The 114,813-nt window shown below is 59.5% G+C and carries 103 protein-coding genes, 2 tRNA genes, 1 rRNA gene, 1 other RNA gene and 1 riboswitch (1 of these 108 only partly in view); of the genes, 53 read left to right on the top strand and 54 right to left on the bottom strand.

Annotated features, from left to right (window positions below):
* The 9 genes from phnC to ACQZ5K_RS00495 form a co-directional block, all read left to right on the top strand.
* A protein-coding gene (phnC, locus tag ACQZ5K_RS00535; protein WP_448739371.1) for a phosphonate ABC transporter ATP-binding protein crosses the window boundary here: on the top strand, window positions 1–67 show its 3' portion. Its footprint begins 794 nt before the window's first position; 67 of the gene's 861 nt are visible here — the last part of the coding sequence; its start codon lies beyond the left edge, outside the window; it ends in the stop codon at window positions 65–67.
* Between the two features lie 85 nt (window positions 68–152).
* Window positions 153–1,058: a phosphonate ABC transporter substrate-binding protein gene (gene phnD / locus ACQZ5K_RS00530; RefSeq protein WP_448737123.1), complete on the top strand. Its 906-nt coding sequence runs from the start codon at window positions 153–155 to the stop codon at window positions 1,056–1,058.
* A 71-nt stretch (window positions 1,059–1,129) separates the two neighbouring features.
* Window positions 1,130–2,116 carry a phosphonate ABC transporter, permease protein PhnE gene (gene phnE, locus ACQZ5K_RS00525; RefSeq protein ID WP_003524411.1) on the top strand — a complete coding sequence of 329 codons (987 nt, stop codon included), beginning with the start codon at window positions 1,130–1,132 and terminating at the stop codon, window positions 2,114–2,116.
* Window positions 2,116–3,465 carry a phosphonate ABC transporter, permease protein PhnE gene (gene phnE, locus ACQZ5K_RS00520; protein ID WP_448739370.1) on the top strand — a complete coding sequence of 450 codons (1,350 nt, stop codon included), beginning with the start codon at window positions 2,116–2,118 and terminating at the stop codon, window positions 3,463–3,465. The genes phnE (ACQZ5K_RS00525) and phnE (ACQZ5K_RS00520) overlap by 1 nt, the downstream gene beginning before the upstream one ends.
* Before the next feature lie 271 nt (window positions 3,466–3,736).
* Window positions 3,737–4,435, top strand: a complete 699-nt coding sequence (locus ACQZ5K_RS00515; protein ID WP_448739369.1) for a DUF1045 domain-containing protein — start codon at window positions 3,737–3,739, stop codon at window positions 4,433–4,435.
* Window positions 4,432–5,568, top strand: a complete 1,137-nt coding sequence (locus tag ACQZ5K_RS00510; RefSeq protein ID WP_080791792.1) for an alpha-D-ribose 1-methylphosphonate 5-triphosphate diphosphatase — start codon at window positions 4,432–4,434, stop codon at window positions 5,566–5,568. The genes ACQZ5K_RS00515 and ACQZ5K_RS00510 overlap by 4 nt, the downstream gene beginning before the upstream one ends.
* Entirely contained in the window at window positions 5,565–6,164 is a 600-nt protein-coding gene (gene phnN / locus ACQZ5K_RS00505; RefSeq protein WP_448739368.1) for a phosphonate metabolism protein/1,5-bisphosphokinase (PRPP-forming) PhnN, read from the top strand. Before ACQZ5K_RS00510 ends, phnN begins: the two co-directional genes overlap by 4 nt.
* Window positions 6,165–6,251: 87 nt before the next feature.
* Window positions 6,252–7,292: an AraC family transcriptional regulator ligand-binding domain-containing protein gene (locus ACQZ5K_RS00500; RefSeq protein ID WP_448739367.1), complete on the top strand. Its 1,041-nt coding sequence runs from the start codon at window positions 6,252–6,254 to the stop codon at window positions 7,290–7,292.
* A gap of 464 nt (window positions 7,293–7,756) precedes the next feature.
* Complete coding sequence (locus ACQZ5K_RS00495) at window positions 7,757–8,002, top strand: helix-turn-helix domain-containing protein (protein WP_020809172.1); 246 nt, start codon at window positions 7,757–7,759, stop codon at window positions 8,000–8,002.
* Window positions 8,003–8,221: 219 nt separating this feature from the next.
* Here ACQZ5K_RS00495 and ACQZ5K_RS00490 read toward each other — a convergent pair whose 3' ends face one another.
* From ACQZ5K_RS00490 to ACQZ5K_RS00455, 8 genes are all read right to left on the bottom strand, one after another.
* On the bottom strand, window positions 8,222–9,211 hold the full coding sequence (locus tag ACQZ5K_RS00490; RefSeq protein WP_448739366.1) for an Ldh family oxidoreductase: 990 nt from the start codon (window positions 9,209–9,211) through the stop codon (window positions 8,222–8,224).
* A gap of 127 nt (window positions 9,212–9,338) precedes the next feature.
* A complete protein-coding gene (locus ACQZ5K_RS00485; RefSeq protein ID WP_448739365.1) occupies window positions 9,339–10,265 on the bottom strand; it encodes an energy transducer TonB family protein in 927 nt (308 codons plus the stop codon).
* A complete protein-coding gene (gene exbD, locus ACQZ5K_RS00480; protein WP_080818355.1) occupies window positions 10,262–10,738 on the bottom strand; it encodes a TonB system transport protein ExbD in 477 nt (158 codons plus the stop codon). Before exbD ends, ACQZ5K_RS00485 begins: the two co-directional genes overlap by 4 nt.
* Window positions 10,739–10,744: 6 nt before the next feature.
* Window positions 10,745–11,953 (bottom strand): tonB-system energizer ExbB, encoded by a 1,209-nt coding sequence (gene exbB / locus ACQZ5K_RS00475; protein WP_448739364.1) that lies wholly within the window; start codon window positions 11,951–11,953, stop codon window positions 10,745–10,747.
* A gap of 193 nt (window positions 11,954–12,146) precedes the next feature.
* The gene (gene hutC / locus ACQZ5K_RS00470) at window positions 12,147–12,884 is read right to left on the bottom strand and encodes a histidine utilization repressor (protein ID WP_448739363.1); all 738 of its coding nucleotides are present in this window, start codon (window positions 12,882–12,884) and stop codon (window positions 12,147–12,149) included.
* 34 nt (window positions 12,885–12,918) lie between these two features.
* Window positions 12,919–13,704 (bottom strand): ABC transporter ATP-binding protein, encoded by a 786-nt coding sequence (locus ACQZ5K_RS00465; protein WP_003524386.1) that lies wholly within the window; start codon window positions 13,702–13,704, stop codon window positions 12,919–12,921.
* Window positions 13,704–14,477, bottom strand: a complete 774-nt coding sequence (locus ACQZ5K_RS00460) for an ABC transporter permease (protein ID WP_448739362.1) — start codon at window positions 14,475–14,477, stop codon at window positions 13,704–13,706. The genes ACQZ5K_RS00465 and ACQZ5K_RS00460 overlap by 1 nt, the downstream gene beginning before the upstream one ends.
* Before the next feature lie 138 nt (window positions 14,478–14,615).
* A complete protein-coding gene (locus ACQZ5K_RS00455) occupies window positions 14,616–15,557 on the bottom strand; it encodes an ABC transporter substrate-binding protein (protein ID WP_137004195.1) in 942 nt (313 codons plus the stop codon).
* Window positions 15,558–15,764: 207 nt separating this feature from the next.
* On the opposite strand from ACQZ5K_RS00455, the gene ACQZ5K_RS00450 reads away from it, so the two are divergent.
* Entirely contained in the window at window positions 15,765–16,475 is a 711-nt protein-coding gene (locus ACQZ5K_RS00450) for a YoaK family protein (RefSeq protein ID WP_448739361.1), read from the top strand.
* A 12-nt stretch (window positions 16,476–16,487) separates the two neighbouring features.
* Here the strand turns inward: ACQZ5K_RS00450 and ACQZ5K_RS00445 are convergent, their stop codons facing one another.
* Entirely contained in the window at window positions 16,488–17,006 is a 519-nt protein-coding gene (locus ACQZ5K_RS00445) for a hypothetical protein (protein WP_448739360.1), read from the bottom strand.
* Between the two features lie 78 nt (window positions 17,007–17,084).
* Between ACQZ5K_RS00445 and ACQZ5K_RS00440 the strand changes: the two genes are divergently transcribed.
* Window positions 17,085–17,723: a trimeric intracellular cation channel family protein gene (locus ACQZ5K_RS00440; RefSeq protein ID WP_080818366.1), complete on the top strand. Its 639-nt coding sequence runs from the start codon at window positions 17,085–17,087 to the stop codon at window positions 17,721–17,723.
* Between the two features lie 73 nt (window positions 17,724–17,796).
* Here the strand turns inward: ACQZ5K_RS00440 and irrA are convergent, their stop codons facing one another.
* Window positions 17,797–18,216 carry an iron response transcriptional regulator IrrA gene (gene irrA / locus ACQZ5K_RS00435; protein WP_003507276.1) on the bottom strand — a complete coding sequence of 140 codons (420 nt, stop codon included), beginning with the start codon at window positions 18,214–18,216 and terminating at the stop codon, window positions 17,797–17,799.
* Window positions 18,217–18,533: 317 nt separating this feature from the next.
* Here irrA and fabA point away from each other — a divergent pair, with 317 nt between their 5' ends.
* The 5 genes from fabA (at window position 18,534) to ACQZ5K_RS00410 (ending at window position 22,539) form a co-directional block, all read left to right on the top strand.
* Window positions 18,534–19,049: a 3-hydroxyacyl-[acyl-carrier-protein] dehydratase FabA gene (gene fabA, locus ACQZ5K_RS00430; protein ID WP_003507274.1), complete on the top strand. Its 516-nt coding sequence runs from the start codon at window positions 18,534–18,536 to the stop codon at window positions 19,047–19,049.
* A gap of 75 nt (window positions 19,050–19,124) precedes the next feature.
* Window positions 19,125–20,348, top strand: a complete 1,224-nt coding sequence (gene fabB / locus ACQZ5K_RS00425; RefSeq protein WP_003524377.1) for a beta-ketoacyl-ACP synthase I — start codon at window positions 19,125–19,127, stop codon at window positions 20,346–20,348.
* 6 nt (window positions 20,349–20,354) lie between these two features.
* Window positions 20,355–21,161, top strand: coding sequence for an enoyl-ACP reductase FabI (gene fabI, locus ACQZ5K_RS00420; protein WP_003524375.1), 807 nt, complete (start codon window positions 20,355–20,357; stop codon window positions 21,159–21,161).
* Window positions 21,162–21,352: 191 nt separating this feature from the next.
* A complete protein-coding gene (locus ACQZ5K_RS00415; protein ID WP_003524373.1) occupies window positions 21,353–21,949 on the top strand; it encodes a TadE/TadG family type IV pilus assembly protein in 597 nt (198 codons plus the stop codon).
* Window positions 21,946–22,539, top strand: a complete 594-nt coding sequence (locus ACQZ5K_RS00410) for a TadE/TadG family type IV pilus assembly protein (RefSeq protein WP_020812531.1) — start codon at window positions 21,946–21,948, stop codon at window positions 22,537–22,539. Before ACQZ5K_RS00415 ends, ACQZ5K_RS00410 begins: the two co-directional genes overlap by 4 nt.
* A 39-nt stretch (window positions 22,540–22,578) precedes the next feature.
* Here the strand turns inward: ACQZ5K_RS00410 and ACQZ5K_RS00405 are convergent, their stop codons facing one another.
* The 3 genes from ACQZ5K_RS00405 to ACQZ5K_RS00395 form a co-directional block, all read right to left on the bottom strand.
* Window positions 22,579–24,348, bottom strand: a complete 1,770-nt coding sequence (locus ACQZ5K_RS00405; RefSeq protein WP_448739359.1) for a sulfite reductase subunit alpha — start codon at window positions 24,346–24,348, stop codon at window positions 22,579–22,581.
* Window positions 24,345–29,846 (bottom strand): glutamate synthase-related protein, encoded by a 5,502-nt coding sequence (locus ACQZ5K_RS00400; RefSeq protein WP_448739358.1) that lies wholly within the window; start codon window positions 29,844–29,846, stop codon window positions 24,345–24,347. The genes ACQZ5K_RS00405 and ACQZ5K_RS00400 overlap by 4 nt, the downstream gene beginning before the upstream one ends.
* Window positions 29,847–30,252: 406 nt before the next feature.
* Window positions 30,253–31,581, bottom strand: coding sequence for an MFS transporter (locus ACQZ5K_RS00395; RefSeq protein ID WP_020812534.1), 1,329 nt, complete (start codon window positions 31,579–31,581; stop codon window positions 30,253–30,255).
* 306 nt (window positions 31,582–31,887) lie between these two features.
* Between ACQZ5K_RS00395 and cyoA the strand changes: the two genes are divergently transcribed.
* The 9 genes from cyoA to ACQZ5K_RS00350 all read left to right on the top strand — a co-directional run bounded on the left by cyoA (window position 31,888) and on the right by ACQZ5K_RS00350 (window position 40,797).
* Window positions 31,888–32,961, top strand: a complete 1,074-nt coding sequence (gene cyoA, locus ACQZ5K_RS00390; RefSeq protein ID WP_003524366.1) for a ubiquinol oxidase subunit II — start codon at window positions 31,888–31,890, stop codon at window positions 32,959–32,961.
* Between the two features lie 76 nt (window positions 32,962–33,037).
* Entirely contained in the window at window positions 33,038–35,041 is a 2,004-nt protein-coding gene (cyoB, locus tag ACQZ5K_RS00385) for a cytochrome o ubiquinol oxidase subunit I (RefSeq protein WP_003524365.1), read from the top strand.
* 5 nt (window positions 35,042–35,046) lie between these two features.
* Entirely contained in the window at window positions 35,047–35,673 is a 627-nt protein-coding gene (cyoC, locus tag ACQZ5K_RS00380) for a cytochrome o ubiquinol oxidase subunit III (RefSeq protein ID WP_448739357.1), read from the top strand.
* Window positions 35,673–36,068: a cytochrome o ubiquinol oxidase subunit IV gene (cyoD, locus tag ACQZ5K_RS00375; RefSeq protein ID WP_003514416.1), complete on the top strand. Its 396-nt coding sequence runs from the start codon at window positions 35,673–35,675 to the stop codon at window positions 36,066–36,068. Before cyoC ends, cyoD begins: the two co-directional genes overlap by 1 nt.
* Before the next feature lie 278 nt (window positions 36,069–36,346).
* Window positions 36,347–37,108 (top strand): SURF1 family protein, encoded by a 762-nt coding sequence (locus tag ACQZ5K_RS00370; RefSeq protein WP_448739356.1) that lies wholly within the window; start codon window positions 36,347–36,349, stop codon window positions 37,106–37,108.
* A gap of 113 nt (window positions 37,109–37,221) precedes the next feature.
* Window positions 37,222–38,442: a phosphopentomutase gene (locus ACQZ5K_RS00365; RefSeq protein WP_448739355.1), complete on the top strand. Its 1,221-nt coding sequence runs from the start codon at window positions 37,222–37,224 to the stop codon at window positions 38,440–38,442.
* Window positions 38,439–39,416 (top strand): adenosine deaminase, encoded by a 978-nt coding sequence (locus ACQZ5K_RS00360; protein WP_448739354.1) that lies wholly within the window; start codon window positions 38,439–38,441, stop codon window positions 39,414–39,416. Before ACQZ5K_RS00365 ends, ACQZ5K_RS00360 begins: the two co-directional genes overlap by 4 nt.
* Before the next feature lie 95 nt (window positions 39,417–39,511).
* A complete protein-coding gene (gene upp, locus ACQZ5K_RS00355) occupies window positions 39,512–40,141 on the top strand; it encodes a uracil phosphoribosyltransferase (protein ID WP_003524359.1) in 630 nt (209 codons plus the stop codon).
* A gap of 134 nt (window positions 40,142–40,275) precedes the next feature.
* Window positions 40,276–40,797, top strand: coding sequence for a TIGR02281 family clan AA aspartic protease (locus ACQZ5K_RS00350; RefSeq protein WP_448733161.1), 522 nt, complete (start codon window positions 40,276–40,278; stop codon window positions 40,795–40,797).
* On the opposite strand, the gene deoA is transcribed toward ACQZ5K_RS00350, so the two are convergent.
* The 10 genes from deoA to ACQZ5K_RS00300 form a co-directional block, all read right to left on the bottom strand.
* Window positions 40,790–42,106 (bottom strand): thymidine phosphorylase, encoded by a 1,317-nt coding sequence (deoA, locus tag ACQZ5K_RS00345; RefSeq protein ID WP_448739353.1) that lies wholly within the window; start codon window positions 42,104–42,106, stop codon window positions 40,790–40,792. The genes ACQZ5K_RS00350 and deoA overlap by 8 nt on opposite strands.
* Window positions 42,103–42,876 (bottom strand): deoxyribose-phosphate aldolase, encoded by a 774-nt coding sequence (gene deoC / locus ACQZ5K_RS00340; protein WP_448739352.1) that lies wholly within the window; start codon window positions 42,874–42,876, stop codon window positions 42,103–42,105. Before deoC ends, deoA begins: the two co-directional genes overlap by 4 nt.
* Before the next feature lie 2 nt (window positions 42,877–42,878).
* Entirely contained in the window at window positions 42,879–43,679 is an 801-nt protein-coding gene (locus tag ACQZ5K_RS00335; RefSeq protein WP_003524354.1) for a purine-nucleoside phosphorylase, read from the bottom strand.
* On the bottom strand, window positions 43,679–44,068 hold the full coding sequence (locus ACQZ5K_RS00330; protein ID WP_448739607.1) for a cytidine deaminase: 390 nt from the start codon (window positions 44,066–44,068) through the stop codon (window positions 43,679–43,681). Before ACQZ5K_RS00330 ends, ACQZ5K_RS00335 begins: the two co-directional genes overlap by 1 nt.
* Window positions 44,069–44,087: 19 nt before the next feature.
* The gene (locus ACQZ5K_RS00325) at window positions 44,088–45,059 is read right to left on the bottom strand and encodes an ABC transporter permease (protein ID WP_003493080.1); all 972 of its coding nucleotides are present in this window, start codon (window positions 45,057–45,059) and stop codon (window positions 44,088–44,090) included.
* A gap of 6 nt (window positions 45,060–45,065) precedes the next feature.
* Complete coding sequence (locus ACQZ5K_RS00320) at window positions 45,066–46,169, bottom strand: ABC transporter permease (RefSeq protein WP_065654766.1); 1,104 nt, start codon at window positions 46,167–46,169, stop codon at window positions 45,066–45,068.
* Between the two features lie 7 nt (window positions 46,170–46,176).
* Window positions 46,177–47,682 (bottom strand): ABC transporter ATP-binding protein, encoded by a 1,506-nt coding sequence (locus ACQZ5K_RS00315; protein WP_448739606.1) that lies wholly within the window; start codon window positions 47,680–47,682, stop codon window positions 46,177–46,179.
* Window positions 47,683–47,764: 82 nt separating this feature from the next.
* Window positions 47,765–48,757, bottom strand: a complete 993-nt coding sequence (locus ACQZ5K_RS00310) for a BMP family lipoprotein (protein ID WP_003524348.1) — start codon at window positions 48,755–48,757, stop codon at window positions 47,765–47,767.
* Window positions 48,758–48,971: 214 nt separating this feature from the next.
* Window positions 48,972–49,622: a peptide-methionine (S)-S-oxide reductase MsrA gene (msrA, locus tag ACQZ5K_RS00305; protein WP_020812546.1), complete on the bottom strand. Its 651-nt coding sequence runs from the start codon at window positions 49,620–49,622 to the stop codon at window positions 48,972–48,974.
* A gap of 75 nt (window positions 49,623–49,697) precedes the next feature.
* Window positions 49,698–50,015 (bottom strand): hypothetical protein, encoded by a 318-nt coding sequence (locus ACQZ5K_RS00300; RefSeq protein ID WP_059758969.1) that lies wholly within the window; start codon window positions 50,013–50,015, stop codon window positions 49,698–49,700.
* A gap of 220 nt (window positions 50,016–50,235) precedes the next feature.
* Here ACQZ5K_RS00300 and ACQZ5K_RS00295 point away from each other — a divergent pair.
* From ACQZ5K_RS00295 to dnaJ, 3 genes are all read left to right on the top strand, one after another.
* Window positions 50,236–50,325: transfer RNA gene (locus ACQZ5K_RS00295), tRNA-Ser, on the top strand.
* A 309-nt stretch (window positions 50,326–50,634) separates the two neighbouring features.
* A complete protein-coding gene (dnaK, locus tag ACQZ5K_RS00290; protein ID WP_448739351.1) occupies window positions 50,635–52,536 on the top strand; it encodes a molecular chaperone DnaK in 1,902 nt (633 codons plus the stop codon).
* Between the two features lie 90 nt (window positions 52,537–52,626).
* Entirely contained in the window at window positions 52,627–53,763 is a 1,137-nt protein-coding gene (dnaJ, locus tag ACQZ5K_RS00285) for a molecular chaperone DnaJ (protein ID WP_448739350.1), read from the top strand.
* Window positions 53,764–53,830: 67 nt separating this feature from the next.
* Here the strand turns inward: dnaJ and ACQZ5K_RS00280 are convergent, their stop codons facing one another.
* From ACQZ5K_RS00280 to polA, 9 genes are all read right to left on the bottom strand, one after another.
* Window positions 53,831–54,382 (bottom strand): DUF924 family protein, encoded by a 552-nt coding sequence (locus ACQZ5K_RS00280; protein WP_448739349.1) that lies wholly within the window; start codon window positions 54,380–54,382, stop codon window positions 53,831–53,833.
* Between the two features lie 13 nt (window positions 54,383–54,395).
* Window positions 54,396–54,608, bottom strand: coding sequence for a SlyX family protein (locus ACQZ5K_RS00275; RefSeq protein WP_059759493.1), 213 nt, complete (start codon window positions 54,606–54,608; stop codon window positions 54,396–54,398).
* A 148-nt stretch (window positions 54,609–54,756) separates the two neighbouring features.
* A complete protein-coding gene (locus ACQZ5K_RS00270) occupies window positions 54,757–56,262 on the bottom strand; it encodes a tripartite tricarboxylate transporter permease (protein ID WP_059758961.1) in 1,506 nt (501 codons plus the stop codon).
* Between the two features lie 9 nt (window positions 56,263–56,271).
* The gene (locus tag ACQZ5K_RS00265; RefSeq protein ID WP_035240376.1) at window positions 56,272–56,733 is read right to left on the bottom strand and encodes a tripartite tricarboxylate transporter TctB family protein; all 462 of its coding nucleotides are present in this window, start codon (window positions 56,731–56,733) and stop codon (window positions 56,272–56,274) included.
* Window positions 56,734–56,832: 99 nt separating this feature from the next.
* Window positions 56,833–57,816 (bottom strand): tripartite tricarboxylate transporter substrate-binding protein, encoded by a 984-nt coding sequence (locus ACQZ5K_RS00260; protein WP_003524332.1) that lies wholly within the window; start codon window positions 57,814–57,816, stop codon window positions 56,833–56,835.
* A 198-nt stretch (window positions 57,817–58,014) separates the two neighbouring features.
* Window positions 58,015–59,361, bottom strand: a complete 1,347-nt coding sequence (locus tag ACQZ5K_RS00255; protein ID WP_448739348.1) for a sigma-54-dependent transcriptional regulator — start codon at window positions 59,359–59,361, stop codon at window positions 58,015–58,017.
* On the bottom strand, window positions 59,358–61,160 hold the full coding sequence (locus tag ACQZ5K_RS00250) for a sensor histidine kinase (protein ID WP_448739347.1): 1,803 nt from the start codon (window positions 61,158–61,160) through the stop codon (window positions 59,358–59,360). The genes ACQZ5K_RS00255 and ACQZ5K_RS00250 overlap by 4 nt, the downstream gene beginning before the upstream one ends.
* Before the next feature lie 187 nt (window positions 61,161–61,347).
* Window positions 61,348–61,533: a 50S ribosomal protein L32 gene (rpmF, locus tag ACQZ5K_RS00245; protein WP_003507205.1), complete on the bottom strand. Its 186-nt coding sequence runs from the start codon at window positions 61,531–61,533 to the stop codon at window positions 61,348–61,350.
* Between the two features lie 266 nt (window positions 61,534–61,799).
* Window positions 61,800–64,799: a DNA polymerase I gene (gene polA / locus ACQZ5K_RS00240; protein WP_448739346.1), complete on the bottom strand. Its 3,000-nt coding sequence runs from the start codon at window positions 64,797–64,799 to the stop codon at window positions 61,800–61,802.
* A 415-nt stretch (window positions 64,800–65,214) separates the two neighbouring features.
* Here polA and ACQZ5K_RS00235 point away from each other — a divergent pair, with 415 nt between their 5' ends.
* Both ACQZ5K_RS00235 and ACQZ5K_RS00230 read left to right on the top strand, forming a co-directional pair.
* Window positions 65,215–65,649 carry a MarR family winged helix-turn-helix transcriptional regulator gene (locus tag ACQZ5K_RS00235; protein ID WP_035259662.1) on the top strand — a complete coding sequence of 145 codons (435 nt, stop codon included), beginning with the start codon at window positions 65,215–65,217 and terminating at the stop codon, window positions 65,647–65,649.
* A gap of 166 nt (window positions 65,650–65,815) precedes the next feature.
* Complete coding sequence (locus tag ACQZ5K_RS00230; RefSeq protein WP_448739345.1) at window positions 65,816–67,207, top strand: dipeptidase; 1,392 nt, start codon at window positions 65,816–65,818, stop codon at window positions 67,205–67,207.
* 402 nt (window positions 67,208–67,609) lie between these two features.
* Here ACQZ5K_RS00230 and ACQZ5K_RS00225 read toward each other — a convergent pair whose 3' ends face one another.
* A complete protein-coding gene (locus ACQZ5K_RS00225; protein ID WP_003492998.1) occupies window positions 67,610–67,819 on the bottom strand; it encodes a cold-shock protein in 210 nt (69 codons plus the stop codon).
* Window positions 67,820–68,289: 470 nt separating this feature from the next.
* Here ACQZ5K_RS00225 and ACQZ5K_RS00220 point away from each other — a divergent pair, with 470 nt between their 5' ends.
* From ACQZ5K_RS00220 to ACQZ5K_RS00210, 3 genes are all read left to right on the top strand, one after another.
* Window positions 68,290–68,748, top strand: a complete 459-nt coding sequence (locus tag ACQZ5K_RS00220) for a YbaK/EbsC family protein (protein ID WP_448739344.1) — start codon at window positions 68,290–68,292, stop codon at window positions 68,746–68,748.
* Between the two features lie 146 nt (window positions 68,749–68,894).
* Window positions 68,895–71,189, top strand: coding sequence for a transglycosylase domain-containing protein (locus tag ACQZ5K_RS00215; RefSeq protein ID WP_448739343.1), 2,295 nt, complete (start codon window positions 68,895–68,897; stop codon window positions 71,187–71,189).
* A gap of 289 nt (window positions 71,190–71,478) precedes the next feature.
* Window positions 71,479–72,207, top strand: a complete 729-nt coding sequence (locus ACQZ5K_RS00210) for a sugar transferase (RefSeq protein WP_137452537.1) — start codon at window positions 71,479–71,481, stop codon at window positions 72,205–72,207.
* 95 nt (window positions 72,208–72,302) lie between these two features.
* Here the strand turns inward: ACQZ5K_RS00210 and ACQZ5K_RS00205 are convergent, their stop codons facing one another.
* Entirely contained in the window at window positions 72,303–72,878 is a 576-nt protein-coding gene (locus ACQZ5K_RS00205; RefSeq protein WP_059758943.1) for a c-type cytochrome, read from the bottom strand.
* Between the two features lie 149 nt (window positions 72,879–73,027).
* Here ACQZ5K_RS00205 and ACQZ5K_RS00200 point away from each other — a divergent pair, with 149 nt between their 5' ends.
* Together ACQZ5K_RS00200 and ACQZ5K_RS00195 are read left to right on the top strand one after the other, a co-directional pair.
* On the top strand, window positions 73,028–73,783 hold the full coding sequence (locus ACQZ5K_RS00200; RefSeq protein ID WP_059758939.1) for a 3-deoxy-manno-octulosonate cytidylyltransferase: 756 nt from the start codon (window positions 73,028–73,030) through the stop codon (window positions 73,781–73,783).
* An 11-nt stretch (window positions 73,784–73,794) separates the two neighbouring features.
* The gene (locus ACQZ5K_RS00195) at window positions 73,795–74,658 is read left to right on the top strand and encodes a prephenate dehydratase (protein ID WP_003524315.1); all 864 of its coding nucleotides are present in this window, start codon (window positions 73,795–73,797) and stop codon (window positions 74,656–74,658) included.
* Window positions 74,659–74,673: 15 nt separating this feature from the next.
* Here ACQZ5K_RS00195 and nudC read toward each other — a convergent pair whose 3' ends face one another.
* Together nudC and ACQZ5K_RS00185 are read right to left on the bottom strand one after the other, a co-directional pair.
* A complete protein-coding gene (gene nudC / locus ACQZ5K_RS00190) occupies window positions 74,674–75,636 on the bottom strand; it encodes an NAD(+) diphosphatase (RefSeq protein ID WP_080852882.1) in 963 nt (320 codons plus the stop codon).
* Window positions 75,636–76,064: an HIT domain-containing protein gene (locus ACQZ5K_RS00185; RefSeq protein ID WP_065654787.1), complete on the bottom strand. Its 429-nt coding sequence runs from the start codon at window positions 76,062–76,064 to the stop codon at window positions 75,636–75,638. Before ACQZ5K_RS00185 ends, nudC begins: the two co-directional genes overlap by 1 nt.
* A 65-nt stretch (window positions 76,065–76,129) precedes the next feature.
* Between ACQZ5K_RS00185 and ffs the strand changes: the two genes are divergently transcribed.
* From ffs to ACQZ5K_RS00170, 3 genes are all read left to right on the top strand, one after another.
* Window positions 76,130–76,226, top strand: an RNA gene (gene ffs, locus ACQZ5K_RS00180) — signal recognition particle sRNA small type.
* A gap of 78 nt (window positions 76,227–76,304) precedes the next feature.
* Complete coding sequence (locus ACQZ5K_RS00175; RefSeq protein ID WP_448739342.1) at window positions 76,305–78,179, top strand: DNA polymerase III subunit gamma/tau; 1,875 nt, start codon at window positions 76,305–76,307, stop codon at window positions 78,177–78,179.
* A 24-nt stretch (window positions 78,180–78,203) separates the two neighbouring features.
* Complete coding sequence (locus ACQZ5K_RS00170; protein ID WP_003507179.1) at window positions 78,204–78,527, top strand: YbaB/EbfC family nucleoid-associated protein; 324 nt, start codon at window positions 78,204–78,206, stop codon at window positions 78,525–78,527.
* 57 nt (window positions 78,528–78,584) lie between these two features.
* On the opposite strand, the gene ACQZ5K_RS00165 is transcribed toward ACQZ5K_RS00170, so the two are convergent.
* The gene (locus ACQZ5K_RS00165) at window positions 78,585–79,220 is read right to left on the bottom strand and encodes an MOSC domain-containing protein (protein ID WP_448739341.1); all 636 of its coding nucleotides are present in this window, start codon (window positions 79,218–79,220) and stop codon (window positions 78,585–78,587) included.
* A gap of 37 nt (window positions 79,221–79,257) precedes the next feature.
* Here ACQZ5K_RS00165 and recR point away from each other — a divergent pair, with 37 nt between their 5' ends.
* Together recR and ACQZ5K_RS00155 are read left to right on the top strand one after the other, a co-directional pair.
* Window positions 79,258–79,863 carry a recombination mediator RecR gene (gene recR, locus ACQZ5K_RS00160; protein WP_003524309.1) on the top strand — a complete coding sequence of 202 codons (606 nt, stop codon included), beginning with the start codon at window positions 79,258–79,260 and terminating at the stop codon, window positions 79,861–79,863.
* A gap of 38 nt (window positions 79,864–79,901) precedes the next feature.
* Entirely contained in the window at window positions 79,902–81,167 is a 1,266-nt protein-coding gene (locus ACQZ5K_RS00155) for a lytic murein transglycosylase (protein WP_448739340.1), read from the top strand.
* A gap of 164 nt (window positions 81,168–81,331) precedes the next feature.
* On the opposite strand, the gene ACQZ5K_RS00150 is transcribed toward ACQZ5K_RS00155, so the two are convergent.
* Window positions 81,332–82,960, bottom strand: a complete 1,629-nt coding sequence (locus tag ACQZ5K_RS00150; protein ID WP_448739339.1) for an MFS transporter — start codon at window positions 82,958–82,960, stop codon at window positions 81,332–81,334.
* Between the two features lie 287 nt (window positions 82,961–83,247).
* Here ACQZ5K_RS00150 and rimP point away from each other — a divergent pair, with 287 nt between their 5' ends.
* The 9 genes from rimP (at window position 83,248) to ACQZ5K_RS00105 (ending at window position 94,515) form a co-directional block, all read left to right on the top strand.
* Window positions 83,248–83,844, top strand: a complete 597-nt coding sequence (gene rimP, locus ACQZ5K_RS00145) for a ribosome maturation factor RimP (RefSeq protein ID WP_448739338.1) — start codon at window positions 83,248–83,250, stop codon at window positions 83,842–83,844.
* 64 nt (window positions 83,845–83,908) lie between these two features.
* Complete coding sequence (gene nusA, locus ACQZ5K_RS00140; protein ID WP_003524306.1) at window positions 83,909–85,525, top strand: transcription termination factor NusA; 1,617 nt, start codon at window positions 83,909–83,911, stop codon at window positions 85,523–85,525.
* A complete protein-coding gene (locus ACQZ5K_RS00135) occupies window positions 85,522–86,223 on the top strand; it encodes an RNA-binding protein (RefSeq protein ID WP_448739337.1) in 702 nt (233 codons plus the stop codon). Before nusA ends, ACQZ5K_RS00135 begins: the two co-directional genes overlap by 4 nt.
* 102 nt (window positions 86,224–86,325) lie before the next feature.
* The gene (gene infB / locus ACQZ5K_RS00130; RefSeq protein WP_448739336.1) at window positions 86,326–89,061 is read left to right on the top strand and encodes a translation initiation factor IF-2; all 2,736 of its coding nucleotides are present in this window, start codon (window positions 86,326–86,328) and stop codon (window positions 89,059–89,061) included.
* Window positions 89,062–89,136: 75 nt separating this feature from the next.
* Window positions 89,137–89,553: a 30S ribosome-binding factor RbfA gene (gene rbfA / locus ACQZ5K_RS00125; RefSeq protein WP_065656377.1), complete on the top strand. Its 417-nt coding sequence runs from the start codon at window positions 89,137–89,139 to the stop codon at window positions 89,551–89,553.
* 3 nt (window positions 89,554–89,556) lie between these two features.
* A complete protein-coding gene (gene truB / locus ACQZ5K_RS00120; protein WP_448739335.1) occupies window positions 89,557–90,504 on the top strand; it encodes a tRNA pseudouridine(55) synthase TruB in 948 nt (315 codons plus the stop codon).
* 225 nt (window positions 90,505–90,729) lie between these two features.
* On the top strand, window positions 90,730–90,999 hold the full coding sequence (gene rpsO, locus ACQZ5K_RS00115) for a 30S ribosomal protein S15 (protein WP_004439050.1): 270 nt from the start codon (window positions 90,730–90,732) through the stop codon (window positions 90,997–90,999).
* A gap of 276 nt (window positions 91,000–91,275) precedes the next feature.
* Window positions 91,276–93,423 (top strand): polyribonucleotide nucleotidyltransferase, encoded by a 2,148-nt coding sequence (gene pnp, locus ACQZ5K_RS00110; RefSeq protein WP_448739334.1) that lies wholly within the window; start codon window positions 91,276–91,278, stop codon window positions 93,421–93,423.
* Window positions 93,424–93,498: 75 nt separating this feature from the next.
* On the top strand, window positions 93,499–94,515 hold the full coding sequence (locus ACQZ5K_RS00105; RefSeq protein ID WP_448739333.1) for a class I SAM-dependent methyltransferase: 1,017 nt from the start codon (window positions 93,499–93,501) through the stop codon (window positions 94,513–94,515).
* Between the two features lie 17 nt (window positions 94,516–94,532).
* On the opposite strand, the gene ACQZ5K_RS00100 is transcribed toward ACQZ5K_RS00105, so the two are convergent.
* Window positions 94,533–95,477, bottom strand: coding sequence for an AEC family transporter (locus ACQZ5K_RS00100; protein ID WP_003524298.1), 945 nt, complete (start codon window positions 95,475–95,477; stop codon window positions 94,533–94,535).
* Between the two features lie 477 nt (window positions 95,478–95,954).
* On the opposite strand from ACQZ5K_RS00100, the gene ACQZ5K_RS00095 reads away from it, so the two are divergent.
* Complete coding sequence (locus tag ACQZ5K_RS00095; protein ID WP_080818462.1) at window positions 95,955–96,947, top strand: adenosine kinase; 993 nt, start codon at window positions 95,955–95,957, stop codon at window positions 96,945–96,947.
* Here the strand turns inward: ACQZ5K_RS00095 and ACQZ5K_RS00090 are convergent.
* Complete coding sequence (locus tag ACQZ5K_RS00090; protein ID WP_026363850.1) at window positions 96,940–97,473, bottom strand: SH3 domain-containing protein; 534 nt, start codon at window positions 97,471–97,473, stop codon at window positions 96,940–96,942. The genes ACQZ5K_RS00095 and ACQZ5K_RS00090 overlap by 8 nt on opposite strands.
* 180 nt (window positions 97,474–97,653) lie before the next feature.
* On the opposite strand from ACQZ5K_RS00090, the gene ACQZ5K_RS00085 reads away from it, so the two are divergent.
* A complete protein-coding gene (locus ACQZ5K_RS00085; protein WP_448739332.1) occupies window positions 97,654–98,658 on the top strand; it encodes a 2-hydroxyacid dehydrogenase in 1,005 nt (334 codons plus the stop codon).
* A 6-nt stretch (window positions 98,659–98,664) separates the two neighbouring features.
* Here ACQZ5K_RS00085 and ACQZ5K_RS00080 read toward each other — a convergent pair whose 3' ends face one another.
* The 3 genes from ACQZ5K_RS00080 to recF are packed head-to-tail and all read right to left on the bottom strand — an operon-like array spanning window position 98,665 to window position 101,055.
* A complete protein-coding gene (locus ACQZ5K_RS00080; protein ID WP_448739331.1) occupies window positions 98,665–99,141 on the bottom strand; it encodes a GNAT family N-acetyltransferase in 477 nt (158 codons plus the stop codon).
* Entirely contained in the window at window positions 99,138–99,905 is a 768-nt protein-coding gene (locus tag ACQZ5K_RS00075) for a molybdopterin-synthase adenylyltransferase MoeB (RefSeq protein ID WP_448739330.1), read from the bottom strand. The genes ACQZ5K_RS00080 and ACQZ5K_RS00075 overlap by 4 nt, the downstream gene beginning before the upstream one ends.
* A gap of 22 nt (window positions 99,906–99,927) precedes the next feature.
* Window positions 99,928–101,055, bottom strand: a complete 1,128-nt coding sequence (recF, locus tag ACQZ5K_RS00070) for a DNA replication/repair protein RecF (RefSeq protein WP_448739329.1) — start codon at window positions 101,053–101,055, stop codon at window positions 99,928–99,930.
* Window positions 101,056–101,208: 153 nt separating this feature from the next.
* Between recF and ACQZ5K_RS00065 the strand changes: the two genes are divergently transcribed.
* Entirely contained in the window at window positions 101,209–102,312 is a 1,104-nt protein-coding gene (locus tag ACQZ5K_RS00065) for an alpha/beta hydrolase (RefSeq protein ID WP_448739328.1), read from the top strand.
* A 29-nt stretch (window positions 102,313–102,341) separates the two neighbouring features.
* On the opposite strand, the gene nrdF is transcribed toward ACQZ5K_RS00065, so the two are convergent.
* The 8 genes from nrdF to ACQZ5K_RS00025 all read right to left on the bottom strand — a co-directional run bounded on the left by nrdF (window position 102,342) and on the right by ACQZ5K_RS00025 (window position 110,494).
* On the bottom strand, window positions 102,342–103,316 hold the full coding sequence (nrdF, locus tag ACQZ5K_RS00060; protein ID WP_142779954.1) for a class 1b ribonucleoside-diphosphate reductase subunit beta: 975 nt from the start codon (window positions 103,314–103,316) through the stop codon (window positions 102,342–102,344).
* Between the two features lie 16 nt (window positions 103,317–103,332).
* Window positions 103,333–105,522, bottom strand: coding sequence for a class 1b ribonucleoside-diphosphate reductase subunit alpha (nrdE, locus tag ACQZ5K_RS00055; RefSeq protein WP_448739327.1), 2,190 nt, complete (start codon window positions 105,520–105,522; stop codon window positions 103,333–103,335).
* Window positions 105,510–105,908, bottom strand: coding sequence for a class Ib ribonucleoside-diphosphate reductase assembly flavoprotein NrdI (gene nrdI, locus ACQZ5K_RS00050; RefSeq protein WP_020812691.1), 399 nt, complete (start codon window positions 105,906–105,908; stop codon window positions 105,510–105,512). Before nrdI ends, nrdE begins: the two co-directional genes overlap by 13 nt.
* Window positions 105,909–105,920: 12 nt before the next feature.
* Entirely contained in the window at window positions 105,921–106,142 is a 222-nt protein-coding gene (gene nrdH / locus ACQZ5K_RS00045) for a glutaredoxin-like protein NrdH (RefSeq protein ID WP_010970634.1), read from the bottom strand.
* A gap of 256 nt (window positions 106,143–106,398) precedes the next feature.
* Window positions 106,399–106,622, bottom strand: a riboswitch (cobalamin riboswitch).
* Between the two features lie 133 nt (window positions 106,623–106,755).
* Entirely contained in the window at window positions 106,756–107,385 is a 630-nt protein-coding gene (locus ACQZ5K_RS00040) for a nucleoside triphosphate hydrolase (protein WP_448739326.1), read from the bottom strand.
* Window positions 107,382–108,164, bottom strand: coding sequence for an ATP-binding cassette domain-containing protein (locus ACQZ5K_RS00035; protein ID WP_003524281.1), 783 nt, complete (start codon window positions 108,162–108,164; stop codon window positions 107,382–107,384). Before ACQZ5K_RS00035 ends, ACQZ5K_RS00040 begins: the two co-directional genes overlap by 4 nt.
* The gene (locus ACQZ5K_RS00030) at window positions 108,164–109,246 is read right to left on the bottom strand and encodes an ABC transporter permease (RefSeq protein ID WP_003524280.1); all 1,083 of its coding nucleotides are present in this window, start codon (window positions 109,244–109,246) and stop codon (window positions 108,164–108,166) included. The genes ACQZ5K_RS00035 and ACQZ5K_RS00030 overlap by 1 nt, the downstream gene beginning before the upstream one ends.
* Window positions 109,247–109,471: 225 nt before the next feature.
* Window positions 109,472–110,494, bottom strand: coding sequence for a sugar ABC transporter substrate-binding protein (locus tag ACQZ5K_RS00025; protein WP_003524279.1), 1,023 nt, complete (start codon window positions 110,492–110,494; stop codon window positions 109,472–109,474).
* A 264-nt stretch (window positions 110,495–110,758) separates the two neighbouring features.
* Between ACQZ5K_RS00025 and ACQZ5K_RS00020 the strand changes: the two genes are divergently transcribed.
* Window positions 110,759–111,991 (top strand): ROK family transcriptional regulator, encoded by a 1,233-nt coding sequence (locus ACQZ5K_RS00020; protein WP_425648112.1) that lies wholly within the window; start codon window positions 110,759–110,761, stop codon window positions 111,989–111,991.
* 56 nt (window positions 111,992–112,047) lie between these two features.
* On the opposite strand, the gene recQ is transcribed toward ACQZ5K_RS00020, so the two are convergent.
* From recQ to rrf, 3 genes are all read right to left on the bottom strand, one after another.
* Window positions 112,048–113,856 (bottom strand): DNA helicase RecQ, encoded by a 1,809-nt coding sequence (recQ, locus tag ACQZ5K_RS00015; RefSeq protein ID WP_448739325.1) that lies wholly within the window; start codon window positions 113,854–113,856, stop codon window positions 112,048–112,050.
* A gap of 208 nt (window positions 113,857–114,064) precedes the next feature.
* Window positions 114,065–114,141 (bottom strand) — tRNA-Met (locus ACQZ5K_RS00010).
* A 101-nt stretch (window positions 114,142–114,242) separates the two neighbouring features.
* Window positions 114,243–114,357: ribosomal RNA gene (gene rrf / locus ACQZ5K_RS00005) — 5S ribosomal RNA — on the bottom strand.
* Window positions 114,358–114,813 lie beyond the last annotated feature (456 nt).

The raw sequence follows: 114,813 nt of genomic DNA, 5'->3' as shown, positions 1-114,813 counted from the left end.
GCAGCTTCCCGCGCGTCCGGTGCAGCAATCTGCCGGCCCCGAACCGCTCGCTCTCGCCGGGCTCTGAGGAACCGCTCAGCATCGTTTGCGCCCGCGTCAAGGGCCGATATTTCACAACAAACTCCGGCTCGCCGGGAAACAGGAGAAAGTCCATGTTGAAGAAAGTCCTTCTTTCGGCAGTCGCCCTTGGCGTTCTGGCCGGTTCCGCCATGGCTCAGGACGTCAAGGTCCTGCGTATCGGTCTCGACGGTTCCGAGAACGAAGCCGACATGATCCGCAGCACGAAATGCGTTGCCGATGGCCTGAAGGCCGCGACCGGCGTTTCGGAAGTTCAGGTTTTCCCGTCGCCGGACTATAACGGCGTCATCCAGGGCCTGCTCGGCGGCACCATCGACATCGCGTCCATGGGCGCTTCCTCCTACGCCAAGATCGCGCTCGCAGACCCCAAGGCCGTCGATCCGATCCTGACCTATACGGGTTCTGACGGTTCCAGCGGTTATTACACCATCATGGTTGCCCGCAAGGACAGCGGCATCAAGAAGCTGGCAGACGCCAAGGGCAAGAAGATCGGTTTCGCCGATCCTGACTCCACCTCCGGCTTCCTCGTTCCGAACGTCGCTATCCCAAAGGAAACCGGCACGCCGATCAAGGAATTTTTCGCTGAAACCGGCTTCGGCGGCGGCCATGAGAACCTCGTTCTCGCCGTTCTCGACAAGAAGTTCGACGTTGGCACCACCTTCGGTTCGGGCGTTGGCAAGTGGGAAGAGGGCTATTCCGGCGGCAACCTTCACCAGATGGTGAAGAAGGGCAACCTCGACATGGACGATATCGTCGAAGTCTGGAAGTCGCCGCTGATCCCGAACGGCCCGCTGATGGTCGCCAACAAGCTCGGCGACAACATGAAGAAGAAGGTCGAAGACTTCTTCATGGAACTGCCGAAGAAGGACCTCGCCTGCTTCCAGGGTTACACGCAGGGCAAGAACACCGCCTACATCAAGGTCGATCCGTCCTTCTACCAGACGATTATCGACGCCCGTAAGTCCGTTATCGGCGGCTGATCCTGACGGAATGTTCTGAAAGCGGCGGTGCCCTATGGCATCGCCGCTTTTGCCAATAAAGGAAAAGCGGCATGGCGACCACACTGCAACAGGGTACCCTCACGCCCGAGGGATTGAGCGCATCGTCCCGAACGGTCATGCGTCATTATCAACAGCAGCTTGCGACGCGGCGGGTCTATACCGTCATTTCGCTCGTGGTCTTTCTAATCATTCTCGCGGCATCGCTGAATTTCGCCAACGAGGCAAATTCAGGCAAGTTCTTCGAGCGCCTGCCATATTTCTTCGATTTTCTAAAAACGTTTGTGCCGGATAGCCCGCTTGAAATCTTCCGTGCAATGTTCGATCTGCCGTCGCCCTATGACAATGGCTCGATGAAATACAATTACGTCGCGGATCGCGTCTATGTCACCGACAGCTTTTACATCCCGCATTTCATTTACCAGCTGATCATCACCCTCAACATCGCATTGGTGTCGACGATCATCGGCACAAGCTTCGCCTTCGTGCTCTGCTTCTTCGCCTCCACCAATCTCGTCGGCGCCGGTCTCGTGCGCTTTGTGGTGCGCCGGGTCATGGAAGTGCTGCGCGCCTTCCCGGAAATCGTCGTCGCCGGGCTGTTGACCGCCATTCTATCCATCGGTCCAATCGCCGCGATTATCGCGATTTCTGTCCACACGATCGGCGCTTTGGGCAAGCTGTTCTTCGAAGTGGTGGAAAATGCCGACATGAAGCCCGATGAAGGCCTGCGCGCCGCTGGCGCCAACTGGCTGGAGCGGGTGCGCTTCGCCATCGTGCCGCAGGTTCTGCCCAATTTCGTGTCCTATGCGCTGCTGCGCGCCGAAATCAACGTGCGTGCCTCCACCATCATCGGTGCCGTGGGCGGCGGCGGTATCGGCGAGGTCTTCCGGCTTTCGATCGGTAACGATCATGCCTCCAAGACCTATGCCATCATCATCCTTCTGCTGATCACCATCATCGCCGTCGACCAGTTTTCCGGCTGGCTGCGCCGCAGGCTGATCGGCCATCAATCCTTCGAATTCGGACGGGGAGCGGCCTGATGTCGTCCAGCTTCATTCTCAACACCGCCGACCGCGAGAGATTGGCGGCCGCGCATCCGCACGTGTTCAATCGCGGTTTTATGCAGCGATATGGTCTGCTCGTCGGCCTTCTCACTGTCACCTTTTATCTCATCGGCTGCTTTTTCTTCTTCAATGTCGGTCCGGCCTTCATGCAGGGTCGGTGGGATCGTGCCTCGAGTTATGTTCAGGACTGGTATTCCTGGCGCGCCCAGCCGCGCCTGCGTTTCGAAGACGGCAAGGTGGAGCCGCAATGGTCCAGCCGCGGGCAATATCCGGTTGATGCAAAGATCGACTGGCTGCAGCCCCTGCCGGGTGGTGGCTACAGCGTCGTTTATGCGGGCATGGAAAATCGCCTCGACGTGACCCCGACCCGGGTGGATGTCTATGTCGACGGCAAGAATTATCCCGTCATCATCAATGGAGAACAGGCCCGGGCATCCGACGACGTGCCGCAGGAAATCCAGCAGGACGGCAACAAGGTTCTCGTGCATTTTGGTTTTGCCGGACAGGCGGAAATCCGCACCAGTCAGGTCTATGTCCAGCGTCGGTTCCTCGGATGGGCGAATTTCCTGTTCGACACCAAATCGGAATTCTGGGGCAAGGGCTATGGTGAACTCGCCGCTCTCGCGCTGTGGGGAGAAAGGCTCGATCCCGAGCGCTCCAATATCGGCCACATGGTGGATGATTTCCTCGACAACAGCGTCTGGCAGCATGCCGATATTCTTTCCAAGCTAATGCAGACGCTGGTTATGGCCTTTGTGGGCACGCTGTTCGGCACGCTCATCGCCCTGCCGCTCGCCTTCATCGCCGCGCGCAACATCACCGCCAACAGGGCCGCAAATTGGGGCATGAAGCGGCTGTTCGACTTTCTGCGTTCCATCGACATGCTGATCTGGGCGCTGTTCTTCACCCGCAGCTTCGGGCCCGGACCGATCCCCGGCATTGCCGCGATCTTCTTCACCGATACCGGTGCGCTCGGCAAGGTCTATGCCGAGGCGCTGGAAAATGTCGACGACAAGCAGCGCGAGGGTGTCAAATCGGTCGGCGCTTCCCCGATTGCGGTCAACCGTTTCGGCGTGCTGCCGCAGGTCCTGCCGGTCTTCATTTCGCAGTCACTCTATTTCTGGGAAAGCAACACCCGCTCCGCCACGATCATCGGCGCGGTGGGCGCGGGCGGCATCGGTCTGAAACTACTGGAGGCGATGGGCACCAATGCCGACTGGGACAAGGTCGCCTATATGGTCCTGCTTATCCTCTTCGTCGTTTTCCTGTTCGACCACATCTCCAATTCGCTGCGTTCACGCCTGATCGGCAAAACACAGCACTAGCTCTGAAGGGATGGAATGGCGAACGTCGTAATGATGTTCGTCATCTCCGCCGGACACTCGCGCAGTCCCGATTTATGCCGGCCGTATCCCGTCATCATCTCCGCCTGTGTCTTCAGCACATTCGGAAGCTTGCCGCATTTCCAATGCGCTTTTTTCCTTCGGCATCATCATTCTGTCACGGAAACCAATTACCTCGCACTCCTGACCTTGCGGGAAGCCGGCGAGTCACGCCAAATAGCTTCTCATCCCTGGTCTCCCATGACACTGAAGAGTGCTTGCCGTGCGCTATGCCATCTATTTTTCTCCGGCTAAAGATCACCCGTTGACTGAGGCAGCGTCACGCTGGCTGGGCCGCAATGCATTTTCCGGCACGCTGCATGACGACCACGACGACTATGCCGACATGACGGAGGAGCCACGCCGTTACGGTTTCCACGCGACCCTGAAGGCTCCTTTCGAGCTTGCCGAAAAATACAGCGAAGCGGAGCTGCTCACGGCCTTCGAAGATTTCGCGGCCAGCCAGTCCACCTTCGAAATTCCGCGTGTCGTCGTCGGTGCACTCGGGCCGTTTTTTGCACTGGTCCCGGACCGCACCTATCAGCCGCTGCAGGATTTTGCCGCCGAGATCGTCGATCATTTCGACCGGTTTCGCGCGCCCCTGTCGGAGACCGATATTGCCCGTCGGCGGCCACAGATGCTGACGGAGAGCCAGCGGCAAAATCTGTCTCTCTGGGGTTATCCGCATGTCATGGATGATTTCCGTTTTCACATGACGCTGACCGGCCGCATCGACGAGAGCGAGCAGCCCGCCATGCACGAGGTGCTTTCGGCGCGGTTTTCCGAATTCACCGATCGACCTCTCAGCATTTCCGGCCTCGCTTTGTTCATTGAAGAAACGCGCGGCGCGCCCTTTACCGTTCATAGCTGGCACCCCCTTGGCCAGCCACCAAAGAAAGATGCGAACCCATGACCGAGCACGCCCTTTCCAATGCCCGTATCGTTCTGGAAGACGATATTATTCTGGGCTCCGTCCTGATCCGTGACGGCAAGATCGCCGATATCAGCGAAGGTGCTTCCAAAACCGGCGAGGACCTCGAAGGTGATTATTTGATCCCGGGTCTGGTAGAACTGCATACCGACCATCTTGAGCAGCATTATTCGCCGCGCCCCGGCGTGATCTGGGACAAGATCGCCGCCATTCAGGCTCATGACGCGCAGGTGGCTGCCTCCGGCATCACCACCGTATTCGACTGCCTGCGGCTCGGTTCGGATGAAGACGGCGGCTTCAAGAAGGGTGAAATGCGCGAAATGGCTGACGCCATCGAGGCCGCGGCGGATCAGAACCGCCTTCGTTCGGATCACCTGCTGCATCTGCGCTGTGAAGTCGCCTCCTCAGATGTGCTGGAACATTTCGAAGACTTCGAAACCGATCCGCGCGTGCGGCTGATTTCGCTGATGGACCACTCCCCGGGGCAGCGCCAGTTCCAGTCGATGGATCAATATATCTTCTATTACCAGAAGAAGCGTGGGCTGAGCGACGAGGCTTTCGCCGAGTTCGTGCGGCGTCGGCAGGCGGCGTCGGCGGAATATTCCGCCAAGCACCGCGATTATCTGGCCGCCCGCTGCGCCGAGCGCGGCATCACCGTTGCAAGCCATGACGACGCCACCGAAGCGCATGTCGGCGAGGCTATCGGCCACGGCGTGAAACTGGCGGAATTCCCCACCAGCGTCGAGGCCGCAAAAGCCTCGCACAGCGCCGGCATGAGCGTGCTGATGGGTGCGCCGAACATCGTTCGCGGCAAGTCCCACTCCGGCAATATCGCCGCCCGCGATCTTGCCGAGATCGGCGTGCTGGATGTTCTTTCTTCCGACTATGTGCCCTTCAGCCTGCTCTTCGCGCCATTCCTGCTCGCCGATCAGGTAGAAGCCATCAGCCTGCCGGAAGCGCTGCGCATGGTCACCGCCACGCCGGCGCGCACCGTCGGCCTTCTTGATCGCGGTCGTATCGCGGCGGGATTGCGGGCCGATCTGGTCCGGGTTCACCGCGAGGATGGTGTGCCGGTCGCCCGTTCCGTCTGGCGTCAGGGCAAGCGCGTGGCATGACCGACGATGGGCAGGATAGCCGGCGCGCGGCATCGCCCGGCACGATGATCGTGATTGTCGGCCCGAGCGGGGCCGGCAAGGACACGTTGATGGACTATGCCGCAGCGCGACTGTGTGGGCGGCCGGGCTTTCACTTCACCCGCCGCGTCATTACCCGCAGCGGCGATGCGGGAGGTGAAAACCACGATGCCGTTTCGATGCACGAGTTCAACCGGCTGGAAGATGCGGGCGCCTTCGCGGTGTCTTGGCAGGCGCATGGGCTGAAATATGGCATCCCGGCCGCTGTCTATCGTCACCTCAATGCGGGAGACGTGGTCATCGCCAACGGTTCGCGTTCCGCCCTGCCGCATTTCGGCACCGCCTTTTCCCGTCTTAAGGTCGTGAACATCGTTGCGCGGCCGGATGTGCTGGCAAGGCGGCTGGAGCAGCGCGGGCGGGAGAGCCGGGACGATATTCTCCGGCGGCTGGAACGCAGCTCGTTGACGGTCGCTGGAGATTTCGACGTTACGACCGTCGATAATAGCGGCGCTATCGAAGATGCCGGCCAAGCCATCATGCAGGTGCTGGAGCAAAGCGCAGACACCGACCGCACTTAAAATCCCGGAGCCGGGCTGCTCGACAAACGCTCTCTCAAGGCTTACCATCACGCGACAATTTCCAAACATGGTACGCCAAGGCGAGGGATGCCCGAGAAGAGGGTCAGTGGCGAGATAAGTGTGGTGGCCGGTCTGGCTGCCGGCGTCAGCAATTATGCCCGGTCACGGGGCATAGATATCGCGCCAATCTGCAAGGCTCTGGACATTGATCCAGCCATATTCAGCAGCCTGACGGAACGCATCAGCCTCGATAGATTTTCCCGCCTGCTCGAAACCTGCGCACTGATTTCCGGCGACGACGCCTTCGGTTTGCAATGCGCCTCCACCTTTCCAGCGGGTGCATCCGGCGCGTTCGGATATGGGCTGATCAGCGCACCGACGGTACGGGCGTTCCTGCGTTTTCTTCAGGACCATGTCTATTACGCGACCAACAACAGCAATTTCACAATGGTAACGGATGCCACGCAGGTAACCCTGTCATGGTCCTTCGCGCCGGTTATCGCCAAACGCGATCAATATGTGGATTTGTCGCTCGCCGTCCTGGTACAGCGTCTCCGTGATATTCTCGGAGATCGTATCAACCAGATCGAGATCGGTCTGGAGCGGCCGAAACCGAATAATATTCAGCTATTTAAAGAAAGAATGACCAGACGCGTCAGTTTTTCCCAGCCGATCCATACCATGCGTCTGCCGGTATCGCTTCTCGATGTGGTCAATCCGAATGCGGATGAGCGGCTGTTCGAGCTGATGAACCTGCAATGCCGCATGTTGCGACCGGAAACATCGGCGGACGCGACCCATTTCATTGATCAGGTGAAGCGGTATATGCAGATGCGGCTCTCGGATGCCGAGCTTTCGCTCGGCGAGATCGCTCCCTATTTCAACCTGTCGGAACGGAGTTTTCAACGGCGGCTCGCAGAGCTCGGCACCAATCTCAACGAGATAAAGGACACCATTCGCAAAAATGCCGGTTTCAAACTCCTCGTGGAAAGCGATCTTCCGGTATCCGACATCAGTTACAGGCTTGGCTATTCGACACCCGGTGCGTTTTCGCGTTCCGTTTCCCGCTGGTTCGGCGCGACACCGACCGACATTCGCAAGAAACACGCGCATCATTCCGCCGGATGATACATGTTGACGGCATCAATATTTCGAAATGACCCATTAAATTTGAGAAATATGTCGGTGCTCATCGCAATATGTGCCGAAACATAACAATAAAACGAAAAACTTGGCGCGAGATGTTATTCTATCGGTGAGGCACATCGCCTATTAGAGCGCCGCATATCCTTCGGGTGTGACGAAAACATTCCAGAGCTTTGAAGCTGCATTTCACGCCAGACCAATTGTGGTCCTTGGCGATATCGATGTTGCAGTTCCTTTCAATGCACAGAATAGAGCGTCCGCGCCGGGATCGGCTGGCTGCGAAATCGGCCCTTTATTGCATAATTACCGATGCCCGATGAAACCTATTGGCGAAACTAGCGTTTCTGTTCGCGTATAGACAGAGCGGTAAACGAGCTGGTTTCGGGGAATGAATCATTGACTGATCGTGCCCCGGGAAGGCCAATCTCTTTTAAGGCTGAAAGAAAATGTCTTCAAATACGCCGCATGAACATCGCCAGACGCGTGAAATCATCCTTTCGGAGCGTGAGCGGCATTATCTGGGGCTGGTCGCGCGGGGCAAGCATCCGTCCCACATCGCCTTGATAACCGGCGCGGACGAAGCGGACGTGAAGGACACTCTTGAAAGGGTGCGCCACAGGCTGGGCGCCACCAATCTGCTGAATGCCGTCAGCATCGCCCTACTGCGCGGCCTGATCGAGCAGGACGCATAATCGCCACCTGATCGTCCAAGCTTACGCGAAACGTCCCCTCCCGTAAGCTGAAAACCGAATGAGCGGCTTTCTGCGTCAAAATCCTTCCATATCAATGGCGGGATGGCGGACCAAAAGCGGGCTGGACATGATGTCCGGCCCTATCGACGCAAATGCAAAGCAGCCATTTACGGTTTGCCCGGCGGGTCATAGTCGACCCGCCGGGTTTTTATTGTCACGTCAGAGCGCTTGAATTTCGGCCAGAATATCGCTTTCGATCACGATGCCGCTTTCCAGCGCCTGCTTGCGAATCCCCTGGCTTCGGCGGCCGGGCAGGCGCACATTTTCCTGCTTTTCTATCTCGCCGGCGATGAGCGCCAGCCGCTCGGTAAAGGCCGCACCGCCTGACGATACCGGGTCTATGGCGATGATCGTATGGCCGAGAGAGGGCGGCGTTCCCTTGTCGTCGAGAAGGGAAGAAGCCTCGAATGCGAAGTTTCCGCCTGTCACCGCAGCGGCCATGATCTCCACCATCAATGCCAGCGCAGCGCCCTTGGCCTCGCCTGCGGGCACCATGGTTCCCTCTATGGCCTCTTCGGGATCGGTCGTCGGCCGGCCGTTTCGGTCGAGCGCCCAGTCGCCGGGGATGGTTTCACCCTTCTGGCGGGCCGCCATGATCTTTCCGCGCGCGACCTTGGAGAGCGCGAGATCGATGACCAGCGGATCGGCGCCGCTGACGGGGGTGGCGAAGGCGATCGGATTGGTTCCATAGAGCGGTTTGCTGCCGCCCCACGGCGCCATGGATGCCGGTGCGTTGGCGAACATGAGTGCGACAAATCCCATTTCGGCGAGGCGCTCGACGGTCAGCGCCATGACACCCGCATGATGGGAGCGGTGGATCGCGGCAAGCGCAATGCCCTGCTGCCGGACCATGTCCGGCAATTCCTCAAGGGCGCAATCGATCGCCGGATAGGCATAGCCGTGATTGGCGTCGACCGAGAGCACGCCCGGCTTCACGCGGGTCGCCACCGGACGCGCCTTGCCGTCGACCTTTCCAACCCGCGCCTGCCGGACATAAACGGGGATGCGGCGAAAACCGTGACCACCTTGGCCGGCCGCCTCGGAGGCGACGAGCGCCTTTGCCACCGAACGGGCGTTTTGCGGCAGAACGCCGTTGCGCTCAAAGATAGAGGATACGAGATCCTCCGCCTCTGCGATTGAGAATTTCATTCCGGAATGCCTCTGCTTGTGAAGTCGACAAGACCTACACCATCGAAAACATTCGCGAAATGTTATTTATACGGCCGAAGAGTTTCCGCCCATCTAAACGCAGGATCAATCAACGCTCACAATTTTTCTATCGGATACTAATTGGGAGAGTAATGGTTTTCCCCGCCTCAGGAGGGGGTGGGGGCACTGGAGACGCACTCTGCACCCAAGCTGCGATTTGCTGATCAATCGAAGAATCCCCCGTCGACTGCACGACGCTCACACCGCTGATCACCCCTGCATCATTGACCCGGAATCGAACAGTCGCCGTCATATCACCTCCACGGAGAGAACGCGGTTTACGACGTTTGATATGCGCGTGAACCTTAGAACCCCATTTTGCCGGTGAAGCGGATGACGAAGAAAAGAAGCCGGCATTGCTGCGTGATGCCGCGGTCCTGTCGGACTGCTGGACTTCCGCCTTCGCCGTTTCGCGCAGTTCCGATGCCTGCTGCGGTTTGGGACGCTGCCGCTCGACCTTCTTTTTCTCTTCCGGCTCTTTCTTTTCCACCTTCTTTTCGACGGGCGGCGGCGGAGGACGCATGACGGGCAGAGGAACCTCGACATTTTCGAGTTCCGCCATCATCTGCTCCTGAACCGGATCGACCGGCTCCACGGGTTCGGGAATTTCCTGCGGTTCGACGATCTCCTCGATCGGCGGTTCAGGCGGCTGCACCGGCTCTGGCGGCGGCGTTTCCGCAACCGGCTCCGGTGGCGGCGGCTCTTCCGGGGCAGCTTCCTCCACCGGTTCGCTGCTGTCGCTCTTCACCTCTTCGGCGTCCTCGACATCCTGCGCCTGCGTCGTTTCTTCGGTCTTGACGGCCTCCGGTATCGCCGCCATTTCGATCATGATCGCAGCAGGCGGCGGCCCGCCTGCATCCAGCTCCTCGGGCTCCTGCATCAGATAATAGGCAAAACCAGCGTGAACGCCCAGCATGAGCAGCGCCGCGACGGACCACAGCGTTACTTCCCCGAGACGGGAATGCCGGGCCTGCGGGTAGCCGTTTTCAGTCATGGCGCGGTTCCCGGCGCTGCAGGTTGACCAGCCGCGGCAGGCTGCGATGCGGCAGCCGCGTTTTCCAATCCTACAAGGGCGATCTTCAGATAACCGGCATCTCTCAGCAGGTTCATGATTTCCATGAAGTGGCCGTAATCGACCGCCTTGTCGGCCCGCAGGAAGATGCGCGTATCCTTCTTGCCGCCCGTCTGCCGGTCGATGGCGGCCGCCAATGCTTCGCGGGCAACCGCATCATTACCGAGATTGAGCGAGAGGTCGTCCTTGACCGTCAGATAAAGCGGCTCCTCCGGGCGTTCCGCCGGCTTTGCGGTGGATGCGGGCAGATCGACATTCACGTCGACGGTGGCGAGCGGTGCCGCCACCATGAAGATGATGAGCAGAACCAGCATCACGTCGATGAAGGGCGTGACATTGATCTCGTGGTTTTCGGAGAGATCGTCTCCGCTATTTTCGCGAATACCGCCAGCCATGGCCGATCACCGTCCAACCAGCGATACTGCGGGCTTACTGGTGCTGCCCGGCGGAATACGGCGGAAATCGAGATCGCGGCTGACGAGGCGTTCCACACCGGCTGCGGCATCCGCCAGCAGATGGCGGTAACCGGTGATGGAGCGGGCGAAGACGTTGTAGATCACCACGGCCGGAATGGCGGCGACAAGGCCGATGGCGGTGGCGAGCAGCGCTTCGGCAATGCCCGGCGCGACGACGGCAAGGTTGGTCGTCTGCGATTCCGAAATGCTGATGAAGGAGTTCATGATGCCCCAGACGGTGCCGAACAGACCGACGAAGGGAGCGGTGGAACCGATGGTCGCAAGAACACCCGTTCCGCGCGACATGCGGCGACCGGCATGGGTTTCGATACGCGACAACGCCGAAGAGACACGCTCCTTGATACCGCCGCCATCCGTGTGTTCGACCACCGCATCCGAAAGCTGCATCTCGTGGGTCGCCATGCGCAGCATCAGTGCTGCCGGCCCACCCTTCTTTTCGACGGCCTCGGTGGCCTCGGTCAGGGTTTTTGCCCTGCGAATGACCTTGAGCGTCGCGCCGGCGCGCACCCGCGCACCCGCAAGCTCAATAGACTTCGCAACCCAGACCGTCCACGTGACCAGAGATGCGAAGGCAAGGCCGATCATGACACCCTTCACGACCCAGTCGGCCGCCATGAACATGCCCCAGGGAGAAAGGTTGTGCGGGATATCCGCACGATGTTCAGCACTCGCGGGCTCGGTGCTGACAGGCTCTATCGGGGTCGCGGCTTCATTCGGCGCGGTCGTCTGGCCCGTCTGTGCGGGTTGCTCGGTCTGCGTCGGCTGCGGCGCCAGGCCTTCGACGCCCGGTGCGGTATTCGTCGCGGGCTGAGCGGGTGCAGGCTGGACCGGTGCGGGCTGAGTAGACTGAGGCTGCGAGGGTGCGGTGGCGGCCGGCTGTTCCGGTGCAGTCGCGGAAGGCTGGACGGGCGCGGCCGCCGGAGCGCTCGGCGTCGCAGGAGCGGCCGGCTGAACCGCTTCCGTTTGCGGTGCGGGCTGTATCTGGGTTTCCGATGCCGTCTGAGCGAAAACCGCGCCGGCACTCAGGCCAGCACTCAGGCCGGCCAGCAAGGTGACAGTCATGGCAAGGGAGAGATGCCTTGTCGTGTTTGCCTTGTTGAAGGATGCGGAAGAAGTTGAGGTCTCAGCTGACATAATTTTTATCCCGGATTTCCGTCAATGAACTCATCCGCAGATTGACCGGTTCCTGAAAACCGGGGTCATGAACGGATACCGTCGTGAAAGCTTGACGTTCCGATAATAAACCTGAGTTCTTTTGACAACTATTATATTGTCAAAAGACGACCCGTAAACTCTTCTTTACAAAAAATTGACCGATCGACGGCCTTCAGCTGCTCTGCGAGGGCGAAAACTGCGCAATGAGAGCATGACGGTCACCGGGATAGGTGACACGGACGCGGGTGATGTAATCCGCCCCATGCCAGGTCCGCCGATCAATGACCAGACAGGCAGCACCGGAAGCAATACCCAGCGCCGCTGCATTTTTACGGTCGGCGGAAACGGCGCTGATACGATGTTCGGCCGCACTCCAGGGCACCATTTTCAGCAGCCATTTGCCCGGCCCGATCTGTGAAAAATCCGCGGCTTCCGCCTCCGGAACGGCGGTGACATTGACGATGCGCTCTTCAAGGCAAAAGGGAACGCCGCCGGCGAAGTGCGTGCAGGTGAGTTCCAGGACCGGGGCCTCGGCGGCAAGCGCCATGGCCGCGCCGTCTTCTTCCCCCGCAGGGCGCAGCCGTCGTTTGTCGAGACGGTAACCGTAGACCAGACCCAGCGCCTGCACCTCCCGCTCGATATCGTGGATTTCCAGAACGGCGGATTGCGCATGGGGCTGGCGAACGAAGGTGCCGAGACGGCGGCGTCTTTCGATGAGTCCGCGCTGCACCAATTCGCTGAGAGCCTTGTTCACCGTCATGCGCGAACAGGCATATTGCCGGGTCATCTCGTGTTCGAAGGGAATACGATAACCCGGCGGCCATTCGCCCGACATGATGTGGCGCTCGACATCATTGCGAATGCGCTCGTGCAGCGATTTTTCCTGAAGATCGGCGCCTGTGCTCCTCATCCCGATGCTTTTATCCTCCCCTTTGCCGGATCAACTATCCATGGGCAGCGGCGGCAATCGCCTCGCTGCGGATTTCCTCCGTAAGCTTGGCGCGCAGCTCGGAAAATTCCGGGCTGGCCTTGACGGTGTAGTGACGCGGATGCGGCAGGTCGACCGGCGTGATCGACTTGATGCGACCCGGCCTTGCGGACATGGTCACCACACGCGACGCCATGAAGACCGCCTCTTCGATATCGTGGGTGACGAAAATGACCGTCTTCTGCTCCCGCTCCCAGATACCGAGCAGCAATTCCTGCATCAGCCCGCGCGTCTGGTTGTCGAGAGCGCCGAAAGGCTCGTCGAGCAGCAGGATTTTCGGGCCGTTCGCGAGGGCGCGGGCAATGGCCGTTCTCTGCTGCATGCCGCCGGAGAGCTGTTTCGGCCAATGGTTCTCGAAGCCGCGCAGGCCGACCTTGTCGATATAGCTATCGACAATCTCCCATTTTTCCTTCTCGGCAACGCCGCGTTCGCGCAGGCCGAAGGCGACATTTTCGCGGATCGTCAGCCAGGGAAACAGGGTATATGACTGGAACACCATGCCGCGATCCGCCCCCGGCCCCGTCACCGCTTTGCCGGACAGCAGCACTTCGCCCGTCGTCGGGCGGTCGAGACCGGCGATGATGCGCAGCAAGGTCGATTTTCCGCATCCCGACGGGCCGAGGATGGTGACGAAATCATTGCGGGGAATTTCCAGATCGGTGGGCTGGAGGGCCAGCGTCGGTTGCCCGCCCTGCACACCCGGAAAAGTGCGGCTGACGCCCTTGATGACGAGTTCGCTCATCAGGCAAGCCTCCAGGCGAAAAGCTTTCGGTTCAGCGATTTGAACGCGAAGTCCGAAATAAGACCGATAATGCCGATGACGATGATGCCGAAGATGATCTGCCCGGTCGCCATCAGCGCCTGGCTGTTGATAATCATATAGCCGATGCCCGAGGAGGCGCCGATCAATTCCGCGACAATGACATAGGTCCAGGCCCAGCCGAGAACGAGACGGAGGATTTCCGCAATATCCGGCGCATTGGCGGGAATGAGAACACGGCGCACAACGCCCCGGTCCTTCGCACCAAGCGTGTAGGCCGCCTCCACGAGATCACGCCGCGTGCCGGCGACAGCCACGGCCACCATCAGGATGATCTGGAACACCGCGCCGATGAAGATCACCAGCAGCTTCTGCATCTCGCCGATCCCGGCCCAGAGAATGAGGAGCGGCACGAAGGCGGAAGCAGGCAGATAGCGCGCGAAGGAGACGAAAGGCTCAAGCAGCGCCTCGACGGGCTTATAGGCCCCCATGGCGATGCCGACCGGCACGGCAACGAGCGATGCCAGCACGAAACCGCCCACCACGCGCCAGATCGTCATGCCGATATCGCTGGCAAAACCCTGATCGGTCAGCAGATAGATGCCGTCCTTCAGCATGGTGATGGGGTCGGCCAGAAAGGTCGGCGACACGAAACCGCCCAGCGTGGCAATGCCCCAGGCAGAAAAAAACAGCACGAAGAACAGGATGCCGAGAGCAATTCTCGTGCTGTTCCTTATGGGTTGAAGAGGTTGCATCTGTCGCCTGTCCGGAAAACCGGCGCGGCACCTTCGCCGCGCCATCAGAACGCCGTGCGCGTCTCGTGACGCACAATCGACGCACTCACTTGTCTTTGGCTGCAATATTCCCTGGAGGGAATGCCGCCGCCTCTTCTGTTACTTGATGAAGGACGTATCCGCGAGGGTCGAAAGATCGGGTTTCGACTTTATCACGCCGATTTCCAGCAGCAGGTCCGCCGATTTTTCCGAGAATGTCTTGAATTCACCCTCGAAAAACTTCTGGTTGGCGGCCTTGTCCTGCCATTCGAGGAACTTTGCCGAAGCGGCAAAGGCCTCGCCGGTCTGCTTCACATCCGCGCCCATCGTCGCATAGGACTTTTCGGGATCGGCCTTGATGAGCTCGAGGGCCTGGAAATAGCTGTCCGCCAGGGCTTTCGCCGCCTGCGGATTGGCCTTCAGGAAATCCGGGGTGCAACCGAACGTATCCATGACGGCGGGATAATCCAGCGTCGTGGCGAGGATTTTGCCCTTGTCGGGGGCGGCGCGGACAGTGGACAGATAGGGCTCATAGGTCATGGCCGCATCATTTTGACCGGCAACGAATGCCTGCGCGGCCGGTCCCGGCTCGAGGTTGACGACCTTGACGTCCTTCAGGGTGAGGCCGTTTTCCTTGAGAATCCAGGCAAGGAAGAAATAAGGAGAGGTGCCCGGCGCGGAAGCGGCAACCGTCTTGCCTTTCAGGTCCGCGACCTTTGCAACATCGCTGCGCACCGCAATGCCATCAGCGCCGTGCGACTTGTCCATCTGGAAAATCTGGGTGGATTTCACGCCATTGGCATTCCACGCGATCCATGTTTCCACCGTGGTGGCGGCGCACTGGATGTCACCGGAAGCAAGGGCCAGATGGCGGCTCGCCTGCGGTATTTTCTTGATATCGACTTTCAGGCCGTTCTTTTCGAAAATGCCGGCCTGTTTGGCGAGCGTCAGCGGTGCAAAACCGGTCCAGCCGGACATGCCAATCGTCACCGACGTCTCGGCATAGGCGGAAGCGGATGACAACAGCGCGGCGACTGTGGCGAGAACCCATGTTTTCTTCATGATCTGAACCCCTTTTGATTTATTTTTGTGCGATGTTGTTTATCGCTTTATTTGAGGCATGGTAGGCAGGGAATTTATATTTGTCTAGACAAAATAGAAGCTTCCAAAGGCCTCCAGAAAGATTGCAAATACACCATCCGGCATTCTAGACATAGGATAACACGGCCCCGCGCACAGGCCCGCCGTTTTTCCATATCGAGCTTTTCCATGACCAGACAAAGACGCCGCAGTATCATCAGGGCAAGGCGAACCGGAACCGGAATTGCGCTGGTTGCCGCCATTTCCTTCATCGCGGGCATGACGGATGCGGTGGGCCTGCATATTTCAGGCGACTTCGTGTCCTTCATGACCGGCAACACCACGCGCGCCGCAGTCTCGATGGAGGCTGGCCTCTATTCCCATGCCGCGAAACTGCTTTTCGCAATCGTTGCCTTCGTGGCGGGCAATGCAGGCGGCATCGTGGTGGCGCATAAGTTCGACCGGCGCATCTTCGCCGTTCTGATGGCGGTGGGATTGCTGGTAACAATTGCCGCGCTGCTCGGCGGCGAGACTTCCGCTCTTGCGCAATTTTATCTCGTCGTTTTCGCCATGGGCATGGTCAACGCCGCCGTTGAGCACATTGAGGGACTGCCAATCGGGCTTACCTATGTGACCGGCGCGCTTTCCCGCTTCGGCCGCGGCATCGGCCGTTTTCTTCTCGGCGAACGAAGCCTCGACTGGGGCATTCAGATCGTGCCATGGCTTGGCATGATATGCGGCGCGATCTGCGGTGCCATTCTCGCCGCCACGCTGCAATCGAATGCCCTTTGGGTGGTTGCGGCCACGGTTTTCGCCGTCGCCATCGCCACCTTCATCATCCCGCGCTCGCTTCGCCAGCGCTACAATCAAAGGGTCAAAATCCGGAGGATTACGCCCTGAAAATCGTCGCCGTCACTTTCGCGAGATGGTGACGAATTTCGTGCCGCGCACCCGCACCGTCATCAGGCAGGGTTCCTTGTCGGTACGCTCGCAATAACGCGGATGCATCTTCAGCACGAAAACCATGTTGCCGAAGCGCTTGATGAAATCATAGTCGTAAATCCGGGCCGTCGCGATCATCAGATAACCGCCCTCTTTCACCTGGACATAGAAATTATAGGGGCATCCCTCGTCGTCGCAGCTGCGGCCCTTTTCGCCATCACAATCGAGAACGCCGTGATTGACGACGGCGTCCATCAGCCCGTCATTGTTGATATCCAGCCGCGTGACGAAATCGTCGCCGAAGGCCGCCACCTTGCACTCGTTGCGAAAATGATCCTTCTCGTAGATCTCGGGGTCGTTCACCAGCTGCTGCTGCGCCGAGAGCGCCACCGGAAACATCAAGAGAACCAGCACCTGAAGAGCGGCAACGAGAGCGATTCGCACGGCATTTTCCTTTGCATCCGTTTCGGTTATGGATGTTGCGATCATCCGGGCGGCCAGCCTAGAGTTTAGTGCTTGCGCGACACTGACGTGTTCGCAGCCCGTGTTTCCGGGGGGGACCTTTTCATGACGCTTCTGGGTTTTCTCGACTATGCCGGCGTCGCCATCTTTGCCGCAACCGGCGCGCTCGCCGCCTCGCGCAAGCAGCTCGACCTGATCGGCTTTCTGTTTTTCGCCGCCGCAACCGGCATCGGCGGCGGCACGGTGCGCGATCTGGTGCTTGGCAGGACGCCGGTATTCTGGGTGGTGAACCCGACCTATATCCTCGTCTGCGTCTCGGTCGCGGTGCTGCTGTTCTTCACCGCGCATCTGTTCGAATCCCGTTACCGCGTACTGATCTGGCTCGATGCGCTGGGCCTTTCCGCTTATTGCGTCATGGGCGCAGCCAAGGGGCTTGCCGCCAGCGGCTCCGCAACCGTCGCCATCGTCACCGGCGTTCTGACGGCGACGTTCGGTGGCGTGCTGCGCGATATTCTCGCCGGCGAACCGTCCGTGCTGCTGCGGCCGGAAATCTACATCACCTGCGCGCTTTTGGGCTCCTCCACCTTCATTGTCGTCTATTTTCTCGGCGCACCGCTTTATGCCGCATCAGCCGCAGGCGTCCTTACGGCCTTCGCCGTCCGATCCGGCGCTCTGGTCTTCGGCTGGACTTTTCCGCCCTACAAGGCAAAGCCCGGCAGACGGCCGGAAGATGTCATGAAGTGACATATAGAAATCCGCCGAAAACAGAAATGGCGCCCGTGGGCGCCATTTTCATGCCTGTTGTCGGACTGAAGCTTCATCCGCGCTTGCGACGAAGGCGGATGACCACGTCCACATGGGCGATTTCCATGCCCTCGGGCGCTTCCGGCAAATTGTCGATCTGGAGGTTATTGACGGGAATATCGAGAACCTCGTTCTCGCCCTCCACGAAGAAGTGGTGGTGATCCGAGACGTTGGTGTCGAAATAAGTACGGGCGCCTTCCACGGCGAGAACACGGATGAGGCCGGCTTCAGTGAACTGGTGCAGCGTATTGTAGACCGTGGCGAGAGAAACGGGCACGCCGGCGGTGACCGCCTCATCGTGCAGTTCCTCGACCGTCAGATGGCGATCGCCCTTTGCGAAAAGCAGATCGCCCAAAGCCACACGCTGTCGCGTGGGGCGCAGCCCCGAGCGCCGCAACCTCGTTCCGATATCCAATGTGGCGTCAAATGCCATGCAATCCCATTCCAAACAGAGGTATGAAACTTACCAATTGCATTAGCATATATCTTTTGCGGCGAGTGCTTTCAATAGTTTCGGCGTGGCTTAGGCGCGGCAAATGGCGGCAAACCGGCCATTCCTGCAAATTTCCTCTGGTTCCAGCCGTACGGTTCCTGTATGCGGACGGCATATTGAGGTAATGACTTCTGCGAAGAAGGTTCGAAGACAAAGAATGTGGGCGGAGCGGCCTCTGCCCTTGCAGCGCTTCATTTTGAACCTAACTTGCTCTAGTGAAGTCGATCAACACCAGTAACTGGGGAAGTGAAAACGGTATGGCAACGAGGCAATCAAGTTACAATTACGAGGAGATCCTGTCCTGCGGTCGCGGCGAATTGTTCGGCCCGGGAAATGCACAGCTTCCATTGCCCCCCATGCTCATGGTCCATCGCATTACCGAAATTTCCGAAACCGGCGGCGCCTTCGACAAGGGTTTCATCCGCGCCGAATACGATGTCAGCCCCGACGACTGGTATTTCCCCTGCCACTTCCAGGGCAACCCGATCATGCCGGGGTGCCTCGGCCTTGACGGCATGTGGCAGCTGACAGGTTTCTTCCTCGGCTGGCTGGGCGAAGAAGGCCGCGGCATGGCGCTTTCCACCGGCGAAGTGAAGTTCAAGGGCATGGTTCGCCCTCACACGAAGCTCCTTCAATATGGTATTGATTTCAAGCGCGTGATGCGCGGCCGTCTGGTGCTAGGAACCGCAGACGGCTGGCTCAAGGCGGATGGCGAAACCATCTATCAGGCGACGGACCTGCGCGTAGGCCTGTCGAAGGAAAAGGCTGCCTGAGGCAGACGGAATAGTCCTGACAAACGCCGGGCGGCTTCTGCCGTCCAGCCGAAATCTTAAGAAAAGGTCCCTTTCATGAGACGAGTTGTTGTCACCGGCCTCGGTATTGTTTCTTCCATCGGCGGTGATGCCGCTGAAGTCACCGCATCGCTGCGCAATGCCAAATCCGGCATTTCATTTTCGCCGGATTTTGCCGAACACGGTTTCAAATGCCAGGTCTGGGGCAAGCCGTCTCTCGACCCGACCGATCTGGTCGACCGCCGCGCCATGCGCTTCCTGTCGCAGGGCGGCGCGTGGAACCATGTCGCCATGAAACAGGCAATCGCCGATTCCGGTCTCGAAGAGAGCGATATCAGCGGCAATGAGCGCACCGGCATCATCATGGGTTCGGGCGGTCCGTCCACCCGTACCATCGTCGAGGCAGCCGACATTACGCTGAAGAACAACAGCCCGAAGCGCATCGGTCCCTTCGCCGTGCCGAAGGCCATGTCCTCCACCGCCTCCGCGACGCTTGCCACCTGGTTCAAGATCCATGGCGTCAACTATTCCATCTCGTCGGCCTGCTCCACCTCGGCGCATTGCATCGGCAACGCCGCCGAAATGATCCAGTGGGGCAAGCAGGACGTGATGTTTGCGGGCGGCCATGAGGATCTCGACTGGTCGATGTCCAACCTCTTCGACGCCATGGGTGCCATGTCGTCCAAATATAACGAGACGCCGAGCGTCGCCTCGCGCGCCTATGACGTCAACCGCGACGGTTTCGTGATTGCCGGCGGTGCGGGCGTGCTGGTTCTCGAAGAGCTGGAACATGCAAAGGCGCGCGGCGCCAAGATTTACGCCGAAATCGTCGGTTACGGCGCGACCTCGGACGGTTACGACATGGTGGCTCCTTCAGGCGAAGGCGCAATCCGCTGCATGCGGCAGGCGCTTTCCACCGTGAAGGGCGACATCGACTACATCAATACCCACGGCACTTCGACGCCGGTTGGCGACAGCAAGGAAATCGGCGCGATCCGGGAAGTCTTCGGCGACAAGATCCCGCATATCCAGTCGACCAAGTCGCTCACCGGCCATTCGCTGGGTGCGGCCGGCGTGCAGGAATCGATCTACGGCCTGCTGATGATGCAGGAACGCTTCATCGGCGAAAGCGCGCATATTTCCGAGCTCGATCCCGAATTTGCGGGCGTTCCGATCGTTCGCAGCCGTATCGACAACGCCAAGATCGACACCATCCTTTCCAATTCCTTCGGCTTCGGCGGCACCAACGCCACGCTCGTCTTCCAGCGTCATAACGGATAATTGCCCATGAACGGCATCATGCAGGGTAAACGCGGCCTCATCATGGGCGTCGCAAACAATCATTCCATCGCCTGGGGTATCTCCAAGGCGCTTGCGGCACAGGGCGCGGAACTGGCCTTCACCTATCAGGGTGAAGCGCTCGGCAAGCGTGTGAAACCGCTTGCCGCCGAGCTCGGATCCGATTTCATCGTACCATGCGATGTCGAGGATATCGCCTCGGTCGACGCCTTGTTCGCGACGATCCGCGAAAAATGGGGCTCGCTGGATTTTATCGTCCACGCCATCGGCTTTTCCGACAAGAACGAGCTGAAGGGCCTCTACGCGGATACGACGCGCGAGAATTTCAGCCGCACCATGGTCATTTCCTGTTTCTCCTTCACGGAAATCGCCAAGCGCGCCGCCGAACTGATGACCAATGGCGGCTCCATGTTGACGCTGACCTATAATGGTTCTCAGCGCGTCATTCCGAACTACAACGTCATGGGCGTCGCCAAGGCGGCTCTTGAAGCGTCCGTGCGTTATCTCGCTGCCGATTACGGCCCGCGCGATATTCGCGTCAACGCCATCTCGGCCGGTCCGGTCCGCACGCTGGCGGGCGCCGGCATCTCGGATGCGCGGGCGATCTACGCATGGAACCAGAAAAACGCACCGCTTCGGCGGACCGCGGACATCGACGATATCGGCGGATCCGCGCTTTACCTGCTGTCCAATCTGTCGCGCGGCGTGACCGGCGAATGCCATTATGTGGACTGCGGTTATAACATCACCTCCACGCCCACGCTGGAGGTCCTCGCCAGGGCCGATGCTGATTAAGCCTCCGCCTCATCCGCTTTCAAGAAAGCCCGGCCCTGAGCCGGGCTTTTTTATTTTGGCACGTACCAAATTCGGAAATCACTAAAGTATAAATTATCGAAGTAATAGAATCTAAACATCGGGGTGGTTATGGTCCGCAACAAATTCAACGGTTGCGCTTGCCGCATATTCTTAGAGATCGATATCGCCTCATGCGACTGGCCAGACTGAAGCCATTGCTGGAAAAATTCGGAGTCTCGCGCGACGGGACAGCGGCTATAGAATTCGCGATACTCGCGATCCCCTATTTCCTCGTCGTCTTTGCGATCATCGAGACCTTCATCGCCCTGATGGCGGAACAGGTCGTCGCCAATGCCACCGAGAACATGGCGCGGCGTCTGCGCACCGGGCAGATCAGCAGCTCGATTTCGAAAGAGGATTTCCGCAAGAGCTTCTGCAACGAAGTTTCGGTGATGATCACCTGCTCCGCGGATGAAATCCAAAAAGAACAGAAGCTCTATATCGACCTTCGCTCCTTTACCGCCTTCAAGGATATTCCGACCACGATACCGCTGAAGGCCTATGGCGAATATTACGATCTCGATACCGCTCAATTCGGCTTCAAACCGGGCGGGCCGGAAACCATCAACATGTTGCGTGTCTATTATCGCTGGCGTGTGGTTGCCGATATCATCCGGCCATACCTGACCAAAATACGTCCGGCCGATGGATCGATGCCCTCACATTTCCTCATCGTCGCGACAAATGCGTTCATGAACGAGAAATACATCACAGGCGGGGGCTCATGATGGCAGGGCTGGTGTCCGTTGCGGCAAACGGCAAACGACGCCTGATGGCGCTCGTTTCACGCTTTGCCAAAGATCGCCGAGGCGTGGGCGCGGTGGAGTTCGCGATCCTCTTTCCGATATTGCTTGCGCTTTATCTGACCTCTTTCGAATTGACGATCGGATACAACACCTACAAGCGGGCAAGCAGCGCCGCAGCCTCCATCAACGATCTGATATCGAAAACAGGGTCCGTCGATAAAACCTATCTCGCGGGCATGCAGGACGTCGCAGCCGCCGTGTTTGCGCCCTACAGCACCAAGGGTCTGCAACTGAAGATCAGCGGCATCAAGATCGACGCGCAAAAACAGGCGAAAATCACCTGGTCCTGGGATGAGAAAAATCTGAGACCCTATGCGGTGGGGTCACCGGTCGCCGTTCCGACGCGCCTGCTCGTGGAAAACAGCTTTCTCATCCACGTCGAACTTTCCATCCCGCATGAATTGCTGATGTTCATGCCCGATCTTGCCTCGTCCGGGGTGAAGTCGATCACGATCGGCCGGGAGTATTTCTTCAAACAGCGCGACGCCGAGACCGTCTGCACCAATTGCTGAACCAATCGGTGCGTCAGAACGGTCTCGTCATGGCAATAGTTAGTAGACGTCGCGCAGATAACGTTTTTCGCGCTTCAGCCGGTTCACATACTCGCTTGCCGCCTCGACGGAGATGCCGGCCTCATCGCTGATGATGTTGTGCAGAGCATCATCGACATCCTTCGCCATACGGGTCGCGTCGCCGCAGACGTAGAAATAACCGCCCTCTTCAAGCCATTGATAGAGCGCCTTGCCGTTCTGCCGCATGCGGGTCTGGACATAGATCTTCTCCGCCTGATCCCGCGAGAAAGCGAGGTCGAGGCGGGTGAGCACACCATCGCGGCTCATGTCGCCAAGCTCGTTTTCATAGATGAAATCCGACTGCCGGTGCTGATCGCCGAAAAACAGCCAGTTTTTGCCCTTTGCACCTCTGGCTTGCCGTTCCTGCAAAAAAGCCCGGAAAGGCGCGATGCCCGTGCCCGGTCCCACCATGATAACAGGGGCATCATTGTCCTGCGGCACACGAAACGCCTTGTTCGGCGAGACGAAAATCCCGGCACTCTGCCCGGCCTCCACGCGGTCGGCGAGATAGGTGGAGCACACGCCGCCACGCTCACGGCCCTCGGCGCGATAACGCACGCTGGCGATGGTCAGATGCACGCTGTCTTTTGCAACCAGAGGGCTGGAGGAAATGGAATAGGCGCGATGTTGCAGAGGCTTCAGGAATGTCACGAATTCAGCAACATCGAATAGTGGCTTTCCGCCGAGATTGATGAGGTCGAGAATATCCTTGCTCCAAAGAAAGGCGGCCAGCTGCTCCCTGTCTCCGTTTGCGAGAATGTGGCTGAGTTCGTCATGCCCCGCACGCTTGCCGATTTCGGCGACGAGTTCACGCGACGGCGTCGATATCTCGAACATGTTGAGAAGCGCATCGCCGACCGGCCGGTCCAGCCCGGCGATTTGGCTATCCGCAGCCGCTCCGAAGTGTTCCAGCAGCGCGCCGACCAGTTTCGGATCGTTCAGAGGCACGACGCCAAGAGCGTCACCCGCCTCATAGTCCAGGCCACTTTCGCCGAGATCGAATTCGTAGTGACGAATTTCCTTGGACGAGCCGGGACCGGACAGACGACGATTGACGCTTACCTCAGCCGAATAGGGATTTTTGCGGCTCCAGCCCTGCTTTGCCCGCATGGGCGGCTCGGCGATATCGGGCATGGTGACAGATGCCGCATTGCCGCCATCGACAGCAAGCGCGAGCGGCAGGGTCTCGCCGATCCATGCGGCGGCGGCATCCTCAAAGTCAATATCGCAATCGATACGCGTCTTCATACGCTTGCCGCCGAGTTGTTCGAACCGCGTATCGATAAGCTTGCCCGCCTGGCAGAAGCCGTCATAACCGGTATCGCCGAGCGCGAGGACGGCAAAATTCACCTCGTCCAGACGCGGCGCGCTGTCGGCAGCGAGCGCTTCCCAGAAAAGCTGGGCATTATCAGGCATTTCACCTTCGCCATAGGTCGAGGTGACGACGATGACTCGTTTCATCGCCCCGAGACTGTCCATCGAGACATCATCGAGTGCCGTCACCACCGGCTGCATGCCCTGCGCACGGGCGGCGGCGGCAATATCCATCGCCAGCGCCTCCGCATTGCCGGTCTGGGTGCCGAAGAGAATATTCAGCACACTAGCCGCCGCCCTGGGAGCAGCGGCGGCAACCGATGTCTCCAGGCCGATGGCGGCGCGGGAATGGAGGCCCGCCAGAAAACCGGAAAGCCATGCGCGCTGATCACCGTTGAAGGGCGCGTCTTCGGGAATATAAGGTATCTTCATCATGCTGCCCTGTGGCTGGATGCGGTGGCGAGATCGGGAATGGCGCGGGCTGCGAAAAGCTCCTCGAAGCCCGGCAGACGGCCGATCTTCTCGATGTTTTTCCGGTTCTGCTGAATGATCCAGCCATAGGTGCCGGGGCTGTCCACCGACCAGATGTTCCTGCGCGCCAGCGCCTGCTTGTAGTCGTCGAGACGCTTGGCGGCGATCATCACCGCAAGCTGTTCATCGCTATGGTCTGAAAGCGCCTCGCGCGCATATTTCAGCAGCCGCTGCATCAGCGCATAGTCTTCCGTGAGGATGAGATTGCGCACGGCTTTTTCAATGGCCGGGTCGGAAGGACCTGAGGCCATCGGCACCCGCTGCATGGCGATGGCCTGCGCCATGCTCAACACGGTATAATTGTTGAGCAGCGCATACATTTCCTCGGTATCCGTCTCGCCATAACCCGGCACCGTTCCGTTCAGGACGGCCTTGCGGTCGCGATAGGCGAGCTTGAACTTGCGCAGTTGATGAGCGGCAAGGGCGGATGCCAGTTCCTCCAGCAGTTCCTTGCGGGGCTTCGCCTTCAGAATCTCATCGCTATCCTGATAAAGCAGCAGGGCGCGTGGCATGCCGTAAACGAAGTTATGCTGTTCGCTTTCCCAGTTTTCCAGAAGCCATGCCGCCTTGGCCGAGCCGGTCTCTGCGACATACCAGGTCAGAAGCTGGTGGATGGCCTGATTATGAATGGCGGCCTGTTCATCCTCACCGGTGACTGAACCGAGCAGGATGGAATCGTGGCTGACTTTCTTCGGCAGATCGCCATAGGGATCATACTGGTAAACGAAACCGCCGCTCATGCCGTTGCCGAAACCCTTGCCGAAGCTGCCGATATTCAGCACCGCGCCGTTGGTCATGTATTCGCAGGCGAAATCACCCACGCCTTCGACGACGGCAGTGGCGCCGGAGTTACGCACCGCGAAACGGTCGCCCGCCTGCCCTTCCACGAAGGTGCGGCCGCCGGTGGCGCCGAACAGCGCGAAATTGCCGACCAGCACATTGCCGCCCGCCTCTTCCGAGCCGCCGCCGGGGGAGCGCACGACGATGGTGCCGCCACAGGCGCTTTTGCCGACGCCGTCATTGCAGGTGCCGGTATGGACCATGATCATGCCGTCATTGCAGAAAGCGCCGAAGGACTGCCCGGCGGAACCGGAGGTATCGATGCGCACCGAACCCGCCTCAAGGAACCGGCGACCACGGCTGTCCCGCTTCACGGCCGGCAGAGCATCCGCCTCTTCGTCGGAAAGCTCATGGTTCAGCATACGCTCGATATCGACGGCGAGCTGACCGCCGACACTCTTGTTGCAATTGTTGAGGAAACGATTGCCGCCAAGCTCGATGTTCTCGCGCCTGCTGTCGACCAGGGCCGAGCGCACGAGTTCGATGAAGGCGTCGTCCAGTGCAAAGTCCTTTTCCATATAGACGGGGCTGTCGATCTTCACCTCTTCGACCACGGCAAGCATTGCCCGGAGGTCAAGCTGGCCGACGCTCGCCGGATGATCGAGGAGGTGAAGAAGATCGGAACGGCCGCGTGCTTCCCGCAGCGAGCGAAGCCCGAGTGCGGCCAGAATCTCGCGCGCCTCATGGGCGATGTTCATGAGATATTGCGCCAGCGCGCGGGGATCGCCGTTGAAGGCTTCCTGATTGGTGGTGAGACCGGCCGGGCACTTGATGTTGCAGTTCTTCGCCATGACGCATTTCAGCATCATCAGCGCCGTCGTGCCGAATTCGAAGCTGTCGCCGCCGAGAAGTGCGGATTTCACCACATCGCTCGCCGTCTGGTGCGCGCCGGAGCAGCGCAGCAGCACCTTGGCGCGCAGGCCGGTGGCGCAAAGCGCCTGATGCACTTCTGCGATACCGATTTCCGCCGCGCGGCCAGTATATTTGAGGCTGGTGACGGCCGCCGCCCCCGTGCCGCCGGTATTCCCGGCGACATTGATGACATCCGCCCCCGCCTTGGCGACGCCGACCGCGATCGTGCCGATACCTTCCGACGAGACCAGCTTGACGATGACGCGCACACGCGCCGCCTTGGCGTCATGGATGAGCTGGGCCAGATCCTCGATCGAATAGGTATCGTGATGCGGCGGCGGCGAGACGAGTTCGACACCCGGCGTGCCGCCACGCGCGGCGGCGATTTCCACCGTCACCTTCGGAGACGGCAACTGCCCGCCCTCGCCCGGCTTTGCGCCCTGACCGATCTTGATCTCGATCTCTTCCAACATCGGATCAGCAAGATAACCGGCCCAGACGCCGAAGCGGCCGGAAGCGAACTGCTTGATGCGCGAGGCACGGATGGTCCCATAACGGGAAATATGCTCGCCGCCTTCACCCGAATTCGACATACCGCCGACCATGTTGGTGCCATGGGCAACCGCCTCATGGGCGGCGGCAACCAGCGCGCCGTGGCTCATGGCACCCGACGCGAGAGTCTTGGTGATCTCGCTCGCCTTCTGAACGGCATCGAGCGGAATGCTTTCCGGTGCGGTGCGGATAAGCGACAGATAGGCGAAAGCCTCGCCCCTGGCCTGAACCATAAGCGTGCCGCCTTCCAGCCAGTGGCCGGAAATATCCGCACCGAAACGGTCGAGCAACGACTGGCCGAGTGCGGCAAGCCGGGCAAGCTCATGACCGTGCGGGCCGGTCAATTGCAGCCGGAAAGCGCCGTCTCCCGCCTCTTCGCAACGCAATCCGCGCACCATGAAGCTATTATTGCCCTGACGGGAAAAACGGCCCATTTCCCGGCGGAATTCTTCTGCGGATCCGGCGAAGGTCACATCGGCGGGCAATTCCAGAACGTCGCGCAGAGCGGCGGGGCGGCGCGCCCTTTCTTCCGTCATCATGCGGGCGAAAGCGCGATAACCGGGCGTAACCTCGAATGCGTCGATGGCCTCCGGGGTCAGCCGGTCGAAGCTGTTGTGATAATAGGCCGCATCGTTGAGACCGAAGGCATCTTCCAGCCGGTTGAGCGGCAGCAGGCGCAACGCCTCCTCGTTTTCGGTTCCCTTGTCGAAACCGATCTTCTCCTCCGTCATGTCCACGAAACCGCGTACCGCCGTCGTGCCATAGGAATGGCCGGCGCCTTCCGCACGCTCCTTGAAGAGACCGAGCAGCGGAATGTCGTTTTCACCCTTCACGGACAGCGCCTTGCGGTGCCAGTCCGCCACCGCCTGCGCGATGACGGCGAAGTTGACGCCGCCAACCGGGGTCTTCACATTCGGGAAATAGCGCTTCAACACCGCATCGTCGGTATCGAGGAAGTTCGGCTCGAAGAACTCGCCGCCGATATAGCTTTCCGCCGTACACAGGCCCACCTTGCCCATGGTCTTCATCAGCGACTTTTCCGCCGCCTTGGCGAAACGCTTGAAGGCCTTGTCGGCATCAGCACCGAATTTCTCCTCGGCACGGAACTGCACGCCAAGCGGATAGACGGCAGAAGCGCCGAAGCCGAGGCCGGCTGCTATGTGATGCGAGGAAGAAAACTGGCCACTTTCCACGATCAGGGAAATGCGCAGCCGCAGACCTTCCTCGATCAGCCGCTGATTGATGGCGGAAACGACCATGATCATCGGCAGAGCCGCGCGGCCTGCCGAGACATGCCGGTCGGTGATGACGGCGATGCCGCCTTCCTCGGCCGCAAAAGCCGCAACCTCATCGCAGAGACCATCGATGGCCTGCCGCAGGGCCGCTTCATTGGCCTCCGCAACATCGAAGACCGGCGAATAGAGCATTTCGAAACGGCGAAGGGGCGTCTCCGACTGTTCGCGGATGCGCAGCATATCGAGATGGGTGAGGATGGGGGAGCGCACGACGATCTGGTGGGCCTTTTTCGCACCGCTGTTCGGCTTCGCACCGAGGGCGACACGCAACGTCATGCCATCGGCCTCACGAATACTGTCAAGCGGTGGATTGGTGACCTGCGCGAAGCGCTGCGAGAAATACTTCGCAACGCCGCCTTCCTGATCGGACAGCGCATTGATGGCATTGCCGTAACCCATCGCCGAAATCTTTTCAGCGCCGGAGGCCAGCATCGGGTCCATCAGGAACTTGAAGCTTTCCTGATTATGCGAATAGGCGACATAACGCTGGTGCCGTTCCAGATCGCCATTGTAACGCAGCGGCGAGCCCTGCTTTTCCGCCGGCACTTCCGGCAGATCCTCCAGCATGACACGGGCTTCGCGCAGCAGGGATGAATAATCGCGGCGTGAGGCGAGAAGCTCCAGCGACTCGACGGTGGAAAACGCGCGGCGTTCTGCATGGTCGTAATAAAGCATGCCGCCCGCCTCGATGCGGCCGCGGCGGATGACGCTTTCCGCCGGAAAGGCGATCTGCCCGGCCTCCGACATGACGCAGAGATAATCTTCCGTCTCGACGGTGCGCAGCGGGCGCAGGCCGAGGCGATCGAGCCGCGCGCCGATGATGGTGCCATCGCCGAAAATCAGCGCGGCCGGGCCGTCATTCTTCTCCTCATAAAGCGAGAAATATTCCAGCATCGCCTTCACGGCCGGTGACAGGGTATCGTCATTTTCCCAGGCTGGCGGCATCATCGAGACCACCGCGGTGACGAGGTCGAGACCGTCTTCCATCACCCGTGCCTGCAGGGTCTGGTCCAGGCGGCAGCTGTCCGACTGGCCCTTCGGCCGAATGATGCTGGCATTCTTCGCCAGCGCCACGGCCGCTTCCGACAGCCGGTTCTTCTTGTCGGTGTTGAGCTCACCATTATGCGCCATCAGGCGGAAGGGCTGCGCCATGGAGGGGTGCGGATCGGTATTGGTGGAAAACCGCGTGTGGAAATACATCGTATGCACTTCATGACGCGGATCGGTGAGATCGCAGAAATAGGGCATGACCTCATGGGAGTTCAGGCGGCCTTTCAGAACCTGCGTGCGGGCGCTGAGCGACAGCGGATAAAAGCCGGCGAGTTCCGGCACAGTATAGGCAAGCGCCTCGATGGCGAGCAGCGCCTTGTGGATGCGCCAGTCGAATTCGGCGAGGGTTGCGCATTCGGCCGGAGCCGAAAAGACCCATTGGCGGATCGGCAACTGGTAAGGGACGGCAGCGGGACGGATGGCCGCATCATTCACCGGCACATCGCGAACGAGCAGGATTGCAAAGCCCTGCTCTTTGAGGGCGTTTGCGATGATACCGACAGCCTCGGCGTGGAAAGCCGGATTTTGCGGCAGGAAAAAATTGCCGACGCCGAAACGGCCGGCCTGCAAGCCGTCCTCACCGGTCAATTCCCGAAAGAAGGAAAGCGACAAATCCAGCGACACGCCAGCACCATCGCCGACACCTTCCGCCGACATGCCGCCGCGATGCGGCACGGCACAGAGAGCCTCGTGGCCGCGCTTCAGCACATCATGCGTCTGCACGCCGTCCTTGCGGGTGATGAAACCGACGCCACAGCTGCTTTTTTCAAAAGCCGCATCGTAAAGGCCGAATTTTTGCTCCGTCACGCTCAAGGCACTCTCCTCTCGTTGCGCATTTCGCGCGGCATCGCCCTCTTTCCCGAAACCCGGCGCGTCAGCCGGCACTCTGCGGGCGGAGCCGCAGGCGACCTGGCTGCTCCTCATTCTTCTATTTATCGGCGTTTAATGGCGCGAACGGTCGTTTTGCGGCCGTCAAACGGCTTGGCGGCGATGGCCGCTTTTTCGCAAATAATGATCGTCGTCGTTCGCATAGCGCTCCCTGATGGCCGGCTTTCCGGCGGTGAGATACACTGAATTACGTCAGTATTACTTACATAATATTTCATGATCGACCGAGTCAAGATTAAAATCGGCCCGGCGCAATAAAAAAACAAAAACGCCGCGAAATCCGACAGGATTCCGCGGCGCGATGGCTGCAGGGATTTTTAAATTGCCCGGATCACTCCGAAGGCATGTCCAGCGTGCGGCTGAACCAGAGGGCTATCAGCGTGCAGAGCGCACCCGACATCAGGTAAATGCCAACCGCGAAAAGGCCGAATTTGGACGAAAATCCGAGCGCGACGAGCGGCGCGAAACCGGCGCCGATTAGCCAGGAAATATCCGAGGTGAGCGATGCGCCGGTATAGCGGTACTCACGGCTGAAGCGGGAAGCAAGCGCGCCGCCCGCCTGCCCGAAGGACAGGCCAAGCAGAGAAAAGCCGATCAGCACAAAGAGGTAACGGCCAATATCACCGGAACCAAGAAGAACCGGCGCAACCAGACTGAAAAGGCCGATCAGCACCGCCGCGATGGCGAGAAGCTTCCGCCGGCCGATCCGGTCGGCCAGAATACCGGAGACCACGATCATTCCGCCCGCAATGATGGCGCTGACGAATTGCACGAACAGGAAGTCCGAGACGCGCTGGCTGGTGTTGAGCGAAACCCAGCTCAGCGGGAAGACCGTGACGAGATGGAAAAGCGCAAAGCTCGCCAGCGGCACGAACGCTCCAGTGACGACCACCGGAAACTGCGAACGCAGCATCTTGAACATGGGGCGCGGTTCCAGCTCGTGCTGTTCCAGCATGGCCTGGAATTCCGGCGTCACGATCATACGCAGGCGGGCGAAAAGCGCGAGAACATTCAGCGCCAGCGCCACGAAGAACGGGAAACGCCAGCCCCAGGCGAGGAATTCCGCATTGGAAAGCTGCGTCACGAAGACAATGAAAAAGGCGCTGGCGAGACCGAAGCCCATGGCCGCACCGATCTGCGGCATCATGGCGTACCAGCCGCGCTGTTTCTGCGGTGCATTCATGGCGAGCAGCGAAACCAGACCGTCCCATGCGCCGCCAAGCCCAAGGCCCTGGCCGATGCGGAATACCGCAAGAAGACAGGGGGCAAGCATGCCCGCTTCCGCATAGGACGGAAGAAAGCTGATCGCCATGGTGGAACCACAGAGCGTGAAGAGGGCCGCCATCAGCTTCACGGCTCGCCCGAATTTGCGGTCGATCTGGAGGAAGATCAGCGAGCCGATCGGCCTTGCGATAAAGGCCAATGAGAAAACCGCGAAGGAATAGAGCGTCGCCGTCAGCGGGTCGACGAAAGAAAAGAAGACGTGGGGGAAAACGAGCGCGGAAGCGATGGCATAGATGAAAAAGTCAAAGAATTCCGTCATTCTCGCAAGAATGACCGCAATCGTGATGCGATCCGGATCGACCTTAACGGGACCGGCCCCATTTCCGTTCGCCTCCGGCGCCTGCCCAAAGGATGGAGCAGCATTCGTATAACTCATAATATCCCTCCTGCGTCATGGACGAACCATTTCCTGTAACGCGCCGACTCCTCTTCCGTTGCGTTACGATGCGACGGATTGTCACACGCACCCTACGTAACGTCAATTGAAGTTTGGCAATAAAGGGTTGCCCAGTCAGCTGACCATGCGATAATGCACGTGCTCCGTCCTTAAACGCAGCTCTGCCCGAGACATGGTGCATCGCGAAGGTTTCGCTGCACCGCGACAATATACCTCATTTGAAAAATGATGTTCGGCAATTATTCGCGGCATAATCCAAACTGTACGAGTTCAAAGAACGTGCGCATGATCAAAAAACTCCCGTCCGCCCTTCTGGCAATCCCGGCTCTGCTGCTGCTCAGCGGCTGTAACCTCGTGGTGATGAACCCTTCGGGCGACGTCGCCATCCAGCAGCGCGATCTTATCATCACGTCCACGGTCTTGATGCTGCTGATCATCGTCCCCGTCATCGTCCTGACGCTTTTCTTCGCATGGAAGTATCGGGAATCGGCAAAGGCCGAGGATTACGATCCCGAGTGGCACCACTCCACGCGCCTTGAAATGGTGATCTGGTCGGCTCCGGTCGCCATCATCCTGATGCTCGGCACGGTCACCTGGATTTCCACTCACCGTCTCGACCCCTATCGCCCGCTGGAGCGTATCGACGAGAACCGCCAGGTGACCGCCGATGTCAAACCGATCACGGTGGAAGTGGTGGCCATGGACTGGAAGTGGCTGTTCTTCTATCCCGAACTCGGCATTGGCAGCGTCAATGAGTTCGCCGCTCCGGTCGATGTTCCGATCAATTTCAAGATCACCGGCACGACGGCGATGAACTCCTTCTTCGTGCCCGCGCTCGCCGGCCAGATCTACGCCATGGGCGGCATGCAGACCAAGCTGCACGCGGTCATCAACAAGGAAGGCGTTTATGACGGCTTCTCGGCCAACTTCTCCGGCCCCGGCTTCTCCCACATGCGCTTCAAGTTCCATGGCCTGAGCCAGCAGGGCTTCGACCAGTGGGTTGCCAAGGCGAAAGAGGGCGGCAAGGGCTTCGGCCGTCAGGAATATCTGGAATTCGCCAAGCCTTCCGAGCGCGAGCCGGTACAATATTTCGCTTCGGTCGATCCCGAACTCTACAGCGCCATCCTCAACCGCTGCGTCGAGCCCAACAAGCTCTGCATGCGTGACATGATGCATATCGACGCCAATGGCGGCGGCGGCAAGGAAGGCATCGATATCGCCAAGGCGCTGAACTCCGTCGTCTGCACGCCGCTTGCGCCCTTTGGCGTCGCCAGCGGTCCCCAATCCACTCCGGCTGCGCTCGAAGGACAGACTTTCGAGCCTGCGGCGCTGCCGGAAACGAAACAAGTCGCTGGCTGACGGATACGTCCCGGCATTATGCGGCGCGGCCAATGGCTGCGCCGATCTTATGTCTTAGAATCGCAAGAGGCTAAAAATGATCGTCAATTCCGATCAAACGTCGTTCCTGTTCGGGAAGCTGACATGGGAGTCCATCCCGCTTCACGAGCCCATTCTCGTCGCGACCTTCGCGGCCGTGGCTCTGGGCGGTATCGCCGTCGTCGGCGCCCTCACCTATTTCCGCCTCTGGGGCTATCTCTGGAATGAATGGTTCACGAGCATCGATCACAAGAAGATCGGTATCATGTACATCATTCTGGCTCTGGTCATGCTGCTGCGCGGCTTCGCCGATGCCATCATGATGCGTGTCCAGCAGGCGATCGCGTCTGGCGGATCGGAAGGTTACCTTCCGCCGCACCATTACGACCAGATCTTCACGGCCCACGGCGTCATCATGATCTTCTTCATGGCCATGCCGATGATCACGGGTCTGATGAACTTCGTCGTGCCGCTGCAGATCGGCGCACGCGACGTTTCGTTCCCCTTCCTCAACAACTTCTCCTTCTGGATGACCACGGCCGGCGCCGTCATCACCATGATCTCGCTGTTCATCGGTGAATATGCGCAGACCGGCTGGTTGGCCTATCCGCCGCTCTCCGGCATCGATGGAAGCCCGGGCGTCGGGGTCGATTATTATATCTGGGGTCTGCAGATCGCCGGTGTGGGAACGACGCTATCGGGCATCAACCTGATCGTGACGATCATCAAGATGCGCGCGCCTGGCATGACCATGATGCGCCTGCCGATCTTCGTCTGGACATCGCTGTGTTCGAACATCCTGATCGTGGCCTCCTTCCCGATCCTGACCGGCACGCTCGCGCTTCTCACCCTCGACCGTTACGTTGGCACCAACTTCTTCACCAACGATCTCGGCGGCAACCCGATGATGTACGTCAACCTCATCTGGATCTGGGGCCATCCCGAAGTCTACATCCTGGTGCTGCCGGCCTTCGGCGTCTTCTCGGAAATCGTCTCGACCTTCTCCAACAAGCGCCTTTTCGGTTATGCCTCGATGGTCTACGCCACGGGCGTCATCACCATCCTTGCCTATATCGTGTGGCTGCACCACTTCTTCACCATGGGTTCCGGCGCAAGCGTGAATGCCTTCTTCGGCATCACCACGATGATCATCTCGATCCCGACGGGTGCCAAGATCTTCAACTGGCTCTTCACCATGTATAAGGGCCGCATCAAGTTCGACGTTCCGATGCTCTGGACCATCGGCTTCATGATCACCTTCGTCATCGGCGGCATGACCGGCGTTCTCCTCGCCGTTCCGCCGGCGGACTTCGTGCTGCACAACTCGCTGTTCCTCATCGCCCACTTCCACAACACCATCATCGGTGGCGTCGTGTTCGGTGTGCTTGCGGGTATCGTCTACTGGTTCCCGAAGGCCTTCGGATACCGGCTCGATCCGTTCTGGGGCAAGCTGTCCTTCTGGTTCTGGTTCATCGGCTTCTATTTCGCCTTCATGCCGCTCTATATCCTCGGCCTGATGGGCATCACCCGCCGTATCAGCCAGTTCGAGGATAATTCCCTCCAGATCTGGTTCGTGATCGCCGCTTTCGGCGCCTTCCTGATCGCGCTCGGCATCGCCTCCTTCGTCATCCAGCTCATCGTCAGCTTCCTGAAGCGCGACAAGCTGCGTGACGTGACCGGCGACCCCTATAACGGCCGTACGCTGGAGTGGTCGACGTCTTCGCCGCCGCCCGCCTACAACTTCGCCTTCACGCCCGTCATCCACGATGTCGACGCCTGGGCGGATATGAAGAAGCGCGGTTACAACCGTCCCAAGGAAGGCTTCATCCCGATCCATATGCCGAAGAACACCGGCGCGGGCGTGATCATCAGCGCCATCAGCGTGGTTCTCGGCTTCGCCCTGGTATGGCACATCTGGTGGCTTGCGGCTCTGTCGATGCTCGCCATCATCGCGGTCTCCATCGCCCATACCTTCAACTACAATCGCGATTATTACATTCCGGCTTCCGACGTTTCGACGGTCGAGGCGGAACGTACGAAGCTGCTCGCGGAACAGGCGTGACGAATATGGCTCATACACCTGCACAAAGCGTCGACGGCGCTGAACCACCGGTCTTCTACCTGAAGGAAGACCATCACCCGGAGAACGGCACCTCGCTGGGCTTCTGGCTCTACCTGATGAGCGACTGCCTCATCTTCGCGACGCTGTTTGCCACCTATGCCGTTGTCGGCCGCAACTATGCGGCCGGCCCTTCCGGCGCCGACCTGTTCGACCTGAAGCTGGTGGCGATCAATACCGGCTTCCTGCTTTTTTCCTCCATTACCTATGGCTTCGCCATGCTGGAAATGGAAAAGCAGAAGGTAAAGGCCACGCTGGTCTGGCTGGGTGTGACCGGCCTTTTCGGCCTCGCCTTCCTCGCCGTCGAACTCTACGAGTTCCATCACCTGATCGCGGAAGGTGCCGGTCCGCAGCGTTCGGCGTTCCTGTCGGCCTTCTTCGCGCTGGTCGGCACGCACGGTCTGCACGTCACCTTCGGCATCATCTGGCTCGTCACGCTGATGTTCCAGGTCGCCAAGCACGGCCTGATCGCGGCAAACAAGCGCCGCCTGATGTGCCTGTCGATGTTCTGGCACTTCCTTGACGTCATCTGGATCGGCGTCTTCTCCTTCGTTTACCTCATGGGAGTTCTTTGATGAGTTCCGAAGCACACGCACATCACGACGCGCATGGCGACGACCATCATCACCATGATGGCGCGAGCCATGGCACCTTCAAGAGCTACATGATCGGCTTCGTCCTGTCGGTCATCCTGACGGCGATCCCCTTCTGGCTGGTCATGGGCGACGTTCTTGAAAACAAGACCCTGCTGGTCATCGCCATCATGGGTCTCGGCGTCATCCAGATCTTCGTGCACATGATCTACTTCCTGCACATGGACACCAAGTCCGAAGGCGGCTGGACCTTCATGGCGCTGATCTTCACCGTCGTGGTACTCCTGATCACGCTCTCCGGCTCGCTCTGGGTCATGTACAACATGAACAAGAACATGATGCCGCTGCACATCGAGGATGTGAAAAACTTGCCCTGAGCAGCAGAGACCTACGGCCTGCCGGGTTTCCGGCGGGCCGCCTTCGCGCCAACACATAACCCCATGAATCCTGGTGCGATTTATGGGGTTATTTGCTGGAAGAAGCGCATCCGGGTGCCAGAGTTTTTTCGCTTTTCTTCGAATCGCGAAAACACTCTAACTCTTTGTTTTGGCGCATTTCCGGACGGAAAACCGGGTTCCACTTTTCCTGGAAATGCTCTAGGAAACCCGCCAAAGCAGACCGGTTTCTGCCGGGCGCGCTTCGCAAGGACCGTGACATGAGCGAGACCACACCCCATAACCGGCGCATCCGCCCTGCGGCCATCGTCGTCCTGTTCCTGACCGTTGTTCTGACGGGCCTGCTGCTCGCGCTCGGCACATGGCAGGTCAAGCGCCTTTCCTGGAAGCTCGATCTTATCGAACGGGTCGAAGCCCGCGCCCATGCCGATCCCGTCGACGCCCCTGCCGCCAAAGAATGGCCGGCGCTCGGCAATCCGGCGGAATACGAATATCGCCGTGTGAAACTGTCCGGCACCTTCCTCAATGACAAGGAGGTTCAGGTCTATACGGTCACGGACCTCGGCCCCGGTTACTGGGTGATGACGCCGCTCAAGCGGGACGATGGCTCCAGCATTATCGTCAATCGCGGCTTCGTGCCGTCCGACAGGCGCGACCCGTCCTCCCGCCAGGAAGGCGAACCGGCCGGAAACGTCGAGATCGTCGGGCTGATGCGCGCGCCCGAAACCGGCGGGCTTTTCCTGCGCACCAACGATCCGGCAAATGGCCGCTGGTATTCCCGCAACATCCCGCAAATCTCGCAGGCATCGGGCCTTTCCGATGTCGCGCCGTTCTATGTCGATGCCGATGCGACACCCAATCCGGGCGGCCTGCCGGTCGGCGGCAAGACCATGCTCACCTTTCCCAACAACCACCTCTCCTATGCCGTTACGTGGTATATTCTGGCGGCCATGGTGGTTGCGGCCGGCTGGTACGTCCTGCGCAACCTCAACGCCCCCAAACCGAACCGGGAAGAGGATTGAACAGCCGGTTTTACCGGATGGTTCATAAAAGCACTTCCTTCTTCACGTTTTGCTGATCTATAACGACAGTTCGGCCTGACATTGCCCGTCGGCGCATTTTGTTTCGGTGAGTTATGGCAAGAGCATTTCTTCTCGTTCTGGATTCCTTTGGCGTCGGCGGCGCGCCCGACGCGGAGCGCTATGGCGATCTTGGCGCAAACACGCTCGGCCATATCGCGGAATTCTGTGCAGCGGGCGCTGCCGACAAAGCGGGCCTTCGCTCCGGTCCGCTGAAACTGCCGAACATGTGTTCGCTCGGCCTGCTGGAGATTGCGCGGCAGGCAAGCGGCGACGTTCCCGCCGGCATGGAACCGCCGGAGCGCATTTTCGGCCTGCACGGTTCCGCCAGCGAAATCTCCAAGGGCAAGGATACACCCTCCGGTCATTGGGAGATCGCCGCTACGCCCGTCACCTTCGACTGGGGATATTTCCCGACGGAAGGCGATGCGTTTTCGCCGGAACTGGTGGAAGCGATCTGCAGGGAGGCAGATATTCCGGGCATTCTCGGCAATTGCCATGCTTCCGGCACCGAGATCATCGCTGCGCTCGGCGAAGAACATATCAGGACCGGTAAACCGATCTGCTACACCTCATCCGATTCCGTTTTCCAGATCGCCGCGCACGAAACGCATTTCGGCCTGGAGCGCCTCATCGCGCTCTGCGAGACGGTGCGCAAGCTGCTCGATCCGCTGAATATCGGCCGCGTCATCGCCCGCCCCTTCATCGGCGAAACGGTCGCGACTTTCGAACGCACCGGCAACCGCCGCGATTTCTCCGTTCTGCCGCCGGAGCCGACCCTGCTCGACAGGCTTGTGGAGGCCGGCCGAAAAGTGCACGCCATCGGCAAGATCGGCGATATCTACGCCCATCAGGGCGTCTCCCGCATCATCAAGGCAAATGGCAACAGCGCCCTGATGGATGCGACGTTGCAGGCTATCGACGAGGCTGAAAACGGCGATCTCGTCTTCACCAATTTCGTCGATTTCGACATGCTTTATGGCCATCGCCGCGACGTTGCCGGTTACGCCGCCGCCCTTGAGGCCTTCGATGCGCGAATCCCCGAAATTCATCGCAAGATGGCGCCGGGTGACATCGCCCTTCTGACCGCCGATCACGGCTGCGACCCCACATGGCGGGGCACGGACCATACACGGGAAAGGGTGCCGATCATGGCATTCGGGCCGGGCATTCGCTCGCGTGACGTCGGCATCCGTTCAAGCTACGCCGATATCGGCGAAAGCATCGCCCACCATCTTGGCATCGAGGCCGGTTCTCACGGCAGGAGCTTCATTTGACATCGCATTTGCTGAAAGCGGAAATTCACTGCCACATCGAAGGTGCGGCCCCGCCCGCCCTTGTCGCGAAACAGGCGGAGAAATACGGCATCGACACCAGCGGCTTTCTGCGGGACGGCCAATATGTCTGGTCGGATTTCGCCGAATTCATCCGTTGTTATGACGCGGTGGCGCAGGTGTTCAAGACGGATGAGGATTATGCCGTCCTGACTGAAACCTATCTGACCGAACTTGCGCAAGCCAATACGATCTATAGCGAACTGATCATTTCGCCCGATCACGGCGACCGCATCGGGCTCGGTGCCGACGCCTATCTGGCCGGCATTGCCGAAGGCATCCGCATCGCAAGGGAAAAGACGGGGATCGAAACCCGCATCATCGTCACCGGTGAGCGCCACTTCGGCCCGGAGCGGGTAATCGCCGCGGCCGAATATGCGGCACGCGCCCAACATCCGCTGGTGACGGGCTTCAACATGGCCGGCGAAGAGCGCATGGGCCGCGTCGCCGATTATGCACGCGCCTTCGACATCGCCCGCGATGCCGGCCTTGGGCTGACCATTCATGCCGGCGAGGTTTGCGGACCGGAAAGCGTTACCGATGCGCTCGATCTCGTCAAACCGTCCCGCATCGGGCATGGCGTGCGCGCCATCGAAGATGCCGGTCTTATCGCCCGGCTGGCCGAGGCGGGAACGGTTCTGGAAGTCTGCCCCGGCTCGAATATCGCTCTCAACGTCTATCCTGATTTTGCCAGCCACCCGCTGAAAGCTCTGAGCGACGCCGGGGTGCGCGTCTGCATCAGTTCCGACGATCCGCCGTTCTTCTTCACGTCGCTTGCACGGGAATATGCGCTGGCTGCGGACGAGTTCGGCTTCAGCGATGCCGAGATCGACCGTATGACGCGGACCGCACTGGAATGCGCCTTCTTGGACGAGGAAACACGTGCGCGACTGCTTGCGAAACTCGCTGGCGCCTGACGCTGCGGTTCGCGGGGGTAAAACCGCGAAGAAGGCTTGCGAAAAACGCACTTTCGGTGAATTACAGGGCATAAGATAAAAGGAAGGCCAGTTTCATGGACGGCGTCACAGTCATCGAACATCCGCTGGTGCGGCACAAACTTACCATCATGCGCAAGAAGGAAACTTCCACGGCCGGCTTCCGCCGCCTGCTCAGGGAAATTTCGACGCTGCTCTGCTATGAAGTGACGCGCGACCTTGAGATGACGATGGAAACCATCGATACGCCGCTCGAAACCATCGAGGCCCCCGTGCTCGAAGGCAAGAAGCTGGTTTTCGCCTCCATCCTGCGCGCCGGCAACGGCCTGTTGGAAGGCATGCTCGAGCTCGTGCCTTCGGCGCGTGTTTCCCATATCGGCGTTTATCGCGATCATGACACGCTGGAGGCTGTCGAATATTACTTCAAGGCTCCGGAAAGCCTCGATGCGCGCCTTATCATCGTTGTCGATCCGATGCTCGCGACCGGCAACTCCTCCATCGCCGCCGTTGAAAAGCTGAAGGAGCGCGGTGCGAAGAACATCCGCTTCCTGTGTCTGCTGGCGGCGCCCGAAGGCATCAAGAACTTCCGTGAAGCGCATCCCGATGTGCATATCTACACCGCCGCGATCGACAGCCATCTGAACGAGAAGGGTTATATCGTTCCGGGCCTCGGCGATGCCGGCGACCGGATGTACGGCACCAAATAACGCCGTTCATCATCGCTTAACCGTTTGAGCCATTCGCCGCCCGATAAGCGGCGGGTGGCTTTTTCTTTTAAGATTTCAGCATGTTTTACGTCTATTCTCGGCAAGAATAACCCTGCCCTTTGAGGAGCAACGACTTGCTGGCGCGTGCGATTTTCCTGCTTGTTGGTCTTTCGGTCGGTGCGACGCAGATTCCGGCTCTGGTGGAAAAATTTCAGCCGCGCCCGGAAGCAAGCATCGAGAAAGCGGAAGCCAGACCCGAAGCGGCCAAGCCGGAGTCCGTCTCCCTTGGCGGCGTCAATCTGAAAGCGGATGCCCGCGGCCACTTCAACGCCACCTTCCGCATCAATGGCAAGTCCTTCGACGGACTTGTCGATACCGGCGCTTCCATGGTCGCCATCAACGAGACGATTGCGCGTCGGCTCGGTTACGGCGTCAACAGCCTCGATTTTAAATATGCGATTTCAACGGCCAATGGCCAGACCATGGCCGCCTATGTGAAACTCGACCGCGTGGAGATCGGCGCTATCCGGGTTCAGAATGTCGACGCCATGGTGCTGAAGGACAATGCGCTCGGCAACATGCTGATCGGCATGAGCTTCCTGAAACAACTATCGTCCTTCAAGGTATCGGGCGGCGAGATGAGGCTGGTCAGGTGATCCGCTCAAGAACGGGCGCACCAATCTCAGGCGCGCTGTCAGCAATTCCGTAGCAGGCCACTATCCTTTTCACGGCATGTTCCGCTTCGTCGCTGGAAGCGGCATGAACGGTGGCGATCGGCTCGCCCTTTTCCACTTTCGCACCGAGCGGCAGGATGTCCGAGATACCGACGGAAGGATTGATCGTGTCCGATGGCTTTTTTCTGCCGCCACCGAGTTCAACGACAACCATACCAAGATCGCGCGTGGCGCAGGAGGCGAGCAAACCGCTGCGCTCCGCCAGAACCGGACGAATGACCGGCGCAGAGGGCAGATAACGGGACGGATGCTCAACGAAATCCGATGGGCCGCCGAGTGCCGAAACCATCCGCGCAAAGATTTCCAACGCCCGGCCGGAGGAGAGCGCAGCTGACGCCAGCGCCTCTCCTTCCTCCAGCGTGGCCGCCTTTTGCGCCTGCATCAGCATTTCCGCCGCAAAGGACAGGACGACCTTTTCAAGACGGGTGCCAGCCTCGCGGCCGGCCAGAAAATCCAGACAATTGACGATTTCGACCGCATTGCCGGCGGCATCGCCAAGCGGCTGGTTCATGTCGGTTATCAGCGCCGTTGTCGGCAGGCCTGCGCCATTCGCCACATCGACCAGCGCGCGGGCCAGATTGCGGGCATCCTCGACGCTCTGCATGAAAGCACCGTTGCCGACCTTCACATCCAGAACCAGCGTCTGCAGCCCGGCCGCAAGCTTTTTCGACAGGATGGAGGCCGTGATCAGCGGTATGGAATCGACCGTCGCGGTCACATCGCGAATGGCATAGAGGCGTTTATCGGCGGGAGCGAGATCGCCCGTCTGGCCGATGATGGCGCAGCCGACGGTCTTTACCGTCCGGCGAAACAACGCCTCCTCCGGCATGACGTTGTAACCGGGGATCGCTTCCAGCTTGTCCAGCGTGCCGCCGGTATGGCCAAGGCCCCTGCCGGAAATCATCGGTACGGCGAGACCGCAGGCGGCAACGATGGGGGCGAGCATCAGGGAGACATTATCGCCAACACCGCCGGTGGAGTGCTTGTCCGCCACCGGCCTGCCGAGATCACTCCAGGACAGGACCTCACCGCTGTCGCGCATCGCAAGCGTCAGCGCCACCATCTCATCCCGGTTCATGCCGCGAAAGAACACCGCCATGGCAAAGGCAGCCGCCTGCCCTTCCGAGATGCCGTCTTTTGAAAGCGCCTCTATGAAAGCGGCAATCTCCTGCGGCTCAAGTGACAGGCCATCGCGTTTGCGGCGGATGATTTCCTGCGGGATCAAGTTCAATATCCGCTGGCGGCCTTGGCGGGCTCGCCGCCGGCCAGCACGTTCAGCACATCATCGAGAACACCGGAAGCCCCGAAACGGAAGGTGGACGGCATGGCCCAGTTGGGCGCCATGATGGTTTCCGCAAGCCTGAGGTAAAGCGTGGCGTCTTCCACCGTGCCGATGCCGCCGGCGGGCTTGAAGCCCACCTTCTGCCGGCTGTCGCGGATCGCCTGCAACATGATGTCGGCTGCCTCCAGCGTGGCGTTGATGGCGACCTTGCCGGTCGAGGTCTTGATGAAATCGGCCCCTTCGGCAATGGCGAGTTCCGATGCGCGACGGATGAGCGCCTTGTCCTTCAACTCGCCGGTTTCAAGAATGACCTTGAGCAGCACGGGTGCTGCGCAGGCCTTGCGAACGGCGGCCACCATGGTGGACACCGCCGTTTCATCGCCGGCTATGAATTTGCGATAGGGAATGACGAGATCGATTTCGTCAGCGCCGTCGCGGATCGCCGCCTCGGTTTCCGCAACTACGGTCGCGATGTCGAGATCGCCCGAAGGAAAATTGACGACCGTGGCGATGCGGATAGCATGGTCCTTTCCGAAGGCTGCACGGGCCTGCGCCACGAAGCGCGGCCAAATGCAGATTGCGGCCGTATTGCCATATTCCGTATGCGCGCGCTGGCACAAAGCGGCGATCTGCTGTGGCGTGCAGTCTTCCTTGAGATTGGTCAGGTCCAGCAAGGACAGGGTGAGGGCAGCCGCTTCGCGCGGACGCTGGAGTTCCATGGTCACGCTCCTCCTGCGATCATTTCCTTCAGAATGGCGGCAAGCCTCTTGCCGCCCACGGGAGCCATATCCTTGGTTTCTTCATGGCTCAGTTCCGCGCCGGTCATGCCGGCACCGTAATTGGTAATAACCGATGCGGCGGCAACGCGCATCCCGAAAAAGCGCGCAAGGATGACTTCCGGCACGGTGGACATGCCAACGGCATCCGCCCCCAGCAGCCGCGCCATGCGGATTTCCGCCGGTGTTTCGAAGCTCGGGCCGGAAAACCACATATAGACACCGCCGAACAAAGGCACTGTGGCACGGATGGCGGCGTTGCGCATGGCAAGCATCAGATCGGGATCGTAAGCGGTGGTCATGCCGACGAAGCGGCGGTCGCTTTCCTCGCCGATCAGAGGGTTCATGCCGGAATAGTTGATGTGATCGGTGATCTGCATGACCGAGCCGGGCGGCATATCCTGCCTGACCGAACCTGCCGAATTGGTGAGGATGAGCGACTGCACGCCGAGGCCGGCCAGCGCCCCGATGATCGCGCGCATGGCGGACGGATCGCCCTTTTCGTAATAATGCACCCGGCCGGAGAGCATCATGACCGGCTCACCACCAAGATAGCCCGCCACCAGCTCACCCGCATGGCCGGAAACGCCGCTTGCGGGAAAACCGGGAAGTTCGGCATAGGGCACCCGTATCGGATCGCTGACGTCTTCCACCAGCGAACCGAGGCCCGAGCCGAGGACGATGGCGACGCGCGGCATCAGGCCGTTCAGGCGCTCCACCAGAATATCGATCAGCATATCCGGCATCAGGGCAGCTCTGTCTTGAAGCTGAAGGGCAAAAGCTCTTCCATGGTCATGACCTTCTGCACGCCGATTTCGTCGCAGAGATAGACTTTCGTGTCCGGCGTCGCGAATTCGGCGATCTTCTGCCGGCAGCCGCCGCAGGGTGGGCAGAGAGCAAGCTTTTCGGCGATGACCGCGATTTCGTCGATCTTCTTCGCCCCACCCATGATCATGGCGCTGATGGCGGAAGGTTCAGCGCACCAGCCCTGCGGGAAGGAGAGGTTCTCGATATTGGCGCCCTTGTAAATCTTGCCGTCTTCGGCGCGGATCGCCGCACCGACCGGAAATTTCGAATAGGGCGCGTGGGCAAAGGCCATGGCCTCCACCGCTGCCTCGAACAGGGCATGGGACATCGGATCTCGGGACATGGATTTAACGCTCCTTCGCATAGGCAACGCCACCGGCCTTGGGGGGCTTGGCGACGCCGATGAAACCGGCAAGCAGGATGCAGGTCAGAATATAGGGCATGGCCTGGAAAATCTGCACCGGCACCTCGCCAATACCGGGCACGGATTTACCCTGCATGAAGTTGGCGAAGGCATCCAGAAAACCGAAAAGCAGGCAGGCGAACATGACCGGCACCGGCTTCCATTTCGCGAAGATCAGCGCCGCAAGTGCGATATAGCCCTTGCCGGCCGACATGTTGGCGATGAAGGCCGCCGACTGCGCAACGGCAAGATAGGCGCCCGAAAAACCGCAGAGGAAGCCGGCGACGATGACGGCGCGGAAACGCATCCATGTCACCGAAATGCCGGCCGTATCCACCGCACCCGGGTTTTCACCAACGGCGCGCAAGCGAAGGCCGAAACGGGTACGGTAAAGCACCCACCAGGACAGCGGCACCGCCAGAAAGGCGAGATAGGTGAGGATATTGTTGCCGGAAATGACATTGGCATAGAGCGGGCCGATGAAGGGCACCTCGCGCATCGCATCCGCACCCGGCAGGATGATCGGCGCAAAGCGGCCCTCGGACGGCAATTGCGGCGTGCGGCCGCCCTGCCCGAACCAGGCTTGCCCCAGAACCACCGTCAGGCCGGCGGCGATGAAGTTCAGCGCCACGCCCGACACGATCTGGTTGCCGCGATTGGTGATGACGGCGAAACCATGGATCAACGAGAAGAGGATGGAGACGGTGATGCCCGCCAGCAGACCGGCCCATGGGTCCGCTGTGAGATAGGCGACGCAGGCGGAGGCGAAGGCCGCCGCCAGCATCTTGCCTTCAAGGCCGATATCGAACACGCCCGCGCGTTCGGAAAAGAGCCCGGCGAGCGCGGTGAAGAGGAGCGGGATGGTGAGGCGGACGGTCGAGCCGAGGATGCTGACCAGCATATCGAAGAAATCCATATCAGCTCACCCCTTTGCCAAACGCTGGTAGATGCGGACGACCGCCGGCCGGTACATATATTCCAGCGCGCCGGCAAACAGGATCACCAGACCCTGGATCACCACGATCATCTCGCGGGTAATGTTGGGCATCTCGAAGGAAAGGTCTGCGCCGCCCTGATAGAGAATGCCGAACAGCAATGCCGCGAAGATGATGCCGAGCGGATGGCTTCGCCCCATCAGCGACACGGCGATGCCCACGAAGCCAGCACCGCCGACAAATTCCACCTGCAGGCGGGCGGAAGCGCCCATGACCGGGTTCAGCGCCATCATGCCCGCCAGACCGCCGGAAATCAGCATGGCGATGATGACCGTGCGCGCATAGGGAATGCCGGCATAGATGGCGGCCGACGGGCTGATGCCGAGCGTGCGCATCTCATAACCGAGCTTGGTACGCCAGATCAGCACCCAGACGAGGAAGCACATGACCAGCGCGATGATGAAGGAGACGTTGAACGGCGCCGGCCCGAGCTTGAGGCCGAACAGCGCCATCAGCCAGTCAAGCTTCGGCAATTGCCCGCCCGGCAGAAAGGTGCGCGTTTCCGGCGCCATCTTGCCCGGCACGATCAGCACATTCACCAGCAGATAGACCATCAGCGCAGCCGCGATGAAGTTGAACATGATGGTGGTGATGACAACGTGGCTGCCGCGTTTTGCCTGCAGCCATGCCGGAATGAAGGCCCAGGCCGCGCCAAAAACCGCAGCACCGATGACGGCGAAAGGCATCGTCACATACCACGGCACGTAACGATCAAGCGCCAGCGCCACCAGCGCCGCACCCAGACCGCCAATATAGGCCTGACCTTCGGAGCCGATATTGAAGAGGCCGGCATGGAAGGCCACGGCGACGGAAAGGCCGGTGAAGATGAAGCTCGTCGTGTAGAACAGCGTGAAGCCGATGGCGTCGCCACGGCCGAGCGCACCTTCGATGAGCAGGCGCAGCGCCGCCAGCGGGCTTTCACCGATGGACCAGACAACGAGGCCGGAAATCAGAAAGGCGGTGACGACGTTCAGCAGCGGCAACAGGCCGTAGCTGATCCAGTTTGGTAGGGGAACGGAAGCGGTGCTCATTCATGCCTCATGCGGCGATGCCGGCCATCATCAGGCCCAGCGTCTGTTCTTCGGCTTCCGCCGTTTTTTCTCCAACGACACGGCCCGCGAACATGACCATGATCCGATCCGAAAGAGAACGGATTTCATCGAGTTCGACAGAAACCAGCAAAATCGCCTTTCCGGCATCGCGCATTTCAATGATACGGCGATGGATGAATTCGATGGCGCCGATATCCACACCGCGTGTCGGCTGGCCGATGATCAGCATCTTCGGGTCACGTTCGATTTCGCGGGCAACGACGATCTTCTGCTGATTGCCGCCGGAAAAATTGGCGGTCTTCAGCTGTGGGTTCGGCGGGCGGATATCGTATTTCTCGATCTTTTCGACCGCATCCTTGCGGATGGCCTCGGGGTTGAGGAAAGGCCCTTTGCCGTAACGCTCATCACGGTGATAACCGAGGATGGAGTTCTCATATTCCTCGAATTTCAGCACCAGCCCCATATGGTGGCGGTCTTCCGGGATATGCGCGAGGCCGAGCCTGCGCAAAATTGCCGGATCGGGGCGGTCCACCTTCTGGCCATCCACCCATATTTCTCCCGAATAGGGTTTGCGGATGCCGGCGATGGCTTCGAGCAGCTCCGACTGACCATTGCCCGCCACGCCGGCAATGCCGACGATTTCACCGGCACGGACATCGAGCGAGACATCATCCACCATGGTGACGCCGCGGTTGTCCTTGACAGTCAGATTGCGGATCGAGAGCAGAACATCGCCCGGTGTCGTCTCGCCCTTTTCCACCCTGAGCAGCACGCGGCGGCCAACCATCAGCTCGGCCAGTTCCTCGACGCTGGTTTCGGAGGTCTTGCGGGTCGCGACCATTTCACCGCGGCGCATGACGGAGACGGAATCCGTGATCGCCATGATTTCGCGCAGCTTATGGGTGATGAGGATGACGGTCTTGCCCTGCTCACGCAGGACGCCAAGGATCTTGAAAAGGTGATCGGCCTCAGCCGGCGTCAGAACGCCGGTCGGCTCATCGAGAATCAGGATTTCGGCGCCACGATACATGGCTTTGAGGATTTCGACGCGCTGCTGCAGACCGACCGGCAATTCTTCGATGACCGCATCCGGATCGACTTCCAGACCGTAATCGTCCTCGAGGCGCTGCAACTCCTTGCGGGCCGCCGCCCGGCCCTTGGCGAGCGATGCGCCGCCTTCCGCGCCGAGCATGACGTTTTCCAGCACGGTGAAATTTTCCACCAGCATGAAGTGCTGATGCACCATGCCGATGCCGGCATTGATGGCCGTCTGGCTGTCACGGATCGCGACGGGCGTGCCATTCACCCGGATTTCACCGGCATCCGCCTGGTAAAAGCCGTAGAGGATCGACATCAGGGTCGATTTACCGGCGCCGTTTTCCCCGATGATGCCGTGGATCGTGCCCTTGGCGACAGTCAGATTGATATTCTTGTTGGCGTGAACGGCACCGAATTTCTTGTCGATGCCCACCAGTTCGATTGCAGGGTCCATACTCAAACCGAAACCTCTCCGAAGGCTGGATATGAAAAGGGCGCAAGATGAAAAACATCATGCGCCCCCGTTACATATCATATCATTTCGGGCAGGAATTATCCGCCATATAGTCATGAACCTTGACGGCGCCGGAGATGATATCGGCCTTCGCCTTGTCCACGGCAGCGGTCATTTCCGGCGTGATCAGGGCCTTGTTGTTGTCGTCGACCGCGTAGGCGACGCCATCTTCCTTGACGCCGAGGGCAACGATGCCGGGGGTGAACTTATCGTCCTTGGCATCCTTGTAGGCATTGTAGACGGCCAGATCGACGCGCTTGACCATGGAGGTCAGAACCGAACCCGGATGCAGATGGTTCTGGTTGGAATCGACGCCGATCGAGAACTTCTTGTTGTCGGCGGCGGTCTGCAGCACGCCGATACCGGTCGCACCGGCTGCCGCGTAAATCACGTCCGCACCCTGGTCGATCTGGTTCTTGGTGAGTTCGCCGCCGCGCACCGGATCGTTCCAGGCAGCACCCGTGGTGCCGGTCATGTTCTGGAAGACTTCAATCTTGTCGTTGGCAGCCTTGGCACCCTGTGCATAACCACAGGCGAACTTACGGATCAGCGGAATATCCATGCCGCCGATGAAGCCGACCTTGCCGGTCTTGGAGGCCATGCCCGCCAGAAGACCGACGAGATAGGAGCCTTCGTGCTCCTTATAGACGACCGAGCGGACATTCGGCAGTTCGACGACGGAATCGACGATGACGAACTTGGTGTCGGGGAATTCGGCTGCGACCTTTTCCATGGCCGAGGTCCAGGCGAAGGAAACGGCAACGACCGGATTGAAGCCCTTGCTCGCAAAGTTGCGGATGGCCTGTTCGCCCTGCGTGTCGCTGGTCGGTTCGAAATCGCGGAACTCGATGCCCGTTTCTGCCTTGAACTTTTCAGCGCCGGCCGCAGCGGCTTCGTTGAACGATTTGTCGAACTTGCCGCCCGTGCCATAGACCAGCGCCGGTTTGATATCGGCGGCGAGCGCGGAAGCCGACATTGCGGCGAGCGCAAAAAGCGTCAGAAGGGATTTTTTCATTGTGCAGCCCTGTTGTTGCAATTGATATTTTAAGGGTCCTCCCGCAATCCCGTTGACCGGGAATGTCTGCGGAACCGCCAGCCGTTTTCCCGGCTGTGCTTGCCTCATATCCTTGCATGGCTCAATGAAAAATTCATCCGGTTTTTTTGACCCGGTGGAAAAACTTTATTCTGGCGCTTTTTTGGTCTTTCCACCGGGGCGACCTGCAAAAAATCTAGTCGATATTGCAGCTTACGCCGGTTCCCCTCAGGCCGCAGTAGCCGCCAGGGTTCTTGGCAAGATATTGCTGATGGTAGTCTTCAGCGTAATAAAACTTTTCCAGCGGCCCGATCTCGGTGGTGATGGCGCTGCCATGGCCGGCCTCGTCCAAAGCCTGTTGAAAAGCATCGCTCGCCTTCTGCGCCTGCTGCAACTGCCCTTCCGTCGTCGCGTAAATGGCGGAACGGTAGGTCGTGCCGACATCGTTGCCCTGCCGCATCCCTTGTGTCGGATCATGCTCCTCGAAGAATATCTTCAGCAGGCCCGAGAGCGAGATCACGGCCGGATCGTAGACAACCTTGACCACTTCGGCGTGGCCCGTCTGGCCCGTCGTCGTCTCCTGATAGGTGGGGTTGCGGGTGAAGCCGCCGGCATAACCCACCGCTGTCACCCACACACCCGGCGTTTTCCAGAACAACCGTTCCGCACCCCAGAAGCAGCCCATGCCGAGATAGATGGTTTCAAGTCCGTCCGGATAAGGCCCCTTCAAGGGCCGGCCATTGACGAAATGGGCTTCCGGCACCGCAAGCGCCTCTTCACGGCCGGGCAAGGCGGTTTCTTCGGTCGGCATCGTCGTTTTTTTTGAAAGCGTATCGAACAGGAACATTCGGTCCTCCATGCGGCCAGTTCCGCCGCTTCTCATGGTTCACGTCTGCGGGCGCCTAATTGGACAGACACGAGGTCAGGCCGACAAACGCCTCATCGCCTTGTGTTTCCTGTAACCCGCCATCCAGCAGAGCAGGGAAAGCGCCAGGGAAACGGCAAATGCGGGCACCGCCGACAGGGCATTTTCAATGAAGCGCCACGCTTCAGGGTGAATATAGTGAGCCATGGCCGCTTCCACCATGGTACGGGAAGCAGGAAGAAGATAGTTCCAGACGGACAGGATGCCGGTGATGTTGACCGAGGATGTGGAAACCGAGCGGATCGAATCGAGCACGCCCAGAAAAACCGCCGCAACGAGGAAAAGAAAGCTCAAAAACCGCAAAAAAGCTTTCATCAGGGACACCTCGCTTACGATCTGCCGGTCAGACAGCCATATTTTGAAATCTATAATGCATCGATAAAGGCGGGAAAACCGGTTTGCAATCGCATCGGAACACAGGAAATTGCCGACATTTCAAAAAACTGTCAGATTCGTGTTGATCCCTGCGAATTCATCGGTATATATCGCGCCGTTCCAGTGATTTGCATTCTTCAAAACATGCAGATTTGAAAAAGGACAGGTGGCCGAGTGGTTTAAGGCGCACGCCTGGAACGCGTGTGTGCGTGAAAGCGTACCGTGGGTTCGAATCCCACCCTGTCCGCCATTTCACCCCACCCCGATGCCGTTAAAAGCGAACCTCACCGGTTCGCCCACCGCGATGCCGACCGACGGCGCCGTGTAGCACACAAGTCGCGTTTTCCCTCTTCCGCAAGCCGTGATGGCTATGCTTCTGCACAGACAGGGGTTTCTTGCGCTTTTTTGCTGCGCTTCCCCCTCTCTTGCGCCTTGCAGCAGGAAAAATCGCTCCTTATATACGCCGCAGAACTGCAGCAAATACTGCAAATCCAAGTCAAGGAGCTGCCACAAGAATGCCTCACGGGGTTCCGACAGCTCGCTTCAAGGAGAGAAGAGCATGGCAAAAGTAATCGGTATCGACCTTGGCACGACCAATTCCTGCGTTGCAGTGATGGACGGCAAGGACACGAAAGTAATTGAAAACGCGGAAGGCGCGCGTACCACGCCGTCCATGGTGGCATTTTCCGACGATGGCGAACGCCTTGTCGGCCAGCCGGCCAAGCGCCAGGCGGTCACCAACCCGACCAACACCCTGTTTGCGGTCAAGCGCCTCATCGGCCGCCGTTATGAAGACCCGACCGTCGAAAAGGACAAGGCTCTGGTCCCCTTTGAAATCGTCAAGGGTGACAATGGCGACGCATGGGTGAAGGCGCAGGACAAGCCCTATTCCCCTTCGCAGATTTCCGCGATGATCCTTCAGAAGATGAAGGAAACGGCTGAATCCTATCTCGGTGAAAAGGTCGAGAAGGCCGTCATCACGGTTCCTGCCTACTTCAACGACGCCCAGCGTCAGGCAACCAAGGATGCCGGCCGCATTGCCGGTCTGGATGTTCTGCGCATCATCAACGAGCCGACTGCGGCAGCACTTGCCTATGGCCTCGACAAGAAGGACGGCAAGACGATTGCCGTTTACGACCTTGGCGGCGGCACCTTCGATATTTCCGTTCTGGAAATCGGCGACGGCGTCTTCGAAGTGAAGTCCACCAATGGCGATACCTTCCTTGGCGGTGAAGACTTTGACATGCGTCTGGTCGAATATCTGGCCGGCGAGTTCAAGAAGGATCAGGGCATAGACCTGAAGAACGACAAGCTCGCCCTGCAGCGCCTCAAGGAAGCTGCGGAAAAGGCAAAGATCGAACTTTCGTCCTCGCAGCAGACCGAAATCAACCTGCCGTTCATCACGGCCGATGCTTCCGGTCCGAAGCACCTGACGCTGAAGCTGACCCGCGCCAAGTTCGAAAGCCTGGTCGACGATCTGGTGCAGCGCACCGTCGCACCGTGCAAGGCAGCACTCAAGGATGCCGGCGTTTCCGCTTCCGAGATCGATGAAGTCGTTCTCGTCGGTGGCATGAGCCGCATGCCAAAGGTGCAGGAAGTCGTCAAGCAGCTGTTCGGCAAGGAGCCGCACAAGGGCGTGAACCCGGATGAAGTGGTCGCCATGGGCGCCGCCATTCAGGCCGGCGTTCTGCAGGGTGACGTCAAGGACGTTCTGCTGCTCGACGTGACCCCGCTGTCGCTCGGCATCGAAACGCTGGGTGGCGTCTTCACCCGTCTGATCGATCGCAACACGACGATCCCGACGAAGAAGAGCCAGACCTTCTCGACCGCTGAAGACAACCAGTCGGCCGTGACCATCCGCGTTTCGCAGGGCGAGCGCGAAATGGCGCAGGACAACAAGCTGCTCGGCCAGTTCGACCTCGTTGGCCTGCCGCCGTCGCCGCGTGGCGTTCCGCAGATCGAAGTTACCTTCGATATCGACGCCAATGGCATCGTGCAGGTTTCGGCGAAAGACAAGGGCACCGGCAAGGAACAGCAGATCCGCATCCAGGCTTCCGGCGGTCTCTCCGACGCCGACATCGAGAAGATGGTGAAGGACGCCGAAGCCAATGCCGAAGCCGACAAGAAGCGTCGTGCGGGTGTGGAAGCCAAGAACCAGGCTGAAAGCCTCATCCACTCCACCGAAAAGTCGGTGAAGGAATATGGCGACAAGGTTTCCGAGACCGACCGCAAGGCGATCGAAGACGCCATTGCCAGCCTGAAGACCGCCGTCGAAGCCGCTGAGCCGGATGCAGACGACATTCAGGCCAAGACCCAGACCCTCATGGAAGTTTCCATGAAGCTCGGTCAGGCCATCTACGAGGCACAGCAGGCCGAGGCCGGTGATGCTTCCGCAGAAGGCAAGGATGACGTCGTCGATGCCGACTATGAAGAAATCAAGGACGATAAGAAGTCCGCATAATAGCGCGACTTCCCGACTCCTCACACCATATGCAAGACATCCGGCTGCCGACGTGCAGCCGGAAATCCATTTGCGGGGCTTGTTAACTTAATGGCGAAAGCAGACTTTTACGAAACACTTGGCGTCAGCAAGACCGCGGACGAAAAAGAGCTGAAAAGCGCCTTCCGCAAACTCGCGATGAAATACCATCCGGACAAGAACCCGGACGATGCCGATTCCGAACGGAAATTCAAGGAAATCAACGAAGCCTATGAAACGCTGAAGGACCCGCAGAAGCGCGCGGCCTATGACCGTTTCGGCCACGCCGCATTTGAAAATGGCGGCATGGGCGGCGGTGGCGGCTTTGGCGGCGGCGGTTTCGCCAATGGCGGCTTCTCGGATATTTTCGAAGACATCTTCGGCGAGATGATGGGCGGCGGCCGTGCGCGCCGCTCTTCCGGCGGACGCGAGCGCGGCGCCGACCTTCGCTACAACATGGAAATCACGCTGGAAGAGGCCTTCACCGGCAAGACGGCGCAGATCAGGGTTCCGACCTCGATCACCTGCGATGTCTGTTCCGGCTCGGGTGCAAAGCCCGGCACGCAGCCGAAGACCTGCACGACCTGTCAGGGTTCCGGCCGCGTGCGTGCGGCGCAGGGCTTCTTCTCGGTGGAGCGCACCTGCCCCACCTGCCATGGTCGCGGGCAGACGATCTCCGATCCCTGCGGCAAGTGCCACGGTCAGGGCCGTGTAACCGAAGAGCGTTCGCTTTCCGTCAACATTCCCTCGGGCATCGAGGACGGTACCCGCATTCGCCTGCAGGGCGAAGGCGAGGCCGGCATGCGTGGCGGCCCGGCGGGCGATCTCTATATCTTCCTGTCCGTGCGTCCGCATGAATTCTTCCAGCGCGACGGCGCCGACCTTTATTGCACCGTACCGATTTCCATGACCACGGCGGCACTTGGCGGCACTTTCGATGTCACGACGCTCGATGGCACCAAGTCGCGCGTTACGGTTCCGGAAGGAACCCAGCCGGGCAAGCAGTTCCGTCTGAAGGGTAAGGGCATGCCGGTGCTGCGTTCGGCACAGACGGGCGACCTCTATATCCAGATCCAGATCGAAACGCCGCAGAAACTCAGCAAGCGTCAGCGCGAGCTGTTGCAGGAGTTCGAGCAGCTCTCCTCCAAGGAGAATAATCCGGAATCGACGGGCTTCTTCGCCCGGATGAAGGAATTCTTCGACGGCTGACTGTCGCCGCTCCCATGCCTTTAGAACGCCGCCACCCTTCGGGACTGGCGGCGTTTTCGTTTCCGGCTCAGCCGGAAAAGCCGCCTTCATCCAGATATTGCCGTTCCGCCGGCGTCGTTTCCCGCAGCAATATGTGGTTGCGATGCGGAAAGCGGCCGAAACGCTCGACGATATCGCGATGTTCTTCGGCATGGTGAAGATAAAGCCCGCCAAGCGGCTGGTTCAGGTCGCAGGCGCGCCGCTGGGCCTTGATATCTTCCGCATGGGAAAAGGGCAGATAGAAGAAAACGCGCAAATCCCCGCCCATCGCCCGATCGTGGCCACGGCGAATGGCCTCGTCGGCAAAGAGCCGTGCCAGCGGGTCGGTTGCATACATGTGAGCGGTGCCGCGAAAGCAGTTGCGCGGAAACTGATCCAGCAGAAGCATCAGCGCGAGACTGCTTTCCGCGCCCTCCAGCCAGTCGTCCAGCTCACGCCGTGCTGCTGCAAAATGGGCATCACGGAAACGGTCGTGAAAGTGGTTGTCGAAGGCGGCATCCTTGTCGAACCACTTGTCCGGTCCGGCTTTCTTCCAGAAATCGACGATATCGGCGGCCAGCGCGGCGGTGTCGTTTTTCATTGGCTCTTCCCTGTCAATAATGCGGCGGTCGAGTGATCGCGGGCGCGTCCAGCGATTGCTCCTCCAGGCTCAGGAACCTCTCCGTCAGGCGGTCGAGCTTGGCGCGGGTCTGCTCCACCACCTTCCACTGTTCCGCCAGCTGATCGGAGAGCTCCTCTATCACCTTCGCCTGATGCGCGGCCGTCTCCTCGAGCGCGATGATCCGTTTTTCGGTTTCCGACGTCATATCGACCTCTCTTTCCAGCCCTTCCTTGGGCCTAAAAGCGCCTGAGTCAACCATATGTCGCTTTGGTGAAGCGAATTCGTCATGGCAATCCAGAAACGGAAAAAGCCGGCGATGTTTCCATCGCCGGCATCCGAGTTCTTGGCATTCCTCAGTCTTCTTCTACGAAAACCTCTTCGCGCTTCTTCTTCACGCTGGGCAGGAAGACGACGATCAGCACGGCCAGAGCAATGAAAAGCAGAGTGGCGCTGATCGGCCGGGTGACGAAGGTGGTCGGATCGCCGCGCGACAGGATCATGGCGCGGCGCAGGTTCTCCTCCAGCAGCGGCCCAAGCACGAAGCCCAGGAGCAGCGGCGCCGGCTCGCAGCGCAATTTCACCAGCACGTAACCGATGAAGCCGAAGAAGGCGACGGCATAGAGATCGAAGACGTTGGAATTGACGCTGTAGACCCCGATGGCGCAGAAAGCCATGATGATGGGGAACAGCACATAATAGGGCACCGTCAGAAGCTTCACCCACAGCCCGATCAGCGGCAGGTTCAGGATGACGAGCATCAGGTTGCCGATCCACATGGAGGCGATGATGCCCCAGAACAGCGCCGGCTGTTCGGTTGCGACGTTCGGACCCGGCACGATACCCTGAATGATCATCGCGCCGATCATCAGCGCCATCACCGGATTGGCGGGAATGCCGAGCGTGAGCAGCGGGATGAAGGAGGTCTGCGCGCCGGCATTGTTGGCGGATTCCGGACCGGCCACGCCGGCAACCGCACCATGCCCGAATTCCTCCGGGTTCTTGGAGACGCGTTTTTCCACGGTATAGGAAGCGAAGGCCGCAAGGATCGCGCCGCCGCCCGGAAGAATGCCGAGAGCGGAACCAATGACCGTGCCGCGCAGCACCGGGGCGATCATTTTCCTGAAATCCTCCCGTGTCGGCATCAGCCCGCTGACCTTGGCGATCAGCACCGAACGGGTGCGCTCGTTTTCGAGATTGCGCAGGATTTCGGCGATACCGAAGACGCCGACGGCCACAGCCACGAAGTTCAGACCGTCGGCATATTCGCGGATGCCGAGGGTGAAACGCGGTGTACCGCTATAGATATCGGTGCCCACCAAACCCAGCAGCAGGCCCAGCACGACCATGGCCAGCGCCTTGACGATGGAGCCATGGGCAAGCGCAATGGATGAAACGAGGCCGACGACCATCAGCGAAAAATATTCCGCCGCGCCGAATTCCAGCGCAATCGCCGTCAGGGGCGGCGCGAAGATCGCCACGAGGAAGGTGGAAACCGTGCCGGCAAAGAACGAGCCGATGGCGGCAATGGCGAGTGCGGCGCCCGCCTTGCCCTTGCGCGCCATCTGGTAACCATCGATGGCGGTGACGGCAGATGACGATTCGCCGGGCATATTGATCAGGATAGCCGTGGTCGAGCCGCCATATTGCGCGCCGTAATAAATGCCGGCGAGCATGATCAGAGACGAGACAGGCTCAAGCTGGAAGGTAATCGGCAGCAGCATGGCGATGGTCGCCGTCGCGCCGATGCCGGGCAGCACACCGATCAGGGTGCCGAGCAGCACGCCGATCAGGCAGAAGAACAGGTTTGCCAGCGAAGATGCCGTGACGAAACCGAGAGCGAGATTATCGAGCAAATCCATCACGGCACCTCAAAATTTAAGCCAGGGGCCGAAGCGCTGGAACGGCAGGCCGAGACCGTAGTTGAAAACAGCGACGGAAAAGACCGTGATGGCCGCGGAAAGAATGACCGCCATGAGCGGGCTCATCTTGTGCGAGGCGAAGGCTGCGATAAGGGCGCTGAAAAAAAGCGCCGGAACGAAACCTAGACCCCGGACAGTGAAACCGAAGAAGATCGGCGCGGGCAGGATGAAGAATATGCCCCGCCAGGCGATTGCTCCGATACCTTCTCCGGCCGGGCGGGCTGAGCGCAGAAATATGACGCCACCGAGCAGGATCAGGATGATTGCCAACACGAGCGGGAAATAGCCCGGCCCCATGCGAAAAGCGGTTCCGATCTCCAGCCCATAAGACTGCAAGGCGAAAAAGACGCCAAGTCCCATGAAAATTGCCCCGCAGACTGCCTCGGCAGGGTCATTAAATAACGACTTCATGAAAGATGCCTCTCCACCGCGGCCGGCATCACACCGGTCCGTCTGTTAAAATGATCACGGTCGACCGGCGGCGAGACACCGCCGGTCATTCCGCGTTCATCAGTCGGCATATTGGCCGGCAGCTTCGATCACCGGCTTCCAGCGCGCGATTTCGCTTTCAAGCTTGGCCTTCAGCGCCGCAGGCGTCGCATCGCTTTCCGAGGAGGGCGTGGTGCCGAGTTCGGCAAAACGAGCCGCGACATTCTTGTCCTTCAGCGCGACCTGCAGCGACTTGGAGAGCTTTTCGTTGATTTCCGCAGGCGTGCCCTTCGGCGTATAGATGCCGTGCCAGATACCCACTTCAAGCTTCGGCAGGCCAGCTTCAACAACAGTCGGCACATCCGGCAGCACGTCCAGCCGCTTGGCCGTGGTCACGGCATAGGCTTTCACGGTTCCGCCCTGGATCTGCTTGGTGGTGTTGGTGGTCTGGTCGCACATGATGTCAACCTGGCCGCCGAGCAGATCGGTCATGGCCGGACCGGTGCCCTTATAGGGAACAGTGACGAGCGGGGTTTCGATGGCGCTCATGAACAGCATGCCGCACAGATGAGAGGCAGCGCCGATGCCGGCATTGGCGACGGTGACCTTGTCCTTGTTCGCCTTGGCGTATTCGATCAGACCTTTCAGATCCGTCGTCTCGAGGTTCTTGCGCGACAGGATGGTCATCGGCACTTCGGTGACCAGGCCGACATATTCGAAGGCGTTCAGCGTGTCATAAGCGAGCTTGCGGTAGAGCGTGGCGCTTGTCGCCATGCCGATATGGTGGAGAAGAACGGTGTAGCCGTCCGGATCGGACGATGCCACACGACCAGCACCCAGCGTACCGCCTGCGCCACCGACATTTTCAACGATGATCTGCTGGCCTAGGTCCTTCGACATGGATTCAGCGACAAGACGCGCGACCGTATCCGTCGGGCCGCCGGCGGCAAAGGGCACGACCATGGTGATGTTGCGCTCGGGATAGTTCTGAGCGGATGCGGACAGCGCAAAAAGGGAAACGGCAGCGGCGGCAGCAAGGCCGGTGACTGTCTTCAGTATTTTCATCGATTCCTCCCGGATGAAAATGTTTCGCCACTTCAGCCGCGCATGCTCCTCCATGGCGACCGGGGTGAGATATTTGCGATCCGGGATCACCGTTCAGCAATGGCGGTCTTGTTGTGAGGTGCGCTTTTATTGTTATCCCGGACGGCAATGGGTGGATTTCTACCCATAGGGGCTCATCCATGGGTGGAAATCCACCCATCAGACCTCGGTCATGTGCCGGTGCAGCCCGTATTTCTGCATTTTTTCATAGAGCGTTTTGCGCGAAATGCCGAGATTCTCATAAACGGATTTCAGATTTCCGCCATGTGCGGCGATTGCATGTGCGATCAGGCTTTTTTCATAAGCCGCAACCCGTGCGGAAAGGGCCGCTTTTCCGTCATCCTGAAACGACAGCGAAGCTTCGGAAACATCGCTTTCCAGACCGAGAACGAAGCGGTCTGCGGCATTGCGCAATTCACGCACATTGCCCGGCCACTCGCGCAGGGAGACGGCCGAAAGCAGACTTTGCGGCACCTCCGTGTCTTCCCGCCCGTAACGGGCAGCGGCTTCCCGCACGAGATGCAGGAAAAGTAGCGGTATATCTGCGCTGCGCTGTGAGAGCGATGGCACGAGAAGTGTCGCCACGTTGAGCCGATAAAGAAGATCGGCACGGAACCGGCCAGCCGCGACTTCCTGTTCCAGATCGACCTTGCTGGTGGCGATGAAACGGACATCGAGTTCGACCGTTTCATTCGAGCCGAGACGGGTAATCACCCTTTCCTGCAGGACACGCAGGAATCGGCCCTGCAATTCGAAGGGCATGGAGCCGATCTCATCCAGCAATATGGTGCCGCCGCGAGCATGTTCGAACTTGCCGTAGCGCGGGCGCAGCGCTCCGGGAAACGCACCGGCCTCATGGCCGAATAGTTCACTTTCAATCAGTGTCTGCGGAAGGGCGGCGCAATTGATCGCCACGAAGGGCCGGTTGGCTCTGGCGCTGATATCGTGAAGCGCCCGCGCCACGACCTCCTTGCCCGCGCCCGTGTCACCGACGATCAGCGTATCGGCGTCCGTCGCGCCAATGGCGCGGATACGATACCGCAGATCGACCATGATCTGGGTTCTGCCGGGCAGACGCGTTTCGAGATCGTCATGCTTGCCCGCTACCGCCTTGAGGCGGCGGTTTTCCAGTACCAGTGCCCGCCGGTCATTCGCCCTTTTGATGATGCCGGCGAGATATTGCGGCGTGAACGGCTTTTCGATGAAATCATAGGCGCCATTGCGCATGGCGTTGACGGCGAGCTGCACATCGCCATGGCCCGTCATCAGGATGACAGGTATTTCAGGATCGAGCTCCCGCACCTTCTGCAGCAGCGTCATGCCATCCATGCCCGGCATCCTGATGTCGCTGACCACGACACCGTCGAAGCTGTAGCCGATGAGTTCGAGTGCATGTTCTGCGCTTGCGAGCATGGTGACGGCAAAACCGGAAAGCTCCAGCGCCTGCGCGGTGGAAAAGCGCAGCTCTTCCTCATCGTCGATCAACAGAACCCGCGACATGGTCATTCCGCAGCCGCCTCCACGCGCCAGGCGGCGGCTGGCAATTCGATCTCGAACTCCGCCCCGCCATCTTCATGGTTTCTGACGCGGAGCTGGCCGCCAAAATCCTTGATGATGTTATAGGAGATGGACAGGCCAAGACCGAGGCCGCGCCCCACACCCTTGGTGGTGAAGAAGGGATCGAAAATGCGTTCTGAAATCGCCGCCGGCACGCCCGGACCGCGATCACGAATGAAAATCGACACCGACTGGCCATGCTGCAAGGCCCTCAGCGCAATGCGGCGATCCTCGCGCCCCTCCACCGCATCGGCAGCATTGGAGATGATGTTGACGAGCACCTGCTGCAGCCGCACCGGGCCGGCCTTCACGGCAAGCGGCACCCGACCGAGATCCACATCCAGCACCGCATCGGCGGCCTTCAGGCGCGCACCGACGATTTCGAGCGTATCGCGAAGGACGGCTTCCAGACTTACCGCGGCCATTTTTTCATTGGGCTTGCGGGCGAAATTCCTGAGATGCTTGCTGATGGAGGCCATGCGATCGATAAGGCCCGAAATGCGCCTGAGGTTTTCCGTCACCTCCTCCAGCCGTCCCCGCTCCACGAGAAGCGAGGCGTTTTCGGCGTAATTCTTGGCGGCTGCAAGCGGCTGGTTGAACTCATGCGACAACGCTGCCGACATCTGCCCGAGCGCTGCGAGCTTGCCCGCCTGCACCAGATCGTTCTGCATCTTGCGCAATTGTTTTTCCGTCTGGCGGCGTTCGGCGATTTCGTGCTCGATCTCCTGATTGACCCGCGCCAGATCGGCCGTGCGCTCCTCCACCCGGCGTTCCAGTTCCGCCTGCGCCTCCGCCTGATGCGTCAGGCGCTCCCGCAGACGACGACGCCTTTGCAGCATGGCGGCGATGAGGGCGGCAGCAAGACACAGGCAGAGGATGATGGCTATCATCGCCGTCTTTACCTGCGTTCGGAGCGAACCCGTGTCCATCAGCACGCTGACTGTCCAGCCCGCGTCCGGCATCGGCTGCGACAGGACCATATACTCCCTTTCACCGTCATCCTGGCTGATGGTCATCAGCTGATGCGAACCGAAATTGCCGTTTTTCAGGGGCAATTCCTTAAGGGTGGCATTGGCGTAGCGGCGGGAAGCCTCGGTTCGCGCCAGCCTTTCGGGTGTCAGCGGCATCAGGCCGGAATAAAGCCATTGCGGCGTTCCGGTCATGAAGATGATGCCTTCCGGGTCCGATACCAGAATTCGGTTCTCGCCATCGCCGAATGACGCTTCTATGCCTTCAATATCGACCTTGAAGACGATGACGCCCTTGATCTCCTCGTTGAAGAGAATGGGCGCTGAAAAATAATAGCCACGCTTGTGGGAGGTGGTGCCAAGCGCGAAGAAGCGTGACTGAAAGCCTTTGGCGGCATCCTGAAAATAGGGACGGTAGCTGAAATTCTCACCGACGAAACTTGTCGGACCATCATAGTTGCTGGCGGCGATCGTCTCCCCGTCCAGCGTGATGATGTAGATATCGGAGGATTCCAGCAGGGTGTTGATGGATTTGAGGTAGATATTGGCGCGCTGGCGCAGTTCGGCATCCTTGGGATGTGCGACCAGTTCCTCAATATCGTCGTGATCGGCAATCAGGGCCGGCAGCGGCTCGTAACGGTTCAAAAGCCCGCCGAGGGCGGAAACGGCCAGCCGCAGCGTCGTGCGGCCCTGCTCGGACATTTCGCCGAAATAGCTTTCCGCGATGATACCGCCACCTCTCGTCACGGCGCCATAACCGAGACCGAGGCTGAGAAGCATCAATAAAATCCAGCGATATTTCACCGAAGCTCCCCTCCTGTTGCAGGCGTCGAAACCTGCTCTCCCTGAAAGAGTGTAGGAGGAGTGGCCGAATTTTCCAAGTGAGCGGAAAAGGCAGGTGGACGGTCCTGAAAACAAAAAACCGGCCACGAGGACCGGTTTTTTGCAAAGATGATTTCAGAAAAGCTTATGCGCTTTCCTTCGGCGTCAGAACCTGACGGCCGCGATACATACCGGTCTTCAGATCGATATGGTGCGGACGGCGCAGTTCGCCGGAGTTCTTGTCTTCAACGTAGGTCGCAGACTTGAGACCGTCAGCCGAGCGGCGCATACCGCGCTTGGACGGGCTTGTTTTTCTTTTTGGTACAGCCATTTTTGTTACTCCACTTAAGCGGCGAAACAACGGAACCGGCCAGAACCAAAGGCCGAATGTCGGATGTCTCGATATCGGAAATTTGGCGCGCTTATACATGCCCAAACGGGCTTTGACCAGCCCTGACGCACATTTTTTCCGATTCAAAGGAATCAGCGCGGCAAGCCACCCTCATGCATCGCAAATCACGGCTCACATCTTATCGAAAACGACACGCTCGTTGAAGTGGTTCATGTCCCGGAATTCACAGAAAGCCGGCTCGCCAGTCAGTGCGCCTCATCCCAATTGTCAGCCGCGCGGGCATCCACTTTCAGCGGCACCTTCATGGAAATCGCGGGCATGGCCGCGTTTTCCATAACGGAGACGACGACCGGCAAGGTCTTTTCGATTTCCGCATCCTCGACTTCGAAGATGAGTTCGTCGTGCACCTGCAAAAGCATGCGGGCGGAAAGCTTTTCCGCCTCCAGCGCAGGCTCGATACGAACCATCGCCCGGCGGATGATATCGGCGGCCGAGCCCTGGATCGGCGCGTTGATGGCCGCGCGCTCGTTGAAGGCTTTTACCGAAGGGTTGGAAGAGCGGATTTCCGGATAATGGGCGCGGCGGCCGAAAATCGTTTCGACATAACCGTTTTCGCGGGCGAAGGCTTTGGTTGCCTCCATGTAGTCGCGAATGCCGGGAAAGCGCTCGAAATATTTCTTGATATAGTCGCCGGCTTCGGAGCGGGCGATGCTGAGCTGGTTAGCGAGACCAAAGGCGGAAATGCCGTAGATGATGCCGAAGTTGATGGCCTTCGCACGGCGACGTACTTCCGACGGCATGCCTTCCACCGGCACACCGAACATTTCCGACGCCGTCATGGCGTGAATGTCGATGCCGTTTTCAAAGGCGTTGCGAAGCTGCGGAATATCGGCGACATGGGCCAGCACGCGCAGTTCGATCTGGCTGTAATCGGCCGACAGAAGCTTGTGACCGGGCGTGGAGATGAAAGCCGTGCGGATCTTGCGGCCTTCGGCGGTGCGAACCGGGATGTTCTGAAGGTTCGGCTCCGAGGAGGACAGACGCCCCGTGGTGGTGGAGGCGAGCGCATAGGAAGTATGCACCCGTTTCGTCTCGGGATGGATATATCCGGGCAGCGCATCCGTATAGGTCGATTTCAGCTTCGTCAGCTGCCGCCAGTCGACGATCTTGCGCGGCAGTTCGGCGCCTTCCGCCGCGAGATCTTCGAGAACCTGCGCCGATGTCGACCATTGCCCGGTCTTGGTTTTGGAACCGCCCGGCAGGCCCATCTTGCCAAACAGAATATCGCCGAGCTGCTTTGGCGAGCCGATGTTGAAACGCTCGCCCGCCAGCTCGTAGATTTCCTCTTCGAAGGACGCGGCCTTCTGGGCGAGTTCGCCGGAAAGACGCGAGAGAATCTGCCGGTCGACGGTGATGCCGCGCTCTTCCATATGCGCCAGAACCGGCACGAGGGGGCGCTCCAGCCGCTCATAAACCCTGGTCAGCCGTTCCGAGACAAGCCTCGGCTTCAGCGCCATCCAGAGCCGCAGGGTGACATCGGCATCTTCCGCAGCATAAGCGGTCGCCTTGTCGATATCGACAAAATCGAAGGTGACGCTCGACTTGCCCGATCCCGCCACGTCCTTATAGGCGATCGGCGTGTGGCCGAGCCAGCGTTCGGACAGCGAATCCATGCCATGCGTGGCCTTGCCGGCCTCGAGGACATAAGAAATCAGCATCGTGTCGTCGAAGCTCTGCATGACGACGCCGTGGCGTTTCATCAGCAGATAGTCATATTTCAGGTTCTGGGCGACCTTCAGAACGGCTTCGTCCTCGAGCAGGTCCTTCAGGCGCGCCAGCGCCTCGGCAAAGGGCACCTGCCCTTCGGCCAGTTTGATGCCATCGCTGAAGAGATCGCCGCCGGAACCGGTCTTGTGCGTCAAAGGAACATAAGCGGCCCGGATATCGGTGCCCGTGGCATCCTTGCCATTATCGGCAATGGCCAGAGAAAAACCGACAAGTTCCGCCTGCATCGGGTCGAGCGAGGTCGTTTCCGTATCGAAGGCGACAACGCCTGTCTCCCGGGCCGCCGCGATCCAGCGGTCGAGCGTCGCAAGGTCCCTGATCGTCAGATAGGCGGTCGTATCGATCTTGGCGGCGGAAAAAAGCGCCTGTCGCGCTGTGGCGAGGTCAGCGGGTGCGCTGCCCTCCCCCGTTACTTTCCTTGCCGGAGCGGCAGGCAAAGCCGTAGCGCCGGCGGCGCTAGTGGCCACTTCGCCAGCGTTCACGACAGCGGCCGGCGCATCGAGATCGGGACCATGGGCATCGGCACCCCATTGTACCGGCACATTGGCAGGGTCGATGGCGGAAGCGTCGGTTTCGGTCGCCTCGGCCACCCGGCGTGTCAGCGTCGTGAACTCCATCGCCTTCAGGAAGGCGATCAGTTTCGGCCCATTCTGCGGTTCGAGCACCAGCGCTTCGAGAGACTGATCCAGTGGCACATCGGTTCTGAGCGCCACGAGCTGTCTGGAAAGACGGGCAAGCTCCGCATTGGCGATGATATTTTCCCGGCGCTTCTGCTGCTTGATTTCGCCTGCCCGCGCCAGCAGCGTATCGAGATCGCCGTATTCCTCCAGCAATTGCGCCGCCGTCTTCGGCCCGATGCCCGGAATGCCCGGAACATTATCGGTGGAATCGCCGGTCATCGCCTGCAGGTCGATCATCTTTTCGGGGCCCACGCCCCACTTTTCGACAACGTCCGGAATGCCGATCTGCTTGTCCTTCATGGCGTCGTACATATGTACATTGGCCGTAACGAGCTGCATCAGATCCTTGTCGGAGGAGATAATGGTGACATCGGCGCCGATCGCCTCGGCCTGCCGGGCATAGGTGGCGATGATATCGTCCGCCTCGAAGCCTTCCGTCTCGATGCAGGGAAGGTTGAAGGCGCGCGTCGCCTCACGGATCAGACCGAATTGCGGCACCAGATCTTCGGGCGGCGCGGTGCGGTTGGCCTTGTAGAGATCATAAAGTTCGTTGCGGAAGGTCTTCGACGAATAGTCGAAAATCACCGCAAAATGGGTCGGCGTCACGCCGACATCGGTATTGCGCGCATCCTTCAGCAGCTTCCACAACATGTTGCAGAAGCCGGAGACGGCGTTGACCGGCAGCCCGTCCGACTTGCGGTTCAGCGGCGGGATTGCATGGAAGGCCCGGAAAATGAAACCGGAACCGTCAACGAGGAAGAGATGATCGCCTTTTTTCATGGGTAGCATGGATAGCGCGGGGCCGTTTTGACGTCTACCGAAACTTCGCACAACGCACCGTAAAGAGCGGGGAATGAGGCGGTAGCACAGGCCTTCAAAATTCACCTGAACGTTACCGATTTGTAATCCGCCCTTCCCTTGAAAAGCCGCATTTGCAGACACATTTCATAAGGGACGGCGCCTGATCACGCCGTAGTCTGATAGCTGGCTCGTCCCCCGCCGCGTCAGACCGGACAAAGGCCTTTCCCCCTCTCCGGGCCTTTGTCCTCCAATATGACCGCCATGGCCGACCCCTCCCGGCCATGGCGGTTTTATTTTATGCTCCGTTTCGGGCTGGCTTAAACATATCATGCGATATATATCGCGCTATCGAATTGCCGGGCTGAGCCGGCCGTGATGCTTTATGGGCGGAAAAATGGGTTTTTCCCGGGACGAATCGGCAATCTATCTCGCTTCGAAAATGGCGCGCGAATTCACCATGGCGCTGCAGAAAAGAGCCGCCGCCCTGGGTTTCTCGCCCGGACAATTCCCCATCCTCATCGAACTCTGGCATGAGGACGGCCTGACCCAGAGACAATTGCTCGATAGAATCGATGTCGAACAGGCGACGCTCGCCAATACGCTCTCGCGCATGGAACGCGACGGGCTGATCGTCCGCAAATCCCATCCCAGCGACCGCCGTGCCCAGATCATCGAACTGACCCAGCGCGGCAGGGATCTGGAAGCCAACGCCATTGCCGCCTCCGAAGCCACCGAAGACGCGCTGCTCAAGGATTTCCGGCGTTTCGAGAGACAGCTTCTGCTGGAATATATGCGCCGGGCGATCGAAAGCGCCAAAAAAGCGAAATAGCATTTACAGCCCGAAACCGCTTCGCACTTTCCCTGAACTGCTCTATCGTTCCAGCGGCCGCGCGTTTGCCGATTCACGACGCGCCGGCCCCCTTGTTTCCCGCGATGCGCGATGCCCGGATGTTTCGTCTTATCGCCGGGTCACGACAGACATGACAGGATCAGCGATGACAGACGTTTCCCCCATTCTTTCCACCGCCGACGATAATCTCACCTCCAGCCTTGAGCGACTGTTCGAGCTTGTACGCATTCCGTCGATTTCGACGGACCCCGCTTACAAGGCGGAATGCCGCAAGGCGGCGGAGTGGCTGGTCAGAACGCTTTCAGCGCTCGGCTTTGCGGCCTCCGTGCGCGATACCGCCGGCCACCCCATGGTCGTGGCGCATCACGATGCAGCCACCAAGGACGCGCCGCATGTGCTTTTCTACGGCCATTATGACGTCCAGCCGGTCGATCCGCTTGAGCTCTGGGAAAACGATCCGTTCGAACCCGCCGTCAAGGATATCGGCGCCGGCCGACAGGTGATTACCGGACGCGGAACGGCGGACGACAAGGGCCAGCTGATGACCTTCGTGGAAGCCTGCCGGGCGTACAAGGCTGTCAATGGCGGCCTGCCGGTGCGCGTCACCATTCTTTTTGAAGGCGAAGAGGAATCCGGCTCACCGTCGCTGAAGCCTTTCCTCGAAGCCAATGCGGAAGAACTGAAGGCCGATTATGCGCTGGTCTGCGATACCGGCATGTGGGACCGGGATACACCCGCCATTGCCGCAGCCCTTCGCGGCCTGGTCGGTGAGGAAGTCGTCATCACCGCGGCCGACCGCGATCTGCATTCCGGTCTGTTCGGTGGGGCGGCGGCAAACCCCATCCATATCCTCACCGATATTCTCGCTGGTCTGCATGACGAGACCGGCCGGGTAACTCTTTCAGGCTTTTATGACGGCGTGGAAGAAACCCCAGCCAACATCAAGGCCTCCTGGGAAACGCTGGGCCGCACGGCCGAAGCCTTCCTCGGCGAAGTCGGCCTTTCGGTTCCCTCGGGCGAAAAGGGCCGCTCCGTGCTGGAGCAGACCTGGGCGCGGCCAACGGCGGAAGTCAACGGCATTATCGGCGGCTATACCGGCGATGGTTTCAAGACCGTGATCGCCGCCAAGGCCTCCGCCAAGGTGTCCTTCCGCCTCGTCGGCGAGCAGGATCCTGCGGCCATTCGTGAAAGCTTCCGGGCCTATGTGCGCTCGAAGATTCCCGCCGATTGCTCCGTGGAGTTCCACGAACATGGCGGTTCACCCGCCATCCAGCTGTCCTACGACTCGCCCGTGCTGACCAAAGCCAAAAACGCGCTTTCGGAGGAGTGGCCGAAACCTGCCGTCGTCATCGGCATGGGAGGCTCGATCCCTATCGTCGGCGATTTCCAGAAGATGCTGGGAATGGATTCGCTGCTTGTCGGCTTCGGACTTACCGATGACCGTATTCATTCGCCGAATGAAAAATACGACCTGCAGTCCTTCCACAAGGGCATTCGCTCCTGGGTCCGTATTCTCGACGCACTCGCGGCGAAATAATCCAGAAAAAGGAGGAGGCACCGAATATTCGGCACCTCCTCGTCACCTAAAACAAAAAGGCCGGGCAAGCCCGACCTTTCCATCCGTTTTCCGTCAATGCCAGTACATCCGTGGTCAAAGCGTTCAAACGGTCTGATGCTCCAGAGCGCGTCAAAGATATCGACGCTGCTTTCCGGCTCAGGATCGGCTGCTTTGGTTAATCTTTGGTTAACACAACAGCAGTGGCACTTTTAAAAGCGCCATTCCCGGCAATTCCGGTCCGGAGCACTGTTGAACCCTATATTGGTATGTGACCCGGCTTTTTCAAGGGCAACCGGTCCAGCCCCTTCCTGCAAAAGAAAAAGGCCGGAAAAATCCGGCCTTTCCATTCATGCGAATGACCCTTTAGGGCCAAAGCGCTTATCAGGCAGCAACGAGGTTGCCTGCGGACATCTTGCCCGAGCGACGATCCTGCATCAGCTCGTAGGAGAGCTTCTGGCCGTCGTTGAGGGCGGTCAGACCAGCGCGCTCAACAGCGGAGATGTGAACGAATACGTCCTGCGAACCGTCGTCAGGCTGAATGAAGCCGTAGCCCTTGGTTGCGTTGAACCACTTTACTGTACCAGTCGCCATAACGATTTCCTTCCGTTGGCAATTGTATTTGCACTGCGAGCAGTGCGGACTTGGGTCGAATTTGAAGGAAAAGATCGTCGTGAGCGTCTAAAAAGACGCCGAAGCTCTGGTCGTCAAACAAATATCGATGGCGAAGTACCTAGGTTGGAAGGGGCTGAAAGTCAAGTTTCTTTGAACACGACCATCTTGTCAGGGTTCAGCAGGGAGCCAGACAACAGGAACGCCAAAAAGCAAAAACCCGGCGCGGGAGGAGGTGCGCCGGGTTCTTGAAACTGACTGACAATTGGGAGGAGGAGTATTGTCAGTCCAATCGGGCGACGCTGGGAGGAGGAGTGCGTCGCTTCGATGATTTGAAGATACAGGATCGCCGCTTAAAAAACAGACGTTTCATCGCAGCGCAGCATTGCGCATAATGCATAGCTGTTTCGAGGTGACTTGAAGCTTCTCCGCGTAACGCCTAATAAATACGCATGTCTATCGAATCCGTCAGAGCCTTTTTCACCGAAAAGTCGCCCGGGGTTGCCGTGATCGAAACCGAAACGAGTTCGGCGACGGTTGCGCTGGCCGCTGAAGCGCATGGTGTCGACCCCGACCAGATTGCGAAAACCATTTGCCTCAAGGCGGGTGAAACCATTCTTCTCGTCGTCGCCGCCGGCACGAAGCGGCTCGACAACCGCAAATTCCGCGATCATTTCGGCGCAAAGCCGCGCATGCTCGGACCGGAAGAGGTGGTTGCGGTGACCAGCCATCCCATCGGCGGCGTGTGCCCTTTCGGCCTGCCTTCCCCGCTTCCGGTGTTTTGCGACGTCTCCCTGAAAAACTATCATGAGGTCGTTCCCGCGGCCGGCGCCACCAATGCGGCGGTGAAGATTTCGCCGGAGGTGATGGCCGAGCTGACGGATGCGGAATGGGTCGACGTCTGCCAATGACGCCGATTTGATCCGGCCAGGACTTAACCCCGCCTTAAATTGCCGCATTTAAACTCTTCATCCTGGATTAAGGATCGCGCAGGCATAGAAGCCTGAAACCCAAACGGGATGCGCGCGGTTTCGCGAATAGGAGCGACTTCGGCTGGATGGCAGGCAAGGGTAAATCACGCGAACGGGTAGAACCCTCCTTCGGGGATTTCCACGAATCCGGTGATGACCTGCGCCTCGACGCCAGCGAGCGCATCAGCGGAACCACAAAGCAGCAAGCCAGAAAACCGAAGCCGACATCCGACCGCACCAAATCCAGGAAAAAAGAAAAGCGCACCCGCAGTTCCGGCCGCGGCGCGACGGGCTTCATTCGCTCCCTCGTCTATTGGTGCATCGTACTTGGCATCTGGGGCGGCATCGGTGTTGCCGGTCTCGTTCTCTATTACGGCGCACGCATGCCCAGCGCCAGCAGCTGGTCCATTCCCGAACGCCCGCCGAATGTGAAGATCGTTTCGGTGAATGGCAGCGTACTGGCCAATCGCGGCACCACCGGCGGCGAGGCGCTCGCGCTGGAAGATATGTCGCCCTATATTCCGCAGGCCGTCATGGCGATTGAGGACCGGCGGTTTTATTCGCATTTCGGGGTCGATCCGCTCGGTCTGGGACGCGCCATCGTCACGAATGTGCTGACGGGACGAACCGTGCAGGGCGGTTCGACGCTGACGCAGCAACTCGCGAAAAACCTGTTCCTCTCGCCGGATCGCACGCTGGAACGCAAGGTTCAGGAAGTGCTGCTGTCCTTCTGGCTGGAGCATAAATTCACCAAGGACCAGATTCTCGCGATGTATCTCAATCGCGTCTATTTCGGCTCCAACGCCTATGGCGTCGAGGCGGCCTCGCGGCGCTACTTCAACAAATCCGCGCGCGACGTCAATCTGGGCGAGGCGGCCATGCTGGCCGGGCTTCTTAAAGCGCCCTCGCGCCTCTCGCCGGCGCGCGATCCGCAGGCGGCGGAAGAGCGGGCGCAGGTCGTGCTGCAATCCATGCGCGATGTCGGCTTCATCACCGACGATGAAATCAAGACCGCCATGTCGCAGCCGCCGACCAAGGCGAAACGTTTCTGGTCCGGCGCCGAACATTACGCCGCCGATATGGTGCTGGAGGAAGTGCGCAACCTCGTCAGCGAGGTCAAGCAGGACATCGTCGTCGATACGACCATCGACCCTAATCTCGAGCGCGATGCCGAAAAGGCGCTGACCCACGTGCTGCAGGGTGACGGCAAGAAGCAGGGCGCTTCGCAGGCGGCGCTGGTTTCCATCGATGGCACGGGCGCGATCCGGGCCGTGGTGGGCGGGGCGGATTATGCCGAAAGCCAGTTCAACCGCGCCGCCAAGGCAAAACGGCAACCCGGCTCCGCATTCAAGCCCTTCGTTTACGTCGCCGCACTCGAATCCGGGCTCACTCCCTATACCGTTCGTAACGACGCGCCTGTTCGTATCGGCAACTGGACCCCGGAAAATTACGAGAAGAAATATCGAGGCGAAGTGACGCTCGCCACCGCGCTCGCCAATTCGCTGAACACCATTGCCGCGCAGCTGGTGATGGAAGTGGGTCCGGATCGTGTGACCCAGGTGGCGCATCGCATGGGTATCGAATCCGAGCTGCAGAACAATGCCTCCATCGCGCTCGGCACCTCGGAAGTATCGCTGATGGAGCTGACGGCCTCCTACGCCCCCTTCATGAATGGCGGCTACAAGGCGACGCCGCATATCGTCAAACGCATCACCGATGCGGATGGCAAGGTTCTTTACGAAAACAAATACGACAACCCGCCGCGCGTCCTGAGCGAAGAGATCGCCGCGACCATGAACAGCATGCTGTCGCGCGTCATTACCGAAGGCACCGGCAAGGCGGCACGGCTGCAGGGCTGGCAGGCGGCAGGAAAATCCGGCACGACGCAATCCTTCCGCGACGCCCTTTTTGTCGGCTACACAAGCAACCTGACCACCGGCGTGTGGTTCGGCAATGACGACGGCACGTCGATGAAGAAGGTCACCGGCGGCGGGCTTCCCGCAAAGGCCTGGAAAGATTTCATGACCGCCGCCCATTCGGGGCTTTCGCCCTCACCGCTCTTCGGGCTTGGCGCAGGCGGCGTGCCGCCGCTTGGGGAAATGCAGCAGCCGGCGCCGGAAAGCGCGCCCTCCTCCATCGGCGATATCATTTCCAATGCGCTCGGCGGTGGAACGGTGGATACGCGCGCCTATCCCGAAGCCCCGGTTGCGCCGAATCCGAATCAGCCCGGTGCACCGATGCCGCCGGCAAATATCCCTTCCCGCGATATCGAACCCGGCTATTCAGCCGACAACGGGCCTGTACCACCCGCCGATATCGGCGGTCAGGCGCCATCCGGACCGAAGCAGACGACCCTGCTCGATATTCTGATGGGAAACTGACGGCTTAGAGTGGTCGAAAGGCGCTTGTCTCAGGGCCGCTGGCGATTTCGCCAGCACTGCATGAAAACTCCCGATTTTGCAGGATTTGGTTCCATGCGACAGGCCGTACCCGCAGCCACGAGCGGAGAGGATGCCGACCCTGCAACATCCGCGTGCAGTCGCATTAACCGTAGATTGCCATTTGCGCGGGGGCGGTTACATTTCGGATGACTTTTTACGGTAAATGAATTATTAATCGTTCATATAATTAATTTTCTTCTATCAAAATAACTTTTCAGGGCTTTATATTATGCTGGGTACTAAAGGCTCATCGCATGCCGTTTTTTACGGTGCCTCCTATTCCGCAGCCACCACTTTCGAATCGCCGGAAACGCAACCTTCCTCTTCGGAAAAAACCGTCTCCGCATTCCTGCGCGGCCAGTTCGCGCTCAAAAGAACGATGGACATCGCAGGGGCGTCCATCGCCCTTGTCGCACTCGCGCCGGTGCTGCTCACCGTGGCAGTAATGGTCAAACTCGACAGCAGGGGACCGGTCCTGTTTTCACAGGTCCGCTGGGGCATGAACGGGCGGAAAATCCGTGTCTATAAATTCCGCTCCATGAGGACCGATCTTTGCGACGCCACCGGTGTGGCGCAAACGGTAAAGAACGACCCCAGAATAACCCGGATCGGCGCGGTTCTTCGCCGCACGAATATCGACGAACTACCGCAGCTTCTGAATGTGCTGAAAGGCGATATGTCGCTGGTCGGGCCCCGCTGCCATGCCATCGGCATGCTGGCGGCCGGCCGTCTTTATGAGGAGCTGGTGCCGCACTACCATATGCGGCACCGGGTGCGGCCGGGCATTACCGGCCTTGCCCAGATGCGGGGATTGCGCGGCCCGACGGATCGCAGCGACAAGGCGCGCGCCCGCATCGTCTCCGATCTTTATTACGTCGACAATTTTTCGCTCTGGCTGGATATCAAGATCATGGTCGGAACGGTGATTTCCGAATTGCGCGGCGGTAAGGGGTTCTGATTTTTCAGGCGCCATTGCCGCAGCCGCAATCCGGGGCTGTAAAATAAAAAGCCCGGCATCGCTGCCGGGCTTTTTTCATGAGATCATCATGACAATCAGTTTGTTGGCGCGGGAGCCGCAGCGGGATCCGGAAGCGGCGCCGGGTTTGCCGACAGCGTGCGCAGATAAGCGATGAGATCGGCGCGTTCCGTCTCCTTCTTCACGCCCGCAAAGCCCATGGCCGTGCCGGGAACGTGTTTCTTGGGAGCTTCCAGGAAGAAGCTGAGATGATCGTAATCCCAATGCACGGAACCGCCCTTGGAGAAATCCTTCATCCCTGCGGAGTAGCTGAAACCTTCATGGCTGGCGATCGGCCGGTTGACGATATCGAAGAGATTGGGGCCGACCTTGTTTGCACCACCACTCTCTCCGGTATGACAGCTCGTACACTTCTTGAAGACCGTCTCGCCCTTGGCGGCATCGGCGCTCGCAAGCAATTGCGCGATCGGCGTCGCCGCGGCAGCGGCTTCTCCGCCGGCTGCTTCGCCGCCACCCTCTGCCGCAGCAATGGCGTAACCTTCCTTTTCGGGCGCGGGCGCATGGAAAATGCCCTCAGACGCAATCGACACCGACATCAGGACGAAAACCGTGCCAAGCAACGCCCCAACGCCCATATTTACATAAGAATTCATCTATATGCGCTCCCTCGCATCCGCTTGATATAACGGGCATCTTGAAATTGCTCGAAAGCTATGGCTTTTGCACAGCCTGCGCAACTTGAATAATGCTCCCCACACCGTGACGTTTTGACACTTTTCGGGCGGGATTTGAAGGGTGTCGGATGAAGAATCGGGATTTCGAGAAAGCTGTCGTCCTCATACCGGCGCGGATGGCATCCACGCGCCTGCCGGGCAAGCCGCTCGCCGACATCGGCGGCAAGCCGATGATCGTGCAGGTGGCGCTGCGCGCGCGCGAGGCCGGCGCAGAGCGAATCGTTGTAGCCGTCGATGACGAACAGGTGTTTTCGGCCGTCAAAAATGCCGGTTTCGACGTGATGATGACGCGCGACGACCATCAATCTGGCTCGGATCGCATTTTCGAAGCGCTGCAAAAGGCCGACCCCTATGGCAAGGCGGAATATGTCATCAATGTCCAGGGCGATCTTCCGACCATCGAAGCGGAGACGATCCGCGCTTCGCTGCGGCCGCTGGAAAATGCCGCCGTCGATATTGCGACACTGACGGTCGAAATCACCGACGAGGAAGAAAAAACCAATCCGAACGTGGTGAAAGTGGTGGGCAGCCCGCTTTCCGAGTCGCGATTGCGCGCGCTTTATTTTACCCGCACCACCGCCCCTTATGGCGATGGCCCGCTTTATCATCACATCGGACTTTATACCTATCGCCGCGCCGCGCTGGAGACATTCGTGAGCCTGCCGCCCTCACCGCTGGAAAAACGCGAACGGCTGGAACAGCTGCGCGCGCTGGAAGCCGGCATGCGCATCGACGCCGAAATCGTCAGTTCCGTGCCGCTCGGCGTCGACACGCCGCACGATCTGGAAAAAGCCCGCAAAATTCTCGCAAGCAGAACCCTCTAACGGACAGTCCCATGACCTTGAGCACAAATCGCATTGCCTTCCAGGGCGAATTCGGCGCGAATTCCGATATGGCCTGCCGCGACATGTTCCCGGATATGGAGCCTTTGCCGTGCCCGACATTCGAGGATGCCTTCAACGCCATTGAAAATGGCGAAGCCGATCTCGGCATGATCCCGATTGAAAACACACTGGCTGGCCGCGTTGCGGATATTCATCACCTGCTGCCGGAATCGCGCCTGCACATCATCGGCGAATATTTCATGCCGATCCGCTTCCAGTTGATGGTGATGCCGGGCGTGAAAAAGGACGAGATCCGCACCGTCCACAGCCACATTCATGCGCTTGGCCAGTGCCGGAAAATCATCCGTTCGAACGGCTGGAAGCCCGTCATCGCCGGCGATACGGCGGGCTCCGCAAGGCTCGTGTCCGAAAAGGGCGACCGCAGCATGGCGGCACTTGCGCCGCGCCTTGCCGCCAATCTCTACGGCCTCGATATTCTCGCTGAAAACGTCGAGGATTCGGAAAACAACGTCACGCGTTTCGTGGTGCTTTCCCGCGATGAAAACTGGGCCAAGCGTCAGTCGAGCGACGAAATCGTCGTCACCACCTTTGTCTTCAACGTCCGCAATATTCCGGCCGCGCTCTACAAAGCTATGGGCGGCTTTGCGACGAACGGCATCAACATGACGAAGCTCGAAAGCTACCAGCTCGGCGGCAAATTCGTGGCGACGCAGTTTTATGCCGATATCGAAGGCCATCCCGATGACGAGCCGGTGCGGCATGCGCTGGACGAGTTGCGCTTCTTCTCCGAAAAAGTTCGCATTCTCGGCGTCTACAAGGGCCATGCGATGCGCGGCAAGCTCAACCAGGGTTGAGCCTGCCGAACGCGATTATTTCGTCCATTCCACCCAGTCGCGCATCAGACGGTGCGCGATGGCGCCGCCGGGAGGCGCGGAAAAGCCCTCGCCCGTCGCCGTCTCCAGCATTTTTGCGACTTCCGCCCGTGTGAACCAGCGGCAATCCTCCAGTTCGATCTCATCGCGGGCAATATCGAAAGACAGTGCCTCGGCATAACAGCCGATCATCAGCGTATGCGGCATCGGCCAGGGCTGCGAGGCATGGTAACGCACGCGGCCGATTTCGACGCCGGATTCCTCATGCGTTTCGCGGCGGACGGCCTGCTCGATGGTTTCCCCCGGCTCCACAAAACCGGCAAGGCACGAATACATGCCCGGTGCAAAATGCGCACCGCGGCCAAGCAGGCACAGATCACGCTCTATATCGATCGTCATCATGATGACGACGGGGTCCGTGCGGGGAAAAATCGTGTGATTGCAGGCGGCGCAGATACGCTTGTAACCGCCGATACGCAGCTCCATAGTGCCGCCGCACTTTCCACAAAACCGATTGTCGGCGTTCCAGTGGGTGAGACTGACGGCCTGGGCAACCTCGCTCAACAATTCCTCATCGAGAAGATGATCGCGATAAAGCGTGCGGGCGTCGGCAAGCTTGTAGTGGCTCGCGAGCTGATCCTCGGCAACGGCAACCGGCACCGCAATTCTCGGCTCGCCGGTTTCGCGGTATCCGAGCAGGACAGCATTGTCGAAATCCGGCTGCAATTCGGCCAGCTCATAGGCGGAAAACAGGGGGTCGATGACCTGCTCGTCATGCTTCAGGACAAGCCGGTTGCCGGAAAAGGCAAAAATGTGGGTGCCGTCTATTTTCAGCGCATCGGCAACGCACTCTTCCGACCGTTTTTCGGCAAAACGGTCGAGGGCGTTCTTGGAAAAGGCTGTCAGCAGGCTTGCTTCGGGATGGGGGGCAGTGGTTTCAAAAATTTTCATTGATATCATCAGAGCGCGCCGGAGATTTTTTTCATCAAACTTTCCTTTTCGCCCGCGGCATAGGGCACAGGCGTTCCGTGACCCCAGATGGGACCCGGCCAGCAGGTGTCGCCTTCATTGCGGGCGATAATGTGGACATGAAGCTGCCGGACGATATTGCCCAAAGCACCGACATTGATCTTGGTGGCTCCGGTGATTTCTTTCAAGGCAGATGCGACGAGATTGGTCTCGAATGTCAGCACGGCCTGATCAAGCGGGGTGAGATCGAATAGTTCACTGACGCCGTCTCGCTGCGGCACCAGCACCAGCCAGGGCCAGCGGTTGTCGTTTTGCAAACGCAGTTCGCATAGTCCCAAACGCGTCACAAGCACGCTGTCGCGCGCCAGTCTGTCGTCCAGCCGGAATGTCTCCAAGGTGTCCTCCATGTTTGTTTTCATTGTGATAGCAGTTTTTTGAAGGCTTGGCTTGCATTTGCTTTCGATATTGCCGATATGTGGCCCCGGGAGGTTGGTGGTGGACGAGCCACTCGCCAACCGGGTCAGGTCCGGAAGGAAGCAGCCCTAACGAGCCCGGCACGGGTCGCCGTGCCAGCCTCCCACCTTTTTAAAAGACGTGCTCAGCTTTCGCCGGGCCAGTTCAGCGCCCCAAGACAACTGGCAAAACAAACTGGCGAGGCAATGAGCGACACCATACCCACCACATCAAGCGAATCCCAGGTCGGGACCGGCTACCGGGTACTGGCGCGCAAATATCGCCCCAAGGATTTTTCCGATCTGATGGTCGGCCAAGAGCCGATGGTCCGCACGCTGACCAATGCCTTCGAGACGGGGCGTATCGCGCAGGCCTATATGCTGACCGGCGTTCGCGGCGTGGGCAAGACGACCACGGCCCGCATTCTCGCCCGCGCGCTGAATTACAAGACCGACACCATCGACAAGCCGACCATCGACCTGCGCATCCCCGGCGAACATTGCCAGGCGATCATGGAAGGCCGGCATGTCGACGTGATCGAGATGGACGCCGCCTCCCATACTGGTATCGACGATATTCGCGAGATCATCGAACAGGTGCGTTATCGCCCGGTTTCGGCACGCTACAAGGTCTATATCATCGACGAAGTGCACATGCTGTCGACGCAGGCTTTCAACGGTCTTCTGAAGACGTTGGAAGAGCCGCCGGAGCATGTGAAATTCATCTTCGCGACCACTGAAATCCGCAAGGTTCCGATCACCGTTCTGTCGCGCTGCCAGCGCTTCGATCTGCGTCGCATCAGCGCCGCCGATCTGGTCGGCCTGTTCACCGCTATTGCCGGCAAGGAAGGTTTCGAGGCCGATCCGCAGGCGCTTTCGATGATCGCCCGCGCAGCCGAAGGCTCCGCGCGTGACGGCCTTTCCCTGCTTGATCAGGCGATTGCGCATGGTGGAGGCCGCGTTGAAGCCGAAGCGGTGCGCGGCATGCTCGGCCTTGCCGACCGGGCGCGCATCGTCGATCTCTTTCAGCATGTCGTCAAAGGCGACGTCGCGGCCGCCCTTTCGGAATTCAACGGGCAATATGAGGCGGGCGCGAACCCTGTCGTCGTGTTGAACGATCTTGCCGATTTCACCCATCTCGTCACCCGCATGAAATATGTGCCTGATGCGGCGGAAGACCCCTCGCTTTCCGAGATCGAGCGCGTGCGGGGTGCGGAATTTGCCGAAACGATTGCGGTAACCGCGCTTTCGCGCATCTGGCAGATGCTGCTGAAAGGCATTCCGGAAACGGAAAACGCCTCGCGCCCGGCCGGTGCGGCCGAAATGGTGCTGATCCGGCTTTCGCACGCCGCCAATCTGCCCGCACCTGAAGATGCCGCGCGGCGCTTGGCGGAGCTTTCGAACGGTGACGGCGGTTACGCCAATGGCGGACCTTCGGGCGGCGGCAATGGCGGCGGTGCGCGCGCCTATTCGTCGGGACAGGCCGTGGCCGCGGGAAGACCAATCGATCTTCCCGCCCAGCGCCAGACGACACCGCAAACCTCCGCCGTGCTGCGCGCTGTTCCAGACAGCCGCCCGCAGGAGATGCAGGTCGCGACACCGAAAACCGAAGAGCGGCCGGAGCCGAAGGTTCCCGTCAATTCGGTGCAGGATATTGCCGATCTCTGTCAGAAGAACCGCGATCCCGTCATGCGGGCCAAGGTGCGCAATTTTGTGCGGCTGGTGCGGCTGGAGCCCGGCCGGCTTGATATGCGCCTCGGTGAAGGCGCGCCGGGCTCTCTGCCGGGTGAGCTTGGCGTCAAGCTCAAGGAATGGACCGGTATCCACTGGATCGTCAGCCTCAGCAAGGAACAGGGCGAGCCGACCCTTGTTGAAGCGGAAGGCAATGCCCGGGATGCCCGTCTTGTCGATGCGCGTCAGGATCCTGACGTTGCCGCCATTCTGGCGCAGTTTCCCGGCGCAAAAATCACCGACGTGCGCATCCGCGCCGCCGCACAGGATGAGGCCGAAGAAATCGCGCCGCCATCGGTTGCAGAATCGAGCGAAGGCGACATCCTTCCCGGCGACGACATCGAGTTTTAAACAAAAAGAACAGGAGATTGGCACATGCGTGACATCATGGGCATGATGGGCAAGGTCAAGGAAATGCAGTCCAAGATGGAGAAGGTGCAGGAAGAAATCGCCGCCCTTGAAGTCGAAGGCAGGGCTGGCGGCGGCCTCGTGACCGTCATTCTCAACGGCAAGGGCGAAATGCGCGGCCTGAAAATCGATCCTTCGCTGTTCAAGGAAGACGAGGTGGAAATCCTCGAAGACCTGATCGTGGCTGCCCACAAGGACGCCAAGGAAAAGGGCGAAGCACAGGCCCAGGAAAAGATGGCGGGCCTGACCGCCGGCCTGCCGCTGCCGCCCGGCATGAAATTCCCGTTCTGATATAATCCGACAGAAGAGGATGGCGTGATGCACGCCGTCCTCGCGTCTAGAAAGGGTCTAGGCTTCCAGCATCGCGCGAAACCGGCTTGCAAGCGGCGTTTCGAGATAGGCCCTGCGTTCGGCCATGTCGAGCTGCATGGGACGGAAGCGCTGGAGAATGGTCGGTATCGGCAGTTTCGTTCCCTGATAGGGTTCGAAGGCTATATCCTCCCCGGCGGCAAGCATTCCGCCTTTCAGCACCCGGCAATAAAAACCCGGCTGGCCCGCCTGCCGGAAACGCGGTGCGAAATCGGGATCGCCGATGCGGGCAGACAAAGTGGCGCAGGGAATGCGGGCGGCGGTTACCTCCAGCACGACTTCGTTGGCCGAGAACCTGTCGCCGACATGGAGTTTTGCGCTGTCCACCCCCTCCAGCACGAGGTTTTCGCCGAAAAATCCGGCTTCGACCACAAAACCCAGAGAGCGGGACCAGAAGTCGAGATCGACGGACCCCATGACGTAAATCGCCTGATCCGGCCCGCCGTGATGTTTGCGATTGCAGACGGCGTCGCTGACGATACCTTCGGCATCCACCATGACCGGGCCCTGCACGGCATGTTTGAAGATTCCCGTCTTCGCCGTTTTTCCCGGCAGGCTTTTTGCCTCGCCCCGGCATACCGCCCTGATTTTCATGGACTGCCCTTTGCGCTTCATGATTCCCGTTTCCCGATTTATGCAGTAGAAAGCGCTCATGGCAAAACGAGTCACTGGCCCCGAAATTGAAAAACTGATCCAGCTTCTGGCAAAAGTGCCGGGGCTCGGCCCCCGTTCGGCGCGGCGGGCGGCGTTGCATCTCATCAAGAAGAAGGAACAGCTTCTCGGGCCGCTGGGCCACGCCATGGGCGAGGCCTATGACAAGGTGAAGATCTGTTCCTGCTGCGGCAATGTCGATACGATCGATCCCTGCACCGTCTGCACTGACGACCGGCGCGACCAGTCGGTCATCATCGTGGTGGAGGACGTGTCGGATCTCTGGGCGCTGGAGCGGACGGGTGCGATGAACACCGCCTATCACGTGCTGGGCGGCACGCTTTCGCCGCTCGACGGCGTCGGGCCGGAGGATTTGAATATCAAGGGCCTGATCGACCGTGTCAGCGCCGGCGGTATCCGCGAGCTTATCATCGCCGTCAATGCGACGGTGGAGGGGCAGGCAACCGCCCACTACATCACCGACCGCCTTTCCGGTCTCGACATCAAGATCACCCGGCTTGCACATGGCGTACCGGTGGGCGGTGAACTCGATTATCTCGACGAAGGCACGTTAACGGCAGCACTCAGGGCCCGCACGACGATCTGAAGCCACCCTCCCTCCCCGTTATTCAAAGAGGAGACCGAATGCGAAACCATTTTGCCCCGAAGGCACTGGCTGCACTTCTTTCCGTTTTTTCAGCAACGACGGCCTTGGCGCAATCGGCACCGACAGGAGCAGCGGCAGCCCGATATGACGCTGAATTTAATGCCTGGCTGAAAAAGGAAATCTGGCCGGAAGCCCGCAAGGCCGGCATTTCGCAAAAGACGCTTGAAGCCACCCTCAGCGGTCTCTCCATCAGCTGGAACCTGCCCGACCTTGTCATTCCCGGCCAGAAGCCACCAAAGGAGCAAAGCCAGAGTCAGGCGGAATTTTCCTCGCCGGGCGCCTATTTCTCCGAAAAGCGGCTGCAGGGATTGGCCGGCACCGGCCGTTCGCTTGCAGCCACCCATGCGGCGACGCTGCGCAGGATCGAGGCGAAATACGGCATACCCGGTGATATAGTCGTTGCGATATGGGGCCGCGAATCCGGTTTTGGTCGGGCGAAACTGCCGCATTCCGTGGTCGATGTGCTGGCGACGAAAGCCTATATGTCGACCCGCAAGGAGATGTTCCGCACCGAACTGATCGATGCGCTGAAGATCGTCGAAAGCGGCGATATCGCAGCCTCGCGCATGATGGGCTCCTGGGCCGGCGCGCTCGGCCAGCCGCAATTCATGCCGTCGAGCTATCTCAAATATGCCGTGGATTTCGATGGCGACGGCCATCGCGATATCTGGAATTCCGTACCGGACGCGCTGGCATCCATAGCGAACTATCTTTCCCAGCGCGGCTGGCAGCGCAATCGCGACTGGGGTTTCGAAGTCTCCATCCCCGCCAATGTCTCCTGCGCGCAGGAAGGTCCTGATCTTGCCCGGCCGGTGGCCGACTGGGCGAAGATGGGCATTACTCGCATTTCCGGAAAAGCTCTCCCGTCCAATGACCTATCCGCCGATGGCATGATGCTGGTGCCGGCCGGACGGCACGGGCCGGAATTCGTGGTGACGCCCAATTTCTACGTCATCAAGGAATACAATAATTCCGATCTCTACGCGCTGTTCATCGGCAATCTCGCCGACCGCATCGCCCATGGGGCGGGCCCGTTCAAGGGTGAATGGGGCAATGTCGGATCGATGCTGCGCTCGGATGTTCTCGCCATGCAGAAAGCGCTGGTGGCCAAGGGTTACGATGTCGGCAAGGCAGATGGACTGGCCGGTTTCAAGACGCGCCGCTCGCTCGGGGACTGGCAGGCGAAAAACGGTCTCGCGCCTACATGTTTTCCCGATGCGACGCTGAAGGCGAAGCTGAAGTAGCGGTTGCTGGCAACGTGTGAAAACCTCTCCTCCGTCATGCTCGGGCCTGTCCCGAGCATCTGCAACCGATTGATTTAACGATAGGTGTTTGGATCCTCGGGATAGGCCCGAGGATGACGGGGAGTTTGTGGGAAGGGCATCGCCACTCACTTAACCATCACCTCTCAATGCTGATCCGTATGGGGCTTGTGAAAAATATCGTCGGTCGGCGGAATGGTCTGCCGCTCGATCATTCGGTGAACCCGGGGTCGCGTCTTGCCACGGTGAAGCTCGAGCAGCCGGTCCCAGGCCTCCGCATCCGCCTGGGTGCGGCGGTGGTTGTGGCGGACATATTCCACCCAGGTCGGCACATGGTAGCTTTCGGTCCAGATATCAGGGTTTTCGAGATCGCGCATCAGGTTCCAGTTGCGGGCACCATCACGGATGCGGATACGGCGGCGCTCGGCCATCAGCGGCAGGAATTCGCCGAGGTCCTCGTCGTGGATTTCATAGTCGATGAGGATGGCGATGGGGCCGCTGCGCGGCTTGATATCCAGCCTCAGCGGCGGTTCCACGAAACGATTGAGCGGATCGAGATTGAGCGAGGCAAAAGCCGGCATGGCGAGCTTGAGGCCGACGCCGACGCCGAGCAGCATCAGCGCGCACGAACAGAGCAGCGAATAGGAAATGCCGTAATCTTCCGCCAGCTCACCCCACAGCCAGCTACCGACCGCAATGCCGCCGAAGGTGAGCGTCTGGTAGAGCGAGAGCGCCCGGCCAACCACCCAGCGCGGGGTGGAGAGCTGGACGATGGTGTTGAAGAGCGATAGCGCCAGAACCCAGCAGGCGCCGGCAATAGTCAGAACCAGCGAGGTGATGATCGCACTCGTGCTCACCGCCGTTACGCCAGCGCTGAAGGCGAAGCCCAGAAATGCGACGCGCACGATCCATTCGCTGGACAGGACCTCGCGCAATCTGGCGCTGATCAGCGCACCGCCAATCGCACCGACGCCGAAGGCGCCCAGCATGACGCCATAGGTCAAGGGGCCGCCTTCGACCAGATCGCGGGCGACAATGGGCATCAAGGCAAGGATGGCGCTGGCGGAAAGGCCGAAAAGGAAGCCGCGCACCAGCACCTTGCCGATGTTGGGCGACATCGCCACATAACGCATGCCGGCGGAGATGGCGGCAAGAAGCTGCTCACGCGGCAATGTCGATGCATATTTGGGCGGCTGCCAGCGAAACAAGGCGTAGATCAGCGTGAAATAGCTCAGCGCATTCACGAAAAACGCGGTAGCGGCGCTGGCGGCCGCGACGATGATGCCGCCGATGGCCGGGCCGACACTGCGGGTGATGTTGAAACCGACGCTGTTCAGCGTCACGGCGGCCGGCAGATCCTCGCGCGGAACCATTTCGCCGACGGAGGCCTGCCAGGACGGATTGTTGAGCGCGGTGCCGCAGCCGATCATAAAGGTGAAGAAGAGAAGCAGCCAGGGCGTGAGCCAGCCGGACCAGGCAAAGACGGTGAGCAACACGGAGGCCGTCAGCATCAGGAGCTGCGCCGAAATCATGATGCGGCGGCGGTCGAAACTGTCGGCCAGCGCGCCTGAAATCAACGAGAACAGCATGATCGGCAAAGAGGTGGAGGCCTGCACCAGCGCGATCATGTTTTCCGAACTTGAGAGCGAGGTCATCATCCATGCGGCGCCCACCGCCTGGATCAGTCCACCGAAATTCGAGGCAAGGCTGGCGATCCAGATTCGTCTGTAAGTCAAATGCCTTAAAGGCGCGAGTGGCGATTTACGGTCAGGCACGCTCTGTCCACTTGATGCAACTGCGATTTGTCAAACGGCAACTATAGACAGTGCCGACAATCATGCCAGCCTTTCCGACATGGTAAGGGTGAAAATGTGGCCGAGACGTCGCTGAAACGCAGACGCCCGCGAAAACCTTGCAATCCTGCCCCGATGGGTCTATATGACCCCTGAAATTCTTGATCGCTTGATGAAGAGTGGGGCCGCAAGGCTCCGCTCTTTTTCGTTAGGCGAACCGGAAACCACGGGCCGAGTGCCCGGTGAAAATCTAAAGACCGGAAGGCCAGATGGCAGACACCGCACAAGAACCGCGACTGATAACCGAAACGGGCATCGACCAACGTATCGCCGAGATCATCGAGCCTGTTTTGACGGGCATGGGGTATCTTCTGGTGCGCGTGCGGCTCTCCAACCAGAACGGCATGACGCTGCAGGTGATGGCCGAGCGCGAAGACGGCACCATGACCGTCGAGGACTGCGAAGCCGTCTCCATGGCGATTTCACCGGTTCTTGATGTGGAAGATCCGGTCGATAAAGCGTATCATCTCGAAGTTTCCTCGCCCGGCATCGACCGGCCAATGGTTCGCAAATCGGATTTCACCCGCTGGCAGGGTCATCTGGTGAAGGTCGAAACCTCCATTCTGGTCGAGAACCGCAAGCGGTTTCGCGGCAAGATCGTCGAGGTCAATGCGGACGGCTTCAAGCTGGAACGCGACCAGATCGCCTATGGCGAGGAACCGACAGTCATCATTCCGTTCAGCGCGCTTTCGGATGCGAAGCTCATTCTGACGGACGATCTTATTCGTGATGCGCTGCGGGCAGACAAGGCGGCCAAGGCCGCCGCCGCAAACCAGAACGACGAAAACGAAGCAGACGAAGACTAATTCCAACGTAAAGCCCGGAAACAAGGGCGAACCCCGCAATTATGCGATTTACGGAGATAGAAAAATGGCAGTGAGTGCTAACCGGCTTGAGCTTCTGCAGATCGCCGATGCTGTGGCGCGCGAAAAGGTCATCGACCGCGAAATCGTGCTTGCCGCAATGGCCGACGCTATCCAGAAAGCCGCCCGCTCGCGCTATGGTTCGGAAACCAACATCCGCGCCGACATCAACTCCAAGACCGGCGAAATCCGCCTGCAGCGTCTTCTGGAAGTTGTCGAGGCCGCTGAGGACTATTCGACCCAGATCCCGCTGGAGCTGGCCCGCGACCGCAACCCGGACGCCAAGCTCGGCGACTTCATCGCCGATCCGCTGCCGCCGATGGATTTCGGCCGTATCGCCGCCCAGTCCGCCAAGCAGGTCATCGTGCAGAAGGTGCGCGAAGCCGAACGTGACCGCCAGTATGACGAGTTCAAGGACCGTATTGGCGAAATCGTCAACGGCACCGTCAAGCGCGTCGAATATGGCAACGTCATCGTCGATCTCGGCCGTGGCGAAGGCATTATCCGTCGTGACGAGATGATCCCGCGTGAAAACATGCGTTATGGCGATCGCGTCCGCGCCTACGTCTACGACGTTCGCCGCGAACAGCGCGGCCCGCAGATTTTCCTGTCGCGTACCCATCCGCAGTTCATGGTGAAGCTCTTCACCATGGAAGTTCCGGAAATTTACGACGGCATCATCCAGATCAAGTCGGTTGCCCGCGACCCCGGTTCGCGCGCCAAGATCGCCGTCATCTCGAACGACTCGTCGATCGATCCGGTCGGCGCCTGCGTCGGTATGCGCGGTTCGCGCGTTCAGGCCGTTGTCGGCGAACTTCAGGGTGAGAAGATCGATATCATTCCGTGGAGCCAGGAACCGGCCTCCTTCATCGTCAACGCCTTGCAGCCGGCGGAAGTCGCCAAGGTCGTTCTGGATGAAGAATCCGAGCGTATCGAAGTGGTGGTTCCGGATGAGCAGCTGTCGCTCGCCATCGGCCGTCGTGGCCAGAACGTACGTCTGGCATCGCAGCTGACCGGCTGGGATATCGACATCATGACCGAGCAGGAAGAATCCGAGCGTCGCCAGAAGGAATTCAACGAGCGCACGGCCCTGTTCATGGAAGCGCTGGATGTCGACGAAATGGTCGGTCAGGTTCTGGCTTCGGAAGGCTTCGCGCAGGTTGAAGAACTTGCCTATGTCGATCTCGATGAAATTTCCTCGATCGACGGCTTCGACGAAGACACCGCCGATGAAATCCAGACCCGCGCCCGCGAATATCTGGAACGCCTGGAAGCCGAAATGGATGCCAAGCGCAAGGAACTCGGCGTTTCCGACGAGCTGCGCCAGATCGACGGTCTGACCTCGCAGATGATGGTTGCGCTCGGCGAAGACGGCATCAAGACCATCGAGGACTTTGCCGGCTGTGCAGCGGACGATCTCGTTGGCTGGAGCGAGCGCAAGGACGGCGAGACGAAGAAGTTCGAAGGTATCTTCTCCAAGCTCGATGTTTCGCGCGTCGAAGCAGAGAACATGGTGGTGCAGGCTCGCCTTCTGGCAGGCTGGATCACCGCCGAAGAACTCGCTTCCGAACAGGAAGCCGATGCGGAAGCTGCCGAGGAGGCGGATACCGCCGAACAGGAATGACATCGCAGGCGCATGAGCCGGACGATCTGCCCGAGACTGACGATGACGGGCGGATCAAGGGCGACGTCAACGGACGTATGTGCATTGTGACACGGCAGAGCGGATCGCCGGATGAGCTGATCCGCTTCGTCGCAGGCCCGGACGGCAACGTCGTTCCGGACCTGAAACGCCAATTGCCGGGGCGCGGTTGCTGGGTGAAACCCGAGCGCGCCCTGATCGAAAAGGCCATCGCGAAGAAGCTCTTCTCGCGGGCTCTCAAACGTGACGTCAAGGCCGGGCCTGAGCTTCTCGCTCTTCTCGACCGGCTGATGGCGCAGCATGTGGCTGGTATGATGAACATGGCGCGCAAGGCGGGCCAGTTCATCAGCGGCGCGACGAAGGTCGATGCTGCCGTCCGGTCCGGGAACGCGATCTCCGTGTTTCACGCGACCGATGCTGCGGCCGATGGCGTCAGGAAACTGGACCAGGCCCGCAAGGCCTGGGCACTCGGCAGCGATGCCGGCAATGAAATTCCGTCCTTCCGGCTCTTTAGCGAAGCCGAAATGGACGAGTTGATGGGCCAGAATGCTTTTATCCATGCCTGCGCGCTTGCAGGGCAGGCGGGTGAGGGTGTAGTGAAGCGCGCAACGATGCTTGAGCGGTACCGCCTTGGCGGCCAATCTCAGGCGGAACGCGACGCTGCCCGGACAGAACAATGACGCGGTTGCCCGACATGAACGGTCGCCGCGTTCCGATGCAGCAATTGAACGACGAGACCTGATGAACGTCATCCGGTTCTCGTCCGAAGGAACGGGAACGGAATGACCGACAACAACGACGACAAGACACTTAACGCACAGCCTAAGAAGACTCTCACCCTCAAGCCGGGCGGGATGAATCAGGGCACCGTGCGGCAGGATATGGGTCGAGGTCGCACGAACGCGGTTGTCGTGGAAACACGCAAGCGCCGCCCCCTGCGTCCAGAAGACGAGAAGCAGGTTCATTCGACTGCGGCGCCCGCTCCGAAGCCGGCCACCCCTGCCCCCGTGGCAGCACCGCGTCCGCAGGCCCCGCAGCAGCGCATCCACCAGCCCAGCAACCAGCAGCGTCCGGGTTCCTCCCAGCCGCAGCAGCGTCCCGGTTCGTCTGCACCGCAGCAGCGCCAGCCCGAGCGTCCGCGCGGCAACGTCCTGCACGACCTGTCGGCAGGCGAGATGGAAGCCCGCCGCCGCGCGCTGATGGAAGCACAGGCCCGTGACGTGATCGAAGCCAAGCAGCGCGCCGAAGATGAAGCGCGCCGCAAGGTCGAGGAAGAACTCCGCATCGCTGCCGAAAAGGAAGAGGCTGCACGCCGTGCCGCCGAGGAAGCCGCAGCCGCCAAGGTGGCCGCAAGCCAGCCGGCCGTGGAAACGAAATCCGAACCGGCCGCTGAAAAGCCGGCCGCCGCCGCTCAGCCGGCGCCGCGCGCCGAGGTTCGTCCTCAGCCCGCAGCTGCCGCCCCTGGTCGCGCAGCCCCGGAAACCGCCGCTCCGCGTGGACGCCGTACCGATGGCGACGATGAGGACGATCGCGGTGCACGCCGTGGCAACCTGCCGGTCCGTGGCAAGGTCGCAGCACCTGCACCGGCAAAGCCGGCTGCCCGCCTGAAGACGGAAGAAGAACGCCGTCGTGGCAAGCTGACCGTCACCTCGTCCAATCTGGATGAAGATGGTACGCCGCGCGGACGCTCCATGGCATCCATGCGCCGCCGCCAGGAGAAATTCCGCCGCAGCCAGATGCAGGAAACCCGTGAAAAGGTCATGCGCGAAGTGATCCTGCCGGAAACCATCACCATTCAGGAACTGTCACAGCGCATGTCCGAACGCGCCGTCGACGTTATCAAGTTCCTGATGAAGGAAGGCCAGATGATGAAGCCGGGCGACGTGATCGACGCCGATCTGGCGGAACTGATCGCGGTTGAATTCGGCCACACCGTCAAGCGCGTTTCCGAATCCGACGTGGAAGAAGGCATCTTCAACCAGGCTGACGACGAAGGCGAAATGGTTTCCCGTCCGCCGGTCGTGACCATCATGGGTCACGTCGACCACGGCAAGACCTCGTTGCTCGACGCCATCCGTCAGGCAAATGTGGTTGCTGGCGAAGCCGGTGGTATCACCCAGCATATCGGCGCCTATCAGGTTGAGAAGAATGGTCAGAAGATCACCTTCATCGACACCCCCGGCCACGCCGCCTTCACGGCCATGCGTGCCCGCGGTGCGCAGGCGACCGACATCGCCGTGCTGGTCGTTGCCGCAGACGACAGCGTGATGCCGCAGACGATCGAGTCCATCAACCATGCCAAGGCGGCCGGTGTTCCGATCGTCGTCGCGATCAACAAGATCGACAAGCACGAGGCAAACCCTGAAAAGGTTCGCCAGCAGCTCTTGCAGCACGAAGTGTTCGTGGAATCGATGGGCGGTGAAGTGCTTGACGTGGAAGTCTCCGCCAAGAAGCTGCTCGGTCTCGACAAACTGCTTGAAGCGATCCTGCTGCAGGCTGAAATTCTCGACCTCAAGGCAGATCCGAACCGTACCGCAGAAGGTACCGTCATCGAAGCGGAACTCGACCGCGGCCGTGGTGCCGTCGCTACAGTTCTCGTGCAGAAGGGTACGCTGAAGCCTGGTCAGATCATCGTGGCCGGCGACCAGTGGGGCCGCGTTCGCGCCCTCGTCAACGACAAGGGTGAACACGTCAAGGAAGCCGGTCCGGCCATGCCTGTCGAGATTCTCGGTCTTTCCGGCACGCCGTCTGCCGGTGACCGTTTCGCGGTTGTCGAAAACGAAAGCCGTGCTCGCGAGATTTCCGAGTACCGCCAGCGTCTGGCACGCGACAAGGCTGTCGCACGTCAGACGGGCCAGCGCGGTTCGCTGGAACAGATGATGAGCCAGTTGCAGACTTCGGGAATGAAAGAATTCCCACTGGTCATCAAGGCAGACGTGCAGGGTTCGGTCGAAGCCATTATCGCTTCGCTCGACAAGCTCGGCACCGACGAAGTCCGCGCTCGTATCGTTCACTCGGGTGCTGGTGCCATCACGGAATCGGATATCTCGCTTGCCGAGGCCTCCAACGCCGCGATCATCGGCTTCAACGTTCGCGCCAACGCACAGGCACGTACGGCTTCCGAGCGCGCCGGCATTGAGATCCGCTACTACAACATCATCTACGATCTGGTGGATGACGTGAAGGCGGCGATGTCGGGCCTGCTTTCGCCGGAGCGTCGCGAGACCTTCCTCGGCAATGCGGAAATCCTCGAGGTGTTCAACATCACCAAGGTCGGCAAGGTCGCGGGTTGCCGCGTCGTCGAAGGCAAGGTGGAACGTGGTGCGGGTGTGCGTCTGGTACGCGACAACGTCGTCATCCACGAAGGCAAGCTCAAGACCCTCAAGCGCTTCAAGGATGAAGTGGCAGAAGTGCCGGTCGGTCAGGAATGCGGCATGGCCTTCGAAAACTACGAAGACATCCGCGCCGGCGACACCATCGAGTGCTTCCGCGTCGAGCACATCACGAGAACGCTCTAAGCGTTCTCGCCGCAAAACAGGACTTTACTGTCGGGCGCCGGCTTACCGGCGCTCGCTCCGTTTGAGGCATAACCCATGGCAAAAGCAACATCATCGGCCCCTTCCCAACGCATGCTGCGCGTCGGCGAACAGGTGCGCGCCGCACTGACCCAGATTCTCCAGCGCGGTGAAGTCCGCGACGATCTGATCGAAAGCACCGTCATTTCCATTTCGGAAGTGCGCATGTCGCCCGATCTGAAGATCGCCACCGCCTACGTGACGCCGCTCGGCGTTGCCGATCACACCGATATCATCAGCGCCCTGAACCGCCATGCAAAATACATGCGCGGCCGCCTTGGTCCGCAGCTTCGGCAGATGAAATACATGCCGGAACTGCGTTTCCGCGACGATACGAGTTTCGACAATTACCAGAAGATCGACGCACTCCTGCGGTCACCGGAGGTGCAGCGCGATCTTGGACCTTCAAACGAAAAAGACGACGAACAGAACTGAAGCATGTCCAAACCACGCAAACAGCAAAACCGCAAACCCAAGGGCCGCCCGATTTCCGGTTGGCTCATTCTCGACAAGCCGCTGGATTTCGGCTCCACCGAGGCCGTTTCCAAGATCAAATGGCTGTTCAACGCCCAGAAAGCCGGCCATGCCGGCACGCTCGATCCGCTAGCTTCCGGCATGCTGCCGATCGCGCTTGGCGATGCCACCAAGACCGTCCCCTATGTCATGGACGGCCGGAAAATCTACGAATTCACCGTGACCTGGGGTGAGCAGCGCGCGACCGACGATCTGGAAGGCGAGGTGGTCGAATCCTCCGATCTGCGCCCGGACGAACAGGCGATCCGCGATATCCTGCCCAATTACACTGGCGTTATCATGCAGACACCGCCGCAATTTTCGGCCATCAAGATCGCCGGCGAACGCGCCTACGATCTGGCGCGCGACGGCGAGACGGTGGAAATTCCCGCGCGTGAGGTGGAAATCCATCGCCTGACGCTGCTTGCCTGTCCGGACGCCAACACCGCACATTTCGAAGTGGAATGCGGCAAGGGCACTTATGTGCGGGCGCTGGCGCGCGACATGGGCTGCGATCTCGGCTGTTTCGGCCATATTTCGGAACTGCGCCGCACCATGGTCGCCCCCTTCGGCGAAGACATGATGGTGCCGCTCGAAACCTTGACGGCGCTGGAAGCCGTGGAGGATCGCGACGAGCGACTGGAGGCGCTGGATGCCTTCCTGATCGACACGGCCGAGGCGCTTTCCGCCCTTCCCCGCCTCATCATCAACGACGACCAGGCGCACCGGCTGAAGATGGGCAACCCCATCCTGCTGCGCGGGCGCGATGCACCGGCCAATCATCCGGAAGCCTATGCCACCGCGCATGGCAAGCTCGTCGCCATCGGTGAAATCGGCGAAGGCGAATTCCGGCCGAAGCGTGTTTTCGGCTGAGACGGGCTCCATCTATTTGTTTTACGCGTTTCCGGACGGAAATCCGCTTCACACTTTTCCTGGAAACGCTCAAGGAGGCGCTGTCAATCGCCTCTTTCAATTGCACCCGGAATAGTTTATAGGCAGCGCCAGCTTGGGCTTTGCCTATGCTGCTGAATGGCCAGAGCTGGACGACATCCCGGCTTTAGGCGTCCCATTTTTCCTTAAAACAGAAAGGATCGTCCGATGTCGATTACTGCAGAGCGCAAAGCCGCCCTCATCAAGGAATATGCCACGAAGGAAGGCGACACCGGTTCGCCGGAAGTTCAGGTCGCAATCCTCACCGAGCGGATCAACAACCTGACCGGTCACTTCAAGGACCACAAGAAGGACAACCACTCCCGTCGTGGCCTTCTGACGCTGGTTTCGAGCCGTCGTTCGCTTCTCGACTATCTGAAGAAGAAGGACGAAGCCCGTTACACCAAGCTGATCGGTGCTCTCGGCATTCGCCGCTAATAACTTCTCCGGCGGGTTTCGCAACGATGCCCGCCGGTTTTTATATCCGGCCTTTGAGGCCACAGAAATTTCCGGGCGTTCGCCGCAAATGTGGCCCCGGACGATAAGGGTGACCCGGATGGGCCGGTGCCGCCTTTTTCAACCGCAGACCTGTCATGGGGCAGGATTGCCGGATGCTTCTTTGGGAAGCCTCCCGCTGTCTTGCCCGTGATTGAGTCACAGCGCTGCTTCCGCCGGTACGACGCCGGAGCGGGCAGCCACAACCAAGGACAAGATATGTTCAATCAACACTCCGTGGAAATCGAATGGGCAGGCCGCCCGCTGAAGCTCGAGACCGGCAAGGTTGCCCGTCAGGCTGACGGCGCCGTCATCGCAACCTACGGCGAGACGATGGTTCTCGCGACCGTGGTTTCCGCAAAGTCTCCGAAGCCCGGCCAGGACTTCTTCCCGCTGACCGTCAACTATCAGGAAAAGACCTACGCAGCCGGCAAGATCCCCGGTGGCTACTTCAAGCGCGAAGGCCGTCCGAGCGAAAACGAAACGCTGGTTTCGCGCCTGATCGACCGCCCGATCCGCCCGCTGTTCCCTGAAGGCTACAAGAACGACACGCAGGTCGTCGTGACCGTTATCCAGCACGATCTGGAAAACAACCCGGACGTCCTGTCGATGGTTGCGGCTTCCGCAGCGCTGACGCTCTCCGGCGTTCCCTTCATGGGCCCGGTTGGCGGCGCGCGCGTTGGCTACATCAACGGTGAGTATGTTCTTAACCCGCATCTGGACGAAATGGACGAGTCTGTTCTCGACCTCGTCGTTGCCGGCACGCAGGACGCCGTTTTGATGGTTGAGTCCGAGGCCAAGGAACTCAACGAAGAAATCATGCTCGGTGCCGTCATGTTCGGTCATCGCGGCTTCCAGCCGGTTATCGACGCGATCATCAAGCTCGCCGAAGTTGCTGCCAAGGAACCGCGCGAATTCGAACCGGAAGATTTCTCCGCGCTCGAAAACGAAATGCTGGCGCTCGCCGAAGGCGAACTGCGCGACGCCTACAAGATCACCGAAAAGGCAGCCCGCTACGCCGCCGTCGACGCTGTCAAGGCAAAGGTGAAGGCACACTTCCTGCCGGAAGAAGGCGAAGCCAAGTACACGCCGGAAGAAATCGGCGCGGTCTTCAAGCACCTTCAGGCAAAAATCGTTCGCTGGAACGTTCTCGACACCAAGAGCCGTATCGATGGCCGCGACCTGTCAACCGTTCGTCCGATCATCTCGGAAGTCGGCCTGCTGCCGCGCACGCACGGTTCGGCGCTGTTCACCCGCGGTGAAACCCAGGCGATCGTTGTCGCGACCCTCGGCACCGGCGAAGACGAGCAGTATGTCGACAGCCTCACCGGCATGTACAAGGAACGCTTCCTGCTGCATTACAACTTCCCGCCCTACTCGGTCGGCGAAACAGGCCGCATGGGTTCCCCGGGCCGTCGCGAAATCGGTCACGGCAAGCTCGCATGGCGCGCTATCCGCCCGATGCTGCCGACTGCGGAGCAGTTCCCCTACACGCTGCGCGTCGTTTCCGAAATCACCGAGTCCAATGGCTCCTCGTCGATGGCAACGGTTTGCGGCACCTCGCTCGCACTGATGGACGCCGGCGTTCCGCTGGCCAAGCCGGTTGCCGGTATCGCCATGGGCCTCATCCTCGAAGGCGAGCGCTTTGCGGTTCTCTCCGACATCCTCGGTGACGAAGACCACCTCGGCGACATGGACTTCAAGGTTGCGGGTACGGCCGACGGCATCACCTCGCTGCAGATGGACATCAAGATCGCCGGCATCACCGAAGAGATCATGAAGATCGCTCTGGAGCAGGCACAGGGTGGCCGCAAGCACATCCTCGGCGAAATGGCCAATGCCATCACCGAGAGCCGCAGCCAGCTCGGCGAATTCGCACCGCGCATCGAAGTGATGAACATTCCGGTCGACAAGATCCGTGAAGTCATCGGTTCCGGCGGCAAGGTCATTCGCGAAATCGTCGAAAAGACCGGCGCGAAGATCAACATCGAAGACGACGGCACCGTAAAGATCGCTTCTTCTTCCGGCAAGGAAATCGAAGCGGCTCGCAAGTGGATCCACTCCATCGTTGCGGAACCGGAAGTCGGCCAGATCTACGAAGGCACGGTTGTGAAGACCGCTGACTTCGGCGCTTTCGTCAACTTCTTCGGCGCCCGTGACGGCCTCGTCCACATCTCGCAGCTCGCTTCCGAGCGTGTCGCCAAGACCTCTGACGTCGTCAAGGAAGGCGACAAGGTCTGGGTCAAGCTGATGGGCTTCGACGAGCGTGGCAAGGTTCGCCTGTCCATGAAGGTTGTCGACCAGGCAACCGGCAAGGAAGTCGCTGCCGACAAGAAGAAGGAAGACGGCGAAGCCGCTGCCGAATAAGGCCGCGCCGCCAGACCCTATCGAGGCGCGGGTTTTGCCCGCGCCTTTTTTCTATTCGACCTTAAGGATGCTCCCATGAGCCGTGACGCCGTGAAAACCCTTTTCCATCCCTTTGCCTCGGACATGCTTTCCATGCCGAAAGAGGGCGAACGCGTTCTGTTTCTGGGAGCGGAAGCCGGTCCCCGGCTGGATGGTTTTGACGCGGAGATCGTCGCGGTTCAACATCTACGGCCGCTTTATCGTGCTCTGCAGGCTCAAGGCGCAGAGGTGACACCGGATATTTCAGGCGAGGATTACGATGCGGCGTTGCTGCTTTGCGGCAAACATCGCGGCGAGAATGAAAACCGCGTCGCCGAAGCGCTTTCGCGCGTGAAGGCGGGTGGCCTGATCGTCGCGGCCGGGTCGAAGGAAGACGGTATCGTGACGCTACGCAAGACGCTGGCAAAGCTTGGCATCGAAGCGGAATCCACGCCGAAATATCACGGCGTCGCTCTCTGGTTCAAACGACCGGACGATGTTGCATCTGCCGTGGCGAAACTTGCCCAGAAGCCCGTTACGGTCGAAGGCCGCTTCACCGCCCTGCCCGGCATGTTTTCCCATGACCGCGTGGATGACGGCTCGGAACTGCTCGCATCGCGCCTGCCGGCCGATTTTGACGGCAATGCTGCCGATTTCGGTGCCGGCTGGGGTTATCTCTCCGTTATGCTGGCGGAAAAATCGCCGCGCACGGCCCGTATCGATCTGTTCGAGGCGGACTGGAATGCGCTGGAATTCGCCAAGACCAATCTTCTCGAAAACAATCCGAGGTTGACGGCGCGTTTCTTCTGGCAGGATCTGGCAAACGAACCGCCGAAGGAAAAATACGACCTCATCATCATGAACCCGCCTTTCCATGCGGCGGGACAGGCAGCAGAACCTGCCCTCGGCCAGGCCTTCATCAAGGCTGCCGCCGGCGCGCTGCGCAGCGGCGGCAAGCTGCTGATGGTCGCCAATCGCGGCATGCCCTATGAGCCGGTGCTCGCGGCGGAATTCCGCACCAGCATTGAGGTGTGCCGTAACGCCCGCTTCAAGATTCTGAGCGCCCAGAAATAATCAACTCGGCAGAATAATCAGCTCAGCAGCCATGCCCACAGCGACACGGAAAGAACGCCGGTCGCCGTGGAAATGCTGATGGTGGAGGCCGCAACGCTGTGGCCGATGCCAAAGCGGTTGGCGATCAGCCAGGCATTCACGCCCGTCGGCACGGAGGATGTGAGCACAAGCGCTGCCGTCCATTCCCGGCTGAGGCCGAGAAAGTGACCCATGGCCCAGACACAGGCCGGGAAAAACAGCAGCTTGAACACCGTCATGGTAACGGCAATGCCGAGATTGCCGCGAATGGTGTATTTCGTCAGCGCCATGCCGAGCGAGATAAGCGCCGCCGGCCCCGCCATGGAGGCGATCTGATCGACCACGGTTTTCAGGATGGGCGTCAGCGCCACGCCGGAAACATTGGTAGAAAGCCCGATGAACAGGCCGATCACCAAAGGATTGGTGATGAGGTTGCGGCCCACCTGCTTGAAGACCGCCGCCATGCTTCGCTTTTCCCCGCCGACCGCCTTGTGCGTGGCGTTTTCCATCAGGATCGTACCCGCGATCATCATCACAGGTAGATGGATGGCGAGCAGGATGGAGAGAGCCACCAGCCCCTCATCCCCGACGGAGCGCCCGACCAGCGGCAGGCCGATGAAGATATTGTTCGCAAATGCCGAGGAAATGCCGGCAATGACGGCGATGCGGACATCCTGCTTGAAGACATAACGGGTGACGATATGCCCGACCGTCCAGGTGACGGCCACGCCGGCGAAATAGGTGATCCAGAGCCGGAAGGGCGAAGCACCGTGAAAATTCGCTTCCGCAAGTGTGCGGAAGATCAAGGTCGGCACGGCGATCTTGAACACGAAATCGCTGAGGATATCGCCGGCATCGGCCCTGAACAGACCGGCCTTGACGGTGAGCCAGCCGATCAGGATGAGAATGAAAATCGGGGCGACATTCGCGGCAACGGCAGACATGGAGGGAAAGCTTTCGCGGCTTTTGCGGGAGATACTCCGCTTTAGAGCCTTTTCCATAGGAATGGAATCGCGAAAACGCTCCCACTCTTTGTTTTCGCCAAATGGGCGCCCAAGAAGGAGGAGGCCAGTGAGCCGCTTCGGATAGAAAGCGCGTCTTGCCCGTAAAATTCGCAAGGCCGAATGTTGCCCAAAAGAAAAAGCGGGGTCTCCCCCGCCTTTTATGTCCGTTATATGCCGCCAGTACATCCGTGGCGGAGATAACGGTTGAGCCAGAAGACCATCATGTCTTCCATTCCGGTATGCATTCACACACCTTTTGCTCTGACAAATGAAATAGCTTAACCACATTACAGGCAGATGACGCGTTTTCGCTCCTCGCGGAGAACCGCATATTTTCTGTCTGGGCTTTTCTTGCCGCCAGAAATGTTTAAGACCTTTCGAAAAATACGCACACACCGTGCGAAACGGATAGGGCCTATGACGAAATTCGACGTACTGACTGTCGGCAATGCCATCGTCGACATCATTTCCCGCTGCGACGATCGCTTTCTCAACGACAATGCCATTACCAAAGGCGCGATGAACCTCATCGATGCGGAACGGGCCGAGTTGCTTTACTCGCTGATGGGACCGGCTCTCGAAGCCTCTGGCGGCAGCGCTGGCAACACGGCGGCAGGCGTGGCCAATTTCGGCGGCAAGGCCGCCTATTTCGGCAAGGTGGCCGAAGACCAGCTCGGCGAAATCTTCCAGCACGATATTCGCGCGCAGGGCGTCTATTTCGAAACCAAGCCGGAAGGCACCTTCCCGCCGACTGCGCGTTCGATGATCTTCGTCACCGAAGATGGCGAGCGTTCGATGAATACCTATCTCGGCGCCTGCGTCGATCTCGGTCCAGAAGACGTGGAAGAAGACGTGGTGGCGGATACGAAAGTCACCTACTTCGAGGGTTACCTTTGGGACCCGCCGCGCGCCAAGGACGCCATTCGCGAATGCGCCCGCATTGCCCATGAAAACGGCCGCGAAGTCTCCATGACGCTTTCCGACAGCTTCTGCGTCGGCCGCTACCGCGACGAATTCCTCGACCTGATGCGTTCCGGTACTGTGGACATTGTTTTCGCCAACAAGCAGGAAGCGCTTTCGCTTTACGAAACCGACGATTTCGAGCTTGCTCTGACCAAAATCGCAGCCGACTGCAAGATCGCAGCGGTGACGATGAGCGAGGAAGGCGCCGTCATCCTGCGCGGCACGGAACGTGTGAAGGTCGAAGCCTATCCGGTGCATGATGTGGTCGACACGACGGGCGCCGGCGATCTTTTCGCCGCCGGCTTCCTGTTCGGTTATACGCAGGACCGGTCGCTCGAAGATTGCGGCAAGCTCGGCTGCCTTGCGGCGGCTGCCGTCATTCAGCAGGTCGGGCCGCGCCCGATGTCATCGCTCAAGGCGCTTGGTGAGAAGCACGGCCTTATTTAAAGGCTTCACCGGGGTAAGCACCCCAGATTTCGCCCTGTGAAACCCAGCCCGAGGCCTGACCGGCCTCAGCGCGGCACCAGTCGCCGTTGCATTCGCCGATGCGGAAGACGACGCCCGGCTCAAGCCGTGCCACGACGGAAGCGCCCGACTGCGCCTCACGGCGCATGTTCACGTAAACTTCCTTGCCCTTGCCACGCATCCACGGAGCCGCAACGGCCGTGCGCTCACCGGAAAGCAGAGCCTGGTTGACCCAGCCTTCCGTCCCGTCAGCATCGCGGATGCGCCGCCAGTTTTCATATTCCTGAATGATTTCCACCGGCATTCCCGATTTGAGATACATCCATGACACGGCATAATCCGTGCTCGGTCCGATGCGCATGTTGACGCGCTTGGATTTCAGGCTGACAAAACGTGGCAGCGGCAGGCCGCTTGCGCCTTTGGCGGCACCCTGCGCCATGGCGTCGGTTGCCGCACCGAGGAGGCCCAAAGACAATGCAATGCAAACGATAGAAACCACACTGCGCATGCCCATTTCCGTTTCCCGCCTTCTGCAAACCGGATGATATTTAAGGAGGCTCGCTTCCACATGCCTCAAGCTTCAGCGAGTTTTATTTGTCTTCGCCGGTGGGTCTGGTAGAAACGCCCTGATTGAAAGAAATTATCGCTCTTTCTGGTTAATGACTTCTGAACAAGGCAGCGGCAAACGATGACCCACAAGAAGAGACCGACAGTCTATATCACCCGCAAATTGCCTGACGTCGTCGAAACCAGAATGCGCGAACTCTTCGATGCCGAACTGAATATCGACGATACGCTGCGAAGCGAAGACGAGCTTGTGGCCGCCTTGCAGCGGGTCGACGTTCTGGTGCCCACTGTCACTGATCGCATCACCGCCGCCATGATCGAGAAAGCCGGACCGCAGCTGAAGCTGATTGCGAGCTTTTCCAACGGTATAGACCATGTGGATGTGGATGCAGCCGCCCGAAAGGGCATTACCGTCACCAATACGCCCAACGTGCTGACCGAAGATACCGCCGACATTACCATGGCGCTGGCGCTTGCCGTGCCGCGCCGCATGATCGAAGGCACACGGGTGCTCGCCAATGGCGCGGACGAATGGCTGGGCTGGTCACCGACCTGGATGCTCGGGCGGCGCATTTCCGGCAAGCGCATCGGCATTGTCGGCATGGGCCGCATCGGAACGGCGGTGGCGCGGCGCGCCAAGGCCTTCGGCCTTTCCATTCATTATCACAACCGCAAACGCGTCAATCCGGCCACCGAGACGGAGCTTGAGGCGACCTACTGGGACAGTCTCGACCAGATGCTGGCGCGGGTGGATATCGTCTCCGTCAATTGCCCCTCGACGCCCGCGACCTATCACCTGATCTCGGCGCGGCGGCTGGCGCTGATGCAGCCGACCAGCTACATCGTAAACACGGCGCGCGGCGATATCATCGATGAAGCGGCGATGATCCAGTGCCTGCGCGAAGGAAAAATCGCCGGTGCCGGTCTCGATGTCTATGAGAACGAGCCTGCGGTAAACCCCAAGCTCATCAAGCTCGCCAAGGAAGGCAAGGTCGTGCTGCTTCCCCATATGGGATCGGCAACAATCGAGGGCCGTATCGAAATGGGCGACAAGGTCATCATCAATATCCGCACGCTGTTCGACGGGCACCGCCCGCCGAACCGGGTGCTGCCGGGGCGGAACTGAGCCGGTTCAGCCGAGGAATTTGGTCATTTCGATCGAGGTCGTGCGGTTATAGCCGGCATGGGCGTTTTCGGCGGTCTTGACGAAACCCCAGGCGGCGAATTTGGCATGATTGGCGATAAGCTCGATACGGGTTTCCAGCCGCAGCGCCGGTAACGCTAATTCGCGGGCCAGCGCTTCGGCCTGCTCCAGAAGCATCCTGCCTATACCCTTTCCCTGCGCTTTCGGGGAAACACAGAGTTTGCCGACATAAAGACGGGCCGGTGGCTCCGGTCGGCAAAACAGGCAACCCAGAATCTCATCGCCATCAAGCGCCACGAAAGCGATCTCCACCCTCGCCTTCGCCGCCAGATTTCCAAGCGTCAGGCGATTGGCCGAAGATGGCGGGTCGATGACGCCATCCATATAGGCGAAGGAGGACATGATGAGTGTCAGCAATTCCTGCCAGCGATTGAATTCTTCGCCGATCTTAGCGATCTCGATCATGGTTTCTTCCCAGTTGACCGCCGCTTGTATCGCACGGTTTCGAAACGGGCCGAGAGGGCGTCATAGAGGAGCAGACGGCCGATCAGCGGCTCGCCGGCACCGGTGATAACCTTGATCGCCTCCATTGCCATAAGCGTGCCGATAACTCCGGTCAGCGCGCCGACAATGCCGGTTTCCGCACAATTGGGAATGAGGCCCTGCGGCGGCGGTTCCGGAAAAAGATCGCGATAGCCGGGCAGCAGAGCACCCTCGGCATTCGTCTCATAGGGTTTCAGCACCGTCACCGAACCATCGAAACGGCCGACAGCTCCCGTTACCAACGGTCTTTTCGCAGCCTCCGCCGCATCGGCAGCCGTATAACGCGTATCGAAATTATCCGAGCCGTCGATCAGGAGATCGAAGGATGGCAAGTGGTCATGCGCCCAGACCTGCGAAAAGCGCTCTTCATAAACACGCGTGCGGACATGCGGATTGAGCCGGGCGATGGCCTTGCGCGCGCTCTCCGTCTTCAGCTCCCCAATCGTACCGGTATCGTGGATCACCTGTCGCTGCAGATTGGACAGGGAAACCACATCGTCATCGATCATGCCGAGCGTGCCGACACCGGCGGCGGCAAGATAATGCAGGACGGGAGCACCGAGGCCGCCGGCCCCGATGACCAGCACACGCGCCGCCTTCAGCCGCTGCTGGCCCACGCCGCCGATTTCCGGTAACAGGATATGGCGCTTGTAGCGTTCGATTTCTTCCGGGCTCAGCGGGTCCATGTCGCCCTCCATCTCTTAGCCGTCATGCGGTGATGCTCCCGTGGGATACATTGAAGAATCGCGCCCTGTCGCCAAGGGCGGAGAACATCGCCGTATCCGTTCCGGTCATAAAACTCTGGCCGCCAAGTGCATGAATGAGATCGAACAGAGCCGCCCGCCTGCCCTCATCCAGATGGGCGGCAATCTCGTCCAGCAGCAGAACCGGCGCATGACCAGTCATATTGGCGGTCAGCTGCGCGTGCGCAAGCACCAGCCCCACCAGCAGCGCCTTCTGTTCCCCGGTTGAGCAGCGCTCGGCCTCCATGTCCTTTTCCGCATGGCGCACGAAGAGATCGACGCGGTGCGGCCCATCCAGTGTGCGGCCGGCAGCGGCGTCACGATACCGGCCATCGCGCAACATAAGCCTGTATTCATCCTCCAGATCGACGGCGGGACGATTGAGCCCATCGTCCATGAAACCGGAGAGAGAAAGCGCCGCGGAAGGGAAAGCAGCATTGCCCGCCCGCCCCTCGATCAGGCTCTTCAAGAGGCCGAGCATCTCATAACGCGCAATCGCCATGGAGATACCGAGTTCGGCCATCTGCTTTTCGATGCCGTCCAGCCAGACCGGATCGAAGCGGCCTTCAGAAAGCAGCCGGTTGCGGCCACGCATGGCCTTTTCGAAATCGCTTGCCCGCCTTCCGTGAGCGGGATCGAGCGACAGCACCAGCCGGTCGAGGAAACGCCGGCGGTCCGAGGACGAGCCGGTAAAGAGGCCATCCATGGCCGGCGTCAGCCACAATACCCGCAGATGGTCAGTCAATTCATCGACGGATTTCACCGGCGTGCCATTCAGTCTCAGGCGACGCGACACCACCTCGCCATCCCCTTCAATTCCCGTACCGATAGCGACTTCGCCATCCATGCCCTCGACATCGGCGAAGATCGAGAAACCGGTGGCTTCGGCCCCTACCCGCGTCACATCAGACAGGGTGGCGCGGCGCAGGCCCCTTCCGGGTGAGAGAAAGGAGACGGCCTCCAGAAGATTGGTCTTGCCGGAACCGTTGTCGCCCGTCAGCACCACATGGCGGTCATCGAGCGTGAGCGCAGCCGCCGCATAATTGCGGAAGTCCGTGAGTTTCAGCCGTAAAAGCGACACCTTGTTCGTCATGTTTACGGCCTAAAACGAAGATGGACGGATAGCAAGGTGGGGAACGCCCGTCCGCACCCGAAGACCGCCGCTACAGTGCAATTCATTCTCCAGTAGCAACTTTTTTAGTCGCCGGTTATTTATGAACCGGTCCTCATCACCGGTAGCCCATTCATGCGCCTGATCTTTTCTCTCTTTCTCACCCTCGGTCTTCTCTCCTCCTGCGCAGGCCGACCGGGGGCGGATGTGCTGGAGGCCGTCAACACCAGGACCCGCGACACGAAAATCGTGACCGCCTTCGTGGCGAGCACGCGGGAGAAAAGCACGGACGCGAAAAAGGGCTTCGGGACGGAGCGGGCGATGGAGCCGAACTACGCCAGTTTCGATATTTCCATTCCGCCCACCCATAAAAGCGGGAAAATCGAATGGGCCAGCGGCAAGCCGGACCCGAACAGGGATTTCGTCGTCACCAGGGCCGATATGCTGACGAAAACGCGCTTTAATGCCGATCTTGGCGACATAGCCCGCTCCGGCAAGCAGATCGCACTTTTTGTACACGGCTATAATTACAGCTATCAGGAAGCCCTGTTCCGCGCGGCGCAGATGGCGGCGGACGCCAATATGAACGGCGTGCCGCTGGTCTTTTCCTGGCCGTCGCAGGCCTCTGTCGCCGGCTATGTGGCCGACAAGGAATCCGCGACCTTTTCACGCGATGCGCTCGCCGCGATGTTGATCGATCTCACCCGGCAGACCCCGAAAAAAAGCGTCGTCGTGTTCGGGCATAGCATGGGCGGCTGGCTGGTCATGGAGGCGCTTCGGCAATTGCGCTTCCAGGGCAGGAACGATGTAATCGCCAAGCTGCAGGTGGTGCTGGCTGCGCCCGATATCGACGCCGATGTGTTCCGCAAGCAGATCGAGGTTGTCGGCCGGCTCAACCCACCGCTCACTGTTTTCGTCTCCAAGGACGACCGCGCGCTCAAAGCCTCTTCCATCCTCGGTGCCGACGTCACTCGTATCGGTGCACTGGATGTGACCGACCGCCAAGTGCAGGAAGCCGCTCTCAAGGAGGGCGTGCAATTCGTCGACATCTCCAATCTGAAGGCATCGGACCCGCTCAACCACGACCGCTATGCGGCGCTGGCCTCCATGGTGCCGCAACTTGAGGCAAGCAGGCGCGGGGGTGATATCAACAGTGCGGGAGCCTTCGTTTTCGATGCGATCGGCGCCACCGTCGCCAGCCCCTTCCGCCTCGCGAGCCAGGTGGTGAACCCGCAATAGCTTTTGCGGGTCCTGCCGACAAACCGGCCTCAGAAATCCCAGTCTTCGTCTTCGGTCGCAACCGCCTTGCCGATGACATAGGAGGAGCCGGAGCCGGAAAAGAAGTCGTGGTTCTCGTCGGCATTGGGCGAGAGCGCCGAGAGGATCGCCGGATTGACCCGGCAGGCCTCGGCCGGAAACAGAGCCTCATAACCCAGATTCATCAGGGCCTTGTTGGCATTGTAATGCAGGAACTGTTTGACGTCCTCCGTCAGGCCGACGCCGTCATAGAGGTCTTCGGTATATTTTGCCTCGTTGTCGTAAAGTTCGAGCAGGAGATCGAAGGCGAAATCCTTGATCTCCTGTCTCTGCGTTTCGCCGAGACGCTCCAGCGCTCGCTGGAACTTGTAGCCGATATAATAACCATGCACAGCCTCATCGCGGATGATGAGGCGGATCAAATCCGCCGTGTTGGTGAGCTTGGCGCGGCTTGACCAGAACATCGGCAGGTAAAAGCCGGAATAGAACAGGAAACTTTCCAGAAACACGCTGGCGATTTTTTTCTTCAGCGGATCGCCGCTGTCATATTCCCGCATGATGAGTGCGGATTTACGCTGCAGGAACTCGTTTTCCTCAGACCAGCGATAGGCGTCGTCAACGTCAGGCGTGAGGCACAGCGTCGAGAAGATCGACGAATAGGAGCGGGCGTGCACGGCCTCCATGAAGGAGATGTTGGAAAGCACCGCCTCCTCATGCGGCGTTGCCGAATCCTCCATCAGGCGCACGGCGCCGACACCGTTCTGGATGGTGTCGAGCAATGTCAGGCCGGTGAAAACACGGATTGTCAGTTTCTGTTCTTCCGGCTTCAGCGTTCCCCAGGAGGGGATGTCGTTGGAGAGCGGCACTTTTTCCGGCAGCCAGAAATTCGAGGTCAGGCGGTTCCAGACTTCGAGGTCCTTGTCGTCCTCGATGCGGTTCCAGTTGACCGCGCGGATGCGGGACGCGGGTTTTACGGCGATATTCATTGTCTTGTCCTCCAATTCAGAGCGTGCAGGAAACGCAGCCCTGAACCTGCGTGCCTTCCAGCGCCATCTGGCGCAAACGGATGTAGTAGATGGTCTTGATGCCCTTCTTCCAGGCGTAGATCTGCGCCCGGTTGATATCGCGCGTCGTTGCCGTATCGCGGAAGAACAGCGTCAGCGACAGGCCCTGATCGACATGCTGGGTCGCTGCCGCGTAGGTATCGATGATCTTTTCCGGGCCGATTTCATAGGCATCCTGATAATATTCGAGATTGTCGTTCGAGAGGTAGGAAGCCGGGTAATAAACGCGGCCGATCTTGCCCTCTTTGCGGATTTCGATCTTCGAGACGATCGGATGAATGGAGGAGGTGGAGTGGTTGATATAGGAGATCGAGCCGGTGGGCGGCACAGCCTGGAGATTCTGGTTATAGAGACCTGATACCATCACGTCCTGCTTCAACGCCTCCCAGTCCTCCTGCGTCGGAATGGCGATACCGGCCTTTTCAAACAGCGCCTTCACCTTTTCGGTCGCAGGCAGCCATTCCCGGTCGGTATATTTGTCGAAATATTCGCCCGAGGCATATTTGGAGTTCTCAAAGCCCTTGAAGCTCAGGCCCCTTTCCACCGCCAGCCGGTTGCTGGCGCGGATAGCGTGATAGGTCACCGTGTAGAAATAGATATTGGTGAAATCGACGCCTTCTTCGGAACCGTAGAAGATGCGTTCGCGCGCCAGATAACCGTGCAGGTTCATCTGGCCAAGCCCGATGGCGTGGCTGGCATCATTGCCCTTTTCCACCGAAGGAACGGAGGAGATGTGGCTCATGTCCGACACTGCCGTCAGCGCCCGGATGGAGGTCTCGATCGTCTTGCCGAAATCGGCGGAATCCATCGCCGAAGCAATATTGAGCGAGCCGAGATTGCAGGAAATATCCTTGCCCATATGGCTATAGGATAGATCGGCATTGAACTCGCTTGCCTCGCTGACCTGCAGGATTTCCGAGCAGAGATTGCTCATGCTGATGCGGCCGGCAACCGGATTGGCGCGGTTCACCGTATCTTCGAACATGATGTAGGGGTAGCCGCTCTCAAACTGGATTTCGGCGATCACCTGGAAGAATTCGCGCGCCTTGATCTTCTTCTTTCGGATTCGGCTGTCGGCGACCATCTCGTGATATTTCTCGGTGACCGAGATTTCGGTGAAGGCCACGCCATAGACCCGCTCCACATCATAGGGCGAGAACAGGTACATATCCTCATTGTTGCGGGCGAGTTCGAAGGTAATGTCGGGTATCACCACGCCGAGCGACAGGGTCTTGATGCGGATTTTCTCGTCGGCATTTTCGCGCTTGGTATCGAGGAAGCGCATGATATCCGGGTGGTGGGCATGCAGATAGACCGCGCCGGCACCCTGTCGCGCACCAAGCTGGTTGGCATAGGAAAAACTATCCTCCAGCAGCTTCATGACAGGAATGACGCCGGAAGACTGGTTTTCGATCTGTTTGATCGGCGCTCCGAATTCGCGGATATTGGTTAAGGACAATGCTACGCCGCCGCCGCGCTTGGAAAGCTGCAGCGCCGAATTGATGGAGCGGCCGATGCTTTCCATATTGTCTTCCACACGCAGCAGAAAACACGAGACCAGCTCACCACGGCTCTTCTTGCCAGCGTTGAGGAAGGTCGGGGTTGCCGGCTGGAAGCGGCCTGAAATGATTTCATCGACCAGATTGCGGGCGAGCTGCTCATCGCCACGCGCAAGGGCCAGCGCCACCATGCAGACGCGATCCTCGTAACGCTCCAGATAACGTTTTCCGTCAAAGGTCTTCAGCGTATAGGAAGTGTAATATTTGAAGGCGCCGAGAAAGGTCGGAAAGCGGAATTTCCGGGCATAGGCCTCGTCATAGAGGTCGCGAACGAAATTGAAGGAATACTGGTCCAGCACCTCCTGTTCGTAATATCCCTCGGTCACCAGATAATCGAGCTTTTCCCTGAGGTTATGGAAAAAGACGGTATTCTGGTTGACGTGCTGAAGGAAATATTGCCGGGCGGCAAGGCGGTCCTTGTCGAGCTGGATTTTCCCGTTCTCGTCATAAAGGTTCAGCATCGCGTTCAGCGCGTGATAGTCCAGGGCCGCATCAAGCGGTTTCTGGGGTGCGGCTGCCGGCTGTTTGGCGTCCTTGTTGCGCGCGGCGCTTGAGGTCAGCGTGTCCAAAATCGTTCCAATCCATGTTTGACATTGGCGACATCTTCTTCCGTGCCGAGAAGCTCGAAGCGATAGAGAAACGGCACGGCGCATTTGCGCGAGACGATATCTCCGGCGGATGCGAAAGCTGCGCCAAAATTCGTGTTTCCCGCCGCGATGACGCCGCGAATGAGATTTCGGTTGGAGGGCTCGTTCAAAAACCGGATGACCGGCTTCGGCACGGCCCCTTTGGTGCCGCCGCCCCCATAGGTGGGGGTGACCAGCACATAGGGCTCGGACACATGGGGAACATCTTCCTCAACACCAAGCGGCAGACGAAACAGACGCCGTCCCAGTTTCAGAAGGAAACGATGGGTGTTTTCAGAGCGGCTGGAATAATAGACGATCAGGCCCATCGTCCCGCCGCCTCAGCTGATCGAGCCGATCATATCCGGCCGGAAACCCGCCCAATGGCGTTCGCCGGCAACGACGACGGGCACCTGCATGTAGCCGAGACCGCGGACATGATCGAGCGCATCCGTATCTTCGGAGATATCGATGATCTCATAGGGGACGCCGATGCGGTCGAGGGCGCGATAGGTGGCGGTGCATTGGACGCACGCGGGCTTGCTGTAAACGGTGACGGTCATAATTTCCTCTCTCGAAACCGGTTTCGGACACGGCTCAACATTGCCGATTGCAATCGCAATCGGGCGGCGATGGTTCTGTCATTAGGGTGGGCGCGCGCGGCTTTTAGCCGCGTAAAATCACTCTCTACGCCGACGAGCGCAGCAACTCAAACAAATGCACTGGCATGACTTCACCCCGAAGCTTGTTCTGGAGGGGGCAGAAAAGGGCGCACGCAAATCATTTGCGTCATACACCTTCCTCCGGACACCCCGCCCGTGGACGTTTGCGCTCAAGGCAGGTCTCCTGACTTGCGGGTCACAACATCTATTCCGGCCTTCCCGGAGCTTTCGGCTCCAGTGACCCAAATCGGAACGATGCTCACCGCTTACAGTTGCGGGGGCAGTTTCGGCCTTGCTCCGCCATAATGGCGTTACGCACCGAATTCCCGTCTTAGCTCCCGACCATTGCGAATCGGAAGAACCTCGAACACCACATATAGTATATGAGGAAATTTTCGCGTCAATGAATAGACGCACAAAAGCCCCACCCTGTGGATCAAAAAGATTCAACACATGGTCAACAAAGGCTTAACGACACATGCGCGCCGCCACTCAAACAGAGAAAAGCGTTAATCTATTCCCAGATATCGATGCGGATATCGGCGGGACGGGCGTTTTCGATCACCCTTTTTCCGTTCGGAAGATCGTTTTCGAAAAGTTTGGCGTGGATCTCAGCCTCGTCTAGATCATAGCCCTGCCACCTTTTCCGCAGCCTCTCCTCCAGCACCGCAACGGACGGCCCTACAAAAATGGTGAGGTCGAAGCTTTTGGAAAGAGTTGTCCACGGCGCCTCGTCCAGCAGCAGATAATTGCCTTCAGCAAGGATAAAGCGTGTTTCCGGCGCAATCACCCGGGCGGACGCTATGGCGATTTCACGGGAGCGGTCGAAAACCGGAACAAGCACCTCCTGCCCGCCCTTGCGGACGGCGCAGACGATATCGAGAAAACCGCGCACGTCGAATGTTTCCGGCGCGCCCTTTCGCGACAGCAGCCCCCGCTCTTCGAGGATGCCATTGTCCATATGGAATCCATCCATGGGCAGGACGGCGGCCGTTTCGCCCCGTGCCAGTAAAGCATTACAAAGGGCATCCGCCAGCGTGGATTTGCCGGCCCCAGGGGGACCGGCAATAGCGACGATAAAACGGGATTTACCTTCTGCTCGCCGAAGAACATCCCCGGCGATCGTTTCAAGCTTCAGCATCATGCGGCAAGCGTTTCCTTCGGCGCTTCCTTGGCGCCCGTCATGAAGGCGACCGCATCCGACATGGAATAGTCCTTCGGATTGATGACGCACAGACGCTTGCCGAGCCGATGGATATGAATGCGATCCGCGACCTCGAACACATGCGGCATGTTATGCGAGATGAGAACGATTGGCAGGCCTCTCGAGCGCACATCCAGAATAAGCTCCAGAACACGCCGGCTTTCCTTCACCCCGAGTGCTGCCGTCGGCTCGTCAAGAATGACGACCTTGGAGCCGAAGGCCGCTGCACGCGCCACTGCCACACCCTGACGCTGGCCCCCGGAGAGGGTTTCCACCGCCTGATTGATGTTCTGGATCGTCATCAGGCCGAGTTCCGACAGTTTCTCCCGGGCGAATTTTTCCATGGCCGGGCGGTCAAGGGCGCGGAACAGGCTGCCCTGAATGCCGGGTTTACGGATTTCCCGGCCGAGGAACATATTATCGGCTATGGAAAGCGCCGGCGACAGCGCGAGGTTCTGATAGACCGTCTCGATGCCGGCCTTGCGCGCCTCGATCGGCGAGCGGAACTGCACGGGCTGGCCTTCCAGCCGGATTTCCCCTTCATCGGGTGTCACCGCACCGGAAATCGCCTTGATGAGAGAGGATTTACCGGCGCCGTTATCGCCGATCACCGCCAGGATTTCGCCCGGATAGAGATCGAAATCGGCATGGTCGAGGGCGGTCACACGACCATAGCGCTTGACGAGATTGCGTGCTGTGAGAATGGGTTCTTTTGCCATCAGCCTGCTACCTTTCTGATCCACTGGTCGATTGCGACAGCCATGATGATGAGGACGCCGATCAACAGATAGGTCCATTGCGGGTCTGTTCCGATGAGCCTGAGGCCGAGCGAAAAGACGCCGACGATCAGGGCGCCGAAGATCATGCCCATGATGGAGCCGCGTCCACCGAACAGCGACAGGCCGCCGATAACCACTGCGGTAATGGATTCGATATTGGCAAATTGGCCCGCGGTCGGCGAAACCGAACCGATGCGGCCGATGAGGGCCCAGCCGGCGAAGGCGCAGATGAGGCCGGACAGCGTATAAACGGTGGTCAGCATGCGCTTGACGTTGACACCGGCAAGTTCGGCGGCATCCGGATCGTCCCCGACAGCATAAAGATGGCGGCCCCAGGCGGTGCGGTTCAGCACATACCAGAGCAGGGCGACGAGCAGGACCATGGCGATGACGCCATAGGTGAAGACCGCGCTGCCGACACGGATATTGGCGCCGAAGAATTGCAGGATCGGCGCCTGCTGGGCGATATCCTGGGCTCGGATCGTCTCGTTTGCGGAATAGAGGAAGTTGGTCGCCAGTACGATCTGCCACATACCAAGCGTGACGATGAAGGGTGGCAGGCGCATGCGCGAGACCAGAATGCCGTTGATGAAGCCGCAAAATGCGCCGACGGCAAGGCCACAGAGAATGGAGAGTTCCGCCGGCAAGCCGTAACGGAAGGTGAACTGTCCCATGATGACGGAGGACAGGACCATGATCGCGCCAACCGACAGATCGATGCCCGCCGTCAGGATGACCAGCGACTGCGCCGCGCCGACAATACCGACGATGGCGACCTGCTGCAAAATAAGGGTCAGCGTGAAGGCCGAGAAAAACTTGCCACCGAGAAGCAGGCCGAAAACAATCAGCGACAGCACCAGAACAATAAGCGGAACGGCCGCCGGGCTGGAGTGGAGAAAGTGCTGCAGTTTTTCCAGCACGCTCTTGTCGTGCGTATCGAAAGCGGCGACCTGCGTCGAACTTCCCGAAAGCACTTTTTCAAATTCATTATGCGGCTGAGCCCGCACCGGCTGATCGCTCATGGATTTTCCTCCCGATCGCTCTATCGCACCAGCCCTGACACCGGGTCTATCTCCAAAGAGAATGATGCGTAGATTTCAAAGTGTTGTGAAGCGGCCTATATCATCCCCGCAGGACGCGTGACGCGCTCGTTTGTTCCTTTGTCCGATCCCCCGGATCGTGCCTGATATTCATTCTGGTCCAAGGGCGGGGGCACGAATGCCCCCGCGGGTTTCAACGGTGAGGCATCAACCCCAGCACTTGTTGAGACCTTCCTTCGTATCGATCGAGTCGAGGCCCTTGACCGGCTTGTCGGTTACCAGCGTCACGCCGGTATCGACGAAGTTCTTGCCTTCGGTCGGCTTCGGCTTTTCACCCGTGTCGGCGAACTTCTTGACGGCTTCCACGCCGAGAGCCGCCATCAGCAGCGGATATTGCTGCGAGGTCGCGCCGATCACGCCTTCCGCCACGTTCTTGACGCCCGGGCAACCGCCATCGACGGAAACGATCAGAACATCCTTTTCACGGCCGACCGCCTTCAGCGCCTCATAAGCGCCGGCTGCCGCAGGTTCGTTGATGGTGTGGACGACATTGATGGTCGGGTCCTTCTGCAGCAGATTTTCCATCGCCGCGCGGCCGCCTTCTTCGTTACCATTGGTTACATCATGGCCAACGATGCGCGGATCGTTTTCATCGCCGATCTTGTTGATGTCCTTCACGTCGATGCCAAAGCCCTTCATGAAGCCCTGGTTACGCAGCACATCCACCGTCGGCTGGGAGGGGGTGAGGTTGAGGAAGGCGATCTTCGCATCCTTGGCCTTGTCGCCGAGGCTGCCGGCAGCCCATTTGCCGATCAGCTCACCAGCCAGAAGATTGTCGGTGGCGAAGGTGGAATCAGCGGCATCAACGGGTTCGAGCGGTGTATCGAGGGCGATGACCAGAAGACCGGCGTCACGCGCCTTCTGCACCGCGGGAACGATGCCCTTGGTGTCCGATGCGGTGATCAGGATACCCTTGGCACCATCGGCAATGCAGGTCTCGATGGCGGCTACCTGGCTTTCGGAATCGCCGTCGATCTTGCCGGCATAGGATTTCAGCGTCACACCAAGTTCTTTAGCCTTGGCGGTCGCGCCTTCTTTCATCTTGACGAAAAAGGGATTGGTATCGGTTTTGGTGATGAGGCAAACCGAGGTATCGGCCGCAGACGCAACGGAAGCGAAAGAAACGCCAAGCGCGAGCGCGCCCAGAAGAGCGGAAACAGTGGTCTTCATGAGATCCTCCCAATGGATATTTGAGCACCGTGACGGTTACCCGACGATCCCGTCTCCTCCGAGATCGACGACCGTTGGCTCAGATGGAACCACCAAAGGAAACGCCTGTCAATAAATAAATCCGATTGAATTATTAATTCCCTATGGCATTCTGATATGCGGCAGGGAGGAATATCGCCACGTCGTTTAACGTTGCGATAGCAAGATTGCCATAAAGCCTGCTGTATCGGTCGCGGCGGATAGGGCGGGCGGGAGGATGACACTATGAGACAATCTGTCGAGACGGCGCCGCCGGTGCCGCCCACCACCATGGATATAAGCGGCGGCGCCAACCAGATCGGAGTGCGCGCTTATAATGAGCGGCTCGTGCTGTCTCTCGTTCGCCGTCACGGCGGACTGTCAAAAGCCGAGATATCAAGACTTTGCGGCCTTTCAGCACAGACCGTCTCGGTCATCATGCGCTCGCTTGAAAAGGACGGGCTTCTCATTCGCGGTGAAAGGTTGCGCGGCAAAGTCGGCCAGCCATCGACGCCAATGCGGCTTAATCCCGACGCCGTCTTTTCTTTCGGTGTGAAGATCGGCCGACGTAGCGTCGATCTCGTGCTGATGGATTTTGTCGGCCGGATCAGGCTCAAGCTGCGCAGAACCTATCCCTACCCTCTTCCGGAATGGATACTACCCTTCGTAATCGACGGCATAACGGAACTCGAATCGAAGCTTTCCCCTGCCGAGCGGGAGAAAATTGCCGGCGTCGGCATCGCCGCTCCATTTGAATTGTGGAACTGGGCGCAGGAAGTGGGCGCTCCACAGATTGAAATGGAGAGATGGCGGGGTGTCGATATCCGGTCGGAAATTGCCGAAAACGTCAGCTATCCGGTTTTTCTGCAGAACGACGCGACCAGCGCCTGCGGCGCCGAACTGGTTTTTGGCGCAGGCCAGCACTATCCGGATTTTCTTTACGTTTTCATCGGCTCCTTCATAGGCGGCGGCGTCGTTTTGAATTCGGCGCTATTTTCCGGAAAGACGGGAACGGCCGGCGCCATCGGCCCCCTGCCGGTGCAGGGGCAGGATGGCAATACCGTCCAGCTTCTGAAAATCGCGTCGATCTTCGTTCTGGAAAACATGTTGCGCGAAAAGGGTATCGATCCGCGCCCCCTGTGGTTTTCTCCAGACGAGTGGATCGATTTCGGCGAGCCGCTGGAAAGCTGGATCAGGAAAACCGCCGCGGCGCTGGCGCAAGCCGTCATTGCCGCCGCCTCCATCATCGATTTTTCGAGCGTCATCATCGATGGCGGTTTTCCCGACTGGGTTAGAACCAGAATCGTCGCCGCCACCCGCCTTGCCCTTAAACACCACGATCTGCAGGGTGTCACGGTGCCTGACATCATCGAAGGTGCGGTCGGTAGCCAGGCGCGGGCAATCGGCGGCGCGAGCCTGCCCCTGTTTTCGCGCTATCTCATCGATCAGAACGTTCTGTTCAAGGACACGACCGGCTGAGCCTTCGCAACGCTCTGCGGTTTTATTACTCGGCTATTAATTTGGATATCCGCCGGTCATTCGCCAGCGGCGTGCTGCATGATCGCCGCCAGAAAGGCAGGTCCGTATCGCTCGAGCTTGGTATCTCCGACGCCGGGAATCCCAGCCATTTCCTTCGCCGAGGCCGGTTTTGCCGTCGCAAGTTCTATGAGGGTCTTGTCGTGGAAAATCACGTAGGGCGGAACGTTCTGTGCCCGGGCAATTTCCATGCGCTTCGCACGCAGCGCCTCAAAAAGACTGCGATCGGATTCCGGCAAGGCCGTCGATACCGTGTTGCGGGGCGTCTGCTGCCGTGCGGAACGGGGAGCGGATGGTATCCTCAGCATCAATGCCGGTTTTTCGCGAAGGAACCGCCGCCCATCCTCGGAGATGGACAGGCCGCCATGTCCCGACAAATCCACTTCAATCATGCGTAACGCAACCAGCTGACGCAGGATGGCGCGCCATGTGCGGTTGTCGTGCTCCTTGCCTATCCCGTAGGTGGTGATGCGGTCATGTCCGAAGCGGGAAATCCGCTCGTCCTCGACACCCAGCAATACGCGGATGACATAGGCCTGGCCAAAACGTTCACCCGTGCGATAAATACAGGACAGAAGTTTCTGCGCGGCGATGGCTCCGTCAAACAGGTCCGGCGGCTCGGCGCAGGTATCACAATTGCCGCAGGGCTCACACCGGTCGCCGAAATAGGAGAGCAGAACCTGCCGGCGGCAACTGGCCGTTTCTGCAAGGCCGAGCAGCGCATCGAGCTTCTGGCGCTCCATATATTTGCGTTGGTCCGCGGCATCCGATTCTTCGATGAAACGATTGCGCAGGGCAATATCTTCATAGCCATAGAGCATGAGCACGTCCGATGGCAGACCATCACGACCGGCTCGGCCCGTTTCCTGATAATAGGCCTCGATGCTGCCGGGCAGGTCGATATGAACCACGAAGCGCACATCCGGCTTGTCTATGCCCATGCCGAAGGCGACAGTCGCGACAATGATGACTGCCTCTCCGTGCTGGAAACGGGTCTGGTTTTCCTCACGAGCGGCCTTATCCATGCCAGCGTGATAGGGTAGCGCATCGCGACCCTCCTCCCGCAGCCATGCCGCCGTTTCGTCCACTTTGCGTTTGGAAAGGCAATAGACGATACCGCTCTCACCGTCGCGATCCTTCAAAAAGCGCTTCAGCTGCGCGCGCGGATTATCCTTCTCCATGATCGCATAGCGGATATTGGGACGGTCGAACCCGGCAATGAAGGCATCGTGCTCTTCAATCCCCAGGTGACCGAGAATTTCGGCGCGCGTGGGCTCGTCGGCCGTCGCCGTCAGCGCCATGCGCGGCGTATCGGGAAAACGCTCGATCAGCGTGTCTAGCTGGCGGTAGGGCGGCCGGAAATCATGCCCCCATTGCGACAGGCAATGAGCCTCGTCGACCGCGATCAGCGACAGGTCGATGGATTGCAACGCATCGAGGACATCCGGCTTGAGCAGGGTTTCCGGCGCGGCATAAAGAATATCGACCTTGCCGGCCCGCATGTCCCGCCAAAGCGCGCGCCGCTCTTCCGGGGAAAGATCGGAATTGAGAGCTTCGGCCCGCACGCCGGCCTGACGCAGGGCAGCGACCTGATCAACCATCAGTGCGATGAGCGGCGAGACGATCAACCCCATGCCATTACGAGCAAGCGCCGGAATCTGGTAACAAAGCGACTTTCCACCGCCCGTCGGCATCAAAACGAAGGCATTGTTTCCCGCCATTACATGCCGAATGATGTCGGCCTGCCGCCCGCGGAATGCATCGTAGCCATAGATGGTCTTGAGGATATGCAAGGGATCAGCGGTCACGGCGGCCTTTATCCGAACAGAAATGATGGCGCATCATCACCGTTTTCTGATCGATGGCAATGCCGAAGATGGCTTTGTTCATGGAAGTAGATTGTGGGATTGGCTTTGTGATCAGCGGCCTAGTTTTTCCCTGACGGCGGGCCCGATATCATAAGTCCAGAAACAAAAAACCCCGTCGCGAGTGCAACGGGGTTTTGTTTTGGATGTTTGGTTGCGGGGGCAGGATTTGAACCTGCGGCCTTCAGGTTATGAGCCTGACGAGCTACCGGGCTGCTCCACCCCGCGTTGACTGGTTTTATTATAGCACAAAGGCCGCATTTGCGGCCTTTTGATTTGGGCTTTTGCCCGTTTTTGTGAGAGAGAAGATTTTGAGTTGCGTTTTGCAGACCTGGCAGCGACCTACTCTCCCGCGTCTTGAGACGAAGTACCATTGGCGCTGGGGCGTTTCACGGCCGTGTTCGGAATGGGAACGGGTGCAGCCGCCCCGCGATAACCACCAGGTCGGCAAAACGCAACATATGTTCATGCGGAACGCATGAACATATGATTGCTTTGTTTGATTGGCATGCCTTATCCCGTTCGCTTTTCGCTCACGGGGGACGCCAATCGGCCATACGGTCACCTCTGATATGAGGGACCAGGTGGCCAAAGCAACCTAGTTCATGTTTTCACATGGAAACTGTTGTTTCGAGAAGCTGGGTGGCATTGCCACTTTTTATCTTATTTACACGTCTTTCTGTGACCGATCCGTATCCCACCTTTGCTCAACAGTGAGCATGGCAGCCATACAGGACGCCAGTCCGTCGCGCCTTATGGCGCGCGCCGTCCGCAGGGCCTTTGGCCCGTGAGGACAGAACAGATGTCATCGAACTTTGTTCGATGAACATATTCAATGGGAACGAAGAAGTCGATCGAGCTATTAGTAACGGTAAGCTTCACACATTGCTGTGCTTCCAC

It is taken from the genome of Agrobacterium sp. 22-226-1, from assembly GCF_053522345.1.
Note: the sequence above shows the minus strand (reverse complement) of the source record. Positions and strands in the feature narration are given on the sequence as shown.

Bases quoted from the DNA above. Each gene is read 5' to 3' on its own strand.
- phnD (WP_448737123.1), top strand. From the start codon at position 153: ATGTTGAAGAAAGTCCTTCTTTCGGCAGTCGCCCTTGGCGTTCTGGCC.
- phnE (WP_003524411.1), top strand. From the start codon at position 1,130: ATGGCGACCACACTGCAACAGGGTACCCTCACGCCCGAGGGATTGAGC.
- phnE (WP_448739370.1), top strand. From the start codon at position 2,116: ATGTCGTCCAGCTTCATTCTCAACACCGCCGACCGCGAGAGATTGGCG.
- ACQZ5K_RS00510 (WP_080791792.1), top strand. From the start codon at position 4,432: ATGACCGAGCACGCCCTTTCCAATGCCCGTATCGTTCTGGAAGACGAT.
- phnN (WP_448739368.1), top strand. From the start codon at position 5,565: ATGACCGACGATGGGCAGGATAGCCGGCGCGCGGCATCGCCCGGCACG.
- ACQZ5K_RS00500 (WP_448739367.1), top strand. From the start codon at position 6,252: ATGCCCGAGAAGAGGGTCAGTGGCGAGATAAGTGTGGTGGCCGGTCTG.
- ACQZ5K_RS00495 (WP_020809172.1), top strand. From the start codon at position 7,757: ATGTCTTCAAATACGCCGCATGAACATCGCCAGACGCGTGAAATCATC.
- ACQZ5K_RS00490 (WP_448739366.1), bottom strand. From the start codon at position 9,211: ATGAAATTCTCAATCGCAGAGGCGGAGGATCTCGTATCCTCTATCTTT.
- ACQZ5K_RS00485 (WP_448739365.1), bottom strand. From the start codon at position 10,265: ATGACTGAAAACGGCTACCCGCAGGCCCGGCATTCCCGTCTCGGGGAA.
- exbD (WP_080818355.1), bottom strand. From the start codon at position 10,738: ATGGCTGGCGGTATTCGCGAAAATAGCGGAGACGATCTCTCCGAAAAC.
- exbB (WP_448739364.1), bottom strand. From the start codon at position 11,953: ATGTCAGCTGAGACCTCAACTTCTTCCGCATCCTTCAACAAGGCAAAC.
- hutC (WP_448739363.1), bottom strand. From the start codon at position 12,884: ATGAGGAGCACAGGCGCCGATCTTCAGGAAAAATCGCTGCACGAGCGC.
- ACQZ5K_RS00465 (WP_003524386.1), bottom strand. From the start codon at position 13,704: ATGAGCGAACTCGTCATCAAGGGCGTCAGCCGCACTTTTCCGGGTGTG.
- ACQZ5K_RS00460 (WP_448739362.1), bottom strand. From the start codon at position 14,477: ATGCAACCTCTTCAACCCATAAGGAACAGCACGAGAATTGCTCTCGGC.
- ACQZ5K_RS00455 (WP_137004195.1), bottom strand. From the start codon at position 15,557: ATGAAGAAAACATGGGTTCTCGCCACAGTCGCCGCGCTGTTGTCATCC.
- ACQZ5K_RS00450 (WP_448739361.1), top strand. From the start codon at position 15,765: ATGACCAGACAAAGACGCCGCAGTATCATCAGGGCAAGGCGAACCGGA.
- ACQZ5K_RS00445 (WP_448739360.1), bottom strand. From the start codon at position 17,006: ATGATCGCAACATCCATAACCGAAACGGATGCAAAGGAAAATGCCGTG.
- ACQZ5K_RS00440 (WP_080818366.1), top strand. From the start codon at position 17,085: ATGACGCTTCTGGGTTTTCTCGACTATGCCGGCGTCGCCATCTTTGCC.
- irrA (WP_003507276.1), bottom strand. From the start codon at position 18,216: ATGGCATTTGACGCCACATTGGATATCGGAACGAGGTTGCGGCGCTCG.
- fabA (WP_003507274.1), top strand. From the start codon at position 18,534: ATGGCAACGAGGCAATCAAGTTACAATTACGAGGAGATCCTGTCCTGC.
- fabB (WP_003524377.1), top strand. From the start codon at position 19,125: ATGAGACGAGTTGTTGTCACCGGCCTCGGTATTGTTTCTTCCATCGGC.
- fabI (WP_003524375.1), top strand. From the start codon at position 20,355: ATGAACGGCATCATGCAGGGTAAACGCGGCCTCATCATGGGCGTCGCA.
- ACQZ5K_RS00415 (WP_003524373.1), top strand. From the start codon at position 21,353: ATGCGACTGGCCAGACTGAAGCCATTGCTGGAAAAATTCGGAGTCTCG.
- ACQZ5K_RS00410 (WP_020812531.1), top strand. From the start codon at position 21,946: ATGATGGCAGGGCTGGTGTCCGTTGCGGCAAACGGCAAACGACGCCTG.
- ACQZ5K_RS00405 (WP_448739359.1), bottom strand. From the start codon at position 24,348: ATGATGAAGATACCTTATATTCCCGAAGACGCGCCCTTCAACGGTGAT.
- ACQZ5K_RS00395 (WP_020812534.1), bottom strand. From the start codon at position 31,581: ATGAGTTATACGAATGCTGCTCCATCCTTTGGGCAGGCGCCGGAGGCG.
- cyoA (WP_003524366.1), top strand. From the start codon at position 31,888: ATGATCAAAAAACTCCCGTCCGCCCTTCTGGCAATCCCGGCTCTGCTG.
- cyoB (WP_003524365.1), top strand. From the start codon at position 33,038: ATGATCGTCAATTCCGATCAAACGTCGTTCCTGTTCGGGAAGCTGACA.
- cyoC (WP_448739357.1), top strand. From the start codon at position 35,047: ATGGCTCATACACCTGCACAAAGCGTCGACGGCGCTGAACCACCGGTC.
- cyoD (WP_003514416.1), top strand. From the start codon at position 35,673: ATGAGTTCCGAAGCACACGCACATCACGACGCGCATGGCGACGACCAT.
- ACQZ5K_RS00370 (WP_448739356.1), top strand. From the start codon at position 36,347: ATGAGCGAGACCACACCCCATAACCGGCGCATCCGCCCTGCGGCCATC.
- ACQZ5K_RS00365 (WP_448739355.1), top strand. From the start codon at position 37,222: ATGGCAAGAGCATTTCTTCTCGTTCTGGATTCCTTTGGCGTCGGCGGC.
- upp (WP_003524359.1), top strand. From the start codon at position 39,512: ATGGACGGCGTCACAGTCATCGAACATCCGCTGGTGCGGCACAAACTT.
- deoC (WP_448739352.1), bottom strand. From the start codon at position 42,876: ATGGAACTCCAGCGTCCGCGCGAAGCGGCTGCCCTCACCCTGTCCTTG.
- ACQZ5K_RS00335 (WP_003524354.1), bottom strand. From the start codon at position 43,679: ATGCCGGATATGCTGATCGATATTCTGGTGGAGCGCCTGAACGGCCTG.
- ACQZ5K_RS00330 (WP_448739607.1), bottom strand. From the start codon at position 44,068: ATGTCCCATGCCCTGTTCGAGGCAGCGGTGGAGGCCATGGCCTTTGCC.
- ACQZ5K_RS00325 (WP_003493080.1), bottom strand. From the start codon at position 45,059: ATGGATTTCTTCGATATGCTGGTCAGCATCCTCGGCTCGACCGTCCGC.
- ACQZ5K_RS00320 (WP_065654766.1), bottom strand. From the start codon at position 46,169: ATGAGCACCGCTTCCGTTCCCCTACCAAACTGGATCAGCTACGGCCTG.
- ACQZ5K_RS00315 (WP_448739606.1), bottom strand. From the start codon at position 47,682: ATGGACCCTGCAATCGAACTGGTGGGCATCGACAAGAAATTCGGTGCC.
- ACQZ5K_RS00310 (WP_003524348.1), bottom strand. From the start codon at position 48,757: ATGAAAAAATCCCTTCTGACGCTTTTTGCGCTCGCCGCAATGTCGGCT.
- msrA (WP_020812546.1), bottom strand. From the start codon at position 49,622: ATGTTCCTGTTCGATACGCTTTCAAAAAAAACGACGATGCCGACCGAA.
- ACQZ5K_RS00300 (WP_059758969.1), bottom strand. From the start codon at position 50,015: ATGAAAGCTTTTTTGCGGTTTTTGAGCTTTCTTTTCCTCGTTGCGGCG.
- dnaK (WP_448739351.1), top strand. From the start codon at position 50,635: ATGGCAAAAGTAATCGGTATCGACCTTGGCACGACCAATTCCTGCGTT.
- dnaJ (WP_448739350.1), top strand. From the start codon at position 52,627: ATGGCGAAAGCAGACTTTTACGAAACACTTGGCGTCAGCAAGACCGCG.
- ACQZ5K_RS00280 (WP_448739349.1), bottom strand. From the start codon at position 54,382: ATGAAAAACGACACCGCCGCGCTGGCCGCCGATATCGTCGATTTCTGG.
- ACQZ5K_RS00275 (WP_059759493.1), bottom strand. From the start codon at position 54,608: ATGACGTCGGAAACCGAAAAACGGATCATCGCGCTCGAGGAGACGGCC.
- ACQZ5K_RS00270 (WP_059758961.1), bottom strand. From the start codon at position 56,262: ATGGATTTGCTCGATAATCTCGCTCTCGGTTTCGTCACGGCATCTTCG.
- ACQZ5K_RS00265 (WP_035240376.1), bottom strand. From the start codon at position 56,733: ATGAAGTCGTTATTTAATGACCCTGCCGAGGCAGTCTGCGGGGCAATT.
- ACQZ5K_RS00260 (WP_003524332.1), bottom strand. From the start codon at position 57,816: ATGAAAATACTGAAGACAGTCACCGGCCTTGCTGCCGCCGCTGCCGTT.
- ACQZ5K_RS00255 (WP_448739348.1), bottom strand. From the start codon at position 59,361: ATGACCATGTCGCGGGTTCTGTTGATCGACGATGAGGAAGAGCTGCGC.
- ACQZ5K_RS00250 (WP_448739347.1), bottom strand. From the start codon at position 61,160: ATGCTTCTCAGCCTCGGTCTCGGTTATGGCGCCGTGACGAGAGGTGGC.
- rpmF (WP_003507205.1), bottom strand. From the start codon at position 61,533: ATGGCTGTACCAAAAAGAAAAACAAGCCCGTCCAAGCGCGGTATGCGC.
- polA (WP_448739346.1), bottom strand. From the start codon at position 64,799: ATGAAAAAAGGCGATCATCTCTTCCTCGTTGACGGTTCCGGTTTCATT.
- ACQZ5K_RS00235 (WP_035259662.1), top strand. From the start codon at position 65,215: ATGGGTTTTTCCCGGGACGAATCGGCAATCTATCTCGCTTCGAAAATG.
- ACQZ5K_RS00230 (WP_448739345.1), top strand. From the start codon at position 65,816: ATGACAGACGTTTCCCCCATTCTTTCCACCGCCGACGATAATCTCACC.
- ACQZ5K_RS00225 (WP_003492998.1), bottom strand. From the start codon at position 67,819: ATGGCGACTGGTACAGTAAAGTGGTTCAACGCAACCAAGGGCTACGGC.
- ACQZ5K_RS00220 (WP_448739344.1), top strand. From the start codon at position 68,290: ATGTCTATCGAATCCGTCAGAGCCTTTTTCACCGAAAAGTCGCCCGGG.
- ACQZ5K_RS00215 (WP_448739343.1), top strand. From the start codon at position 68,895: ATGGCAGGCAAGGGTAAATCACGCGAACGGGTAGAACCCTCCTTCGGG.
- ACQZ5K_RS00210 (WP_137452537.1), top strand. From the start codon at position 71,479: ATGCTGGGTACTAAAGGCTCATCGCATGCCGTTTTTTACGGTGCCTCC.
- ACQZ5K_RS00205 (WP_059758943.1), bottom strand. From the start codon at position 72,878: ATGAATTCTTATGTAAATATGGGCGTTGGGGCGTTGCTTGGCACGGTT.
- ACQZ5K_RS00200 (WP_059758939.1), top strand. From the start codon at position 73,028: ATGAAGAATCGGGATTTCGAGAAAGCTGTCGTCCTCATACCGGCGCGG.
- ACQZ5K_RS00195 (WP_003524315.1), top strand. From the start codon at position 73,795: ATGACCTTGAGCACAAATCGCATTGCCTTCCAGGGCGAATTCGGCGCG.
- nudC (WP_080852882.1), bottom strand. From the start codon at position 75,636: ATGATATCAATGAAAATTTTTGAAACCACTGCCCCCCATCCCGAAGCA.
- ACQZ5K_RS00185 (WP_065654787.1), bottom strand. From the start codon at position 76,064: ATGAAAACAAACATGGAGGACACCTTGGAGACATTCCGGCTGGACGAC.
- ACQZ5K_RS00175 (WP_448739342.1), top strand. From the start codon at position 76,305: ATGAGCGACACCATACCCACCACATCAAGCGAATCCCAGGTCGGGACC.
- ACQZ5K_RS00170 (WP_003507179.1), top strand. From the start codon at position 78,204: ATGCGTGACATCATGGGCATGATGGGCAAGGTCAAGGAAATGCAGTCC.
- ACQZ5K_RS00165 (WP_448739341.1), bottom strand. From the start codon at position 79,220: ATGAAGCGCAAAGGGCAGTCCATGAAAATCAGGGCGGTATGCCGGGGC.
- recR (WP_003524309.1), top strand. From the start codon at position 79,258: ATGGCAAAACGAGTCACTGGCCCCGAAATTGAAAAACTGATCCAGCTT.
- ACQZ5K_RS00155 (WP_448739340.1), top strand. From the start codon at position 79,902: ATGCGAAACCATTTTGCCCCGAAGGCACTGGCTGCACTTCTTTCCGTT.
- rimP (WP_448739338.1), top strand. From the start codon at position 83,248: ATGGCAGACACCGCACAAGAACCGCGACTGATAACCGAAACGGGCATC.
- nusA (WP_003524306.1), top strand. From the start codon at position 83,909: ATGGCAGTGAGTGCTAACCGGCTTGAGCTTCTGCAGATCGCCGATGCT.
- ACQZ5K_RS00135 (WP_448739337.1), top strand. From the start codon at position 85,522: ATGACATCGCAGGCGCATGAGCCGGACGATCTGCCCGAGACTGACGAT.
- infB (WP_448739336.1), top strand. From the start codon at position 86,326: ATGACCGACAACAACGACGACAAGACACTTAACGCACAGCCTAAGAAG.
- rbfA (WP_065656377.1), top strand. From the start codon at position 89,137: ATGGCAAAAGCAACATCATCGGCCCCTTCCCAACGCATGCTGCGCGTC.
- truB (WP_448739335.1), top strand. From the start codon at position 89,557: ATGTCCAAACCACGCAAACAGCAAAACCGCAAACCCAAGGGCCGCCCG.
- rpsO (WP_004439050.1), top strand. From the start codon at position 90,730: ATGTCGATTACTGCAGAGCGCAAAGCCGCCCTCATCAAGGAATATGCC.
- pnp (WP_448739334.1), top strand. From the start codon at position 91,276: ATGTTCAATCAACACTCCGTGGAAATCGAATGGGCAGGCCGCCCGCTG.
- ACQZ5K_RS00105 (WP_448739333.1), top strand. From the start codon at position 93,499: ATGAGCCGTGACGCCGTGAAAACCCTTTTCCATCCCTTTGCCTCGGAC.
- ACQZ5K_RS00100 (WP_003524298.1), bottom strand. From the start codon at position 95,477: ATGTCTGCCGTTGCCGCGAATGTCGCCCCGATTTTCATTCTCATCCTG.
- ACQZ5K_RS00095 (WP_080818462.1), top strand. From the start codon at position 95,955: ATGACGAAATTCGACGTACTGACTGTCGGCAATGCCATCGTCGACATC.
- ACQZ5K_RS00090 (WP_026363850.1), bottom strand. From the start codon at position 97,473: ATGCGCAGTGTGGTTTCTATCGTTTGCATTGCATTGTCTTTGGGCCTC.
- ACQZ5K_RS00085 (WP_448739332.1), top strand. From the start codon at position 97,654: ATGACCCACAAGAAGAGACCGACAGTCTATATCACCCGCAAATTGCCT.
- ACQZ5K_RS00080 (WP_448739331.1), bottom strand. From the start codon at position 99,141: ATGATCGAGATCGCTAAGATCGGCGAAGAATTCAATCGCTGGCAGGAA.
- ACQZ5K_RS00075 (WP_448739330.1), bottom strand. From the start codon at position 99,905: ATGGACCCGCTGAGCCCGGAAGAAATCGAACGCTACAAGCGCCATATC.
- recF (WP_448739329.1), bottom strand. From the start codon at position 101,055: ATGACGAACAAGGTGTCGCTTTTACGGCTGAAACTCACGGACTTCCGC.
- ACQZ5K_RS00065 (WP_448739328.1), top strand. From the start codon at position 101,209: ATGCGCCTGATCTTTTCTCTCTTTCTCACCCTCGGTCTTCTCTCCTCC.
- nrdF (WP_142779954.1), bottom strand. From the start codon at position 103,316: ATGAATATCGCCGTAAAACCCGCGTCCCGCATCCGCGCGGTCAACTGG.
- nrdI (WP_020812691.1), bottom strand. From the start codon at position 105,908: ATGGGCCTGATCGTCTATTATTCCAGCCGCTCTGAAAACACCCATCGT.
- nrdH (WP_010970634.1), bottom strand. From the start codon at position 106,142: ATGACCGTCACCGTTTACAGCAAGCCCGCGTGCGTCCAATGCACCGCC.
- ACQZ5K_RS00040 (WP_448739326.1), bottom strand. From the start codon at position 107,385: ATGATGCTGAAGCTTGAAACGATCGCCGGGGATGTTCTTCGGCGAGCA.
- ACQZ5K_RS00035 (WP_003524281.1), bottom strand. From the start codon at position 108,164: ATGGCAAAAGAACCCATTCTCACAGCACGCAATCTCGTCAAGCGCTAT.
- ACQZ5K_RS00030 (WP_003524280.1), bottom strand. From the start codon at position 109,246: ATGAGCGATCAGCCGGTGCGGGCTCAGCCGCATAATGAATTTGAAAAA.
- ACQZ5K_RS00025 (WP_003524279.1), bottom strand. From the start codon at position 110,494: ATGAAGACCACTGTTTCCGCTCTTCTGGGCGCGCTCGCGCTTGGCGTT.
- ACQZ5K_RS00020 (WP_425648112.1), top strand. From the start codon at position 110,759: ATGAGACAATCTGTCGAGACGGCGCCGCCGGTGCCGCCCACCACCATG.